This window comes from Streptomyces sp. NPDC051567 (genome assembly GCF_044454165.1).
Classification (GTDB): domain Bacteria; phylum Actinomycetota; class Actinomycetes; order Streptomycetales; family Streptomycetaceae; genus Streptomyces.
In genome coordinates, this window is the sequence record NZ_JBITDK010000003.1 from 66,990 (window position 1) to 181,155 (window position 114,166).

The 114,166-nt window shown below is 72.3% G+C and carries 98 protein-coding genes, 1 tRNA gene and 1 pseudogene (2 of these 100 only partly in view); 36 read left to right on the top strand and 64 right to left on the bottom strand.

Going from position 1 to position 114,166, the window contains the following annotated elements:
* Positions 1–1,336, bottom strand: partial view of a 4-alpha-glucanotransferase gene (gene malQ / locus ACIA5F_RS04440; RefSeq protein ID WP_399349015.1) — the 5' portion only. Its footprint begins 707 nt before the window's first position; only the first 1,336 of its 2,043 coding nucleotides appear in the window; its start codon is at positions 1,334–1,336; its stop codon lies beyond the left edge, outside the window.
* A 366-nt stretch (positions 1,337–1,702) separates the two neighbouring features.
* The gene (locus ACIA5F_RS04445; RefSeq protein ID WP_399349017.1) at positions 1,703–2,239 is read right to left on the bottom strand and encodes an HNH endonuclease; all 537 of its coding nucleotides are present in this window, start codon (positions 2,237–2,239) and stop codon (positions 1,703–1,705) included.
* A gap of 262 nt (positions 2,240–2,501) precedes the next feature.
* On the opposite strand from ACIA5F_RS04445, the gene ACIA5F_RS04450 reads away from it, so the two are divergent.
* The 14 genes from ACIA5F_RS04450 to ACIA5F_RS04515 all read left to right on the top strand — a co-directional run bounded on the left by ACIA5F_RS04450 (position 2,502) and on the right by ACIA5F_RS04515 (position 21,544).
* Entirely contained in the window at positions 2,502–3,599 is a 1,098-nt protein-coding gene (locus ACIA5F_RS04450) for a mechanosensitive ion channel family protein (protein WP_399349019.1), read from the top strand.
* Between the two features lie 176 nt (positions 3,600–3,775).
* Positions 3,776–5,011, top strand: coding sequence for an ROK family transcriptional regulator (locus tag ACIA5F_RS04455; protein WP_399349021.1), 1,236 nt, complete (start codon positions 3,776–3,778; stop codon positions 5,009–5,011).
* Between the two features lie 199 nt (positions 5,012–5,210).
* Entirely contained in the window at positions 5,211–6,545 is a 1,335-nt protein-coding gene (locus tag ACIA5F_RS04460) for an ABC transporter substrate-binding protein (RefSeq protein ID WP_399349024.1), read from the top strand.
* Positions 6,546–6,550: 5 nt separating this feature from the next.
* Entirely contained in the window at positions 6,551–7,501 is a 951-nt protein-coding gene (locus ACIA5F_RS04465) for a carbohydrate ABC transporter permease (RefSeq protein ID WP_399349026.1), read from the top strand.
* A 1-nt stretch (position 7,502) separates the two neighbouring features.
* Complete coding sequence (locus ACIA5F_RS04470; protein ID WP_399349028.1) at positions 7,503–8,336, top strand: carbohydrate ABC transporter permease; 834 nt, start codon at positions 7,503–7,505, stop codon at positions 8,334–8,336.
* A gap of 5 nt (positions 8,337–8,341) precedes the next feature.
* On the top strand, positions 8,342–9,607 hold the full coding sequence (locus ACIA5F_RS04475; protein WP_399349030.1) for a 6-phospho-beta-glucosidase: 1,266 nt from the start codon (positions 8,342–8,344) through the stop codon (positions 9,605–9,607).
* Positions 9,598–10,614 (top strand): N-acetylglucosamine kinase, encoded by a 1,017-nt coding sequence (locus ACIA5F_RS04480; protein ID WP_399349032.1) that lies wholly within the window; start codon positions 9,598–9,600, stop codon positions 10,612–10,614. Before ACIA5F_RS04475 ends, ACIA5F_RS04480 begins: the two co-directional genes overlap by 10 nt.
* A 204-nt stretch (positions 10,615–10,818) precedes the next feature.
* Positions 10,819–12,204 (top strand): hypothetical protein, encoded by a 1,386-nt coding sequence (locus ACIA5F_RS04485; RefSeq protein WP_399349034.1) that lies wholly within the window; start codon positions 10,819–10,821, stop codon positions 12,202–12,204.
* Positions 12,205–12,209: 5 nt separating this feature from the next.
* Positions 12,210–13,283, top strand: a complete 1,074-nt coding sequence (locus tag ACIA5F_RS04490; RefSeq protein WP_399349036.1) for a glutamate ABC transporter substrate-binding protein — start codon at positions 12,210–12,212, stop codon at positions 13,281–13,283.
* A gap of 110 nt (positions 13,284–13,393) precedes the next feature.
* Positions 13,394–14,653 carry a hypothetical protein gene (locus tag ACIA5F_RS04495; RefSeq protein ID WP_399349569.1) on the top strand — a complete coding sequence of 420 codons (1,260 nt, stop codon included), beginning with the start codon at positions 13,394–13,396 and terminating at the stop codon, positions 14,651–14,653.
* Complete coding sequence (locus ACIA5F_RS04500; protein ID WP_399349038.1) at positions 14,650–17,478, top strand: tetratricopeptide repeat protein; 2,829 nt, start codon at positions 14,650–14,652, stop codon at positions 17,476–17,478. The genes ACIA5F_RS04495 and ACIA5F_RS04500 overlap by 4 nt, the downstream gene beginning before the upstream one ends.
* Positions 17,479–17,481: 3 nt before the next feature.
* Positions 17,482–19,062, top strand: coding sequence for a protein phosphatase 2C domain-containing protein (locus ACIA5F_RS04505; RefSeq protein ID WP_399349040.1), 1,581 nt, complete (start codon positions 17,482–17,484; stop codon positions 19,060–19,062).
* Positions 19,063–19,095: 33 nt separating this feature from the next.
* Positions 19,096–20,433 carry a VWA domain-containing protein gene (locus ACIA5F_RS04510; RefSeq protein ID WP_399349043.1) on the top strand — a complete coding sequence of 446 codons (1,338 nt, stop codon included), beginning with the start codon at positions 19,096–19,098 and terminating at the stop codon, positions 20,431–20,433.
* 46 nt (positions 20,434–20,479) lie between these two features.
* Positions 20,480–21,544 carry an FHA domain-containing protein gene (locus ACIA5F_RS04515; protein ID WP_399349044.1) on the top strand — a complete coding sequence of 355 codons (1,065 nt, stop codon included), beginning with the start codon at positions 20,480–20,482 and terminating at the stop codon, positions 21,542–21,544.
* Positions 21,545–21,595: 51 nt separating this feature from the next.
* Here the strand turns inward: ACIA5F_RS04515 and ACIA5F_RS04520 are convergent, their stop codons facing one another.
* On the bottom strand, positions 21,596–22,585 hold the full coding sequence (locus ACIA5F_RS04520; RefSeq protein ID WP_399349045.1) for a methyltransferase domain-containing protein: 990 nt from the start codon (positions 22,583–22,585) through the stop codon (positions 21,596–21,598).
* 113 nt (positions 22,586–22,698) lie between these two features.
* Here ACIA5F_RS04520 and ACIA5F_RS04525 point away from each other — a divergent pair, with 113 nt between their 5' ends.
* Positions 22,699–23,100 (top strand): globin, encoded by a 402-nt coding sequence (locus ACIA5F_RS04525; protein ID WP_399349046.1) that lies wholly within the window; start codon positions 22,699–22,701, stop codon positions 23,098–23,100.
* 60 nt (positions 23,101–23,160) lie between these two features.
* On the opposite strand, the gene ACIA5F_RS04530 is transcribed toward ACIA5F_RS04525, so the two are convergent.
* The 7 genes from ACIA5F_RS04530 to ACIA5F_RS04560 all read right to left on the bottom strand — a co-directional run bounded on the left by ACIA5F_RS04530 (position 23,161) and on the right by ACIA5F_RS04560 (position 32,487).
* A complete protein-coding gene (locus tag ACIA5F_RS04530; RefSeq protein WP_399349047.1) occupies positions 23,161–23,886 on the bottom strand; it encodes a hypothetical protein in 726 nt (241 codons plus the stop codon).
* Positions 23,883–24,350, bottom strand: coding sequence for an acyl-CoA thioesterase (locus ACIA5F_RS04535; protein ID WP_399349049.1), 468 nt, complete (start codon positions 24,348–24,350; stop codon positions 23,883–23,885). Before ACIA5F_RS04535 ends, ACIA5F_RS04530 begins: the two co-directional genes overlap by 4 nt.
* 10 nt (positions 24,351–24,360) lie before the next feature.
* Positions 24,361–26,025, bottom strand: coding sequence for an energy-dependent translational throttle protein EttA (ettA, locus tag ACIA5F_RS04540; RefSeq protein WP_399349051.1), 1,665 nt, complete (start codon positions 26,023–26,025; stop codon positions 24,361–24,363).
* A gap of 234 nt (positions 26,026–26,259) precedes the next feature.
* Complete coding sequence (locus tag ACIA5F_RS04545; RefSeq protein WP_399349053.1) at positions 26,260–27,459, bottom strand: thioester domain-containing protein; 1,200 nt, start codon at positions 27,457–27,459, stop codon at positions 26,260–26,262.
* 317 nt (positions 27,460–27,776) lie between these two features.
* Positions 27,777–28,184, bottom strand: coding sequence for a single-stranded DNA-binding protein (locus ACIA5F_RS04550; RefSeq protein ID WP_399349055.1), 408 nt, complete (start codon positions 28,182–28,184; stop codon positions 27,777–27,779).
* Between the two features lie 207 nt (positions 28,185–28,391).
* The gene (locus ACIA5F_RS04555; RefSeq protein ID WP_399349571.1) at positions 28,392–30,302 is read right to left on the bottom strand and encodes a GTPase; all 1,911 of its coding nucleotides are present in this window, start codon (positions 30,300–30,302) and stop codon (positions 28,392–28,394) included.
* Positions 30,303–30,630: 328 nt separating this feature from the next.
* A complete protein-coding gene (locus tag ACIA5F_RS04560) occupies positions 30,631–32,487 on the bottom strand; it encodes a dynamin family protein (RefSeq protein ID WP_399349057.1) in 1,857 nt (618 codons plus the stop codon).
* 323 nt (positions 32,488–32,810) lie between these two features.
* On the opposite strand from ACIA5F_RS04560, the gene ACIA5F_RS04565 reads away from it, so the two are divergent.
* Positions 32,811–32,883: transfer RNA gene (locus ACIA5F_RS04565), tRNA-Arg, on the top strand.
* A gap of 167 nt (positions 32,884–33,050) precedes the next feature.
* On the opposite strand, the gene ACIA5F_RS04570 is transcribed toward ACIA5F_RS04565, so the two are convergent.
* The 16 genes from ACIA5F_RS04570 to ACIA5F_RS04645 all read right to left on the bottom strand — a co-directional run bounded on the left by ACIA5F_RS04570 (position 33,051) and on the right by ACIA5F_RS04645 (position 45,509).
* Positions 33,051–34,451, bottom strand: coding sequence for a tyrosine-type recombinase/integrase (locus tag ACIA5F_RS04570; RefSeq protein WP_399349059.1), 1,401 nt, complete (start codon positions 34,449–34,451; stop codon positions 33,051–33,053).
* Complete coding sequence (locus ACIA5F_RS04575) at positions 34,451–34,648, bottom strand: helix-turn-helix transcriptional regulator (RefSeq protein WP_399349061.1); 198 nt, start codon at positions 34,646–34,648, stop codon at positions 34,451–34,453. Before ACIA5F_RS04575 ends, ACIA5F_RS04570 begins: the two co-directional genes overlap by 1 nt.
* Positions 34,649–35,123: 475 nt before the next feature.
* Positions 35,124–36,602 (bottom strand): ATP-binding protein, encoded by a 1,479-nt coding sequence (locus ACIA5F_RS04580; protein WP_399349063.1) that lies wholly within the window; start codon positions 36,600–36,602, stop codon positions 35,124–35,126.
* Positions 36,603–36,605: 3 nt separating this feature from the next.
* A complete protein-coding gene (locus ACIA5F_RS04585; RefSeq protein WP_399349065.1) occupies positions 36,606–37,484 on the bottom strand; it encodes a bifunctional DNA primase/polymerase in 879 nt (292 codons plus the stop codon).
* Between the two features lie 93 nt (positions 37,485–37,577).
* The gene (locus ACIA5F_RS04590; RefSeq protein WP_399349067.1) at positions 37,578–38,279 is read right to left on the bottom strand and encodes a hypothetical protein; all 702 of its coding nucleotides are present in this window, start codon (positions 38,277–38,279) and stop codon (positions 37,578–37,580) included.
* 18 nt (positions 38,280–38,297) lie between these two features.
* Complete coding sequence (locus ACIA5F_RS04595) at positions 38,298–38,444, bottom strand: hypothetical protein (RefSeq protein ID WP_399349069.1); 147 nt, start codon at positions 38,442–38,444, stop codon at positions 38,298–38,300.
* Positions 38,445–38,579: 135 nt separating this feature from the next.
* Entirely contained in the window at positions 38,580–39,059 is a 480-nt protein-coding gene (locus ACIA5F_RS04600) for a hypothetical protein (protein ID WP_399349071.1), read from the bottom strand.
* Positions 39,060–39,235: 176 nt separating this feature from the next.
* A complete protein-coding gene (gene traB / locus ACIA5F_RS04605; RefSeq protein WP_399349073.1) occupies positions 39,236–41,275 on the bottom strand; it encodes a plasmid transfer protein TraB in 2,040 nt (679 codons plus the stop codon).
* A gap of 12 nt (positions 41,276–41,287) precedes the next feature.
* The gene (gene traA, locus ACIA5F_RS04610; protein ID WP_399349075.1) at positions 41,288–41,965 is read right to left on the bottom strand and encodes a plasmid transfer protein TraA; all 678 of its coding nucleotides are present in this window, start codon (positions 41,963–41,965) and stop codon (positions 41,288–41,290) included.
* A complete protein-coding gene (locus tag ACIA5F_RS04615) occupies positions 41,965–42,510 on the bottom strand; it encodes a hypothetical protein (RefSeq protein WP_399349077.1) in 546 nt (181 codons plus the stop codon). The genes traA and ACIA5F_RS04615 overlap by 1 nt, the downstream gene beginning before the upstream one ends.
* Before the next feature lie 35 nt (positions 42,511–42,545).
* A complete protein-coding gene (locus ACIA5F_RS04620; RefSeq protein WP_399349079.1) occupies positions 42,546–43,148 on the bottom strand; it encodes a hypothetical protein in 603 nt (200 codons plus the stop codon).
* Positions 43,145–44,161 (bottom strand): DUF2637 domain-containing protein, encoded by a 1,017-nt coding sequence (locus ACIA5F_RS04625; protein ID WP_399349081.1) that lies wholly within the window; start codon positions 44,159–44,161, stop codon positions 43,145–43,147. Before ACIA5F_RS04625 ends, ACIA5F_RS04620 begins: the two co-directional genes overlap by 4 nt.
* Positions 44,158–44,496, bottom strand: a complete 339-nt coding sequence (locus ACIA5F_RS04630; protein ID WP_399349083.1) for a hypothetical protein — start codon at positions 44,494–44,496, stop codon at positions 44,158–44,160. Before ACIA5F_RS04630 ends, ACIA5F_RS04625 begins: the two co-directional genes overlap by 4 nt.
* On the bottom strand, positions 44,493–44,765 hold the full coding sequence (locus ACIA5F_RS04635; RefSeq protein ID WP_399349086.1) for a DUF6284 family protein: 273 nt from the start codon (positions 44,763–44,765) through the stop codon (positions 44,493–44,495). Before ACIA5F_RS04635 ends, ACIA5F_RS04630 begins: the two co-directional genes overlap by 4 nt.
* Before the next feature lie 96 nt (positions 44,766–44,861).
* Positions 44,862–45,308: a protein kilB gene (locus tag ACIA5F_RS04640; protein ID WP_399349088.1), complete on the bottom strand. Its 447-nt coding sequence runs from the start codon at positions 45,306–45,308 to the stop codon at positions 44,862–44,864.
* Between the two features lie 30 nt (positions 45,309–45,338).
* A complete protein-coding gene (locus tag ACIA5F_RS04645) occupies positions 45,339–45,509 on the bottom strand; it encodes a hypothetical protein (protein WP_399349090.1) in 171 nt (56 codons plus the stop codon).
* 637 nt (positions 45,510–46,146) lie between these two features.
* Here ACIA5F_RS04645 and ACIA5F_RS04650 point away from each other — a divergent pair.
* Complete coding sequence (locus ACIA5F_RS04650) at positions 46,147–47,277, top strand: XRE family transcriptional regulator (RefSeq protein WP_399349092.1); 1,131 nt, start codon at positions 46,147–46,149, stop codon at positions 47,275–47,277.
* On the opposite strand, the gene ACIA5F_RS04655 is transcribed toward ACIA5F_RS04650, so the two are convergent.
* Both ACIA5F_RS04655 and ACIA5F_RS04660 read right to left on the bottom strand, forming a co-directional pair.
* Positions 47,261–48,037 carry an NUDIX domain-containing protein gene (locus ACIA5F_RS04655; RefSeq protein ID WP_399349573.1) on the bottom strand — a complete coding sequence of 259 codons (777 nt, stop codon included), beginning with the start codon at positions 48,035–48,037 and terminating at the stop codon, positions 47,261–47,263. The genes ACIA5F_RS04650 and ACIA5F_RS04655 overlap by 17 nt on opposite strands.
* A 505-nt stretch (positions 48,038–48,542) precedes the next feature.
* Positions 48,543–49,850: an SWIM zinc finger domain-containing protein gene (locus ACIA5F_RS04660; RefSeq protein ID WP_399349094.1), complete on the bottom strand. Its 1,308-nt coding sequence runs from the start codon at positions 49,848–49,850 to the stop codon at positions 48,543–48,545.
* 239 nt (positions 49,851–50,089) lie between these two features.
* On the opposite strand from ACIA5F_RS04660, the gene ACIA5F_RS04665 reads away from it, so the two are divergent.
* From ACIA5F_RS04665 to ACIA5F_RS04695, 7 genes are all read left to right on the top strand, one after another.
* Entirely contained in the window at positions 50,090–52,165 is a 2,076-nt protein-coding gene (locus tag ACIA5F_RS04665; protein WP_399349096.1) for a TerD family protein, read from the top strand.
* A 234-nt stretch (positions 52,166–52,399) separates the two neighbouring features.
* Positions 52,400–52,915 (top strand): hypothetical protein, encoded by a 516-nt coding sequence (locus tag ACIA5F_RS04670; RefSeq protein ID WP_399349098.1) that lies wholly within the window; start codon positions 52,400–52,402, stop codon positions 52,913–52,915.
* A gap of 344 nt (positions 52,916–53,259) precedes the next feature.
* The gene (locus ACIA5F_RS04675) at positions 53,260–53,955 is read left to right on the top strand and encodes a 4'-phosphopantetheinyl transferase family protein (protein WP_399349575.1); all 696 of its coding nucleotides are present in this window, start codon (positions 53,260–53,262) and stop codon (positions 53,953–53,955) included.
* A 343-nt stretch (positions 53,956–54,298) separates the two neighbouring features.
* Positions 54,299–55,516 carry a S8 family peptidase gene (locus ACIA5F_RS04680; RefSeq protein ID WP_399349100.1) on the top strand — a complete coding sequence of 406 codons (1,218 nt, stop codon included), beginning with the start codon at positions 54,299–54,301 and terminating at the stop codon, positions 55,514–55,516.
* Between the two features lie 293 nt (positions 55,517–55,809).
* The gene (locus tag ACIA5F_RS04685) at positions 55,810–57,114 is read left to right on the top strand and encodes a hypothetical protein (protein WP_399349102.1); all 1,305 of its coding nucleotides are present in this window, start codon (positions 55,810–55,812) and stop codon (positions 57,112–57,114) included.
* A 174-nt stretch (positions 57,115–57,288) separates the two neighbouring features.
* On the top strand, positions 57,289–58,410 hold the full coding sequence (locus ACIA5F_RS04690; RefSeq protein ID WP_399349104.1) for a DUF916 domain-containing protein: 1,122 nt from the start codon (positions 57,289–57,291) through the stop codon (positions 58,408–58,410).
* A gap of 178 nt (positions 58,411–58,588) precedes the next feature.
* Complete coding sequence (locus ACIA5F_RS04695; protein WP_399349106.1) at positions 58,589–59,230, top strand: transposase family protein; 642 nt, start codon at positions 58,589–58,591, stop codon at positions 59,228–59,230.
* Here ACIA5F_RS04695 and ACIA5F_RS04700 read toward each other — a convergent pair.
* The 9 genes from ACIA5F_RS04700 to iolC all read right to left on the bottom strand — a co-directional run bounded on the left by ACIA5F_RS04700 (position 59,218) and on the right by iolC (position 67,884).
* Positions 59,218–59,640 (bottom strand): hypothetical protein, encoded by a 423-nt coding sequence (locus ACIA5F_RS04700; protein ID WP_399349108.1) that lies wholly within the window; start codon positions 59,638–59,640, stop codon positions 59,218–59,220. The two genes, ACIA5F_RS04695 and ACIA5F_RS04700, sit on opposite strands and share 13 nt — an antisense overlap.
* 116 nt (positions 59,641–59,756) lie before the next feature.
* Complete coding sequence (locus tag ACIA5F_RS04705) at positions 59,757–60,200, bottom strand: hypothetical protein (protein ID WP_399349110.1); 444 nt, start codon at positions 60,198–60,200, stop codon at positions 59,757–59,759.
* 684 nt (positions 60,201–60,884) lie between these two features.
* Positions 60,885–61,715 (bottom strand): helix-turn-helix domain-containing protein, encoded by an 831-nt coding sequence (locus ACIA5F_RS04710; protein ID WP_399349112.1) that lies wholly within the window; start codon positions 61,713–61,715, stop codon positions 60,885–60,887.
* Positions 61,712–62,233 carry a DUF6879 family protein gene (locus ACIA5F_RS04715; RefSeq protein WP_399349114.1) on the bottom strand — a complete coding sequence of 174 codons (522 nt, stop codon included), beginning with the start codon at positions 62,231–62,233 and terminating at the stop codon, positions 61,712–61,714. Before ACIA5F_RS04715 ends, ACIA5F_RS04710 begins: the two co-directional genes overlap by 4 nt.
* A complete protein-coding gene (locus ACIA5F_RS04720; RefSeq protein WP_399349116.1) occupies positions 62,214–62,420 on the bottom strand; it encodes a hypothetical protein in 207 nt (68 codons plus the stop codon). Before ACIA5F_RS04720 ends, ACIA5F_RS04715 begins: the two co-directional genes overlap by 20 nt.
* Before the next feature lie 231 nt (positions 62,421–62,651).
* Positions 62,652–64,151: a CoA-acylating methylmalonate-semialdehyde dehydrogenase gene (locus tag ACIA5F_RS04725; protein WP_399349118.1), complete on the bottom strand. Its 1,500-nt coding sequence runs from the start codon at positions 64,149–64,151 to the stop codon at positions 62,652–62,654.
* Positions 64,152–64,176: 25 nt separating this feature from the next.
* The gene (gene iolD / locus ACIA5F_RS04730) at positions 64,177–66,048 is read right to left on the bottom strand and encodes a 3D-(3,5/4)-trihydroxycyclohexane-1,2-dione acylhydrolase (decyclizing) (protein ID WP_399349120.1); all 1,872 of its coding nucleotides are present in this window, start codon (positions 66,046–66,048) and stop codon (positions 64,177–64,179) included.
* A complete protein-coding gene (gene iolB / locus ACIA5F_RS04735; RefSeq protein ID WP_399349577.1) occupies positions 66,045–66,953 on the bottom strand; it encodes a 5-deoxy-glucuronate isomerase in 909 nt (302 codons plus the stop codon). Before iolB ends, iolD begins: the two co-directional genes overlap by 4 nt.
* Before the next feature lie 7 nt (positions 66,954–66,960).
* A complete protein-coding gene (gene iolC, locus ACIA5F_RS04740) occupies positions 66,961–67,884 on the bottom strand; it encodes a 5-dehydro-2-deoxygluconokinase (RefSeq protein ID WP_399349579.1) in 924 nt (307 codons plus the stop codon).
* A 195-nt stretch (positions 67,885–68,079) separates the two neighbouring features.
* Here iolC and ACIA5F_RS04745 point away from each other — a divergent pair, with 195 nt between their 5' ends.
* From ACIA5F_RS04745 to ACIA5F_RS04755, 3 genes are all read left to right on the top strand, one after another.
* The gene (locus ACIA5F_RS04745) at positions 68,080–68,994 is read left to right on the top strand and encodes a sugar phosphate isomerase/epimerase family protein (protein ID WP_399349122.1); all 915 of its coding nucleotides are present in this window, start codon (positions 68,080–68,082) and stop codon (positions 68,992–68,994) included.
* Between the two features lie 101 nt (positions 68,995–69,095).
* Positions 69,096–70,109, top strand: coding sequence for a Gfo/Idh/MocA family protein (locus ACIA5F_RS04750; protein WP_399349124.1), 1,014 nt, complete (start codon positions 69,096–69,098; stop codon positions 70,107–70,109).
* Between the two features lie 272 nt (positions 70,110–70,381).
* Entirely contained in the window at positions 70,382–70,582 is a 201-nt protein-coding gene (locus ACIA5F_RS04755) for a MerR family DNA-binding transcriptional regulator (protein ID WP_399349125.1), read from the top strand.
* Positions 70,583–70,693: 111 nt separating this feature from the next.
* Here ACIA5F_RS04755 and ACIA5F_RS04760 read toward each other — a convergent pair whose 3' ends face one another.
* The gene (locus tag ACIA5F_RS04760; RefSeq protein WP_399349581.1) at positions 70,694–71,908 is read right to left on the bottom strand and encodes a cation:proton antiporter; all 1,215 of its coding nucleotides are present in this window, start codon (positions 71,906–71,908) and stop codon (positions 70,694–70,696) included.
* Between the two features lie 217 nt (positions 71,909–72,125).
* Between ACIA5F_RS04760 and ACIA5F_RS04765 the strand changes: the two genes are divergently transcribed.
* Together ACIA5F_RS04765 and ACIA5F_RS04770 are read left to right on the top strand one after the other, a co-directional pair.
* Positions 72,126–72,431, top strand: coding sequence for a heavy-metal-associated domain-containing protein (locus ACIA5F_RS04765; protein ID WP_399349127.1), 306 nt, complete (start codon positions 72,126–72,128; stop codon positions 72,429–72,431).
* Between the two features lie 95 nt (positions 72,432–72,526).
* A complete protein-coding gene (locus ACIA5F_RS04770; RefSeq protein WP_399349129.1) occupies positions 72,527–74,899 on the top strand; it encodes a heavy metal translocating P-type ATPase in 2,373 nt (790 codons plus the stop codon).
* 592 nt (positions 74,900–75,491) lie between these two features.
* On the opposite strand, the gene ACIA5F_RS04775 is transcribed toward ACIA5F_RS04770, so the two are convergent.
* Positions 75,492–76,781, bottom strand: coding sequence for a citrate synthase (locus tag ACIA5F_RS04775; protein ID WP_399349131.1), 1,290 nt, complete (start codon positions 76,779–76,781; stop codon positions 75,492–75,494).
* Between the two features lie 167 nt (positions 76,782–76,948).
* Positions 76,949–79,195, bottom strand: a complete 2,247-nt coding sequence (locus ACIA5F_RS04780; RefSeq protein ID WP_399349133.1) for an ATP-dependent RecD-like DNA helicase — start codon at positions 79,193–79,195, stop codon at positions 76,949–76,951.
* A 201-nt stretch (positions 79,196–79,396) separates the two neighbouring features.
* Here ACIA5F_RS04780 and ACIA5F_RS04785 point away from each other — a divergent pair, with 201 nt between their 5' ends.
* The 3 genes from ACIA5F_RS04785 (at position 79,397) to ACIA5F_RS04795 (ending at position 80,629) form a co-directional block, all read left to right on the top strand.
* Positions 79,397–79,696 (top strand): hypothetical protein, encoded by a 300-nt coding sequence (locus tag ACIA5F_RS04785; RefSeq protein WP_399349135.1) that lies wholly within the window; start codon positions 79,397–79,399, stop codon positions 79,694–79,696.
* Positions 79,693–79,938: a hypothetical protein gene (locus ACIA5F_RS04790; RefSeq protein WP_399349137.1), complete on the top strand. Its 246-nt coding sequence runs from the start codon at positions 79,693–79,695 to the stop codon at positions 79,936–79,938. Before ACIA5F_RS04785 ends, ACIA5F_RS04790 begins: the two co-directional genes overlap by 4 nt.
* A 160-nt stretch (positions 79,939–80,098) precedes the next feature.
* Entirely contained in the window at positions 80,099–80,629 is a 531-nt protein-coding gene (locus tag ACIA5F_RS04795; protein WP_399349139.1) for a DUF937 domain-containing protein, read from the top strand.
* 34 nt (positions 80,630–80,663) lie between these two features.
* Here the strand turns inward: ACIA5F_RS04795 and ACIA5F_RS04800 are convergent, their stop codons facing one another.
* From ACIA5F_RS04800 to ACIA5F_RS04865, 14 genes are all read right to left on the bottom strand, one after another.
* On the bottom strand, positions 80,664–81,041 hold the full coding sequence (locus ACIA5F_RS04800; RefSeq protein WP_399349141.1) for a nuclear transport factor 2 family protein: 378 nt from the start codon (positions 81,039–81,041) through the stop codon (positions 80,664–80,666).
* Positions 81,042–81,113: 72 nt separating this feature from the next.
* Positions 81,114–82,370, bottom strand: coding sequence for a PLP-dependent aminotransferase family protein (locus ACIA5F_RS04805; RefSeq protein ID WP_399349143.1), 1,257 nt, complete (start codon positions 82,368–82,370; stop codon positions 81,114–81,116).
* Positions 82,367–83,704: an MFS transporter gene (locus ACIA5F_RS04810; protein ID WP_399349145.1), complete on the bottom strand. Its 1,338-nt coding sequence runs from the start codon at positions 83,702–83,704 to the stop codon at positions 82,367–82,369. The genes ACIA5F_RS04805 and ACIA5F_RS04810 overlap by 4 nt, the downstream gene beginning before the upstream one ends.
* Complete coding sequence (locus ACIA5F_RS04815; RefSeq protein WP_399349147.1) at positions 83,701–86,316, bottom strand: ATP-grasp domain-containing protein; 2,616 nt, start codon at positions 86,314–86,316, stop codon at positions 83,701–83,703. The genes ACIA5F_RS04810 and ACIA5F_RS04815 overlap by 4 nt, the downstream gene beginning before the upstream one ends.
* Before the next feature lie 107 nt (positions 86,317–86,423).
* On the bottom strand, positions 86,424–87,713 hold the full coding sequence (locus ACIA5F_RS04820) for an acetyl-CoA carboxylase biotin carboxylase subunit family protein (protein WP_399349149.1): 1,290 nt from the start codon (positions 87,711–87,713) through the stop codon (positions 86,424–86,426).
* Positions 87,710–89,056, bottom strand: a complete 1,347-nt coding sequence (locus ACIA5F_RS04825) for an amidohydrolase (protein WP_399349151.1) — start codon at positions 89,054–89,056, stop codon at positions 87,710–87,712. Before ACIA5F_RS04825 ends, ACIA5F_RS04820 begins: the two co-directional genes overlap by 4 nt.
* On the bottom strand, positions 89,049–90,461 hold the full coding sequence (locus tag ACIA5F_RS04830; RefSeq protein WP_399349153.1) for an MFS transporter: 1,413 nt from the start codon (positions 90,459–90,461) through the stop codon (positions 89,049–89,051). Before ACIA5F_RS04830 ends, ACIA5F_RS04825 begins: the two co-directional genes overlap by 8 nt.
* On the bottom strand, positions 90,448–91,215 hold the full coding sequence (locus ACIA5F_RS04835) for a cyclase family protein (RefSeq protein WP_399349155.1): 768 nt from the start codon (positions 91,213–91,215) through the stop codon (positions 90,448–90,450). Before ACIA5F_RS04835 ends, ACIA5F_RS04830 begins: the two co-directional genes overlap by 14 nt.
* A 93-nt stretch (positions 91,216–91,308) precedes the next feature.
* On the bottom strand, positions 91,309–92,643 hold the full coding sequence (locus ACIA5F_RS04840) for a diaminobutyrate--2-oxoglutarate transaminase family protein (RefSeq protein WP_399349157.1): 1,335 nt from the start codon (positions 92,641–92,643) through the stop codon (positions 91,309–91,311).
* Entirely contained in the window at positions 92,640–95,018 is a 2,379-nt protein-coding gene (gene hypF / locus ACIA5F_RS04845; protein ID WP_399349159.1) for a carbamoyltransferase HypF, read from the bottom strand. Before hypF ends, ACIA5F_RS04840 begins: the two co-directional genes overlap by 4 nt.
* Positions 95,019–95,054: 36 nt before the next feature.
* On the bottom strand, positions 95,055–96,080 hold the full coding sequence (hypE, locus tag ACIA5F_RS04850) for a hydrogenase expression/formation protein HypE (RefSeq protein ID WP_399349161.1): 1,026 nt from the start codon (positions 96,078–96,080) through the stop codon (positions 95,055–95,057).
* A 37-nt stretch (positions 96,081–96,117) separates the two neighbouring features.
* Positions 96,118–96,702: a cysteine hydrolase family protein gene (locus ACIA5F_RS04855; RefSeq protein ID WP_399349163.1), complete on the bottom strand. Its 585-nt coding sequence runs from the start codon at positions 96,700–96,702 to the stop codon at positions 96,118–96,120.
* A gap of 400 nt (positions 96,703–97,102) precedes the next feature.
* Positions 97,103–97,684 (bottom strand): GNAT family N-acetyltransferase, encoded by a 582-nt coding sequence (locus tag ACIA5F_RS04860; RefSeq protein WP_399349165.1) that lies wholly within the window; start codon positions 97,682–97,684, stop codon positions 97,103–97,105.
* 151 nt (positions 97,685–97,835) lie between these two features.
* Positions 97,836–98,639 (bottom strand): hypothetical protein, encoded by an 804-nt coding sequence (locus ACIA5F_RS04865; protein ID WP_399349167.1) that lies wholly within the window; start codon positions 98,637–98,639, stop codon positions 97,836–97,838.
* Positions 98,640–99,036: 397 nt separating this feature from the next.
* Between ACIA5F_RS04865 and ACIA5F_RS04870 the strand changes: the two genes are divergently transcribed.
* Positions 99,037–99,915: a LuxR C-terminal-related transcriptional regulator gene (locus ACIA5F_RS04870; protein WP_399349169.1), complete on the top strand. Its 879-nt coding sequence runs from the start codon at positions 99,037–99,039 to the stop codon at positions 99,913–99,915.
* On the opposite strand, the gene ACIA5F_RS04875 is transcribed toward ACIA5F_RS04870, so the two are convergent.
* Positions 99,902–100,924, bottom strand: coding sequence for an EamA family transporter (locus ACIA5F_RS04875; RefSeq protein ID WP_399349171.1), 1,023 nt, complete (start codon positions 100,922–100,924; stop codon positions 99,902–99,904). The two genes, ACIA5F_RS04870 and ACIA5F_RS04875, sit on opposite strands and share 14 nt — an antisense overlap.
* Positions 100,925–101,028: 104 nt before the next feature.
* Between ACIA5F_RS04875 and ACIA5F_RS04880 the strand changes: the two genes are divergently transcribed.
* Together ACIA5F_RS04880 and ACIA5F_RS04885 are read left to right on the top strand one after the other, a co-directional pair.
* Entirely contained in the window at positions 101,029–101,979 is a 951-nt protein-coding gene (locus tag ACIA5F_RS04880) for a LysR family transcriptional regulator (protein WP_399349173.1), read from the top strand.
* A gap of 141 nt (positions 101,980–102,120) precedes the next feature.
* Entirely contained in the window at positions 102,121–103,941 is a 1,821-nt protein-coding gene (locus ACIA5F_RS04885; RefSeq protein ID WP_399349175.1) for a glycoside hydrolase family 3 protein, read from the top strand.
* Positions 103,942–104,082: 141 nt separating this feature from the next.
* On the opposite strand, the gene ACIA5F_RS04890 is transcribed toward ACIA5F_RS04885, so the two are convergent.
* Together ACIA5F_RS04890 and ACIA5F_RS04895 are read right to left on the bottom strand one after the other, a co-directional pair.
* Positions 104,083–105,516: an aminopeptidase gene (locus ACIA5F_RS04890; protein ID WP_399349177.1), complete on the bottom strand. Its 1,434-nt coding sequence runs from the start codon at positions 105,514–105,516 to the stop codon at positions 104,083–104,085.
* Between the two features lie 163 nt (positions 105,517–105,679).
* Entirely contained in the window at positions 105,680–106,081 is a 402-nt protein-coding gene (locus ACIA5F_RS04895) for a hypothetical protein (RefSeq protein ID WP_399349179.1), read from the bottom strand.
* 127 nt (positions 106,082–106,208) lie between these two features.
* Between ACIA5F_RS04895 and ACIA5F_RS04900 the strand changes: the two are divergent.
* A pseudogene (locus ACIA5F_RS04900) lies at positions 106,209–106,422 on the top strand (site-specific integrase); the annotation flags it as partial.
* A 259-nt stretch (positions 106,423–106,681) separates the two neighbouring features.
* Here ACIA5F_RS04900 and ACIA5F_RS04905 read toward each other — a convergent pair.
* From ACIA5F_RS04905 to ACIA5F_RS04935, 7 genes are all read right to left on the bottom strand, one after another.
* Positions 106,682–107,053 (bottom strand): barstar family protein, encoded by a 372-nt coding sequence (locus tag ACIA5F_RS04905; protein ID WP_399349181.1) that lies wholly within the window; start codon positions 107,051–107,053, stop codon positions 106,682–106,684.
* 41 nt (positions 107,054–107,094) lie between these two features.
* Complete coding sequence (locus tag ACIA5F_RS04910; RefSeq protein ID WP_399349183.1) at positions 107,095–107,463, bottom strand: ribonuclease domain-containing protein; 369 nt, start codon at positions 107,461–107,463, stop codon at positions 107,095–107,097.
* Positions 107,464–107,585: 122 nt separating this feature from the next.
* Positions 107,586–107,951 carry a hypothetical protein gene (locus tag ACIA5F_RS04915; protein ID WP_399349185.1) on the bottom strand — a complete coding sequence of 122 codons (366 nt, stop codon included), beginning with the start codon at positions 107,949–107,951 and terminating at the stop codon, positions 107,586–107,588.
* 125 nt (positions 107,952–108,076) lie between these two features.
* Positions 108,077–109,324: a helix-turn-helix domain-containing protein gene (locus ACIA5F_RS04920; RefSeq protein ID WP_399349187.1), complete on the bottom strand. Its 1,248-nt coding sequence runs from the start codon at positions 109,322–109,324 to the stop codon at positions 108,077–108,079.
* Positions 109,325–109,924: 600 nt separating this feature from the next.
* Positions 109,925–110,257, bottom strand: coding sequence for a hypothetical protein (locus ACIA5F_RS04925; protein WP_399349611.1), 333 nt, complete (start codon positions 110,255–110,257; stop codon positions 109,925–109,927).
* A 58-nt stretch (positions 110,258–110,315) separates the two neighbouring features.
* The gene (locus ACIA5F_RS04930) at positions 110,316–110,657 is read right to left on the bottom strand and encodes a hypothetical protein (protein ID WP_399349189.1); all 342 of its coding nucleotides are present in this window, start codon (positions 110,655–110,657) and stop codon (positions 110,316–110,318) included.
* Positions 110,654–114,166: the 3' portion of a polymorphic toxin-type HINT domain-containing protein gene (locus tag ACIA5F_RS04935; RefSeq protein WP_399349191.1), read on the bottom strand. Its footprint extends 327 nt past the window's final position; only the last 3,513 of its 3,840 coding nucleotides appear in the window; its start codon lies off the right edge, out of view; it ends in the stop codon at positions 110,654–110,656. Before ACIA5F_RS04935 ends, ACIA5F_RS04930 begins: the two co-directional genes overlap by 4 nt.

Sequence of the window (114,166 nt, forward strand, 5' to 3'; positions counted from 1 at the left end):
GCGGAATCCACCAGAGCCGGAAGAGGCCCATGACGTGGTCGATGCGCAGGGCTCCGGCGTACCGGAACACCCCGCGCAGCAGGGCCCGGAAGGGGGCGAAGCCGGTGGCGGCCAGCGCGTCGGGCCGCCAGGGCGGCAGCCCCCAGTCCTGGCCGCGCGCGTTGAAGGCGTCGGGCGGGGCGCCGACGGTGGTCCCGGTGGCGTGGTCACCGGGCGCGGCCCAGACGTCCGCGCCCTCCGGGTGGACCCCGACGGCCAGGTCGTGGACCAGGCCGATGCTCATGCCGGCCTCCCGGGCGGCCCGCTGGGCGGCGGCGAGCTGGGCGGCGGTCAGCCAGAGCAGCCAGCAGTGGAAGTCGACGGCCCCGGGCTCGGCCGCGGCGTCGTCGGGGCGGCGGGCCGGGTCGTGGCCGTACCGCTCGGCCAGGGCGCACCAGGCGGCGTGCCGCTCCAGGGCGGGCCCGCCCTCGGCCCGGAAGCGGGCGAGGTCGGCGGCGCGGTCGGGGTCGCGCGGGACGGCGTACAGCAGTTCCAGGGCGGCGCGCTTGAGCGCCCAGACGGCGTCGCGGTCGATCAGGGCGCCCTTCTCCAGGACCTCGCGGCGCAGTCTCCCGCCCTGAGCGGCGAGCCCGGCGAGCCGCTGCCGGTCGGGGCAGTGCGCGTACTCGGGGACGTCCTCGATCCGCAGGTGCACCGGGTCGGGGAAGCGGCGGGAGGAGGGGCGGTACGGGGACGGGTCGGTCGGTGTCCCGGGGACGGCCGCGTGCAACGGGTTGACCTGGATGAACCCGGCGCCGTGGGTACGGGCGGCCCAGCGGGCGAGTTCCGCGAGGTCGCCGAGGTCGCCCATGCCCCAGGAGCGTTCGGAGAGCAGCGAGTAGAGCTGGACGAGCAGTCCGTGGGTGCGTCCGGGCGGGGCGGGGGCCTGCTCCGGGGCGACCACGAGGGTGGCCGAGCCGGTGCGGCCGTCGGGGGCGGTGGCGGTGACCCGGTGCACGCCGAGGGGCGGCGCTCCGGCGGGGCCGGGCTCCGCCGGTCCGGCTCCGGCCTCCTCCCACTCCCAGCGCGTGCGCGTCCCCGGGGGCAGCGCGGCCAGTTCGGGGGGCGGCGGCGAACCGGCCCACCAGACCAGGACGGGCGGCAGCAGCCGCTGTGCCGCCGCGCGCCCGGCCTCCGCGAGCCGCTCCCGGACGGCTTCCGGGGTGGTGGCGTCGACGCCCAGCCGGCCGAGGACGGCGGTGACGGTGTCCGGCGGGACCTGGACGGTGACGTCCTCGGCGGGCCGGTAGCCGGTGGCGACGCCGTGCAGGGCCGCGAGCCGGGCGAGGTCGTCCATCTGAGTCCCTGTCTGGTCGCCCGGGGGCGGCCGGGGCGGCGGGTGGGGCCGCCCGCTCGTCGGCGGGGCGGGCGGGGGTGTTCGCGGAAAGGGGGCACTCCTTTGTGCACGACGGACGGCCGAAACCGTGGAACACCGCCGGAGGAACACCGCAGCCCTACCCGGTCGGAGGCACCGCACTCCTGCGCCCGCCCGGACCCGCCCGGACCCCGCCCCCGCACACCGGGGCGCCCGAGTGCCGGGCCGGGCACCCCGGGCCGTGTTTCACGTGAAACGCAGCCCGGCGCGCCGGACGCGGTGCCCGTTTCACGTGAAACACCTTCGCCGGGCCCGTGGCGGGCGCGGGGGCCCCGGCCGTCCACGACGCTACGACGCGGCGACCCCGATGCGTTCGAGGGCGTCCTCGGCCCCGTACGGCTGGAGGTAGGGCATCCACCGGGGGTCGCGGTGGCCGGTGCCGATGATGCGCCAGGCCAGGCCCGAGGGAGGGGCCGGCTGGTGGCGCAGGCGCCAGCCGAGCTCCAGCAGGTGCCGGTCGGCCTTGACGTGGTTGCAGCGGCGGCAGGCGGCCACCACGTTGTCCCACGCGTGCCGGCCGCCCCGGCTGCGCGGGACGACGTGGTCGACGCTGGTGGCGACGGCCCCGCAGTACATGCAGCGGCCACCGTCCCGGGCGAACAGGGCGCGCCGGGTGAGCGGAACGGGCCCCCGGTAGGGGACCCGCACGAAGCGCTTGAGCCGGACCACGCTGGGCGCGGGGACGGCTCTGGTCGCACTGTGCAGAAAGGCGCCGGATTCTTCCAGGGAGACCGCTTTGTTCTCCAGGACGAGGACGAGCGCGCGGCGGAGCGGTACGACGCCGAGGGGCTCGTACGACGCGTTGAGGACCAGGACGTGCGGCACGGACTGCCTCCTTGTACGCCGGCGGCACGTGGCTCGTGCCGGGACGATCTGCTCTCCAGTCTCTCCTTACGGCTGGTCGAAGCGCCACCACGCACCTGTCACCGGTACGGGGTGTTTTCGACCACACGCCTCTTCTCCCCGGGTGAACCTGGTCTCTCCCTCGAACAGAGCGGGGAAGGAGGGGGAATGCCCCGTTAGTGTGGATGGTCTCCGCCCGCACCCCCGTCCCGTGGGCGGACCGTCACCCCTGGAGGTTCCCGTCGTGCCCTGGCCTGCCGCCCTGCTTCCGCTCGCAGCCGACACCGCAGCCGAGACCCCGGATGCGACCACGACGCTCAGGGACACCCATGAGAGCGTGACCAACGCCGCCAGTTTCATCGAGGAGAACTGGGCCGGATGGCTGTACCTCGGCCTGCGGATCGTCCTCATCATCGTGATCGCCGCCGCGCTCCGTTCGGTGGTCCGCAAGTCGCTGACCAAGCTGATAACGCGGATGAACCGGAGCGCCGAGGCCGTCGAGGGCACGGCGCTGGGCGGGCTGCTGGTCAACGCGGAGCGGCGGCGCCAGCGCTCGGAGGCGATCGGCTCGGTGCTGCGCTCGGTGGCCTCGTTCGTGATCCTCGGCACGGCCGGACTGATGGTGCTCGGCGCCCTCGACATCAACCTGGGGCCGCTGCTGGCCAGTGCCGGTGTGGCGGGTGTGGCCATCGGTTTCGGCGCGCGCAACCTGGTCACCGACTTCCTCTCCGGCGTGTTCATGATCCTTGAGGACCAGTACGGCGTCGGCGACAAGATCGACGCGGGGGTGGCCTCGGGCGAGGTCATAGAGGTCGGCCTGCGGGTGACCAAGCTGCGCGGGGACAACGGCGAGATCTGGTACGTGCGCAACGGCGAGATCAAGCGGATCGGGAACCTCAGCCAGGGCTGGGCCACGGCGGACGTGGACGTCCAGGTCAGGCCCTCGGAGAGCCTGCCGCGCATCCGCGAGGTGGTGCAGGGGGTCGCGGACACGCTGGCGAAGGAGTCCCCGTGGGACGAGCGCCTGTGGGGTCCGGTGGAGGTGCTGGGCCTGGACGAGGTGCTGCTGGCCTCGATGACGGTGAAGGTGTCGGCGAAGACCATGCCGGGCCAGCAGTTCAGCGTGGAGCGCGAGCTGCGCTGGCGGATCAAGGAGGCGTTCGACGCGGCGGGCATCCGGATCATCGGCGGTCTGCCGGAAGCGGACGAGGACGCGGAGGCCGCCGACCCGTCGGCCTCGGTGGCCGCGCCCTCGGCGCTGGCGAACCCGGCCTCCCCGCAGTCCCTGGCCACCGCCCCGATACCGCCGTCGGCCCCCGGTGGTCCCCGGATCACCAAGTAGCCGGAGCGGCCCCGTGAGGGCCGTCGCGCACTCCCCGACGTCCACGCCGCCCCCGCGGGTTCTTTCCGCGGGGGCGGCGCCATTGACACGGGTCGACCAGCGATAGGAAACTTCCCTAACAGTTGGTGAAGAACAGCTGCCACGATCGCTGTTCCTACGAGGGGGAGACGCGTTCCATGCCCGGCCCCATACCCGGCACCCCGGCCCCCGGGACGCCCAGCCTGCTGCGCGTCATGAACGACCGCGCCGCCCTGGACCTGCTGCTGGCGCACGGCCCGCTCTCCCGTACCCGGATCGGCCGGCTCACCGGACTCTCCAAGCCCACCGCCTCACAGCTGCTGGCCCGGCTGGAGGCGGCCGGGCTGGTCGTGGCCACCGGCACCGCCACCGGCCGGCCGGGCCCCAACGCCCAGCTCTACTCGGTCGACGCGCGGGCCGCGCACGTCGCCGGGATCGACGTCACCCCGAGCCGGGTCCTCGCCGCCGTCGCCGACCTGACCGGCGAGGTGACCGCCGTCCACGAGCTCCCGTACGACCCCGCCACCGGCGCCGTCGACCAGGTGACCCGGGCGCTGGGCCGGGCCGTCGCGGACGCCGGGCTCACGCTCCGCGAGATCCACCGGCTGGTCATCGGCACCCCCGGCTGCTTCGACCCGCGCACCGGGGCGCTGCGCTACGCCGACCACCTGCCCGGCTGGCACTCCCCCACCCTCCTCGACGAGCTGGCGGCGGCCCTGCCGATGCCGGTGGAGTACGAGAACGACGTCAACCTCGCCGCCATCGCGGAGCAGCGGCTCGGCGTGGCCCGCGGGCACGGGGACTTCGTCCTGCTGTGGAACGAGGAGGGGCTCGGCGCCGCGCTGGTGCTCGGCGGCCGGCTGCACCGCGGCTGGACCGGCGGCGCGGGCGAGGTCGGTTTCCTGCCCGTCCCGGGCCACCCCCTGGTCCGGCAGGTGGCCCGCGCCAACACCGGCGGCTACCAGGAGCTGGCCGGTGTGCAGGTGCTGCCCGCGCTCGCGGCCGGGCTGGGCATCGAGATCCCGCCGGGGCCCGGCTCCGGGATCGGGCACAGCTCCCTGGTCGCGCAGGCCGTGGCGGTGCTGAGCCGGGCCGCCGCCGAGCCCGAGGGGGCCGGGCTGCGGCTGCTGGAGTCGTACGCCACCGCCCTCGCCACCGGTCTCGCCTCGCTGGTCTCCGTACTGGACCCGGAGATCGTGGTCCTCTCCGGCGCGGTGGTCACCGCGGGCGGGGAGCCGCTGCGCGCCCTCGTGGAGGCCGAGCTGGCCGATCTGGCCCCCGCCCGGCCCCGGCTGGTCATCGGGCAGGTGCGGGAGCGCCCGGTCCTGCGGGGCGCGCTGGAGAGCGCCCTCGCCGCCACCCGTGACGAGGTCTTCGACACCTCCCGGCGCTGACCCACCGCGCCGGGCCGCCGTGGCACCGCGCAACCGCACCACCTCGCGGAACCGCACGCCGCCGCACCGCAGAACCGCACCGAACCGCACCACCGGCATCACCCGCACCACCCGCACGGCCCGCACCTCCGCACCACCCGCACGTCCGTTCTCCTGCACCGCCCGTCCCGAAGGTTCCCCCGCAGAGAGTGACCCCGACATGCCCAGAAACCGTCGCCTGACCACCGCCTTCACCGCCCTCGCCGCGATATCCGTACTGGCCACCGCGTGTACGGGCCAGAGCGGCACCGAGGCCGCCGACGACCCCTCCCAGAAGGTCACCCTCACCTTCTGGCACGGCTGGGCCGCGCCGAGCGAGGTCAAGGCCATCGAGGAGAACATCGCGCGGTTCGAGAAGGCGCACCCGAACATCAAGGTCCAGGTCACGGGCAACATGACCGACGACAAGATCAACCAGGCGCTGCGGGCGGGCGGTGACAAGGCGCCCGACGTGGTCTCCTCCTTCACCACCGACAGCGTCGGCAAGTTCTGCAACTCCGGCGCCTTCACCGACCTGAACCCCTTCCTCAAGAAGTCCGGGATCGACAAGGAGAAGGTCTTCCCCAAGTCCCTCTTGCAGTACACCCAGTTCAACGGCAACCAGTGCACCCTGCCGCTGCTGAACGACGCCTACGGCCTCGTCTACAACAAGACCGCCTTCGCCCTGGCCGGCATCACGGAAGCGCCCAAGACCTGGAGCCAGTTCGTCGAGGTCGCGCAGAAACTGACCGTCCCCAAGGGGGACTCGTACCAGCAGGTCGGCCTCATGCCCACCTTCCACGGCTACGAGACCACCCCGACCCGGCTGGCCGCGCAGTGGAGCCCGACGTACTTCGGCGCCGACGGCAAGTCCAACCTGGCCAAGGACCCGGCCTTCGCGAGCATGCTGAACGCGCAGAAGGACCTGGTGGCCAAGCTCGGCGGCTACGAGAAGCTGGAGAAGTTCCGCAGCACCTTCGGTGACGAGTGGAGCGCCCAGCACCCCTTCCACACCGGCCAGGTCGCCATGCAGATCGACGGCGAGTGGCGCCCGGAGATGGCGAAGGCCGCGGGCATCCCCTTCGAGATCGGCACCGCCCCGCTGCCCGTCCCCGACGACCAGATCGCCGACCACGGCAAGGGCTACCTCTCCGGCACGATCATGGGCATCGCCGCGAGCAGCAAGAAGCAGAACGCCGCCTGGGAGCTGGTGAAGTACATGACCACCGACACCGCCGCCGTGGTCGCCTTCTCCAACGCCATCCACAACATCCCCTCCACGCTGGCCGCCCTGGAGTCCCCGGACCTCAAGGTGACCCCGGAGTTCAAGACCTTCATCGACATCGCCCGCCACCCGAAGTCGAGCACCACCCCGCCCCAGGCCGACGGCGGCACCTACCAGCTGACCTTCCAGTCCTTCGCCTACACGGTCGAAAAGGGTGAGGCCACCGACCTCACGGCCGGGCTGGCCAAGGTCGACCAGCAGATCGACACGGACATCGCGAAGTCGAAGTAGCCACGATGACCAGCACGAACACAGACGCCCTGCGCAGCAGACACCGGCGGTCCGCCCTGCGGACCGCGGCCTTCATGTCCCCGTGGCTGATCGGCTTCTCCGTCTTCTTCGCCTACCCGCTCCTGTCCACCGTCTACTTCTCCTTCACGAAGTACGACGGCTTCCGCCCGCCCGTCTTCAACGGCCTGGACAACTGGACGTACGTCTTCACGGACTACCCGCTGTTCTGGCCGGCGATGGGCAACACGCTGTGGCTGGTCGTGGTGATGGTCAGCTGCCGGGTCGTCTTCGGCCTCGGCGTCGGCCTGCTCATCACGAAGATCAAGACGGGGGCCGGGGTCTTCCGGACCCTCTTCTACCTGCCCTACCTCGCCCCGCCGGTCGCCGCGACCCTGGCCTTCGTCTTCCTGCTCAACCCCGGCACCGGCCCCGCCAACGTCCTGCTCGACGCGGTGGGCCTGCCGACGCCCGGCTGGTTCACCGACGCCGACTGGTCCAAGCCCGCGCTCACCGCCCTGGCGGTGTGGGGGGTGGGCGACCTGATGGTGATCTTCATGGCCGCGCTGCTCGACGTACCGAAGGAGCAGTACGAGGCCGCCGAGCTGGACGGGGCCGGGGCCTGGGCCCGGTTCCGGCACATCACCCTGCCGAACATCTCCCCGATCATCCTGTTCGCGGTGGTCACCGGGATCATCCAGGCCATGCAGTACTACACCCAGCCGCTGGTGGCGGGGAAGGTGGCGGCCGGGAAGATCGGCGGCTCGGGCCAGCAGTTCGAGCCGGGCTACCCCGACCGGTCCACCCTGACGCTCCCCCAGGTCGTCTACAACGCCGGGTTCCAGCGCTTCGACTACGGCACCGCCTCGGTGGTCGCGCTGGTCCTGTTCGCCCTCTCCATGGCCCTCACCGTGCTCCTGATGCGCCGCCGTGGCGGACTGATCGGAACGGGTGACTGACATGCGCGACCGCAAAGCCGTACTGCACTGGATCGGGGTCCACTCCCTGGGAGTGGCCGCCGCCCTGTTCTTCGTCCTCCCCTTCGTCTTCCTCTTCCTGACCTCCCTGATGAGCGACCGGCAGGCGCTGACCCGCGACCTGTGGCCGCACACCTTCGTCTGGGAGAACTACGCCACCGTGTGGAACACCCCGGGCTTCTTGACCTGGTGGCGCAACACCCTGCTGTACGCGGGCCTCGGCACCCTGCTGACCGTGGTCTCCTCGATCCCCGTCGCGTACGCGCTCGCCAAGTTCCGCTTCCGCGGGCGGCGCCTCTCGATGCTGTTCGTGATCGCCATGATGATGCTGCCGCCGCAGGTGGTCGTCATCCCGATGTACCTGTTCTGGGCCAAACAGCTCGACCTGTCCGGCACCCTGTGGCCGCTGATCATCCCGATGGCGTTCGGCGACGCCTTCTCGATCTTCCTGCTCCGGCAGTTCCTGCTGACCATCCCCGACGAGTACCTGGACGCGGCCCGCGTCGACGGCTGCGGCGAGGTGCGCACCCTGCTGCGCGTCGTCCTGCCGATGGCGAAGCCCGGGATCGCGGCCGTCGCCCTGTTCCAGTTCTTCGCCGCCTGGAACGACTACTTCGGCCCGCAGATCTACGCCTCCGACAATCCCGCGGCCTGGACCCTCAGCTACGGGCTGGAATCCTTCAAGGGCGCGCACCAGACCAACTGGAACCTGACCATGGCCGCGACCGTGCTGGTCATGGCACCCGTGATCGTCCTCTTCTTCTTCGCCCAGAAGGCGTTCGTCGAGGGCGTCACCCTGACCGGAGTGAAAGGCTGACGACGATGAAACTCGCAGTGGTGGGCGGCGGTTCCACCTACACCCCCGAACTGATCGACGGGTTCGCACGCCTGCGCGACACCCTGCCCGTCAGCGAACTGGTGCTGATCGACCCGGCCACCGAACGGCTGGAGCTGATCGGCGGCCTGGCCCGGCGGATCTTCGCCCGGCAGGGCCACCCGGGCCGGATCACCACCACCTCCGACCTCGACTCCGGGGTCGCCGGAGCCGACGCGGTCCTGCTCCAGCTGCGCGTCGGCGGGCAGGCCGCCCGGCTCCAGGACGAGACCTGGCCGCTGGAGTGCGGCTGCGTCGGGCAGGAGACCACGGGCGCGGGCGGACTCGCCAAGGCGCTGCGCACCGTCCCGGTGGTCCTCGACATCGCCGAGCGGGTCCGGCGGGCCAGCCCCGACGCCTGGATCATCGACTTCACCAACCCGGTCGGCATCGTCACCCGGGCCCTGCTCCAGGCCGGCCACAAGGCGGTCGGGCTGTGCAACGTCGCCATCGGCTTCCAGCGCAAGTTCGCGGCGCTGCTGGACGTGGCCCCGGCCCAGATCCACCTCGACCACGTCGGGCTCAACCACCTGACCTGGGAACTCGGCGTACGCCTGGGCGGGCCGGACGGCGAGGACGTGCTGCCGCGCCTGCTCGCCGAGCACGGCGGATCGGTCGCCGCTGACATCCAGCTGCCGCCCGTCCTGCTGGAGCGCCTGGGCGTCGTCCCCTCCTACTACCTGCGCTACTTCTACGCGCACGACGAGGTGGTCCGGGAACTCGCCACCAAGCCCTCCCGGGCCGCCGAGGTCGCCGCGATGGAGAAGGAACTGCTCGCCCTGTACGGGGACCCCGCGCTGGACGAGAAGCCGCAACTGCTGGCGAAGCGGGGCGGGGCCTTCTACTCGGAGGCGGCCGTGGACCTGGCGGCGGCGCTGCTGGGCGGCGGCGACCCGACCGTGCAGGTGGTCAACACGTACAACAACGGGACCCTGCCGTTCCTCCCCGACGACGCGGTCGTCGAGGTCCAGGCCCTGGTCGGCGCCGACGGTCCGGTACCGCTGGCGGCGCCCCGGCTGGACCCGCTGTACGCCGGACTGACCGCGCACGTCACCGCGTACGAGGACCTCGCCCTGGACGCCGCGCTGCGCGGTGGCCGGGACCGGGTCTCCAAGGCGCTGCTGGCACATCCGCTGGTCGGCCGGTTCGAGCTCGCCGAGGGGCTGACGGACCGGCTCCTGGCGCACAACAAGGAGCATCTGCCATGGGCGTGAGCCGCCCCGTCGCCCCGCCGACGGCGGTCCTCGCCGTCGACGCGGGCAACAGCAAGACGGACGTGGCGCTGATCGCCGCGGACGGCACGGTCCTGGGCACCGGGCGCTCCGGAGGCTTCCAGCCGCCGCGGACCGGCGTCGAGGCGGCCGTGGACGTGCTCGGGCAGGCCGTCGCGGAGGCCGTGGAGGCCGCCGGGCTCTCCGGGGCCCGCCCGGGGCTGCCGTACGCCCGCCGGGTCTCGGCCTGTCTGGCCAACGCCGACCTGCCGGTGGAGGAGCGCCAGCTCGCGGCGGCGATCGGCGCGCGCGGCTGGGGCACGGCCACCGAGGTCCGCAACGACACCTTCGCGATCCTGCGGGCGGGGCTGGCCGGTTCGGCCGAGCCCCGGGGGGTCGCGGTGGTGTGCGGGGCGGGCATCAACTGCGTGGGCATGCTCCCGGACGGGCGCACGGCCCGGTTCCCGGCGGTCGGGCAGATGTCCGGCGACTGGGGCGGCGGCGGCAGCCTGGCCGGGGAGGCCCTGTGGTGGGCGGCCCGGGACGAGGACGGGCGCGGCGGGCCGACGGCGCTGACGGCGGCGCTGCCGGGGCACTTCGGGCTCGGTTCCATGTACGAGCTGATCGAGGCCCTGCACCTGGGCGCCCTGGCGATGCGGCGGACCCACGAACTGGTGCCGGTGCTGTTCGCGGTGGCGGCGGCCGGCGACCCGGTGGCCTCGGCGATCGTGGAGCGGCAGGCGGACGAGGTGGTGGCGCTGGCGTCGGTGGCGCTGGGCCGGCTCGGCCTGCTGGAGGAGGAGGCACCGGTCGTCCTCGGCGGCAGTGTGCTCGCGGCCCGGCACCCGCAGCTCGACGGACGCATCCGGGAGCGGATGGCCGAACGGGCGCCGTACGCGCGGGTGTCGGTGGTCGCGGCGCCGCCGGTGCTGGGCGCCGCGCTGCTGGGACTGGACGCGCTCGGGTCCCCGCCCGAGGCCCAGGAGAAACTCCGTGCCCATTTCGGGTGAACCTGCCCCGGAACGCAGCCGGTCCGCAACCATGTCGGCTCCCCGCGCGTATTGACGGTGAAGGAGCGACGGGCGCCCGCGGTGACGAACCGTCCGGGAACCGGGCCCGGGGTGCTGTGGTCCGCCGTCGCTACGGCCATACTGCTGCGCGGGAGACCTCCCGGCGGCAGCCGGGGGGACGTCAGGACCGAGGGGGAGGTCACGGTGGCCATCACATCGCGTGCGCCCGCGCCGGGGGGCGGCGGCGCGGCGCCCGCACCGCCGCCCGGCGGGCCGCCCGGCCGGGGCACCGCCTGGGCCGAGGGCGTGGAGCAGGCGCGCCGGGCCGCGACCACCGAGCCGGGCCGGCTGCGGATCATCGGCGCCGTCCTGGCCGCCGTGGTCGTGCTCTTCGGCTCGGCGGCCGTGTGGGAGATCTCCGGCCGGGTCACCGCCGCCGACGACGTGGTGGGCCGCAGCCAGCCGCTGAGCGCGGACGCGGCGAGCATCTACCGCTACCTCGCGGATGCCGACACCGCCTCCTCCAGCGGGTTCCTCGCGGGCGCCCAGGAGCCGCGCGAGGTCCGCAGCCGGTACGAGAAGGACATCGCCGGGGCCGCGCGGCTGCTGGTGAGCGCCGCCGCCAACACCGGCGCCGAGGAGGAGTCCCGTACGGAGATCTCGCTGCTGAGCGAGGAACTGCCGCGCTACACGGGCCTGATCGAGCAGGCGCGGGCCACCGACCGGCAGGGGCTGCCGCTGGGCGGCGCCTACCTCCGGTACGCGAACGAGCGGATGAGCACGCACCTGCTGCCCGCCGCGCAGCGGCTGTACGAGGCGGAGACCGGCCGCCTGTACACCGACTACGACGACGCCCGGTCCTGGCCGCTGGCCTCGCTCGTCACCGGGGTGCTCGCGCTCGGCGTACTGGCCTGGGCGCAGCGGCGCGACTACCGGCGCACCCACCGCGTGCTGAACCAGGGGCTGCTGGCCGCGACGGCCACCGCGATGGTGGCGCTGCTCTGGCTGGGCACGGGACACACCGTCGCGCGGGCGGGGCTGAGCGAGGCGCGCTCGGACGGGCAGCAGTCGCTCCAGGTGCTGAACGACGCGCGGATCGCCTCCCTCCGGGCGCGGGCCGCCGAGAACCTGACGCTGATCGCGCGGGGCGCGGTCCTGGCCGAGGACAAGCGGTCCGACAAGTACGACGTGGACTTCAACGCCGACATGAAGAAGCTGGACGCGGGGCTGGCGACGGCGCTGCGGCTGGCCGACGACGAAGCGGGCCGGGCTCCCGTGGCGCGCGCCACCGACGCGGTGAAGCAGTGGAAGCAGCGGCACGCGGCGGCACGGGAGTCGGATGTGAAGGGTGACTACGAGCTGGCGCTGCCCCAGGTCATCGGGGGCAAGGACAGCAGCGGGGCCGCGTTCGACATCGTCGACTCCTCCCTGGAGCAGGCGGTCGCCCACGAACAGCGGGAGTTCACCCGGGAGGCCCGGGGCGCGCGCGGCGCGCTGAGCGGTCTGATGACGGGCGCGGCGGCCCTGGCGGTCGTCGGCGCGGCGGCGGCGCTGCTCGGTGTCGGGCGCAGGCTTTCGGAGTACAGGTGAGAGCGATGCGGATACGGGTGAGGCGGGCCCCGGCGGCCCACGAGGCGCACGGACCGGGCGAGGCCGGTGGCCCGGCCCCCGGCGAGGTCCCGGCCCGGGCGCGGCGGGTCGCGGGCCGGCTGCGCGGCTGGGGCGGGGTGAGCGCGATGGCCGCCGCCTGCGCGGTGACGGCCGCCGTGCTGCTGCCGCTCGCCCAGGCGGCGCCGGAGGCCGGCCGCGCGACGGCGGTGCGCGGGCCCGCCTCGCTGGTGGCCCCGGCGGCCCCCGCCGACACCTGCCGGGACCCGGAGGCGAGCCTGCGCCCGTCCGGGGTGGACGGGCCGTCCGTGGAGCGCATCCGCAGGGCGGGCAAGCTCATCGCGGGCGTGGACCAGAACAGTTTCCGCTGGGGCTACCGCAACCCGGTGGACGGCCGTCTGGACGGCTTCGACATCGACCTGGTCAAGGCCATCGCGAAGGATCTGCTGGGCGACGAGAACGCGGTCATCTACCGGGCCATCCCGACCAATCAGCGCATTCCCGCGCTCCAGGAGGGCCGGGTCGACATCGTCGTGCGGACCATGACGGTCAACTGCGAGCGGCTGGAGGACGTCGCGTTCTCCACGGCGTACTTCGAGGCCGGGCAGCAGGTGCTGGCCCCCAAGGGCTCGTCTATCACCGGGTACGACGCCTCGCTGAAGGGCCGCAGGATCTGCACCGCGGCCGGCTCCACCGCGCAGACGGCGCTCGCCTCCGAGGCGTACGGTGCGGTGCGGGTCAGCGTCCCCAACCAGCTCGACTGCCTGGTCCGGCTCCAGCTCGGCGAGGTGGACGGCATCATCACGGACAACGCGCTCGCGGCCGGCCAGGCCGCGCAGGACCCGTCGGTGCGGCTCGTGGGCTCCCCGTTCACCAAGGAGTTCTACGGCGTCGCCATGCACCAGGACGCCGACGACCTGGTGCGCCGGGTCAACAAGGTGCTGGAGAACTACCGTGCGGGCGGCGAGAACAGCCCCTGGATGAAGGCGTACGTGGAACACCTGAAGTCCGTGCTGCCGGGCGTGAGCGGCCCGCCCGCGCCCAAGTACCGGGACGGGTGAGGCCCGTGACGGACACGGACGCGGACGCGGCGGCACGGGACGCGGCGGCACGGGACGCGGCGGCACGGGAGGCGGAGGGGACGGCGGCGGAGGGGACGGACGCGGCGGTGATGGACCGGGACGGCGTCGACCGGGCGCTGGCCCGGCTCGCCGCCGAGCACGAGGCCGTCGAGACCTCGCTGCTCGCCCTCCAGGACCACGCGGGACGCCGACTGCTGGAGGGGGCCGCGCTGACCGGGCTCACCCGGGAGCGGTGGGCCGCGGCCGACGAGGCCGTCACCCGGCTGTGGATCTGCTTCGACGCCTACAGCGGGGCGCTGACCGCCGCCCGGGAGATCCGCGCGCGGCGCCGCTGGCCCGGCCGCGAGGAGCTGGCCGAGCTGACCGAGCGGCTGCGCGGCACCGGCGTGGTGATCGCCGGGGCGGGGGCCCGGGGCGCCGCGCTGACGGAGCGGTTCACCCTCGCCGCGCTGGTGGAGCGGATGAACGGGCTGTACGCGGGCGCGCTGGAGGTGGTGGTGGCCGCCGACGCGGTCTGGTCGGCACTGCCCGCCCGGATCGACCTGCTCGGCGCCGAGCTGCACCGCACCCGCTCGCTGGCCCGCTCGGTGGGGGTCCGGCCGGGCGAGCACCCCTCGGGCGACGACCTGGAGGACATCACCGCCGAGCTGGCGCGGCTGCGGGAGCAGGTGATCACGGACCCGCTGGCGTTCTGGCTGCCGGTGGCGGGCAGTGCGGCGCCCGGCGGGGGCCGTCCGGACACCGGGCGCTACGACCGGGCCGCGCTCGCGCTGGAGGACGTGCGCCGGGAGGTCGAGGCGGTGCTGGCCGTGCGGCAGGACGCCGAGCGGCGGCTGATGGGCCTGCGGGACGTGCTCTCGCGGGCCGACCGGACCCTGGCGGAGGCGCGGGCGGCACGCGGCGAGGTACTGGCGAAGATCGCCGGCTCGGAGGTCCCGGCGGTGAGCGGCCCGCCGACGGCGTTGCGGGAGCAGCTGGCGGCGGCGTCCGAGCACCGGCGGCACTCCCGCTGGCACCGGCTCCCGCCCCTGCTGGAGTCCCTGGAGGAACGGGCCGAGGAGGAACTGCTGCGGGCCCGCGAGTCGTTGACGGCGGTGACGGCCCCGCTGGCGGTACGGGCCGAGCTGCGCGGGCGGCTGGACGCGTACCGGGCCAAGGTGGCCCGGTACGGGATGGCGCAGGACCCGTTGCTGACCGAGCGGTACGACACGGCCCGGCGGATGCTGTGGAGCGCGCCCTGCGACCTGCGCGCCGCCGGGCAGGCGGTCCTGAGGTACCAGCAGGCGGCGGCCGAGTCGCTGGTGCCACGGCAGTACCGGCCCGAGGGGCCGGGGGAGGAGGGCGCATGAGCCTGACCGGAACCGCGTGCGGGCGCCCCGGCTGCCCGGGGACGTACGAGGACATGGGCGGCGGTGAACTGTACTGCGACACCTGCGGGCTGGCGCCCGTCGGCGCCGTCGCGGAGGTGGCGGCGGGGGCGGCGGGGGCGGCGGAGCTGGTGTCGCCGCCGACGGGGATGACGAGCGCGGCGCGGGGCTCCCGGGGTTCGCGCGGATCGGCGGGTTCGCGGGGGTCGGCGCGCTCCTCGGCCTCCTCCCGGTCCTCGCGGTCCTCGTCCTCGCGGCGCTCGGTGTCGGGGCGGCTCTCGCGCGCGCTGTCGGGTGCCGCGTCCGCCCGGTCGGTGTCGGTGCGCAGTTCGGGCTCGGCGGCGGCGCCCACGGGGCGCGGCCGGCTGGGCGCCGGGCTGGTCAACGTGCCGGAGGTGCCGCGTCCGGACCCGGCGGCGGCGGTGCTGGAGAACCCGGAGGTGCCGGAGCGCAAGCGGTTCTGCTCGCGTTCGGACTGCGGGGCTCCGGTGGGCCGGGCCCGGGGCGAGCGGCCGGGGCGGACGGAGGGGTTCTGCACCAAGTGCGGGCACCCGTACTCCTTCGTGCCCAAGCTGCGCGCGGGTGAGGTGGTGCACGGCCAGTACGAGGTGGCGGGCTGCCTCGCGCACGGCGGGCTCGGCTGGGTGTACCTGGCGGTGGACCGGGCGGTCTCGGACCGGTGGGTGGTGCTCAAGGGCCTGCTGGACACCGGTGACCAGGACGCGATGGAGGCCGCGATCTCGGAGCGGCGCTTCCTCGCGGAGATCGAGCACTCCAACATCGTGCGGATCTACAACTTCGTGGAGCACCTGGACCAGCGGACCGGTTCGCTGGACGGGTACATAGTGATGGAGTACGTCGGCGGCAAGTCGCTGAAGGAGATCGCGAACGAGCGGCGCAGGCCGGACGGGCGGCGCGATCCGCTGCCGGTGGAGCAGGCGTGCGCGTACGGCATCGAGGCGCTGGAGGCACTCGGCCATCTGCACAGCAGGAACCTCCTCTACTGCGATTTCAAGGTCGACAACGCGATCCAGCAGCAGGACCAGCTGAAGCTGATCGACATGGGCGCGGTGCGGCGGATGGACGACGAGCAGTCGGCCATCTACGGCACGGTGGGCTACCAGGCACCGGAGATCGCGGAGGTGGGTCCCTCGGTCGCCTCCGACCTGTACACGGTGGCGCGGACGCTCGCCGTCCTGACCTTCGACTTCCAGGGCTACACCAATGTGTTCGTGGACTCGCTGCCGAACCCGGAGCACATCGAGGTGTTCGGGCGGTACGAGTCGTTCTACCGGCTGCTGGTCCGGGCGACCGACCCGGACCCGGGGCGGCGGTTCTCGTCCGCGCAGGAGATGGCGGACCAGCTGACGGGCGTGCTGCGGGAGGTGGTCGCCCTCCAGACGGGCCGGCCGCGGCCCCAGCTCTCGACCCTCTTCGGGCCGGAACTGCGGGTTCCGGACACGTTGTTGTTCGCCGACGCGGCGGGGTCGGAGGTGTCCCGGCTGGGGGCGCGGACGGCTCCCGCCGGTCTCTTCGGGCGACGGCGCGGGGCGGTCGGCCCCGCCGGTACCGGGACGGCTCCGGCCGGGTCCGGGCACGGGACGGCCGGGACGAGCGGTGCGGCCGTCGCCCCGGGCGCTTCCGGTACTTCCGGTACTTCCGGCGCTTCCGGCGGGGCCGGTGCGAGCGGTGGGGCCGGTGAGGCTCTCCCCGTGACGGGTGGTGGCGCCGCGCCCGCCCTCGGGACCACCGCCACCCGTCTGACGGGTGCTCCGGTACCGCGCCCCCGGCAGGCCACGGCCCCGGCCTCCGCCCACACCCCCGCCTCCGGAATGCCGTCGCGCGCCGGGGCCCCGGCGGAGCACGGGCCCCGGCGGGGCGGACCGGGCGTACCGGACGCGCGGGACACCGCGCTGGCCCTGCCCGTGCCGCTGGTGGAACCGGGCGACCCCAACTCCGGTTTCCTCGCCGGTCTGCTGGGCTCCGCCCCGGCCGAGCTGCTGGCCGCGCTGGACTCGGCGCCCGCCGTCTCCGCGGAGCTGCGGCTGCGCGAGCTGCGGGCCCGGCTGGAGCTGGACGAACCGGCCCCGGCCGGTGAGGTCCTGGCGGAGCTGGAGGACCGGTACCCGGACGACTGGCGGGTGGTGTGGGCCCGGGGCGTCGCCTCGCTGGCCACCGGGGAGAACGAGATCGCCGCCCTGTCCTTCGACGCCGTCTACGACGCCTTCCCGGGCGAGCCCGCGCCGAAGCTGGCCCTCGGGCTCTGCGCCGAGGTCCTGGGGCAGCTGGACAACGCCGCCGAGTACTACCGCCTCGTCTGGATCACGGACCCCGGCTTCGTCAGCGCCGCCTTCGGACTGGCCCGGGTCCAGCTGGCCGCCGGTAACCGGGGGGCGGCCGTACGCACCCTGGAATCCGTACCGGAGGCGTCGATCCACTACACGGCCGCCCGGGTGGCGGCCGTACGGGCACGTCTGCGCGACCGGTCCCCGCAGGAGCCGCTGCTGGCCGATCTGGCCGCCGCCTCCGACCAGGTGGAGGCGTTGCGCCGGTTCGGTCTGGACCCGCGCCGGCAGGAGCGGCTGACGACGGAGGTTCTGGGCGCGGCCCTGGACTGGGTACTGTCGGGCAGCCGGGGCGCCGACCCCGGCCGGACCTCGCTGCTCGGCAGCCGACTGGACGAGCGGGGGCTGCGCTTCGGACTGGAGCGCGCGTACCGCGTTCTCGCGCGGCTGGCACAGCGGGGCGAGGAGAGGATCGAACTGGTGGAGCGGGCAAACCGTTTCCGTCCCCGGACGTGGGTGTGATTGATGTCGATGCATCGGCCGTCGGGCTGCCCCAGCTGCGCGGAGCCCCTGGAGGAGGGTGACCGCTTCTGCGGTGTCTGCGGCTACGCCGTGTCCGCCCCGCCGCCCCCGGCCGGGGAGCGGCAGGCGTTCCCGGTGGCCCCGCTGCCCGCCGCCGCCCCGGCGGGCACCTTCCCCGCCTCCGCGTCCGGGCCGACGGCCCCGACCGGGGCCCATCCCGGCGGGGCCTACGGCTTCGCGGAGCCCGCCCCCGGGTGGGGTGCGGTGGCCGGAGCCGCGCAGGGTCCGGCCGGTGACCCGGCCGGCTGGGTGACCGCCCCGGCGCAGCCGCCGGCCGGGGGTGTTCCGTGGAGCCCCGGGGAGGGACCCGTCGCCACCCGCTACGACCTGCCCGGCGCCCCGTACGGCGACCCGGACCCGGACCCCGGCCCGGCGCGCGAAGCCCCGTACGGCACACCGGCCCCGGACCACGTGGACCCGTACGCCGCCGCCGCGCGGGGCGGGGGCGAGGACCCGTACGGGGCTCCGGCCGCCGGTGAGGGCGGTGGCGGGAAGACCTGTGTCGCCTGCCGGGCCGGCCGGGTCGACACCGACGGGTACTGCGAGCACTGCGGGCACGCGCAGCCCCGGGAGCGGGACCACCTGGAGGAGGAGCTCGGGAGCGTCGCCGCCGTCAGCGACCGGGGGCTGCGCCACCACCGCAACGAGGACGCGTTCGCCGTGGCGGCCACCGCGCTGCCCGGCGGCCTCGCCGCCACGGTGGCCGTGGTCTGCGACGGCGTCTCCTCCGCCAGCCGCCCCGACGAGGCCTCGGCCGCCGCCGCGGGCGCCGCCAACGAGTCGCTGCTCGACGCCCTCCCCCGGGGCGCCCACCCCCAGGAGGCCATGCACGAGGCGATCCTGGCCGCCGCCGCCGCCGTGAACGCCCTGGCCCCGCAGTCGCCCGGCGCGCAGAACGCCCCCGCCTGCACCCTGGTCGGCGCCGTCGTCAGCGGTGGGCTGCTGACCATCGGCTGGGTCGGCGACAGCCGCGCCTACTGGATTCCCGACGACCGCGCCGCCCTGCCCCGGCGCCTCACCGAGGACGACTCCTGGGCCGCCCAGATGGTCGCGGCCGGCCTGATGGGCGAGGCCGAGGCGTACGCCGACGTCCGCGCCCACGCCATCACCGGCTGGCTCGGGGCCGACGCGTACGACCTCGACCCGCACACCGCCACCTTCGAACCGGACCACCCGGGCGTGATCGTGGTCTGCACCGACGGCCTGTGGAACTACGCCGAATCCGCGCGGGAGATGGCCGCGGTCCTGCCCGCCGACGCCGCCGCCCGCCCCCTGCACAGCGCTCAGGTCCTGGTGGGCCACGCCCTCGACGGCGGCGGCCACGACAACATCACCGTGGCCGTCGTGCCGTTCGCCGGGCCCCCGCTCCCGCCCGTGTCCCCGCCGCCGGCGGGCCGGACGGAACCAGGCCCCCGGCAGGGAACAGCGCAGGAAGCAGAGCCGGGAACAGTGCCGGGAACATCGCGGGAAACAGCGCGGGAACCGGGCCCCGGACCGCAAGCGCACGTGCGTCCCCGGGTCTGACCCGCCCGCCCGAGTCTCCTAGGAGTCCAACCGATGGCGAACTTCGCCAAGCCGAGCGCCCCGCGCTTCACCGTGGAGGTCCACCAGAACGCGTTCCTCCCCGAGGGCGGGCGGGACGTCCACGCCATCGTCACGGTCACCTCCACCGGCGGGGCCACCGCCACCCGGTCCGTGGGCCGCGACGCCGCCGTGGTGATCATGGTCGACTGCTCGGGGTCCATGGAGTACCCGCCCGACAAGATGCGCGGCGCCCGCGAGGCCACGGCCGCCGCCGTCGACACCCTGCGCGACGGCACCTCCTTCGCCGTGATCGCCGGGACGCACGTGGCCAGGGAGGTCTACCCGGGCCAGGGCCGCCTGGCCGTCGCCGGCCCGGAGACCCGCGCGCAGGCCAAGGAGGCCCTGCGCGGTCTGCGCTCCGGCGGCGGCACCGCCATCGGCACCTGGCTGCGCCTCGCCGACGGCCTGCTGCGCCGGTCCCCCGCCGCCATCCGGCACGGCGTCCTGCTCACCGACGGCCGCAACGAGCACGAGGACCCGGCGGTGCTCCGCGCCACCCTCGACGCCTGCGCGGGCCGCTTCACCTGCGACGCCCGCGGGGTGGGCACCGACTGGGAGGTCAAGGAGGTCACCGGGGTCGCGAGCGCGCTGCTCGGCTCCGCCGACATCGTGGCCGACCCCGCCCACCTCACCGAGGACTTCACGCGCATGATGGAGAACGTCATGGGCAAGGAGGTCGCGGACGTCTCGCTGCGCCTGTGGACCCCGGTCGGCGTGGAGATCCAGTACGTCAAGCAGGTCGCGCCCACCGTCCAGGACCTGACCGGCCGCCGCACCGCGGCCGGGCCCCGGGCGGGCGACTACCCGACCGGGTCGTGGGGCGACGAGTCCCGCGAGTACCACGTGTGCGTCCGGGTCCCGGGCGGGGCCGTGGGCCAGGAGATGCTCGCCGCCCGCGCCACGCTCGTCCTGCCGGACCCCGTGGGCGCGGGGGGCCCCGCGGGCGGGCCGCCGGACCCGCTCTCCCAGGGGCTGGTCCGCGCCGTGTGGACCGACGATCCGGCCGCCTCCACCTCGATCAGCCCCCAGGTCGCCCACTACACCGGGCAGGCGGAACTCGCGCAGGCTATCCAGCAGGGCCTGGAAGCCCGCAAACTGGGGGACGTCGACGGCGCGACCGCCAGGCTCGGCCGGGCGGTCCAGCTGGCGAGCGCCTCCGGCAACGCGGACACTGCCAGACTGCTCGCGAAGGTCGTGGATGTCGTGGACGCGGCGGCGGGTACTGTGCGGCTGAAAGCGAAGGTCGCCGATGCCGACGAGATGACTCTCGAAACGCGTTCGACCCAGACCGTCCGAGTGAAGAAGACCTGAGAGAAGACCTGCCGCGATGACGCAGGGAGAAGGGGGAAGCGCCGCCATGCCGACCTGCCCGAACGGGCACCAGTCCGCCTCCGACGACTGGTGCGAGGTCTGCGGCCACCGCATGGCTGCCCCCGCCGAGCCCTCCTACGGCTACGGATTCCCCCCGCCCTCCGGTGACCTGAGCGCGCAGACCGCCCAGGCCGAGCTGTGCCCGCAGTGCCGGACCCCGCGCGAGGCCATGGCCCCGTTCTGCGAGGAGTGCCGGTACAACTTCCTGACCCGGACGGCGACGTCGTACACCCCGCTCGCGCCGGACCCGGCCCCGGGCGGTGCGACGGGAACCACGGCCGGCCCGGCCGGAGCCGGGCCGGCCGCGCCGTCGTCCGCGCAGCCCGCCGGGGCCTTCTCCCCGGACCACTTCGACTACCAGGTCTCGCGGCCGTCACGGGTCAACCGGCCCGCCGAGCCGCTCCAGCGCGAGGACGACTGGCTGCTGCCGCCGCCCGCGCACGAGCCGTCCACGCACCAGCAGCAGCCCCCGCACCAGCAGCCTCCACACCAGTCCCCGCATCAGCCGTCGCAGGAGTACCAGCAGGCGCAGGAGCCGCATTACCAGCAGCAGCCCCCGCCGCAGGAGTACCAGCAGGAGTACCAGCAGTCCGCCTACCCGCCCCAGCAGCCCCAGCAGCACCAGCCCTTCCCCTCCCAGAGCGGCGGCTCCTGGACCGCCACCATCGGGCCGGACCGCTCCTACTTCCTGGCGATGATGGAGCGCAGCGGCCCCGAGGCCGCCGGGCTCAGCCTGCCCGCGTACTCCCCGGAGCAGCACCTTCCGCTCTCCGGCGGCCAGATCACCATCGGCCGCCGCCGCGCCTCCACGGGCGAGTCCCCGGACATCGACCTCTCGGTGCCCCCGGAGGACCCCGGCGTCTCCCACCAGCACGCGGTCCTCGTCCAGCAGCCCGACGGCAGCTGGGCGGTGGTGGACCAGAACTCCACCAACGGCACCACCCTCAACGGCGGCGAGGAGTCGATCCAGCCCTACGTACCGGTCCCGCTCGCCGACGGCGACCGCGTCCACGTCGGCGCCTGGACCACCATCACCGTCCGCCGCGGCTGAACCACCCGCCCGTACGCCCACCCGCCCGTCCACCCGTACGGCGCGCCGGTCTCAGGGGCCCGGCGCGCCCAGGGGCCACACGTACGGCCCCCGGGGGTCGTCGAGCCACGACCACTGGCCGCCGGTAGTGACCGTGACCCCGAACCGCTCACGGGCCGGACGGCCCTCGCGGCGCCACAGGTCCAGGGCCTCGCGGGGGTGCAGGGCGCCCGCCGTCAGCGTCAGCAGGAACTGGAGGCGCTCGTTCTCCACCAGGTCGTACGGGAGCCCGTACGGCGCGCCGGGTCCGGGGAGCGCCGCCGTGGCCCCGCGCAGGGGCACGAAGTACGCCGGGGTGTGCAGGAAGCGGCCCTCGGCGAAGCCGGGGTCGTGGACCGTGAGCGCGATCAGCCCGGTCGACAGCGGGGCCAGGACCCGCGCCCCCGGACGGCACTGGCCGAGCCAGGCGGGCGGGATCAGCGGCAGTGTGCAGGTCACCATGATCCGGTCGAAGGGAGCCCGGGAGGGGCAGCCGCGCGCCCCGTCGCCGGTGACCACCGCCGGACGGTGGCCGAGCAGTTCCAGATGGGCCCGCGCGGACCCGGTGATCTCCTCGTCCAGGTCCACGGTGGTGACCAGGTCCGCGCCGAGCCGGTGGCAGAGCAGGGCCGCGTTGTAGCCGGTGCCCGCGCCGATCTCCAGCACGTTGTCGCCGTCACGCACCTCCAGGGCCTCCAGCATCCTCGCCATCAGCGAGGGCTGGCTGCTGGAGGAGACCAGCTCGCCGTCGCGCAGCCGGGTCGCCAGCGGGGCGTCCTCGTAGACCCCGCGCAGCCAGCGGGCCCGGCGGGCGGGGTCGGGGTCCTCGGCCCACAGCCGTTCGTGGGCGGCGCCGCGGCCGGTCCAGAAGTACGGGACGAACAGGTGCCGGGGCACGGCCGCGAACGCCGCCCGCCAGGCCGGGTCGTCCAGCGCCCCGGCGGCGGTCAGCTCCCGCACCTGGGCGGCGTGCGCTGCCTCGCGCAAATCCCGCTCCCCGGTGTGCCCGGTGTGTGCGGCCATGCCTCCACTGTGCTGGGACCGGCCCCGGCGTGCGACCGCGCTCGGGGCCCGGCCCGGTCCTTCCCGGTCCTAGGACCGGAGTCCTCCGTCCGGGCGTCTGAGACGATGGTCGGGTGAACGAGATTCCGAGGGGCACCGTCCAGGAGCAGACCTTCTACGAGCAGGTCGGCGGCGAGGAGACCTTCCGCCGTCTGGTCCGGCGGTTCTACGAGGGGGTCGCCGAGGACCCGCTGCTGCGCCCGATGTACCCCGAGGAGGACCTGGGCCCCGCCGAGGAACGGTTCGCGCTCTTCCTGATGCAGTACTGGGGCGGCCCGACCACGTACGGAGAGAACCGCGGCCACCCGCGCCTGCGGATGCGGCACGCCCCGTTCCAGGTGGACGTGGCGGCGCACGACGCCTGGCTGAAGCACATGCGGGTCGCGGTGGACGAGCTGGGGCTGGCGCCGGAGCACGAGGCGCAGCTGTGGCGGTACCTGACGTACGCCGCCGCGTCGATGATCAACGCCCAGTGAACGGACCACGGCCCCACCGGACCCGGTGACGGCCCGGGCCGCCCGGGTCGGCCGGCCGACCTAGACCGGCCGGACCTGGAGGGCGCCGAGGCCACCGCGGACGCCGGGGTTGCGGGTGGCGACGGAGCCGTACGGGGTGCTCAGCCGCAGCCAGCCCCCGGAGGCGAAGAGCGCCACCGGGCAGGAGGCTCCGGGCGGCGCGGACCGGGCCGGCGGCAGGAAGCCCAGGGACTGCGCGGCGTGCACGGCACGCAGCGGGAGTTCGGTGCACGGCAGGGTGCGGGACCAGATCTCGCGGCCGATGCGGTCGCGCTCGGAGCGGGTCCGGTGCTGCGCGGGCAGGGCCTCGTCGCGGGCCCGGAACTCGGCGACGGCGGCCGTCACGGCCGCCCGCACCTCTTCGGCGCCGGGCAGGCCGGGCACCTGGCGCCAGCCGCCGCGGGGCGGGAGCACCCCGGTCCAGGGCGGCCCGGTGACCGCGCCGGGCACGACGGCGCGGGCGGCGCCCTCGTCGACGGCCTCCAGCAGCTCACCGGCGGACACGGTCACGTCCAGCGGCGAACCGACGGGCGTGGCGAGCCGTACCGTGCGGACGGCGAGGACCTCGAAGGAGGGCGGCCGTCCGAAGACGGCGAGCGCGCCGCCGCCCTCCCCCGCGGCCTTCGGCGCGGTCGGTGCCCCCTGGAGGCGGACCGCGGCGGCGCGGTCGTAGTGCACCAGCCGGCCCAGGAAGGCGGCGAGGTCCGCCGCCTCCCCGGGGTCGGCGAAGCACAGCCGGTCGTTCATGCCGCGAGGTGCCTTTCCCGGCCGTCGCCGCCCGGGGCGGGCGTGTCGAGGTACTCCTCCAGGAAGAGCCTCTCCTCGGCCGTGATCCGGCGGGGCCGCCCCTCGGCGAGGTTGTACGGCACCACCACGGTCTCGGCGCGCACGTAGACCGTCTCGGGCCGGTCCCCGGTGGCCTCGTCCTTGACCTCGTAGCGGATGGTCAGGGACGCCGCGCCTATCCGGGTCACCCAGGACTCGATGAGGACCGGCTCGTGGCGGTGGACCAGGGGCAGCTTGTAGTCGATCTCGTGGCGGGCCACGACGGAACCGCCCGTGAAGGACTCACTGCCCTCCCCCGGCGCGAGACGGAACATGAAGTCGATGCGCGCCTCCTCCAGGTAGCGGAGGAAGACGACATTGTTGACGTGCCCGAAGGCGTCCATGTCCGCCCAGCGAAGGGGGCACCGGTAGTGATGTCTGGCCATGGTGGCGGCCTCAGCCTCGGGTGAGCTTCTTGTAGGTGGCACGGTGCGGACGGGTCGCGTCCGCACCGAGGCGCTCGACCTTGTTCTTCTCGTACGACTCGAAGTTGCCCTCGAACCAGTACCACTTGGATTCGCCCTCGTACGCCAGGATGTGCGTGGCGACCCGGTCGAGGAACCAGCGGTCGTGGGAGATGACCACGGCCGCGCCGGGGAATTCGAGCAGGGCGTTCTCCAGGGAGGAGAGCGTCTCGACGTCGAGGTCGTTGGTGGGCTCGTCGAGGAGCAGCAGGTTGCCGCCCTCCTTGAGCGTCAGCGCCAGGTTGAGGCGGTTGCGCTCACCGCCGGAGAGGACACCGGCCGGCTTCTGCTGGTCCGGGCCCTTGAAGCCGAAGGCGCTGACGTACGCGCGGGACGGCATCTCGACATGGCCGACGTTGATGTAGTCCAGCTCGTCCGACACGACCGCCCAGAGGGTCTTCTTGGGGTCGATGTTGGCGCGGGACTGGTCGACGTACGAGATCTTGACGGTCTCGCCGACCTTGATCGAGCCGGAGTCCGGGGTCTCCAGACCCTGGATCATCTTGAAGAGCGTGGTCTTGCCGGCGCCGTTCGGGCCGATGATGCCCACGATGCCGTTGCGCGGCAGGGTGAAGGACAGGCCGTCGATGAGGACCTTGTCACCGAACGCCTTGGAGAGGTTGTCGACCTCGACCACGATCGAGCCCAGACGCGGGCCCGGCGGGATCTGGATCTCCTCGAAGTCCAGCTTGCGCATCTTGTCCGCCTCGGCCGCCATCTCCTCGTAGCGGGCCAGACGGGCCTTGGACTTGGTCTGACGCCCCTTGGCGTTGGACCGCACCCACTCCAGCTCTTCCTTGAGGCGCTTCTGGCGCTTCTCGTCCTTGCGGCCCTCGACCTTGAGGCGGGTGGCCTTCTTCTCCAGGTACGTGGAGTAGTTGCCCTCGTAGGGCAGGGCGCGACCGCGGTCGAGTTCGAGAATCCACTCGGCGACGTTGTTCAGGAAGTAACGGTCGTGGGTGACGGCCACCACGGCGCCCGCGTACTTCGAGAGGTGCTGCTCCAGCCAGTTCACCGACTCGGCGTCGAGGTGGTTGGTGGGCTCGTCGAGGAGGAGCAGGTCCGGGGCCTCGATCAGCAGCTTGCAGAGCGCGACGCGGCGCTTCTCGCCACCGGAGAGGTTGGTGACCGGCCAGTCGCCGGGGGGGCAGCCCAGGGCGTCCATGGCCTGCTCCAGCTGGGCGTCGAGGTCCCAGGCGTTGGAGTGGTCCAGGTCTTCCTGGAGCTTGCCCATCTCGTCGAGGAGCGCGTCGGAGTAGTCCGTCGCCATCAGCTCGGCGACCTCGTTGAAGCGGTGGAGCTTCTTCATGATGTCGGCGGCGCCGTCCTGAACGTTCTCCAGGACGGTCTTCGACTCGTCGAGCTTGGGCTCCTGCATGAGGATGCCGACGGTGAAGCCGGGCGAGAGGTACGCCTCGCCGTTGGACGGCTGCTCCAGGCCCGCCATGATCTTCAGAACGGTGGACTTACCGGCGCCGTTCGGGCCGACCACACCGATCTTCGCACCGGGCAGGAAGTTCAGGGTGACGTCATCAAGAATCACCTTGTCGCCGTGCGCCTTGCGCGTCTTGCGCATGGTGTAGATGAACTCAGCCAAGAGAAACCGTCCGGCAGATCGATGAGTGGGCAGATACACCCCATCTTGCCGTACGTCCATCCCCCGGGGGAAACGCGTCCGGTCGCGGGGCTGTGACCTGGGTGCCTGCCCCGGTCCGGGTTCCGGACCCGGCCGCGACCGCGCTGGACTCCGGTACGGACTCCCGCGCCGGGGCTCCTGACCTGCGGCCCCGGCACCGGCACGGGACGGCGGGGGCCGGGGGCCCGGCGGGGGTCAGGCCCCTTCCTCCCCGTCCAGGGGGCGCTTGCGGAGCAGGAGGACCACCAGGCCGCCCAGGACCACCAGGCCCACGGCCAGGGAGGCGACGACCGGGGTGGCCGCCGAGCTGCCGCTCGTGGCGAGGCGCCCCTCCTCCGGGGAGTACCCGGAGGCCGGGGTGGACCGCGCGCCCAGCATCGCCGCCGCGCCCGTGCCCGGGGCCGGGGCGGCCGTCCTCGCCGTGGTGCCCGGGGTGGCGCCCGGCGTGGCGTCCGGGGTCGGCCCGGTTCCCGTGCCGGGCCGGGTGGCCGGGGCCTGCGGCCAGAGCGCCGTGGCCGTGGCCGCCGTGACGGACACGCTGGAGCCGGCCACGATCTGCGCCTGGGCCGGTACCCCGCTGGTGAAGACCCGCCCGACCGGCACCTTGGTCGCACCCTGGACGGTGACCGAGGCCGTCCCGTCCGGGGTGCCCGCGGGTACCTCGAAGTAGATCCGGCTCCCGTTGGCGGCGGTGGTGAGCGGGCGCCCCTCGGCGTCCACCACCCGCACGCCCATCGCCAGGGCCGCCGCGTCCGGGGTGACCGAGACGCTCTGCGCACCGGTCCGCACGGTCACCGGGCCGAGCCGGGTGCCCACCGGTCCCGACACCGCCCCGGGGTCCAGTGCCAGCGAGGCCGGCGGCTCGGGCAGCAGCCCCGCCTCCCGCTGCAGGTAGTCGGCGAGTTTCTCCGCCGCCGGGTCCGCCGCCTCCACCTGCGCGCCGTCCGCCAGCCGCCAGATCGCCACCTGGGTCCCGGCGGCGGCGCTCTCCGCGGTGAGCGACTCGGCTCCGGCCGCCTTCGCGAGCCCGGCCAGATCGTTCAGCTGGGGGTAGGAGTGCTCCAGGACCCAGCGAATGCGGCCCGCCTCCCCGTTCCCGGCGAGCGGGCTGCCGCTCCAGCCGCTCTCGCCGTACCGGGTCTGGGGCTGCGCGTTGCCCGTGACGCCGACTCCGTAGGTCTGGAGCGTCCCGCCGCCGTCGACCCGCATCTCGTACAGCCCGGCCGGGATGTGCCGGACCGGTCCGTCCCCGACGCGCAGGACCGCCTGGCCGTAGGTCTTGAGTCCGTCCAGCACGGCGCTCGCTCCCTCCGGGCCGCGTGGTGGCGGCGCGTCGGAGTCGGCGGCGGCCGTCGCGCCCGGCGTGCCCGCGAGGGCCGCGGCCAGCAACGCCACCGCCAGGGGCCGCCCCGCCGAAGCCCGTACCCCGGCCCTCGCGCGGGCTCGTACCGCGCCGAGGGCCGTGAGAGGAGCCTGCGCAACAGCGTGAGGAGCCTCCGGAGCAGCGGAAGCGGCGGGAGCGACAGGAGCAGCGGTGGAGGAGCGGACGGCGGATGGGGAGGGGACAGAGGAGAGGGAGGGGACGGCGGAGATGGAAGAAGGAGTGGAGTCAGGAGCGGAGGATGCGGGAACGGCAATCGACACAGTCTTCCCCTTCGGGCCAAAGACCCAGGTGCCCGTGAGTACCGTGGAATCCTAACCGGCTCGAACACTCAGACCACCGCCGCGTTCTGAGTGGGCATCAGTGGCGTGTCCGTCCTGACGATCCGCCGGAACGCGGCCGTCCCCCGGTTCAGGTCGTGCCCGACGGCGGTCGCGTCGATCTCCGCCGCGACCCGGCGGTTGCCCTCCCCGTCGGGCGGGTCCGTACGCACGCGCAGCCGCCCGTGCACCACCAGGGGTTCGCCGACGGACACCGAACCGGCCAGGTTGACCGCGAGCGTCCGCCGCGCCCACACGGTGTAGAAGCTGGTGGTGCCGTCGGTCCAGGCGTCCTTGCGCCGGTCGAAGTAGCGCGGTGTCACCGCGAAGCGGAACCTTGCCGCCGGGCCGTTGGGCGTCTCCTTGTAGTCGACCTTCGTCGCCACATGACCCACCAGCGTCACCTGGGTGTCGTTCATCCTGGTCACCCTCCCCCTTCGTCTCCACGCGTCACGTCCACGTCCCGTGGCCGCGTGCTGTGGCCACGCGTTGCGTTCACGTGTTGCGTTCACGTGTTGCGTTCACGCGTCGTGTCCACGCGTCGTGTCCACGTGCCCGTGCGGACCGTCCGCACGAGACACGACCCATGCTGGGGCTGCCCGCCGGTTCCCGCTCGGGCCTGTGGACTACTGGTGGGTTGTGGACAACTTGTTCACCCCTGCGGCGACCGTCGCGTACTGCTCCCGCACCTCCCGGTAGCGCAGCAGTTCCGCCGCCACCGGTTCCAGGACCCGGGCCCGCCCGCAGCCGGCCGCCGCCTGTCGCAGTCTCTGTTCCGCGTCCTGTCCGTACCGCCGGGCCGGGCCGCGGGCCGCGAGGGAGCACGCCCACTCCACCAGTGGCCCGCCGATGATCCCCGCCACCATCAGCAGTACCGGAGGCAGCAGCCGGGGCTCCAGGACCCCCGCGATCTGGCCGACCAGCCACAGCCCGCCGTAGACCTGGACCAGTGTCATGGCCGCCTGCGCCAGGACCGCCGCGGGCCACCACGCGGGCCGCGGTGGCCTGGGGCTCGGCACCGCGACGGCCGCGCCGAGCGTCACCGCGATCTCGTCCAGCGCCTCCGGGAGCCGCTCGGCGCCGCGCACCGCGGCCTCCCGCACCGCCTGCGACCAGGGTTCGGGCAGGCCGGTGGCCGCCTCGTCGGCGACCGCCCGTACGGCCTGCTCCACCCGCTGGCGGGCGGTCACCTCCTCCTCGGGCGGTGCCTCCACGGCGACGGGGCCCCGGCCTCCGATGACCGCCAGGGCGGCCAGACCCGCCAGGGTGCGCGGGGCGCGGCGGCCCTCGTACCACCGCCACAGCCGCAGCCAGGGCGTCCCGCACGCCTTGCCCGCGTTGCGCCGCCAGGCCCGCTCGGCGGCGAGCCCGGCCGCGTACGCCCCGACCGCTTCCGCGAGCCGGTCCTCGAACTCGGCGCGCGCCGCCTCCCCGATCTCCGGGCCCTGGTGGCCGTCGGCGACGTACAGCGGGCGCAGGCGCCCGGCCGCGCGGTCGAGGTCGGCGGAGATCCGGCGGGTGGCGGCGCCCCGCTCCTGGGTGAACTGTCCGAGCAGCTCGCGGAGTTCCCCGACGCCCTCCCCGGTCAGCGCGGAGAGGCCGAGGACGGTGGCCCCGGGCTCGCCGTGCTCACCGAGGGCGATGCCGTCCTCGTCCAGGAGCCTGCGCAGGTCGTCCAGGACCAGGTCCGCGGATTCCCCGGGAAGCCGGTCCACCTGGTTCAGCACGACGAACGTCACCTCCGCGTGCCCGGCCAGGGGCCGCAGGTACCGCTCGTGCAGCACCGCGTCCGCGTACTTCTCCGGGTCCACGACCCACACCACCGCGTCGACCAGCGCCAGGACCCGGTCCACGTGGTCCCGGTGCGTGACGAGCGCAGAGTCCAGGTCGGGCAGGTCGACGAGGACCATGCCGCGCAGCGCCTCCGTCCCCGGACCCTCGCGGGGGCGTCGCCGCAGCCGCCCCGGGATCTCCAGCCGGTCCAGCAGCCCGGCCGCCCCGTCCGACCAGCTGCACGCGATCGGCGCGGCGGTCGTGGGGCGTCGCAGTCCCGTCTCGGAGATCTGTACTCCTGCGAGTGAATTGAAGAGCGTGGACTTGCCGCTTCCGGTGGCTCCGGCGACCGCGACGACCGTGTGCCGCGCGGACAGCCCGCGCCGCGCCGCAGCCTCGTCCAGCACCCGGCCGGCCTCGGCGAGGGTCTTGCCGTCGAGCCGGGTCCGGGAGAGCCCGACCAGCTGGCGCAGGGCTTCGAGGCGCGTCCGCAGCGCCTGGCCCTCGGGACTGAGCAGGGGCGCGGACGTCCGTCCTCCGTCACTGCCCGCGCCGGACACCGTTCCGGTACGGAAACCCGTGCCGGTACGGGACCCCGGGCCACGGCTGCTGCCGGAGGCTGGTGCGGAACCGGCCCGCCCGGGCTCCCTGCCTGCCCCGGGCTTCCCGGCTGTCCTGGACTTCCCGGCTGCCCCTGCTGTCCCTGCTGCCCTGGCCGACTCGTCCGTCTCGTCCGTCTCGTCCGTCTCGTGGTCCCCGTACACCTCGTAGTCCTCGTACTCCCCGTACGACCTGTACGTCCCGTACGCCCTTCCCCCTGTCCAGCTCCCCTGGCTCCCCTGGTTCTCCAGGTCTTCCTGGTTCCTCTGCGACTCGTATGTTTCGTACGTTCCGCGCGTTCCGTACGTTTCGCCCTCGTGGTCCTTGTGGGCCCCGTGACCCGCCCGGCTCCTCGGCCGGCCCGTGGCGCCTCCCCTCCCCGCCCGTTCCGGCGCCGCCTCGGGCCGCTCGGAGGCCTCCGTACGGCGCGAACGCGCGATCAGTCCGTCGTCCCAGCGGTCACCGGCGCGGTCGCTCAGGGCAGACACCGCGTCACCTCTCCTTCTGCAGTACGGACAGTGCGGCGATCAGCTCGGCCTGTGGTTCCGGGGTCACTCCGAGCGCTTCCAGCGGGGCGAGCCTGCGGTCGCGTTCGGCGCGCAGCACCTGGTCGAGGTGGTCGCCCACCAGCTCCCCGCCCCGGTCGCGCAGCCGTACGGCGGCCTGTACGCCGATCCGTTCAGCCAGCTTCTCCCCCGCCGGGCGGGCCCGCTTGCCTCCGAGGAGGGTGGCGACCAGCAGGGCCGTGACCCCGTCGGGGTCGGGCGCGGGCTGTCGGTCGAGCCGCGCCACCTCCTCCTCGGCGAGTTCCTCCAGCACGCGCCGCCAGCGCCGTACGGCCATGCCGATACGTTCCGCCGCCTCCCGGTCGGGCGCGGGCAGCGGCACCGCTCCGGCGGCCGGTTCGCTCCGCCACGCCTCGGCGATCCGCTCGTCGGCGGCGGCCACGGCGCACTGGACCAGGGCGGCGAGGGACTCCGCGAGGGAGTCCAGCAGTTCGTCCGCGCTGGTGTCGAGCGGGTAGCCGCGCCACCGGGTCAGGGCGTCCCCGGCCAGGACCGCGCCCCGGTCGAGCCGGCTGCGGACCCGTTTGCCCTCCTTGCGGTACGCGTCCTCCACGGCCGAGGTGAGCCGTACGGCGGCGGCGTGCTGGGCGGCGACGGCGGAGGCCAGCTCCGGCATCCGGCGCCCGAGGGAGTCCAGCGCGCCGGCCGCGGTGCGACCGACGGCGTAGTGCCGGGCGGCGGCGTCCTGCGCGTGGTGGGAGAGCCAGGCGAAGAGCGGTGTGACGACGCTGGCGGGCAGCAGCCCGCCCCCGCCCGCCGACTCGGGCAGCTCGGGCACCGTGAACCGCGGCACGTCACCCAGCCCGGCGCGGGTGAGCAGCGCCCCGTACTGCCGTGAGACCTCGGCGAGCACCTGGTGCGGGACCCGGTCGAGGACGATGATCAGGGTGGACTTGTACTCCTTGGCGGTGCGCAGCAGGTGCCAGGGCACGGCGTCGGCGTACCGCGAGGCGGTGGTGACCATGACCCAGACGTCGGCGGCGCAGATGAGCTGGGCGGCGAGTGTCCGGTTCTCGACCACGAGGGAGTCGATGTCGGGGGCGTCGAGGAGGGCGAGGCCGCGCGGGAGGCTGGAGACGGTCTCGATCCTCATCTCACGGGTCGCGTGGCTGAGGCCGTCGCCGTGTCTGTCGCCTTGCCTGTAGGTGCGGCCGCCGTCGGGTCCGCTGCCCCGTCCGTCGCCGTTCCCGTCGCCGTTCCCGTCGCCGTTTCCGTTGGTGCTTCCGTTGGTGCTTCCGTTGGTGCTTCCGTCGATGTTTTCGTAGCCGTCACCGATCCGGTGGCCGTGGGTGTGGCCGTTCGGGTGATCGTGGGCGCGGGTGTGGGTGTCGGCGCGGGTGTGGGTGTCGGCGCGGGTGTGGGTGTCGGCGCGGGTGTCGGAGCGGCCGTGTCCGTCCTCCCCGTACGGCTCCCAGACCCGCATCAGGTCGGGCAGCACCCGCATCCCGGCGAACCAGTGATGGTCGTCGGGGTGACAGACGAGCACCGGGGTCCGCGTGGTCGGGCGCAGCACCCCGGCTTCGCTGACCCGCCGTCCGACGAGGGAGTTGACGAGGGTGGACTTACCGGCCCCGGTGGACCCGCCGACAACGGCGAGCAGGGGCGCCTCGGGCGCCTTCAGCCGGGGTACGAGGTAGTCGTCGAGCTGCGCGAGCAGCTCGGCTCTGGTCTGGCGGGCGCGCGGGGCACCGGGCAGGGGCAGCGGCAGACGCACGGACGCGACCCGGTCGCGCAGGGCGGACAGGGCATCGAGCAGCTGAGGCCGAACATCCAAGGTCACCACATGCGAAGAATGCCCAATTTAGAGCTATTTTTGAAGCTTATACGCCCTCTGCGCGCCGACCGCGACTCCAGCGAGACATCCTGGACAGAGCGGACGAGTGGGACGCAGGCATAACGAGTGCACAACACCACGGGCACGGCGGCGCAAAAGCGATGCGAGAATCGCACCTGCCTGCGATTATCGGGACCGCTTCACCGAACCTCCACATCGTGGCACGCGGGTGAAGCAACCGGGACAAGGCAACCGGAGCCCTATCCTTGACCTGGCACGGACGACCGTCACACCCCCACCCCGGGGCTCCAGGCCATCACGGCCACCTTCCGGCCCCCGTAGCTCAGTGGATAGAGCAGGTGCCTTCTAAGCACTTGGCCGCAGGTTCGAGTCCTGCCGGGGGCACAAGATCGGGACCCTCCTTCGGGAAGGTCCTTTTCGCTGGTCAGGACGAGTCCTGTGGAGTGATTCAAGGGCCGGATGCGCCCTACTCTGAGGACTGGGCGCATCCGGCGGTGTCCGGCTGGTTCCGGGTTTCTGCGGGTGGCTGCGGAGAATGCGCGGAGAAGTTCTCAGCGCCTCGGCGCGGCCGGGTCCGGCAGCTCCCCCGCGTCTTCGATCCGCTGTTTCAGATCGTCCAGCTGCCCGTCAATACAGCGGGCATACGTGGCCAGCAGGACGGGGACGCTGTTACCCGCCCACTCGGCCACGGTCGCGGGCGGGACACCGGCGTTGAGCCAGTTGGTCAGGCAGGTGTGGCGGAGGTCGTAGACGCGGCGACCGAGCGGGGTCCCGAATTCGTACGGGTTGAGCATCTCCTTCCGGGCCCGCCGCCACGCTCGCCGGATCACGGACCCAGCGAGGTACCCGCCCTTCTCCCCCTGCATCAGGAGGTCACCGGGCTTCAGCCCCTCCTTCTCGATGTGGGTTCGGAGAATCCGTGTCAGGGCGGGACGGCATGGGACGGTGCGGGTGTCGTCGGCGGCCCGTCCCTTGAGCCCGCGTTCTTCACGGACCTCACCCGTGTCCGTCCACTGCTTGCCGACCTCGGGGTGGGCAGCGTGAAGCAACAGCTCGCCCCACTGGTCGTCGGCGCCCGCGTCAGGCAGGCGTACGTCCCCGACATCGATGGCCACGACCTCTTCCGGGCGGGCGCCGGCGTAGTACATCGCGGCGAAGAAAGCGTGCAGCCGTCGACCGCCACGCGGGCGTGCGTAGATCCAGCCGAGCAGCGTGGCGGCCTGGCCGCTGTTGAGCAGCGACCGCTTGTCGACGGCGGAGGAGGTCTTGGCCGCCGTGGTGCTGGCGCCCTTGCCCTTCGGAAGCGGGTTCTCCTTGAGCACCTTCTTCTTGATGGCGTACTCGAAGAGGACGTTCAGGACGCGCTTCGTCCGACGGGCCGAGCTGGCGGCCACAGCCTTACCGTCCAGCTTCGTCGCGGCCGCTCGGAGCGCCGTCTCCGCGATGCTCTCGTCCTCCCAGGCCGCCATGGTGAGCGAGTTCCGTTGCACCCACCGTAGGATCACAGCGACCTCCGGCGGTGCCTGTTCCCGTCGGCGGGTATTGAAGGCGTACTCCCGAAGCGCCCGACGTACCTCCACGCCCTTGAACGTCGTCGGCTGGGAGCGGAGCAGGGCGATCGTGACGGGCGTGAGCGCCTTCGCCACGTTCCGCCGGTTGTTCGCCGAGGTCCGCTCCCAGAGCTGGTCGACGAACTGGACCGCGAAGTCGTACCACTTCACGCTGGCCGCCCGGGACAGGAACGAGACCGGCAGCCCGGAGGAGAGGCTGAACGCCTCCCCCTTGCTGGCGGCGGACACAAGTCCCGCCCGGAAGGAGTCGGCGAGGGGAGCAGTGCCGAACGGCTTCCGCCACTCCTTGCCTTCCAGCTCCCAGCGGACCGTGTACGTGGTCTTCTTCCTCCCCTCGTACACAGAGGTCTTCCAGAACCGCACGTCGTACGTCGTGTCCATCAAGCAGCGTCCTCGCACTCGTTCAGCCAGACCTCCAGGTCGATCCGGCGGACACGGAGACCACCGTTCGGGAGCTTGATGCAGCGGGGAGCACGCTGCTTCTGGCGCCAGTCGTAGAAGGTGGAGCGGGTGATCCCGAGCTCTTCGCACAGCTCGGGGACGGTGAGCATCGTGCGGGCCTTGGGGGTGCTGGCCATCGAAGTCCCTCCCAGAGGGCAGGTAGCCGGGGCGGTGTTGCTCGGCGGCGCCACTCTCAAGGGGCTCGTCCGAGGTTGGGATTTCTGCGTCATCGCGTCATCTGCGTCATCTGTGGTTCTGACCTGCGGTTTTGGGGTGACGCAGGGGCCTACGGGCTGTGTCACAGGTGACGCTGGTCTCTGTCATTGGTGACGCGGGTGACGCGAGGTGACGCAGCTTCCGGCCGTCTGCGTCATCGGTGAAGCCGCAGGTCATAGAGCGGTTGCGGTGTCCTGGTGACGCGGGTGACGCAGGAGCTCTTCCCTTCGGACAAGAGGGTGGGGTGTCTGTCGTAGTGCGACAGGTCCAGCGCGAGATAAAGGGGCCGCTGCGCGGCCCGACCTTTGCAGCGGCGGCAAGCCGCCGGAGAAGCAAGAGGAGCACCCGGCGCGGGTGCTCCTCTTGCCTGTTCCGGTAGCCCGGGATACCCGCGGGTCAGAACGCGGTCTCCTGCTGCTCCGGCACGGTGGTCGTGGCAGGTCGGGTCATCGCGATGTAGCGGGCGGCTTTGGTACGGCCCCAGTCGATGAGGACGCCGCGTGCGGCGAGGGTCGGCTGGAGCCGTTTGAGACGGTCGGAGAGAACCTTCCCCGTGCCGGGCCAGCCCTTGGGGAGGGGGCGGAAGTCGTCTCCGGTGTAGAGGTGGGTGAAGGTGTGGAGCCATTCGGCGGAGGTCATCCGGACCTCGATGCCGGGTTCGAGGGTGGCGGCGTGCTTGAGGACGGTCTGAGCGAGGAGGTCACCTTCGATAACGTCGTCGTTGAGTTCGTCCAGGCATGCCCGGTAGGCGTTCAGGGCTCCGAGCCCGGTCGCTGCGTCGAGTTGCGCGCACAGGTGGGCGAAGTCGGCCATCCTCAGGTCGGTGGGGATGTCCGCTTCGGCGGCACGCACCTTGACGGTCAGGTCCAGGATCGAGCCGAGGATGACCGGGAGGATGTCCTCGAACTCCCGCCACAGCTCGGCCTCGGTGCGCCGGATGCTGGGGCGTTCCAGGCGGAGCGGGAGGAGCCGTTCGGCGAGGTCGGGGCGGATGACGCCCACGTCGATGCCGGTCAGCAGGAGGGGGCGGCGGTAGCGGGCACGGACGACGTCGCCGTCGGTGTAGAGGGCGCGCTTGATGGTCTCGGCCCCGGTGACGATGCAGCACATGAGGTCGGACAGGTCCGGGGCCAGGTGGGACAGGTTGTCCAGGGCGGTAACCCATCCGGCGGCGACGGCCGCGATCAGGTTCTCCTCGTCCTTCGGAGCGCGGCGCAGGTCGCCGCTCATGCCCTCGATGATCCGCACGAGCATCCTGCCCCCGGTGGACTTGCCCGCGCCCTGGGGGCCGGTGAGGAACGGGGCGGGGACGGGGACGGACGGTCCGAGGCAGCCGATCAGCCAGGCGATGGCCAGGCACTCGGTCTCGGCGTTGGCGAAGTTGCACAACCTGAGGAGGAGGTCGATGCCCTTGCCGTCGGTGTCCTTCGCGGGGAGCGGGAGCTCTCCGGTGAGCTGGGTCCGCCGCCAGCACACCTCTTCCGGCTGAGGGGTGATGATGTCCCAGCCGGTGGGGTGGATACGTACGGACTGTCCGTCGGTGCGGCCGAGGTCGAGCCACGTGGCGCCGTCGAAACCGGGGGCGACGCGGATGTGAACGCCCTGGACGTCCTTGCTCAGCGCGAGCGCTTCGATGAGGTCGAGGGATTCCTTGAGCGCGGTCCCGTTGAACACGCCATGCCCGTTCTCGTAGAGGCCGACCATGAGCTCCTGCCGGTGACTGCCCGAGGTGCCCTGCGAGCGGATCGGGCGCGCGACTGGGTGACGGTTCTTCTGCGCGTACACGGTCCCATCGGCGGTGCGGAAGTACCGGAAGTTCTGCTGCGCGTAGCCGGTGATGACCTCCCGGCCCGACGTCTTGTCGTCGTCGGACATGGCTCACACCCCCAGCGCGGTACGGGCGTTGGCCCACGCGACGGTGCAGTGCCGGGCCGACTCGCCCCGGGCGTGCGCGGCGGTGAACAGCCGCTCGATGTGGGCCTCGGTGAGGCAGCCGCACCGGCCGTGGGTGGACAGGACCGCCAGGAACACCCGGTAGACGCTGTTGTGGATCGCGCTGCGGGCGTCGGCGATGGACTGCTCGGCCATCGAGATGCCGCGTTCCAGGTAGGCGGGGGTCCGGTGGCGACATTCCCCGCTAGTTGCTGTGGGCACGGTGATCGTGTACGGGGCAGGGCGGGAGACGGACTCACTCTTCGTGGCCAACGCCCGAACGTCGTCCGGCAGGCCGGTCATGGTGCCGGTGCCGGGGCCGTACCAGCGGACGTAGGCCATGCGGGACTTGATATCCACGCCTGGCCGGACCCCGTTGGCGGATGGCATGGCGCCCTGGTAGATCCAGTGCTCTCCCCGGGTGGTCGCGACCATCGTGGTGGCGGGGAGGGTGTGGCGGGCCCAGGTGACGGCGTCCGGGTTGTCCAGGTCCACGACGGTGAGGTTCGCGCCGCCGGGGTGGTAGGCAACCGCGGCGGCCTGGCACCAGGATGCAGCCCAGGCCGGGGAGGTGAGGATGACCGGGTCGGCGGTGGCGGCGGCCCAGCCGTGGCACGGGGCGGGGCAGGAGCAGGCACCGGCGGCTTTCATGTGGGGCCGTCCACCGCAGGTGTTGCTCGTGCATGTCCGGCAGTTCCCGAAGGGGAGCTTGCCCTCTCGCAGGGGCAGTACGGGCACGCCTGCTTCGGCCAGATCCAGCGCGATCTGCCGGTAATCGGGCCCAGGGCGGGTGTGGTCTCGCCAAATGGGCGTGGGTTGAGTCATGCTGGTTCCTCCACTGTTGAGTTGGGTGGATGAGGGCGGCCCCCGTACCGGCAAAGTCCGGGGCCGCCCTCGTCGTATCCGGGCTGGTGCGGGTTATGCGGGTGCGATGACGACGGCGGTGGCGTCGTCGCGGTAGCCGTCGGGGTCGGGCTGGGCGACGGCGACGAGGCTCTCCGCGAGTGTCTCCGGAGCGCCCGCGTACTTCGTGACGAGGTGCCGCATGTGGCTGTGGGCGATCTGGTCGTGGATGCCGTCGGAGGTCAGCAGGACCAGGTGGCCGGCGGGGATCGATACGTGGTGGACGGTGGCGGGGCTGGCGTCCACGAGAGCGATGTTGATGCGGTTGGCGAACTGCTCCGCGATCTCGTCGGGGATGCCGTGGGTGGCCAGGTAGGTGGCGACGTTGTCGTCGGTGGTGTACCGGGTCAGGGTGGTGCCGTCCCAGCCGTAGGCGCGGGCGTCTCCGGCCCAGCAGATCCAGGTGGGTGCGCCGGGGCGGGCGCGGGCGGTGACGGCGACGGCGTCCACGCGGGGCGTGACCGGGACGGCGCCGGGGTCGCGGACCAGGAGGGACGCGGTGAGGAGCCCGCTGAGCGCGCCGTCGGTGGCGCTGGTCCGCGCGGCGGCGACGGCCAGGACCGGGACGAGGTCGTGGAGGGGGTCGCTGTGGCCGATGCCGTCGATGACCGCGGCGCCGATGGCCCCGTCGGCTGCGGTCCAGGTGTGCGCGGCGTCGGCGTTGGTGCCGTGGGTGCCGGTCCGGGTGGCGACGGCGGTGACGAAGCTGGTGGTCATGGGGTCTCCCTGGTCGGGTCAGTGGGTGCCGGTGACGTGGGCGATGTAGCCGGGGCAGGGGTTGTCCGGGCAGCCGCCGCACTCGGTGCAGATGTCGCCGTCGCAGTCCTCGCACAGGCTGTGGCCGGGGCAGTCGTAGTCGGCGCACTCGTCGCAGTAGGTCAAGGGGCTTTTCTCCTTGGTGAGGGGTGGTGGCCGGGGTTGATCCGGAATGGGGCCTAGTGGCTGGTCAGGGCGAGGGAGGCGGGTCAGGGAGTTCTCCCTGAACCCCTCCCTGACCGTGCGGAGGTCGGGCCCCTTTCAGCGGTGGGTGATGGTGCCGGTGGCGCGGCTGAAGAGGCCGGTGGTGGTGATGTGCTGGGTGATGTGGGTGGTCGGCCGGGCGGTGCCGCGCCGGGGGCGGGTGAGGGTGATGAGGGCTCCGGCGGCGATGAGGGCGACGGTGGCCCAGAGGGCGTCGGCGAGGGCGATGAGTCCGGGGGCGGCGTAGGCGAGTCCGAACCCGGCGCCGCCGATGCCCGCGCCGATCGTGGGGGCGAGGAGGGCGGTGGTCTTCGCCCATCCCGGGATTCCGGCCGGGCCCGGAACGACGACAGGAACGGGGGCGGGGGCGCCGATGGGGGTGAGGGTGCGGGTGCCGTCGGGGAGGGTGACGAGCTGGATGCCGGGCGTTATTTCGGCGAGCGGCATCAGCGGTCCGGGGACGGCCGGCGGGTAGAGGAGCGCGTCCCCGTACCGGACCGGGACGGGGGCGTTCGGGTAGGTGGGGTGGTGGGTCATGAGGGCCTCCGGGGAAGAGGGCGGGCCCGCGCCGTGGTGGTGGCGCGGGCCCGTGGTGGAGGTGTCAGGGCGGGGTGTCAGGCGGTGTCAGGCATTGATGTCACGGGTTTCTGACAGCGGGTCTGCCTAAGGATTTGGGTGTCAGGGCCCGTGACGGTGTCAGGGGGTGTCAGGTGTCACGCGGCGGCGAGGCTGGGGACGATCCGCCACCGGCCGGTGGCGGAGGTGGGCTCCAGCCGTCCTTCCATGGCGGCCTCTTTCAGCCGGGCGGAGACCCACGGACGGGACAGGTTGTGACGGTCGCACCAGTCCATGAAGTCCTTGGGGCCGACGACCATCCGGCGTTCGGACTCGAAGTCGTCCAGGGCGCGGGCGAAGAGTTCGCGGGCCTGGTCGGGGGTGGGCTTGTGGCCGGTGTCCTGCCACAGGGGGGTGTCGTCGCCGGGGTGGTCGTCGGGGAGGTCGGCGTCGGGGTCGATCCCGGTGTCTTCGGGGTCCACGAGCAGGCCGTCGAGTTCCATGTCGTCGTCCTCCTGGACGGCCGGGGCCGGGGCGGGGGTGGTGCCTGGGGCGGGTCGGCCGGTGTAGGCGTGTCCGGCGACCCGGGACGCGGCGCCCGCAGTGACCGGGTCCGCGACGGCTCCGTTGTGCTGGGCCCAGGCGGCGAGGGCTTCGATGGTGGGGGTGGCGGTTTGGGGGATGGCGAAGGTGCGGCCCGGGGAGGGGTAGCGGTCCTCGGGAACGCCCGGGGAGACCAGGTAGCAGTAGCCGGGGCGGCGGTTGCTCCAGGCGCCGGGGTGGGCTCCGGCGTCGATGACGGTGTCCGGGAGGGAGAACCCTTCGTCGCGGGGGTCGCAGCCCAGGGCGATCACGGAGGGCAGGGACGCGCGGGTCGAGGTGGACATCTGGTCGTAGGAGGGACGCTGGAGGGAGACCACCAGCGACACCCCGGCCGAGCGGGCTTCCTGCGCGATGCCGGTGAACGTGTCGTCGCCGAGCGCCCGCAGGGTGTTCGCGGCTTCTTCCATCCAGGTCACCAGGAACGGCATGCCGGGGCATCCGCAGGCGCCGGTCGGGCGGCAGGAGTGGGCGGGATCGTTCTGCCGGACGGCGGCTTCGGGAATCCACTGGCGGTAGCCGTGGGCTCCGAGCCAGCGGGTGCGGGCGGGGATGACGGCCTTGATGGCCTCCACCATGACCTCGGTGTCGGAACCGCCCTCGGCCGCCCAGTCCATGCCCGGGAGCAGGGCCCGGAAGTCCTGGAACATCTTCGGGTCGCTGACCCACAGGAGGACGTCGCGGCGGGAGAGGATCTCCAGCATCACGTTGAGGGCGGTCTCGCCCTTCCCGGAGCCGGACATGCCCGCGATCAGCAGATGCGTGCTGTTTCGCTTGGTGCCGGGGTCGCCGGGCAGCCACACCTGGAGCGGGGCCCCGTCGTCGTAGCGGCCGAGGACCAGCGGCTCCGCGATCGAGGCACCCACCTGGGTGGGCTCGTCCCACTCCATGACGTGGGTGAGCATGTCCTCGGGGACCACGACCAGCTCACCACGGCGCGCGGAGTCCGGGGAGGGCATGTAGCGCAGGGCGGAGATCGGCAGGTCGAGCGCGGACGCGAGCCGGGGAAGGGACTTGGACACGTCCTCGTTGGTCTGCTCCCCGGGCTCCAGCGCCATCTTCGCGGTGACCCGGTTCGGTTCGACCGTCGTCGCCCCGATCTGCGCCCGCGCCAGACCGATCTTCTCCAGCAGCCCCTTGTCAGTGCCGCCGCCGCCGCCGGCGGCGCCGCCGCCGTCGACGTTGCGGCGCAGGATCATCCGCAGGTTCCAGGACAGGGCCAGCATCGGGGCGCCCATCAGGTAGAGGTCACCCAGCGGTGCGGTGGCCGGGCCCGCCAGGCAGGCGCCGGTCAGCCACGCCGATCCGGCGGCCACCGTGATCGCCGAGTGCAGCCGACGCTGCACCCCGGTGGTCCGGCCAGCCCACCAGGTGACCCCCGTCAACGCGACGGCGGTCAGGGTCAGACCGACCCCGGCCGCCGCGCTGTCGGCCCACCGGGTGCTGCCGAGCGCACCGGCCAGCCCGACCCCGCCCGCACACAGCCACGGCGGGAGATGGGGCTTGGCCCGGTGCAGGATGTAGGCGCGGATGCCCGCACCGTCGGAAGAGCCCTGGAGCTGGGCCTCGTACTGCTGCTCCACACTGTGCTCGGTCATCACTCACCCCTCTCAGTACTGGGCCCAGTCCATGCGCGGTGCCTGCTGGCGCGGGCGGGCGCGGTGACGGACGCGGTTGATCTCTTCCTCGTACTGCTGCTGGAAGTCGGCGTAGGTCGCGGCGGCGTTCTTCGCCGCGTCCCGCAGCGCGTCGGCGGACTTGCGGAGCTTGCGGGACACCTTCGCCGCCCTGATCCGGGAACCACCGATCCGGCCCTCCGGATCAGGGACCACGGCCAGGACGCTCTTGAGGATCTCGGCCCCCATCGCCACCTCGATGGACAGCGCGACCGCTGCGGCCCGCAGCGAGTTGCAGTAGTTGCGGACCTGCGCCGGAGAGGTGAACTCCGGAGGAGGCAGCAGGGACTGGGCAGGAGCACCGCCCTGCTCCCTGCTCCCGGCCCCGCCGCCGGTCGTGCTCCGGTTGTTGTTCCCGGCGTTCACGTTCACCGTGAACCCGGGCGCGGCGAACGTCTTGCTGTTCACCTTGCTGTTGACCTTCGTCTGGGAGCCGTTGGCACCGGTACCCGGAGCGGTACGGGCACGCTGGCTGCCCGGGTTCTGCGGCCAGCCCTCCCGCTGCTGCCAGCCGCCCGCCGTCCACCCGCCCTGCGGGCCCGTACCGGTCGGGGCGCGGCGGGGGCGGGGGGCTTCGGAGACGGGGTTGTTGTGCGGCATCCAGTCGGACATCAGAGGGTCCCCTCAGCAGCAGTAGTGGTGGTGGCGGACTCGGTTGTGGTGGGGGTGGGGCGGGCGATCAGCCACATGACCTGAGCGGCCAGGGTGGTCAGTGCCCACAGGCCCATCAGCGGGGGGCGGGCCGGGCCGGACCAGACGGCCAGGCACAGCCAGGTGAGGACGGCCAGCGCGAGGACACCGGTGGCCGTCCGCCATCCGGAGGAGGCGCCGGTCCTGGCCTTGGCGGTCTTCGCCTTCAGTGCCAGCAGGGCCAGTACGACGAGTCCGGCCGGGGCCGCGACGAACGCGGCCCACGGGACGGTCAGGTGGGCGAGCCCGGTGACGGCCAGCAGGGTGACGGCGAGGCCGGTGGGGGCCCAGGTGCGGCGGTGGCGCCACAGCCAGCGGCCGGTAGCGGCGGTGGCGCGGGCGGTGAGGGTGGGCTCCTCGGAGACGACCACGATCACCTGCGGTGCCTGCCTGCCACGCTGACGGGGAATACGCACGGTGCCGGGCACGGCCGTCTTGGCGGCCGTCGTACGGATACGGCGAGACACAACGAACTCCTTCGTCCGGCTACGGTCAGCGGGTTTCACACCCGGCCGCACTGACGGGTGGCAAGCCAGGTGGTGACGACGGCCGCACCGACACCGATGGCGCGGTGGAGGGCCTGGTCCAGCTCCATCAGCGCGGTCCCGGGGCCGGACAGCTCGGCGGAGAGAGCACCGTCCTTGTCCATCCGGACAGCGGTGCAGTGATCGATGTATCCACGCTTGCCCGCCTTGCCAGCGAGCCAGAGCAGCGGCTTACGACGGTCGATCACAGCGTGCGTAACAGCGTTGATCGCGGCACCGGCCAACAGGGCACGGCCCGGGACGCGGTACCCCAGGGCGCGGGTGGCCGCGATCGTGCCGACCAGCTGCCCGGCGGTGTAGGAAGCGACGTGACGGACCACGCTCCGGTGTCCCAGTTCGCTCGCGGTCATGGTCGGCCAGCCGGTACGGTCGCCGGTTTCCTGTCCGACCGGCGTTCCGTCCTGATACACCACGTGGTCGCCGTACAGACCCTTGCAGGAGGCGTCTTTGGAGTTCTGGACCCACTGGTCCAGCGCTGGATGCAGCTCGCCGAAGATGGCGACCAGCGTGCCCAGCAGGGCGAGTCGCTCCACCGGGATGGTCTGCGGGGAGAGCTTCACGAGTGGGCTCCTTCCAGGGCCGGGCGGGTGGGGGCGGGGGTGTTGGTGTCGCGGAGTTCCTGGTAGCGGTTGGAGGCCCAGCCGACGGACCAGCCGGTCAGTTCGGCGGCGACCCGGACAGCAAGCCCGGCCGTGAACGCGGCTTCGACGGTCTTGCGGGCCTGGGCCTCGCCGAGCTTCTCCGCCGGCGGACCGGCGGCCAGCAGTTCGGCGCGTTCACGGTCGAGGCGTTCTTGTTCACGCTCGCGTTGGTGGCGTTCAGCGGCTTCCCGCTGCCGGGCTTCCAGTGCCCGCTGCTGTGCGGTTTCCCGCTCGGCGCGTTCACGGTCGGCCTGCTGCTGTTCACGCTCGTGCTTGTGGCGTTCAGCGTCCGCGCGCTCGGCCGCCGCGGTCGCCTGCGTCCGCTCGTATTCCTCCCGCCGGACCCGGTCCTGCCGGTCGGCTGCTTCACGGGCGAGGCGGGCTTCGTGTTCACGCTGTTCACGGGCGAGCTTCGCTTCGTGGTCGCGCTGTTCACGGACCCGCTGCTGGCGGGTGTCCTCCCGGTCCTGCACGGCCTTCTCCCGGGCCTGCCGCTTCTCCTGCTCCTTGGCTTCCAGGCCCAGGACGGCGGCGGTCAGGGCCCGCCGGTAGGCGAGCCCTGCTTCGGCGGTGACGATGAGGAGGAGGGGGGCGACGGAGTGCACGGCGACCCCGACCAGGTCCCCGGCCAGCGCGGATGCGCCGATGTTCAGGGCCAGGGTCATGGCCCCGGTCATCCACCGCAGGGCGACCGGCCAGAGGCCGCCGTGCCCGCCCAGGCGGGCCAGGACGGAGTCCAGGCGGACCACGATGACCACCGCCGCGTCCACGACGAGAGGCAGGATCGGCGCGGTCCAGCCCCAGCCGGGCGGGGTGTGGTCGGCCATCAGCGGGGTGACGGTGAGGACGGAGTAGAGCATCGCCCCGCCCACGATCAGCCACGTCCCGGCCGACAGCGCACGCTCCGATGAACGGATCTGAACCGCGTTCACGCGACGCCCCCCGCTCGTGAACGCTCCCTGTCCGGGGCGGGGACCGTGGCGAAGCCGACGAGGTGCAGTTCGGCTCCGGCACAGTCGGTCTCTGCTGTCAGGACGCGGGTCCGGCCGTTGCGGTGAACGTGGTGGCCGACCGCGTCGGGGGCGATCGAGAGGGCGTCACGCCATGCCTCGAACCCGGCGAGGTCCTCGTGGAAGGAGAGCGTCAGCCGGTCCGGGTAGATCGTGGACATGTCCACGGACGGGGCAGGCAGGTGCGGGTACTGCGCGGCGAACAGCCGCAGAACCCGCAGCGGGGCGCCGAAGGCTTCGAAGAACTGCACGCTCATGCGGCACCACCCGGCATGTTCACTGCGGCGGCCTGGTTGCTCAGCGCCCGGCGGACGGCCAGCACCCGCCGGCGGGCCCGGCGGACACGCCGCTCGTCCAGCTCGGACGGCACCCGGTCGAGCGTCGTGATCTCCGCGTCCAGCAGGAGGAGGTCCGCCAGGATCAGCGGCAACTCGGCCTCGATCGCGTCCAGCTCCGTGAGCGTCGGCTCACGGTCGATCTCGTCGGCGCCGGTAACGGCGCCCCGGACAGTTCCGATGGACTTCATTGGGTCTTGCTCCTTCGAGAGAGGAACGGGACCAGCAGCCCCCGGCGCTCGAACGCCGGGGGCTGCACGTCATGGGGGGGGTGAAGCAGAAGAGGGTCAGACCTGGGCGGCGGCGAGCCGGACCAGGTCGTCGGCCGCGTCGATCGCGGTGGACCGCAGCGCGGTCAGGGCCTGGCGGTCGGTGGCGCCGCGCAGGGCGTAGCAGGCGGTGGCGGCGGTCCTGGCGGGTTCGGTCAGGTCCGGGGCCAGGAGCGCGAGTGTCGCGAGGGGAGCGGTCAGGGCGGAGCGGGTGGTGTGGCTCTCGGCGCGGGCCGCCTCATAGGCGCCGGTCGCACCGGTCAGCCGCAGGTCCTCGCGCAGCCACATCGCCCTGCGGTGGTCCGCCAGAGCCGACGCCAGCGCGGCCACAGCGGCCAGCCGCGCCGCCCGGGCCTCATCCGACCGGGCCTCGGCCCGGTCCGTGCGGATCGTGCGCTGCTGGAGCAGCACCCCAGTCACCGACCCCAGCAGGGTTCCAGCGACCGCTATCAGACTGGCCCACATACGGAACTCCTCGGTCAGGCAGTCGGAAGGTCAGGCCGGGCGCGGGTAGTGGCTGACGCTCGGCTGGGTGTGGAACGGCAGGTCCTCGCAGTCCTCGGCCCAGCTCTGGTGGGTCCAGCAGGTCGAGCGGTCGTTGCCATGCATTCCGGCGTCCTCCAGCTCGTTGTCACGCTGGATGGCCGCGGCGAGCTTCTTGTTCATCTCGAACCCCTTCCGGGGCCGGTCTCTCCGGCTCCCCTCGGCCCCGCCCGTCCAGCGCTGACGCGCTGTACGGACGAAGGAGGCAACCGGCCGCAGCCACGGGCTGCGGTGTCGAGCCGCCACCGGCTATCCCGGCGTGATCGGCGGCTCAGGGGGATGACGCGGTCGGCGCCGCCGCTCGTGCCGGTCCAGCACGGGAAGCGCCCAGGGTCTTCGTCGGTACACGGCAACCTCCGCAGAGCCAGAGGGTCAGTGGTGTCGTGCGTCTCCTTCGGGAGCAAAGCTCCCGTTTTAGGCGTATGGAGAAAGACCTTTCGGTCTCAAGCCCTCCGGTGAATGACAAGGCGCCGGGTCGCCTCCCCCCGTCCAACGCGGGGCTCCTGGTCGTGCGTGCACACCGGAGCTGAGCCCTTGCGGGCTATCTGGTGCGCACCAGAATCATGGCATCTGGTGCGCACCAGATGCAAGCCCTTCGTTCGTTCGGGCCTGCTCGCGCTCTCTGGTGCCACTTCAGGAAACGGCTCAACCAGAGGGCTTTGGTAGCCAACAGGGGTTAACCTCAAGGGTGTTAACCCGCTCCCACCTGCGGTGATCCAGTGAGGGGCTGCGGGTGGTACGGCCATCGGAGGCGATGCACATGGGTCAGGGATTGCGCGCCGCACGGAACGCGCGAGGGTGGTCGCAGGAGCGGCTGATCTTCGAGATCGAGGGCTACGCGCGTCGGCGCCTGCTGGATGTCGCGTCCACGGCGAGCCTGCGGACGTACGTATCCGAGTGGGAGAACGGCCGCCGGGCCATCTCGGAGCGATACGCCGCGATCCTGCGCCCGCTGGTCGGAGCCACCGACGCGGAACTACGCGGGGGGCCGGAACGGCCGACGGTTCAGCAGCCGGATGGCTACGAGGATCTGCTGAGCCGGATCGACTCCGCGCGGAACATCAGCGAATCCATGGTGCAGACCTTTCTGGACCAGACGGAACTCCTGCGCACCATGGACCGGCAGATGGGCGCGGCGGGCCTCGTGGACCAGATGACCGGCCACCTGGCGGCGATGGAGGAGGCACTCACGTTCGCCGTCCTGCCCAGCGCCCGGCGCCCCATCGCCACCGCGCTGGCGGGCGCGGCCACCTTGGCAGCCTGGCAGGCTCTGGACGCCGGGTCGGTTGACCGCGCCTGGCGCCACTACGAACTGGCGAAGCGGGCCGCGCAGGAAGCGGACGCGCCCCTATACCTCGCACACGCGATGGGCGAACAGGCATACGTCCTGAGTGATGCAGGTCGCCCCAAGATGGCTGTGGAGCTGATCCGGGATGCCCAACGGACCCATTCGGAGCGCCAGTCACCACGGCTCCGGACGTGGCTGAGTGCCGCTGAGGCGGAACTGTGCGCCGCTGCGGGGATGAGCGACGACGCACAGCGCGCTCTCGGCAGGGCCATGGAGTCGCTGCCGGACGGAGAAGAGACCCGGGACCCCGACATGCCGAGCGTCTTCTTGAACGCGGACCACCTGGGTCGGTGGCGGGGGAACGTGCTCGCCCTACTGGGGGATGCCGCTGCCATGGGCGATCTCTACACGTCGCTCCAGAGCACGGACCCGACGTTCGTCCGGGCCAAGGCCGGTCTTCACTGCGACCTGACTCAGGCTCACCTCTCTCGCGGAGAGGTCGAGGAAGCACGCTCCCACCTTCAGCAGGCCCGTCTGCTGGCGAGCCGCACAGGGTCTGTGCGGCATCGCCGACGTGTGGAGCTGCTTACTGGGCGGCTGTAGTCCGCGACGCGAGGACGTGCAGGAGCGCGACCAGGGTCCCTGACCCCATCAGCTTCCCCTCGGCCATGAGCCCGGGGACGTCTGCGAGAGGCACCCAGGCGACATGCCCAGCCTCCTCCGCGTCAGTCGGGTCCCCGACCTTCTCCGCCCCCCGCGCCACGAAGATCTCGTGAGGCGAATCGACCATGCCGATCATGGGCTGGTACGTCACGACGTGCTCGACGGACGTCGGGCGCCACCCGGTCTCTTCCTCGGTCTCGCGGGCCGCCGTGGCCGCCGCGTCCTCGCCTTCGTCCACGATCCCGCCAGGGAGTTCCCACCCCCATTGCTCCGGGACGAAGCGGTAGCGCCACAGCATGAGCACCCGCTCCTCGGCATCGAGCACGGCAGTGATCGCCACGTGCTGGAGGCGCACCACGTGGTGCTCGAAGCGCGCGACGCCGGGCGGCTCGACGTCGACCAGATCGACGTCGACCCACCTGTTCTCGTAGACCGTCCGGCTGCCGTGAACCGTCCAGGGCTCCAGCTCCGCCGGCGTGGCCACGGCGCCCCCACCCGCGACCCGGTAGCGGCTGCGGTCGTGCGCCGTGATGAGCCGCTCGTTCGCCAGGCGCGCGAGTACCTGCCGGAGGGCGGTCCGGCCGATCTCCAGCTCGGCGCTCATGGTCCGCTCGGAGGGGAGCTTCTCACCGGGCCCGTACTTGCCCGACTCGATCCACGACCGGATCGTCTCGTAGACCCTTGTCGACTTCGGTCCCATCCTCAGAGCACTCTCCCCGTTCGCCGGCTGGTGGTGACCAGCGTAGTAGGGGACCAGCGGCTGGGATTCAGGCATGCCCATGTCTCTCCTGATCTGGCGTGGGTATCGATGGTCAGACCACTTGGCCCACGCCCCCTGCGGGTATCGAATGGTGATCTTGGGGTCTACTCGTCCGATAGAGCCGACTGAGTCTCGATCTGAGACGCTCTGAGTCGCAACGAGCATCTAGATGCAGCAGGCTCCGCAGGCCCCCGGAATACTGCCCTCCGGTGAATACGCGAGAAGAAAGCGACAGCCGCCCTCCGGGGAGGGGCTCCGCAGCAGGTCAGGGGACCATGGTTCCCGATGCGGCCAAGTTCCTTCTAAGCACTTGGCCGCAGGTTCGAGTCCTGCCGGGGGCACGTTCGCCGAAGCCCTCCCTCGTGGAGGGCTTTCGCGCAGGTCAGCCGCACCCTAAGGGCTGTCCCGTAGCGTCGGCGTAAGCCCGACGGCCCCCCAAAACTGGTCACAGACCCCGCTGGTCGAGGGCGCGCAGCAGGTTCCGCCGGCGTCTGTACGTGGTGCGCAGCGCCGCGAGGTAGGCGGCGAACGTGTCCAGGGTGCCCAGTGTCCCGTGACAGTCCCGGGCCTTGGCCAGGAGTTCGGCGATCTCACGGTAGGCACTGTCCCCGGTGTACTGGCTGCGGCTCTCGATGACGGCGAGGTAGACCCGGAGCGCTTCCTTTGGCCGGGAGGCCGCCGAGGCATCCGCAAGCCCGAGCAAGTGCTCGGGGGCGGCGGCGGGGGCGGGGAGACCGTTCTTCTCCGCTTCGGTCCAGGCCGCGTCGAGGTCTCCGGCCGCGATCAGTCCGCCGATCAGCGTACGGATCGTTGTGTCCGGTGCGGTGTCTGCCGCACGACCGGTCCCAGGACCGGCTCCGGTCCCGGTGCGGGTACCCGTACGGGTCCGGGGCACAGCAGCACGCTTACGGTTCACCCTCCCCCTGAGGTACTTCTCCGCCCATCCGGAGGGATGACGCTGAAAGGCTTCCTCGGCCAGGAAACGCAGCGTCTCCAGACCCCGATCACCCAGGACTCCGGCGTAGGCCAGCGGGTCGATCTCGATCCACTGCCGGTCTTCCGCGAGGCAGTGTCCGGCGATCCACCCGGCCGTTTCGTCGGGGTCGGGGGAACCCGCGCGGCAGGCGTCCAGGTGGGCGTCGACCAGGAGACCGGCGGCCTCGGCGATGGCACCGTCGGAGTCGTCGGCCGACTCGTAGACCTCCGCGACGCGGCTGATCGCCTCGCGTGCCGATGCGAACGCGGCGTCGGGCCGTCCGGACTCCGACAGGTCACCGATGGCCCGGGCCGCCCGTACGAGCCTGGCCGCATAGCCTGCGGCGTCCTCGTAGCCGATGTAGCCGTACCGGAGGAAACCCGACGGATCGGCCAGTTCCCTGACAGCGGCCACGGCCGCCGCCGTGTCACCCGAGGCCGTCCGGGCGCGAAGCGTCAGCGCCTCCTTGAAGTCCTCGTCCTGTGCCATCCGCGCCCGTACGAGGGTCAGCAGCCCGTCGCGGTCGAGGCCGCCGAGCCAGGTGTTCAGGGCGGCTTCACGGTCTACGGCTTCCTTCCGCAGGGCGCCCTCCCGCCCGGGGTCGTTCAGCAGGGTGAGGGCGACCGCGACGCAGTGCTTGCAGAAGAAGCCGTCCGCGCCGTAGGGACAGTCGCACGTAGCCCGGAGCGACCCGGTGGTACGCAGGACGACCCGGTAGCGTTCCGTGCCCGTCACGGTGGCGGTGACGTGGTCTCCGTCGGCCCGGAGCCTTCCCACGGAGTCGAGGTAGCCCAGGCCACGTTCGTAGGACCGGGGACCGGCGATCTCACGAATATCCGCTGCGGTAAAGCGTGTTGTACCCAACATTCCTCTCCAGGTTCCTCTTCTGGCCCTTCTGGCCCTTCTGGCTTCTTTCTGGTCCTTCTGGTTCCTCTTCTGGATTCTCCTTCAGGTTTCCCTTCAGCCGGTTGCAGATACGGGTTGAACGGGAGGTGGCCCTGGATCATCCTTGCCGGATGACTTCCCCCTCCGCCGCCGATGTGTCCGACCTGCGCGACGACGCCCTCGACTGGGCACTGGTGGATGTGGAGACCTCGGGGTTGACACCCCGCCTGCACCGGGTGCTGTCGATCGCCGTGGTGACCATCGGCCCGGACGGACAGCGGACCGGCGAGTTCTCGACCCTGCTGAACCCCGGCGACGACCCCGGACCGGTCCATGTCCACGGCCTGACCGCCGAGCGGCTGCGCGGGGCACCTGCGTTCGAAGAGATCGCCGGACGCGTGGCGGCGCTGCTCCAGGGCCGGGTCATGGTCGCCCACAACGCCCAGTTCGACTACGACTTCCTGGCGCACGAGTTCGCGCGGGCCGGGCTGCGGCTGCCCGTGTCACGACGGCTGTGCACCCTGGCGCTGAACCGCCGCGTGGACCCGCCGACTTCGGACCTGCGGCTCGGGACGCTCGCCGCCCACTACGGCGTGCCGCAGGCGAAGGCGCACAACGCGCTGGACGACACCCGGGTCCTGGCCGGGGTCCTCCGCGCCGGCCTGCGGGAGGCGGCCCGGCTCGGCCTGGCGCTGCCGCTGGTGGCGTGCCCGCCACGGCAGAACGCGCGGTTCGCCCCCGCGCCGCCCAGGACCCGGTGCGCGTTCCGCAACCCCGGACGGCCGGCGCCGGGCGGTCCGCTCACCCAGGGGATGAAGATCGCCATCACCGGCGCCACGGCGACCGGGCGGACCGAACTGATCGCGCGGTGCGTCGCCTCCGGGCTGAACATGACGAGTACGGTCAGCCGCCACACGAGTGCTCTGGTGACCAACGAGCCGTCCTCGGGCTCGGCCAAGGCCCGGCGGGCCGCCGCCGAGGGGGTTCTGTTACTTGACGAGGCCACCTTCCTCGCGCTGCTGGAGGACGTACGTCCGGGAACACCGCACGAGAAGCCGGTGACGGCGGGGGCGGACGCGGGCGGAGGCGGAGGCGGAGGCGGAGGCGGAGGCGGAGGCGGAGGCGGAGGCGGAGATGTGGTCAGGGACGGGGACGGGGACGGGGACCCGAGGGTGGAGGCGGAAGCCGCGCGGGCTGCGGCGCCGCGACCGGAGACCACCGTCGGAACCCCCGGAGCTACGGCTGGAACCCCCGGACCTGGCCCTGGTTCTGGTGCTGGCACGGGTTCCGGTTTCGGTTCGCCCGCCGGGCCTGGCTCCGGTTTCGTACCTGGTTCCGGACCTGACTCCGATTCTGGTTCCGGTTCCGGTTCCGGTTCCGGCGTAGTTTCCGACTCGGGTTTCGACGAGGACAAGCCGCTGGCCGGACGACGGGTCCTGGTCCTGGGCGGAGCCCACAAGGACGCGGCGGCGGCCCGCACCCGGGTCGTCGTGCTCGGCGGCGCCGCGGCCGTGAACCTCTCGGCCAGCGTCACCGACGTCGTTCTCCTCCCCGGCGGCGTGGACGACCGCCGCATCGCGCGGATCATCGCCCTCCGGTTGCCGACCCACGACTCCGACTGGCTCATGGCCCCCACCCCGACGGCCACGCCCGCCGGGAGCGGACGGAAACGGTCCGCGCAGGTCCTGCCCCGGGGCGGCGTACTCGATCTGCCCGGGACCGGCGCGGTGGCGCGGTGGGACGTGACCGCGTCCTGGGCGCAGCAGACGACCTGCGAGATCGATGTCGTCGCCTTCACCGTCGACGAGGACGAACAGGTCTCCTGCGACGACGACTTCGTCTTCTACGGCGCCCCGGAGAGCCCGGGAGGCTCCGTGCGGCTCCTCAGCGACGGGCCGACCGAGCAGACCGTCACCATCGACCTCATCGCCATGCCGCCCGCCGTCCGCAAGGTGGTCGTCGCCGCCGCGATCGACGGTACGCCCGCCTTCGGCGAGGTCGGCGCGGTCCAGATCACCGCCGGTCCCGGTGGTGGCTCGGCGCCGCTGACCCAGGTCACCCTGGACGCCGCCACCACCGAGCGCACGCTCCTCCTCGCCGAGATCTACCGCCGTGGCCCGCGCTGGCGCTTCCGTGCGGTCGGCCAGGGGTACGACCACGGCCTGGACGCCCTCGCCCGCTCCTACGGGGTCGACATCGCCGAATGAACCACGGTCGGGAAGCGGCGCGACGACCCGAGGCGGCCCCCTCGGCGTGGCGCGGCTCGCCTCGGCGCGGCGCCGTACGGCCTGGTCTGTCGCGGCGCAGCCCGGCACAGCCCGGCACAGCCCGGCACAGCCCGGTACAGCTCTCAGGTATGAGGCGCATGAGACCTGAGGCAGAGAGAAGGTTCGTCCTGGGGAGGGACGCGAAAACGGGCTCCCGCGCGAAGACTTGTCTCCATGAACCGCCGTCCGTTCGTCACCGTCGCCGCCACCGTGGGAGTGCTCGTCACCGCTGCCTTCGCGCTGCCGAATCTCCCGCCCAACCCCCTGACCGACATGGTCGACAACCGGGTTTTCGAGGAGAAGGGAAAGCATTTCGCCACGGCCTCCGATGCGCCCACCCGTGGGGAACCGGCGTTCGCGTTGCCGTCCTGGATACCCAAGGACGCCACCGATGTACGAATAAAGGCCCGCACCGGCGGCGAAGCCCGGCTGATCCGCTTCACCCTCGGTGCGACCCCGCTGGACGACCCGAAGTGCCCGGCCGGAGCCTCGAAGCTGCTTGACGGCCCACCGCTGCATGCCAAGTGGTGGCCCGGCGACACCCGCCCCGAGGAGCGGACCGAGTGCCGGGACTCGCGCCAGTACCAGGTCTCGGTGCGCGGCAAGCGGGTCTACGCCTGGACCGACGGAACCCCTTCGCCCGGCTCCAGCACGAAGGACAGCACCCCGGTGGCCCAGATGCGCCGCTAGGCCGTGTCCTTCTGACCCTCCTGCCCCTCCTGGCCGGACCCGTTCCGCGAACCGGGTACGGGTCGGCGGAGGTCGGCGGAGAGGGAGCAGGCCGGGTCGGCGCGGTTCGGCCGGAAGCGGCCGGACGGAGCCACCTGAGCCGGCGCCAGGTCGGGCACCGGGGTTGCGCCGAGGTCAGGCGCCGAGGCCGGGATGGGTACCGGGTTCCGGGGGCCGGGGCCGTCTGAAAAGCCGGGGCCGGGTCGGGCCGCGGTGACGGGCTGGAGAGGGAGCAGGGCCGGGGTTGTCGGCCCGGGGGCTGGAGCGGCCAGGGCGGCGGGCGGCTCGTCTACTCTCATCGGGTGATGGAGTACGTGAACCAGCTCGACGGCGGAACCCCGCGGACCGGGGCGCTCCCGACGGGCGCGGACGTGGCGGTGTGGTCCCTGGACACCACGCTGGATGCGGTCGGCGGCCACCGGGTCGACAAGGCGCTGCCCTTGCTGGACACGGCCGAACGGGACCGGTCCGGGCGGTTGTTGCGGGACGCCGACCGGCAGCGCTACCTCGCCTCGCACCTGGGGCTGCGGGTGCTGCTCGGAGGTTATCTGGGGCTGGCCCCGGAGGAGGTTCCGCTGGTCCGGGAGGACTGCCCGTGCTGCGGGGGCCCGCACGGTCGTCCCGCCGTGGCCGGGGGCGCGATCCACTTCTCGCTCTCACACAGCCAGGACCTGGCCTACCTGGCCTTCGCCGGAGTGCCGGTCGGCGTCGACGTGGAGGGTGTTCCGAGCCCGTCAGCGGTGGCCGACGTGGCAACGGCCCTGCACCCGGTGGAGTCCGCCGAGCTGACCGCCCTGGCGGGGCCGGAGCGCCAGACCGCGCTGGCCCGCGTCTGGTCCCGCAAGGAGGCGTACCTCAAGGCCACCGGCACGGGCCTGGCCCGCGGGCTGGCCGAGCCCTACGTCGGCTCGGCCCTGACCCCGGCCGCGGTCCCGGGCTGGACCCTGGTGGACCTGCCGGCCCCGACCGGCTACGCGGCAGCCCTGGCCCTGCGCGCCTGACCGGCCCGAACACCCCGGCCACGGTCCCGGTCCCGGTCCCGCTTTGGCCCGGCCTGGCCTGGGCCGGAACCTGGCCTCGGCCTCGGCCAGAACCTGAGCCCCCGGGCCCCCGACCCCCTGGCCAGCCCTGCCCAGGGCTGGAGCTCGGGCCCTACTCCCCGGGCCGCCCCGCCCCTCCGGGGTTCGGCACGTCCTGGCCTGCCCGAGCCCCGGCCCGCCCCCGACCGGACCTCAGCCCTGGGCCTGAGCCTGGCGGTGGGGGCGCAGGTGAGGGCGGCGTGTCGTAGGGCCACTCGGCGCACCCTCCGCGCGGGCGTACCCCCGCGCGGCCAGCATCAGCCGCATGACCGCATTCACCGTGCTGCTCCCGGCCCTCGCCCTCCCGGTCGCCGCTCTCCTGGCGGCGGCCACCGTCCTGCCGCCGCACCCGACCGCCACCGCCACCACCACCACCATCGCCACCACCGGCGCCGAGACCTCCACCGCGCCCTATGTCGTGGTCCTCAAGGACACCACCCCCCGCGCCCCGACCCGCGCCCTGGTGGGCGAGGCGGCGGCGGCCGGTGACGAGATCGGGACCGTCTACGACGCCGTCCTCAACGGCTTCGCCGTCCGCACCACCCCCGCCCGCGCCGCCGCCCTGGCCTCCGACCCCCGGGTCGCGTCGGTGGAGCCGGACGCGCGGTTCCGTACCGCCGACGCGCAGCCGCACGCGCCCTGGCCGCTGGACCGCATCGATCAGCGTGACCTCCCGCTCGACGGCTCGTACACGTACGCCACGAAGGCCGAGGGCGTCACCGTCTACGTCGTGGACACCGGGATCACCACCGACCACGAGGAGTTCGGCGGCCGGGCACGGGCCGGGCACAACGCGGTGCCCACCGAGAGCGCCGCCGACTGCAACGGCCACGGCACGCATGTCGCGGCGACCGTGGGCGGGGCGACGTACGGGGTCGCGAAGGGGGTCTCGCTCGTCGCGGTGAAGGTGGCCGACTGCCACGGGGCCGGGAACCTCTCGGACCTGCTGAGCGGCCTCGACTGGCTGCTGAAGGACGCCACCGCGACCCCTGCGGTGCCGGCCGTCGCGAACCTGAGCATGGGCGGTGGACGCAGCTACGCCCTGAACACGGCGGTGACCCGGGTGATCGACTCCGGGATCACCTTCACCGTGGCCGCGGGCAACGACGAGGGGGACGCCTGCGCGGGCTCGCCCTCCGGCGTCCCCCAGGCCCTCACCGTCGGCGCGACCGACTCCGGGGACCGGCTGGCACCGTTCTCCAACCACGGCCGCTGCGTGGACCTCTCCGCGCCGGGCGTGTCCGTCACCTCGGCCTGGAAGGGCTCCACCACCGCCACCAACCGGGCCTCCGGCACCTCCATGGCGGCCCCGCACGTGGCGGGCGCGGCGGCGCTGATCCTGGCGACCGGCACGGCACGCACCCCGGCCGAGGTGTCCCGGGCGCTGGTGGGCGACGCCGCGGCGGACCGGCTCTCCGGTCTTCCGGCGGGCACCCCGAACCTGCTGCTCCAGGTCCCGGCCACCCGGTGGACAGCCCCGTAAGCGGCCCGCCGAGCAGCGCACTGAACAGCGCGGCGAACCGCCCGTCCGCCGGCCCGTCCGCCGGCCCGTCCGTCGATCCGTCCGTCGATCCGCCATCGGCCCGGCCCGCCCCGCCCGATGCGACATCGGTCTCCGCGTGCTCCGGGGACTTCAGGCGCTCCGGGGACTTCGGGCGGAAGCAAGCCATTGACTTCTCACCTCCGCGACGCGTCAATGTCGGCCACCGCACCGGCTCGGCCTCCCCGCACAGCGGGTGGGGGGAGGGTTCGTCATGACGAAGGAGTCGCGACCCAGTGACTACGAGAACGCTCGGACGAAGAGTGCTGGCCGGGGCGGGCGCCCTCTCCCTGGCCCTGACCGGTGGCCTCGCGGGCCTCATGGGCCTCGCGGGGACGGCGCAGGCCGCGACCAGGACCACGCCGGTCTTCGTGAAGTGCGTCGCCCCGGCGCCGCAGCCCGGCGCCGACGGCAGCCAGAACTACACGGTCACCCTCCCCGACGGTGCCAGGGCCGGGGACACCGTCCCCCTCACGATCGACCCGGGCGAGACGCCGGTGGTCCCGATGTTCACGATCGACACCGTCAACACGATGAGGGCCAAGCTGCTCGTCGGCGGGGTCGCGCAGACCGTGACCAGCCCGCCCCTGCCGAGCCACCAGGAGGCCAACAAGAAGGTCGACCCACCCGCGTTCAGCGGGACGATCACCATCCCGGACGGCACCGAGGGCACCACCGTCCAGGTCACGGTCGACCAGGTCGTCACGGACGCCGATCTGGGCGGCACCGTCTTCACCACGACCTGCACGCCCGCCCCGCGCCCCAGCGCCCCGGTCGGATCGGTCGCCGTGGCCGCCGCCCCGAAGGACCCGGCGACCACCGGGGTGACGCCCGGCAGCGGCGGGGCGGGCACCGCCGTCGTCGCCACGGGCGTCAACTTCCCGCCCGGCGCGGTGACCTGTTCCGCGCTGCTCGCGGGCGCGGCCACCGGTGACACCGGCAGCGGCACGGCCGACGCCTCGGGCGCCGCGAGCTGCGGCCTGACGGTCACCAGGAAGGCCGACCGGATCAGGATCGACGGCTCGGCCGGCGCGGGCAGGTCCTTCGTCTACGTCGAGGAGCGGGCCGGGGTGCGCAACCCGGTCGAGGTCGAGGTGCTGCCCGGGGCGCTGGCGCTCGGCCCGGAGGGCGGTCAGCCGGCCGTCAGCTTCGGCACGGTGACCATCGACGGCAAGGCCCGGTCGGTGTTCGGCGCGTTCCACGCGGCCACCGTCCAGGACTTCCGCGGCTCCTCCCTGGGCTGGGACGTGACGGCGACCCGCACCCCGTTCCTGAACGCGGCCACCGGGCATGCGCTGGCCAAGGCGCAGCTCGGCATCCAGCCGTCCTGCGCCGTGACCAACCCGGACAGCCCGAGCACCTGCGCGGCGGGCGCGCCCGGTGCGATCACGGACGCCCCGCTGAAGATCGCCTCGCAGGCGGTGGGCGGGGGCGAGCTGACCGGCGGCGAGTTCGCGGTCGGCGGCGCGGCCGTGCTCCAGCTCCCGCCGTTCATGTTCGCCGACACCTACCAGTCGGTGGTGACCTTCTCGGTCGCCTGACCGGCACCGCTCCGCCCCGGGTGGTGCGGGACCCCGGCCCCGCACCACCCGTACCTCCGGCCCCGCACCACCCGTATCCCTGGCCCCGCACCGTCCACGGCTCTGGCCCCACGTCACCCACCCCCACCTGGGGCCCGGTTCCGCCGCCCCTTCCGGCCGTCTGGAGAACCACCCGTGCGCGCCCGTATCCACGCCCACGCTCACGCCCACGCCCACACCCACGCCCGCATCCGTTTCCGTTTCCTCCCCCTCGTCCCTCTCCTCGCCCCTCTCCTCGCCCTCCTCGGGCTGCTGCCGGCCGCGGTGCCCGCCTCGGCGGCGGACAACGGCACCTGGGGGGTCTTCCCGACGCCTGCGGCCGGGGCGGCGACGACCGGCCGGGCCGCCTTCTTCCACCAGGGCGCGGCCGGGAGCACCGTCAGCGACAGCGTGACGGTCCTGAACTCCTCCGACCGGGAGCTGACGTTCCGGATCTTCGCCACGGATGCCGTGAACACCCCGGCCGGCGGGGCCTTCGCGCTCCTGCCGGTGGAGACGGCGCCCAAGGACATCGGCGCGTGGATCACGCTGGCGCCGGAGGCGGCGGCCCCGGTCGCCGTCCCGGCCAGGGGCCGCAAGGACATCGCGTTCACCGTGCGGGTGCCCGCGGACGCGGCGCCCGGTGACCACATCGGCGGGATCGTCGCCCTCTCCACCGCCGTGGAGGGGGTGCGGCAGGAGGGCAGGGTCCGGGTCGGGGTGAAGCGTTCGGTGGGAGCCCGGCTGTACTTCCGGGTCCCGGGTCCGGTGGTCCCGGGGCTGAGCGTGGAGAACGTACGGGTCACCCGCACCGCGCCGCTGCTGCCCTGGACCGGGGAGGCCCGCGCCACGGTCTCGTACACCCTGGTGAACCGGGGCAACGCGGTGGTCGAGCCCGAGGTGACGGTCTCGGCCCGGGGGCTGTTCGGGCGTACGGTGCTGGCCCGTCCGGCGCGCGGACCGAAGCCGGCGCTGCTGCCGGGCCAGCGGGTCGAGCTGACCGAACCATGGCGGGACGCGCCGCAGTTGGACCGGGTCGCCGTCAAGGTCCGGGCCGGGGTGGTGGACCGTCCCGGGCTCTCCTCGGAGTCCGGTACGGAGTTCCTCGCCGTGCCGTGGCCCGCCGCGGGCGGGGCCCTGGTACTGGTGGGAGCCGTGAGCACCGTGTGGCTCCTGCGCCGCCGCCCCACCTCACCCCCCACCCCGGAGCCCCCGGCGACCCCGGGCCCCCCGGAACCCCCGGAACCCCCCGCCCAGGAACCGGCCCGGACCCTTTGACCCGGCCCGGCCTGGCCCGGCCCGGCCCCGGGGTGCCGGAGCGGCCCGGGGCCCGGGGGGGCATTGAGCCTTTTCCGACCTGGCGGTAGTGGCCACGAGTTGGACGCTCCTGCGCAACGACGAAGCTCCTGGCAGACGGCGTCACGACCAAGATCCACCGTGCTGCCAGGAGCCTCGCGTGCTTGTCCACCCGTCGTCGATCGACCTGTCCAGTCGCACCCTGCGATATCTGGCCGGACATCTCACCTCCCGGCGGCAGGAGATCGGCACGCGGTGGCGACGACTGGCACCAGGGCGCCAAGCCCTGCTCGCCCTCGCCCACCTGCGGTGTGGTGACACCTACGCCCAGCTCGCCGCTGGGCTGCCGATCGACCGGATCGCCGCCGACACCCCGTACCACTCCGGGAAACACAAACGCCACGGCATGAACGTCCAGGTCCTCACCGACCCGTTCGGACGCCTGCTCCGGGCCTCGCCGGCTCTGCCCGGCTCGACTCACGACCTGACCGCCGCACGCCACCATGGGATCACCGAAGCCCTCGCCGCGGCGGACCTCACATGCTGGGCGGACAAGGCGTACCAGGGAGCCGGCGGGCCTGTCCGGGTGCCCTTTCGCGGCCGTCGCCTCAAGCGATGGAAGCGTCGTCACAACACCACCCACGCCAAGATCCGCTGCCTCGGCGAACGCGCCATGGCCACCCTCAAGAGGTGGCGCCTACGTCGCTCCCGAGTCGGAGGCCGCCCTGGAGTGAGCGCCGGGACCTTCGGCCATGCCGGCGACGGGACCAAAGTCCCACCGCGGTGCTGCTACGCCTTGTAGATCGGCTCATACGCAGCCACCTGGTCCGGGGTGGCCTCTTCAACGGTCATGGCGCCGGTCCAGAGGTGGTCACGGTGGCAGTACCCACCCAGGTTGGCGCGCTTGCCGCGCTGAAGCTTCCACGTGCCCACGGCAAGCTTCACGACCATGTCGCTGCCGCAGGTGAGCGAGCGGTTCGCCTGCGCCATGATCCAGCGGGCGTGCTCGTCGTCGCCCGTGTTCGGACGGCACATCGTCCGGGCCATCTGCCACAGGCGCCCCCACTCGACACCAGGAGTCAGGGGGCCGACCACGGCTACTTCCCCAATGCCCCGGCCATCAAGGGAGTGGGTTGCGTAGCCGAAGACCGTGCCGAACATGCGGAACACGGTGACCCTGCTCTGTCCCGAGAGAGTGTCATCAACTGGCATGCGCTATACCTCTGTTCATGAGTGAGCCCCGGACGCATTGGCCGCGTCCGGGGCTCGTCTCTCAGTTGGCGCGATCCCCCGCAGGAGTCAGAACCTGACCCCTTGGAACGGCTGCATCAACAGCAAGGGCCGTCGCCGCGGCAGGCGGGCGAGTTGCAGTCGGCGGCCTTGGCCCACATCCGCTGGTCGACGTCGAACCCGGCGGCCCTGATCTCGTCGGCCATGGAGAGCATCAGGTCCTTGGTCCGGGTCTTGGAGTTCGGAGCGTGGTGGAGGAAGTACCCGAACTGCTGATCGCACCACTCGGCGTACTCCTTGGAGTGGAGTGCGAACGTGTGCCATCCGGGGTCCACGATGGTGCTGGGGGCCATCACGTCGCCCTTGCCCGTGGTACCCATCACCCACAGGAACGCGAGAGCCTCGCCCATGATTCGGCGGGCCATGGACAGCTCGTGGCCGTACTCGTCCGCACAGAACGCGGACAGCGTTTCGAACAGCTCGGGACTCACGAGGTCCCGCCCGTGCCGTAAGGCGACGGGGCTTTCGATCATCGTCGTCATTGATGGTGCTCCTCTCGGATCAGGCGGCGGGCGGGGGCGGGAACTTCTCCCCGCCTTCCTTGTCACCGGGGTCGGTCATGGCTGTGCCTCCTCTCGACTCGTGGTCGTGGGGCGTGCCGCCCCCACAGGGGACGGCGGTCTAAGGCCCGGTTCGGCCGGGGCTCACCAGCGGATGCGCTGGGCATTCCCTCCGGCGCAGTCAGGGCATCGGCGGCGGCCGAGCTTGCACATGCGGCACGCCTCGTAGTCGAACCCGCAGCAGTAGTCACACCAGACCGTCCGGTGCCCAATGCAGGCGCCGCAGTGGGTCACCCCGGAATCAGGTGAGTGCTGGTGTCTGCCGGGTCGGGTCCAGGTGTCACGGCCCGAGGCTGTCGAGGCCGTCACGCCGCGCCTGCATTTCCATCAGGCGGCCACAGCCCGAGCGCTGGGGCACTTGTTGTGCCGGCAGACGGTGACGGGGGCGCCAGACGTGCGGTCCTCGACGCGTCGGCGTACGGGCTCCAAAGGCTTGACCTTGCGGGAGCACGCGGAGCATGTCCGTCCAGGGGCATAGGTCAGGTACTCCCACACTTCCCGGTCGAACTCCGGAACCTCTGCCTTATCTGCCCTCGCCATGCCGTACCCCTTCGCTGCCGTCCCCGTGCATCGGCAGCTCATGGTGTCGGGGCCAAGGGCTGAGTTCTAGGCGGTTTCCTGTTCTCTCAAGAAGTCGTCGCGGATACCTGCGACAAGGCCCCACATGTCTTCACCCGAAAAGGCTACGCGATCGAACATCTGGAATTTATCCGAGTACAGCTCGATGTCCCGCATCTCACTGGTAGTGATTTCCGAGTGAGGGATTTCCACGATGGCGAGCCGGCTGTCGAAAAGGACGAACGAGGATGTGGGAAGTCCGGGCATGGGGGCCGAGAAGGGAATGATGCCGATTTGAATGTTCGGCATCCTGGACATGGTAATTAGCTTGTCCAGTTGCGCGGCCATCATTGGGGCCGGGATCAGCTTCCACCGGAGGACCGATTCGGTGATGAGGAACTGGAATGTACGTGACCGGTCGTACAGAACTTCCTGACGGCGCAGGCGCGCCCCGATCATCTTCTCAAGGGCATCATCGGTAAGTTCCGATCCCTGCTGGACTCCCCGAACGTATTCGGGAGTCTGGAGCAGTCCAGGAACGCAGGAGGGCTGAAACACCTTGAGAAGCGCTGTCTGGGCCTCTATCGCCTGGATTTCTTCCTGGTGCTTGTGCAGGCCTGTGCGCCGATAGATCCGCCATGCCGTGGCCTCTGTGGCCACGCGTCGGGCTACCTCGGTTAGCTCCGCCTTCGCCTCAGCTGAGACCTCCAGCGCTTCCAGGACACGTTCCACGTCGAGGGCGCTCGGGGGCAGGACCCCGTTCTCAATCTTGCTCAGCTTGCTTGGGGACATGGCTGCGCTGCGGGCAACCACTTTCGCCTGCTTTCCGCTGGCTACTCGCAATTCCCGCAGCGCTCTGCCCAGGTCTGTTCCGTTCACACTTCCCCGTACTGCTCCCACCAGTCAGCAAAAGACACAGCCCGACTCAGGGCCACGTCTCGCCGTTCCAACCATTCAGCAGGACTGGTGTGAGATTCCGCGCCGAGGAATTTGCCGCCCTCGGCATATTTCATGGAGACGACGGATGATTCATCGAACATCCAGAAGTCCGGAACACCTTCGAGCGGGTTCGGCTGGTTCGTGGTGTCCAGGATGAAGAACTCTTCGCCAGCCTTGGCGTTCTTCTGGTATCCCCACCCGAGTTCGAACCGAAGATAGTCGGTCATGGGCCGCGAAATGATGTGGACGCGGTACACGCGCTTTCCCGCGTCAATGTTCCCGCGTACTTCGTCGGACCATTCCTGGTTGTAGTTGTCCGGCTGAGGCTCACCGGCCAGGAATGCCCGGATCATCTCCGCGTCCGATGATCCGCTGTAGTCGTCCAGGGTTTCCAGCCGGAAGGCTTCTCGGCGGAAGGTGGAGAACAGTTTCTCGAACTCAGCGGGCGAGATATTCACGCGCGTACCTCTCGATGATCTCTGCGGGGATGCGGACCACGGTCTCACCGGCCGGAACGTCCAGACCGGCCGTCTCAGCGTCCGTCGTGTCGTAGCCCTGCACCAGGAGGTCCCCCGTGTCGTCGACGCGGTACAGCGTCGCGCACGTCCCCTTCTCGCACTCCCCGACCAGCCGTGTCACTGCCATGCCGTCCCCCTGCTGTGAGGTCTTCGGTTGTGTCCCGTTCGATGCTCCCGACCCTGTGGCAGGGGGGTCAAGGGATCACAGTTGACAGAACAGGAAACCGGGATGGTAGGCCGGATCTCAGCGTAGGAATTCCTACGCTGCCCCGGTGCCGGAGGGGCCGGGACAGCAGGAACCCCCGGCCGGTGAGGGTTGGCCGGGGGTCTGCGTACGGGGGCTGTCAGGCGTCAGGCACTATCGAGACGTCGGGAAGCCGAGGTCCACGGACGACGGGGTGTCCGCGGGGTCGGGCCAGCGGGTGGTGACGACCTTGCCGCGGGTGTAGAAGTGGACGCCGTCGTTGCCGTAGACGTGGTGGTCGCCGAAGAGGGAGTCCTTCCAGCCGCCGAAGGAGTGGTAGCCCACCGGCACCGGGATCGGGACGTTCACGCCGACCATGCCCGCCTGGACCTCCAGCTGGAAGCGGCGGGCCGCGCCGCCGTCCCGGGTGAAGATCGCGGTGCCGTTGCCGAACGGCGAGGCGTTGATGAGGGCCACGCCCTCCTCGTAGGTGTCGGCGCGCAGGACGCACAGGACCGGGCCGAAGATCTCGTCGCGGTAGGCGTCGGAGTCGGTCCGGACGTGGTCGAGCAGGGAGAGGCCGATCCAGTGGCCGTTCTCCCGGCCCTCGACGGTGTACCCGGTGCCGTCCAGGACCACCTGCGCGCCCTGGGCGGCGGCGCCCGAGACGTAGGAGGCGACCTTGTCGCGGTGGGCGGCCGTGATCAGCGGGCCCATCTCGGAGGACGGGTCGTCGCCGGGCCCGATCTTGATCTTCTCGGCGCGCTCGCGGATCTTCTCGACGAGGGTGTCGCCGATGGAGCCGACGGCGACGACGGCCGAGATCGCCATGCAGCGCTCGCCGGCCGAGCCGTAGGCCGCCGAGACGGCGGCGTCGGCGGCGGAGTCCAGGTCGGCGTCGGGCAGGACCAGCATGTGGTTCTTGGCGCCGCCCAGCGCCTGGACGCGCTTGCCGTGGGCGGAGGCGGTGGTGTGGATGTGGCGGGCGATCGGGGTGGAGCCGACGAAGGAGACCGCCGCGATCCCGGGGTGGGCCAGGAGGGCGTCCACGGCCACCTTGTCGCCGTGGACGACGTTGAGCACGCCCGCCGGCAGACCGGCCTCGCCCGCCAGCTCGGCCAGCCTGTTCGCGGCCGAGGGGTCCTTCTCGCTCGGCTTGAGGATGAAGGTGTTGCCGCAGGCCACCGCCAGCGGGAACATCCACATCGGCACCATGGCCGGGAAGTTGAACGGGGTGATGCCCGCGACCACGCCGAGCGGCTGGCGGATCGAGGCGACGTCGACCCGGTTGGAGACCGAGGTCGACAGCTCGCCCTTGAGCTGGGTGGTGATCCCGCAGGCCAGTTCGACGATCTCCAGGCCGCGCGCCACCTCGCCCAGCGCGTCCGAGTGGACCTTGCCGTGCTCGGCGACGATCAGCGCGGCGAGTTCGTCGCGGTGGGCGTCGAGCAGGGCCCGGTAGGCGAACAGCACCGAGGTGCGGGCGGCCAGCGAGGACCGGCCCCAGCTCAGGAACGCCTCCTGGGCGACGCGGACCGCCGCGTCGACCTCGGCGGCCGAGGCCAGCGCCACCCGCGTGGTGACCTCCCCGGTGGCCGGGTCGGTGACCGGGCCGTAGTTGCCCGACGTGCCCGGGGCGGTCCGGCCACCGATCCAGTGGTTGACGGTCCTCATAACCCAGCTCCTCTACAGATGGCGACTACAGGTGGCGACGTCGCAGCGCGGTCTGCCGGTCGTACTCTTCCCGGGCCAGGGCCGCCGACGCACGGGTCGCGGTCTCGGCCACGGGCACATCCCACCACGCCGGTGCGGGGGGTGGGCCCGACACAGTGTCGGGCGTTCGGGTCTGTGTGTAGACACATGTGGGACGGTCCGCCGCACGGGCCTCGGCGAGGGCTTCGCGCAGGTCACGCACGGTACGGGCACGGATGACGGCCATCCCGAGGGAGGCCGCGTTGGCCGCGAGGTCCAGCGGGAGCGGGGCCCCGGTGTACGAGGCGTCGGGCGCCCGGAAGCGGTAGCCGGTGCCGAAGCCCTCGCCGCCGACCGCCGCAGACAGGCCGCCGATGGAGGCGTAGCCGTGGTTGTCGAGGATCACCAGCTTGACCGGGACGCCCTCCTGGACGGCCGTGACGATCTCGGTCGGGTTCATCAGGTACGTCCCGTCCCCGACCAGGGCCCACACCGGGCGCCCGGGGGCGGCGAGCGCGACCCCGATCGCGGCCGGGATCTCGTACCCCATGCAGGAGTAGCCGTACTCCAGGTGGTACTGGTCGGCGGAGCGGGCCCGCCACAGCTTGTGGAGGTCGCCGGGGAGGGAGCCGGCGGCGTTGACGAGGATGTCGCCGCCGTCGACGAGGCCGTCGAGGAGCCCGAGGACCTGGGCCTGGGTGGGGGGCGCGTCCTCGTCGGTGACGGCGTAGGCGAGGTCGACGCGCGCCTCCCACTCCCGCGCGGCCTCCTGGTACGCCGTCTCGTACGCGGGGTCCACCCGGTGGCCCCGGACGGCCTCCAGCAGCTCGCCGAGGGCCTCGCGGGCGTCGGCGACCAGGGGCCCGGCGGCGAGCTTGTGGGCGTCGTACGGGTCGAGGTTGAGGCCGAGGAAGCGGACGGCCGGGTTCTGGAACAGGGTCGCGGAGGCGGTGGTGAAGTCCGTCAGCCGGGTCCCGGCGGCGATGACGAGGTCCGCCCCGCGCGCCAGCGCCGCCGCGGTGGTGGTCCCGGTGTGGCCGATCCCGCCCACCTCGGCCCGGTGGCCGTACGGCAGCGCCCCCTTGCCCGCCTGGGTGCAGGCCACCGGGACCCCGGTGGCCCCGGCGAACTCCGCCAGGGCCGCCTGGGCGGCGCTGTGCCGGATGCCGCCGCCGGCGATGAGCAGGGGGCGGGCGGAGCCCCGTACGGCCTCGGCGGCGGCGGCGAGTTCGGCGCGGGCGGGGCGGGGGCGGCGCACGGACCAGACCCGTTCGGCGAAGAACTCCTCGGGCCAGTCGTACGCCTCGGCCTGCACGTCCTGGGGCAGGGCGAGGGTGACGGCGCCGGTCTGCACCGGGTCGGTGAGGACGCGGGCGGCCTGGAGGGCGGCCGGGATCAGGGCCTCGGGGCGGGTGATCCGGTCGAAGTAGCGGGAGACGGGCCGCAGGGTGTCGTTGACGGAGATGTCGCCCGCGTAGGGGAGTTCGAGCTGCTGGAGCACCGGGTCCGCCGGGCGGGTCGCGAAGGTGTCGCCGGGCAGCAGGAGCACCGGAATCCGGTTGACGGTGGCGAGGGCGGCCCCGGTGACGAGGTTGGTGGCGCCGGGGCCGATCGAGGTGGTGACGGCGTGCGCGGAGAGCCGCCCGCTCTGGCGCGCGTACCCGACGGCGGCGTGCACCATGGCCTGTTCGTTGCGGCCCTGGAGGAACGGCATGGCGGCCGGGCCGCTCTCCAGCAGCGCCTGCCCGATCCCGGCGACGTTGCCGTGCCCGAAGATGCCCCAGGTGGCGGCGATCAGCCGGTGGCGGCGGCCGTCGCGCTCGGTGTACTGGGAGGCGAGGAAGCGGACGAGGGCCTGTGCGACGGTGAGCCGGGTCATGACCCCGCCTCCGCCCGGGGGAACGGCAGCCGGGGGTCGGTCTCCTGGGCGGCCCAGGTCTCCCTGATCCAGCCGTGGTCGGGATGGTCGCGGATCAGCCACTCCCGGGTCCGGCCCGGTCCGGCCATCACGTTCAGGTAGTACATGTCGTGCCCGGGGGCGGCGATGGACGGCCCGTGCCAGCCGTCCGGGACGAGCACCGTGTCCCCGGTGCGCACCTCGGCGAGGAGGTCGGTCGCCCCGGCCGGGGAGGGGGACACCCTCTGGTAGCCGAGGCCGGGGCGGTCCCCGTGCGGGGCGATCTCGAAGTAGTAGATCTCCTCCAGCTCGGACTCGTGGCCGGGGTCGTGCTCGTCGTGCTTGTGGGGCGGGTACGAGGACCAGTTGCCGCCGGGGGTGAGCACCTCGACGGCGATGAGGCGGTCGCACTCGAAGACCCCGGCGGCGGCGAAGTTGTGGACCTGCCGGGAGCAGGTGCCCCGGCCGCGCAGTTCGACGGGGACGTCGGGGGCGGGGCCGTAGCGTGCGGGCAGCCGCCGTTCGCAGCGCGCCCCGGCGAGGGCGAACCGGCCGCCGGCGGCGGAGGTGATCTCCGCGTGCGCGTCGCGGGGGAGGTAGGCGAAGTCGGTGACCGAGGCGAAGACCCCGGCCCGGCCCCGGAGTTCGAACCGCTGCGGCCCGCCGGCGCCGTCCCCACCACCGCCCCCGGCGCCGTCCCCACCACCGCCCCCGGCGCCGTCCGCACCGCCGTCCGCCCGGCCGGCACCGTCCGCGGGTCCCGCCTCCCGGCAGTGGACCACGCAGGAACCGGCCAGCGGGAGCACGATCCACTCCGCCTCCCCGCACGCGAAGTCGTGACTCCGGCCCGGCGCGAGCTCCAGCACCCGCAGCCGCGTCCAGTCCATGCCCTGCTCAGAGACGACCGGCACGGGCGAGCACCTCCTCCACCTCGTCGGGGAACGGCATCGCCGCCGAGCATGCCAGCCGGGAGGCCACGATGGCACCCGCCGCGTTCGCGTACCGCACCGTCCGCTCCACCTCCCAGCCGGCCAGCAGGCCGTGGCAGAGGGCGCCGCCGAAGGCGTCCCCCGCGCCGAGGCCGTTGACCACCTCGACCGCGACGGGCGGGACCTCGGCCACCGTCCCGTCCCGGTGGACGGCGAGGACCCCTTCCGGTCCCCGTTTGACCACCGCCAGTTCCACCCCGGCGGCGAGCAGGGCGCGCGCCGCCTCGTAGGGCCGGGACTCGCCCGTCGCGACCTCGCACTCCTGCGCGTTGCCCACGGCCACCGTGGCCAGGGGGAGCGCCCGCGCGTACCAGGGCCCCGGCTCGGACGACCACAGCGTCGGCCGCCAGTCCAGGTCGAAGACGGTGGTCCCGGACCGGTCCCGGGCCCGGAGCGCGGCCAGGGTCGCGGCGCGGCTCGGCTCCTGGCTCAGGCCCGTCCCCGTCATCCAGAAGACGTGCGCGGCCCGGACCGCCGCCAGGTCCACCTCCGCCGGCTCGATCTCCAGGTCGGGTGCCTTGGGCAGCCGGTAGAAGTAGAGCGGGAAGTGGTCGGGCGGGAAGATCTCGCAGAAGGTGACGGGGGTGAGGCGGTCCGCGACCTCCCCCGCCCACCGGTCGTCGACGCCGAACTTGCGCAGCTCGGAGCGGAGGTAGTCCCCGAAGGGGTCGGCCCCGGTCCGGGTGATCACCGCGGTGCGGCGCCCGAGCCGGGCCGCCGCGACCGCGACGTTGGACGGGGAGCCGCCCAGGAACTTGCCGAAGGTGTCCGCCTCCGCCAGGGGGACGCCCGTCTTCAGGGGGTAGAGATCCACCCCGATCCGCCCCATCGTGATCAGGTCGAACACGAACCCGTCCGCGGTACTCACCTGGCACTCCTTCCCTCGCCGACCGGTCCGTCCCGGCCGCACCGGTCCGTTCCGGTCGTTCCGGTCCGTTCCGGTCGTTCCTGGCGTTCTGGTCGTTCCGGTCTTCCTGGTTCTCCATGCGTGTGCCCTTGAGCCTCGCACCCTAAGGTGGCCGTCATGACGTCCTCCCCGCCCGCGTTGACCCGTATCCGCATCGGTTCGGCTCCGGACTCCTGGGGTGTCTGGTTCCCCGACGACCCCCTACAGACTCCTTGGGAGCGGTTCCTCGACGAGGTCGCCGAGGCCGGGTACGAGTGGATCGAGCTCGGGCCGTACGGGTACCTGCCCACCGATCCCGCCCGGCTCGCCGACGAGACGGCCCGGCGCGGGCTGCGCGTCTGCGCCGGGACGGTGTTCACCGGACTCCACCACGGGCCCGCCGTGTGGGAGTCGACCTGGGAGCACGTGTCGCGGATCGCGGCGCTGACCCGGGCCGTGGGAGCGGAGCATCTCGTCGTGATCCCGTCGTTCTGGCGGGACGACAGGACGGGCGAGGTGCTGGAGGACCGCACCCTGACCCCCGGTCAGTGGCGGGCGCTGGCCTCGCAGACCGAGCGGCTGGGCCGGGAGGTGGGGGACCGGTACGGGCTGCGGATCGTCTTCCACCCGCACGCCGACACCCATGTCGACACCCCCGAGAACGTGGCCCGCTTCCTGGACGCCACCGATCCCGCGCTGGTCTCCCTCTGCCTGGACACCGGGCACTACGCGTACTGCGGCGGGGACAGCGTGCGGGCCCTGGAGACCTTCGGCGAGCGGATCGGCTACCTCCACCTCAAGCAGGTGGACCCGCGCGTTCTCGCCGAAGTCGTCGCCGGGCAGGTGCCGTTCGGGCCCGCCGTGGGGCGCGGGGTGATGTGCGAGCCGCCCTCGGGGGTGCCCGCGCTGGAGCCCGTGCTGGCCGCGGCCCAGCGGCTCGGGGTGGACCTCTTCGCCGTCGTGGAACAGGACATGTACCCCTGCCCGCCCGAGAAGCCGCTGCCGATCGCCCGCCGCACCCGCGCCCATCTGCGCTCCTGCGGCGCCCGCTGACCCCGCTGACCCCGCTGACCCCGCTGACCCCGCCCCAGGGCATCCGTGCCTCAGTGCATCCGTGCATCCGTGCATCCGTGCCTCAGAGAAGGAGGATCTCCATGACCAGCACGCTCGGCATCGCCGTCATCGGGACGGGAAAGATGGGCTCCGACCATGTCCGCCGGATCGGGCGGACCGTGGGCGGGGCCCGGGTGGTGGCCGTGGCCGACCCGGACGGGGACCGGGTCAAGGAGGTCGCGGGCGCGCTGGACGGCGTGAGCGCGCACACCGACCCGGCGGCGGCGATGGCCGCGCCCGGGGTGGGGGCCGTCCTGGTCGCCTCCCCCGGCCCCGCCCATGAGGAGACGATTCTCCAGGCGCTGGAACGGGAACTTCCGGTGCTGTGCGAGAAGCCGATGACCCCGGACACCGCGGGGGCGTTGCGGGTGATGGAGGCCGAACAGCGGCTGGGGCGGCGCCTGGTGCAGGTGGGGTTCATGCGGCGGTACGACGCGGAGTACGAGCGGCTCAAGGAGCTGCTGGACGCGGGCTCCCTGGGCCGGCCGCTGTTCCTGCACTGCCGCCACCGCAACGTCGCCTCGCCGCCCTTCTTCACGAGCGACATGCTGATCACCGACTCGGTGGTGCACGAGGTGGACGCGGCCCGCTGGCTGCTGGGCCAGGAGATCACCGCGGTGTCGGTGCTCTCTCCCGCCGCCACCTCGGCGGCCCCCGAGGGGCTGCGGGACCCCCGGCTGGTGCTGCTGGAGACCTCCGGCGGGGCGATCGTGGACGTGGAGATCTTCGTCAACTGCGGGGTCGGCTACGAGGTCCGGTGCGAGGCGGTCGGCGAGGCGGGCAGCGCCCGCATCGGCGACGGTCACGCGATGGTGGTCCGGTCGGCGGGCCGCTGGGGCGGCGAGATCGTCCAGGACTTCACGGTGCGGTTCGCGGACGCCTACGACCGCCAGTTGCGGCGCTGGGTGGCCGCGGCGGCGCGGGGCCGGACCGCGGGCCCCGGCGCGTGGGACGGCTACGCGGCGGCGGCCGTCTCGGAGGCCGGGCTGAGGGCCGGGCGGGACGGCGTACGGGTGGCCGTGGAGCTGGTGGACCGCCCGGCCCTGTACCGCTGAGCGGCTTCCGGGGCCCCGTCCGGTCCCGTACCGTCCTCACCCGAAACGTTCCTGCACGGTCAAATCATGTGCCGCATCGGTCACAGGCGTCGCCGTTGTGTCACACATATCCGCATTACGCGGGTTTTCCGTCACAGGCGTTCCACAGCCCCTGCCCAGCCTTCACCCTGCGTCGTTCTCCGGGCACAACTTGAGTGATCGTCAGCTCCACGCTTCGGCTCCCACGACGGCCTCCCGGCCGGCCCCGCGGCGTGGACAAGGAGGTGTCGTCGATGAACGACCGTCAGATGTGGTCGTACAAGGAAATCGCCGCCCACATCCGGGTCCAGCCGGACACCGTGCGCTCCTACCGCAAGCACGGGCTCCTTCCACCACCGGACAAGACCGAGGGCGGCAAGCCCTACTGGCACGCCGACACGATCCGCACCTGGGTGATGCGCCGCCCGGGCAACCGGGGCCGCAAGGAGGGCTGATCCCGGCCGTGGACGGGGCCCACGGCCGGGGCCCCGTCCGCCCCGGCGGTCCCGGCGGTCCCGGCCGGGACGGCGCCCGCCCCGCTCCCCGCCACGCCCCCGCCGCGTCGCTCACCACGGCTCGCCCTCCTGCGGCCGGGCGCCGGAGCGGCTCGCGGCGAGGGCCCGCAGCTTCAGCCCCACCAGCGGGAAGACCAGCACGGAGACCATCCCGGCCCCCACCAGGGCCGCCGCCTCCCCCGGCTCCACCACCTTGTCCTGCACCCCCAGCGTGGTGATCGCGACCACCAGCGGCAGCGCCGTGGAGCCGAAGAGCACCAGCGCCGAGCGGTCCCGGCGGCCCAGGTCGCGCGGGGCCAGCAGCCAGATCGGCAGCCCGCGCACCACCAGGAAGAGCGCCAGGAACACCGGCAGCAGCACCAGCGCCCGGCCGCCCCCGAGCAGGGCCTTCAGGTCGAACTCGATCCCGGTGACCACGAAGAACACCGGCACCAGGAAGCCGAACCCGACCGCCTCCACCTTCGACAGCACCACCTCGCTGTGCTGCGGCGCGGACCCGTGCAGCATCAGCCGGGTGATCACTCCGGCCGCGAAGGCGCCGAGCAGCACGTCGAGGCCGAGCGCCTCGGCCAGGCCCAGCATCGCCACGAGCAGCAGCATCACCAGCCGCAGCGCGAACTGTCCGCTGGTGTCCAGGGACCGGGCGATGACCCGCGAGAACCAGGGCGGCTTGGGCCGCGTCGCCCAGAGCACCGCCAGGGCCGTCAGGACGCCGAAGGCCACCAGCAGCGCCGCCGAGAGCACCGGGGCCCGGCCGCTCAGCAGCAGCGCCATGGCGATGATCGGCCCGAACTCGCCGACCGCGCCCATCGCCATCATCACGGTGCCGAACCGGCTCTGGAGGTCCCCGGCGTCCCTCAGCACCGGCAGGATCGTGCCGAGGGCGGTGCTGGTGAGCGCGGTGCCGATGTAGACGCCCTTGTCGAAGCCGCCGCCCTGGGCGAGCAGGGTGCCGATGCCCAGGCCGAGCGCGAGGGCGATCACCCAGGCCCAGAGCGAGCGCTTGAGGGTGTCGCCCCGGATCTGGTCGAACTGGATCTCGTAGCCTGCCAGGAAGATCAGCATGGCCAGCCCGAGGTCGCTCAGGACGTCGACCACCTGGTCGGGGTGGGCCCAGCCGAGCACGTCCGGGCCGATCACGATCCCGAGCAGGATCTCGAAGATCACCAGAGGGACGGGAAGCTTGCGCGAGACGGCATAGGCGAGCAGGGGCGCGAGCACCGCGACAGCCATGATCAGGATCAGTGTCGTCCCTGAGTGCGTCATATCTGTCATTTACATACGGTTCATAGGAATCGTCCACCGCAAAGTTCGGTGCGGGAAAGGACCTACGGCACTCGCGTCAATACCCCCTAGGGGTATAATCTCCAGGTAGGGGGAGAACGGCGGACCGATCCGCCCGCCTCCCGGTCCTTCCGGGCGCACGCTCCCGGGGACACCGACACCGGTGCCGCCACCGGCACCCCCCGACAAGGAGAACGACATGGCCGCCGAGACGGAAACCCCGCAGTCGACCGGTTCCTGCTGCTCCAGCACCGGCTCCTGCCACGACGACGCGGCCGGGACCCAGGCCGGCGCCGTCACCACCGTCTACCAGGTCACCGGCATGACCTGCGGGCACTGCGAGGGCGCGGTGACCGCCGAGCTGTCCGCCCTGCCGGGGGTCGAATCGGTCAAGGCCGTCGCCTCGACCGGCGAGGTCACCGTGGTCTCCGCCGCCCCGCTCGCCGAGCAGGACGTGCGCGCCGCCGTGGACGAGGCCGGATACGCGCTGGCGGACCCCGCCTAGCAGGGGCCCCCGCACCGCTCGGCAGCACCCCGCCGGGCCGTACCGGCCGGCTCATACCGCTCCCGTACGGCCCGGCCCTCCCCCTGGAGCCGGACATGAGCAGCAGCAACAGCACCGTCCACGGCGGCCCGGAGGCGACCGCCCCGACGGGCCCGACGACCCCGGCGGCGGCCTCCGAGGTCGAGCTGGCCATCGGTGGGATGACCTGCGCCTCCTGCGCGGCCCGCATCGAGAAGAAGCTGAACCGGATGGACGGCGTCAGCGCGACGGTGAACTACGCCACCGAGAAGGCGAAGGTCTCGTACGCGGGTGACGTGCGGGTCGCCGACCTGATCGCGACCGTCGTCAAGACCGGGTACACCGCCGAGGAGCCCCCGCCGCCACGGCCGGCCCCCGGCGCCCCGGGAAACGGGTCCGAAGCCGGGTCCGGGTCCGGGTCCGGGGATGGGGCCGGGGCCGGGGCCGTCGTACGTGATCCCGAGCTGGCCGCGCTGCGCCAGCGGCTGCTGGTCTCCGCCGTCCTGGCCTTCCCCGTCGTCCTGCTCGCGATGGTCCCGGCCCTCCAGTTCGACAACTGGCAGTGGCTCTCGCTCACCCTCGCCGCGCCCGTCGTCGTCTGGGGCGGCCTGCCCTTCCACAAGGCCGCCTGGACCAACGCCCGGCACGGCGCCGCCACCATGGACACCCTGGTCTCGGTCGGCACCCTGGCCGCCTTCGCCTGGTCCCTGTGGGCCCTGTTCTTCGGCCACGCGGGCATGCCCGGCATGCGCCACGGCTTCGACTTCGGCCCCGGAGCGGTAGCGACTCATGTCACCGCGCGCACGGACGGCTCCTCCTCGATCTACCTGGAGGTGGCGGCCGGGGTCGTCACGTTCATCCTGCTCGGCCGCTATCTGGAGGCCCGCTCGAAGCGGAAGGCGGGCGCGGCCCTCAAGGCCCTGCTGGAGCTGGGCGCCAAGGACGTCTTCGTCCTGCGCGGCGGCAGCGAGGTCCGCGTCCCGGTCGGGGCGCTCGTGGTCGGCGACCGGTTCGTCGTCCGCCCCGGCGAGAAGATCGCCACCGACGGCACCGTCGTCGAGGGTTCCTCCGCCGTGGACGCCTCCATGCTCACCGGCGAGTCCGTCCCCGTCGAGGTCGCCCCCGGCGACTTTGTCACCGGCGCCACCGTCAACGCCTCCGGCCGCCTGGTCGTCGAGGCCACCCGGATCGGCGCCGACACCCAGCTGGCCCGGATGGCCAAGATGGTGGAGGAGGCCCAGAACGGCAAGGCACAGGTGCAGCGCCTCGCCGACCGGATCTCCGGCATCTTCGTCCCGGTCGTCCTGGTGATCGCGATCGGCACCTGGATCACCTGGATGCTGGTCACCGGCAACCCGACCGCCGCCTTCTCCGCCGCCGTGGCCGTCCTGATCATCGCCTGCCCCTGCGCCCTGGGCCTGGCCACGCCGACCGCGCTCATGGTCGGCACCGGCCGGGGCGCGCAGCTCGGCATCCTGATCAAGGGGCCCGAGGTGCTGGAGTCCACCCGTCGCGTGGACACCGTCGTCCTGGACAAGACCGGGACCGTCACCACCGGCAGGATGACCCTGGCCGGGGTGCACCCCGGCCAGGGTGTCACCGAGCGGGAGCTGCTGCGCCTGGCCGGCGCCGTGGAGCACGCCTCGGAGCACCCGATCGCGCGGGCCGTGGCCGCCGGGGCCGCCGAGCGCGCGGGCTCCCTGCCGGTCCCCGGGGACTTCGAGAACCTGGCGGGCCTGGGCGTGCGGGGCACGGTCGACGGGCACCGCGTGCTGGTGGGCCGGGAGCGGCTGCTGGCCGACGCCTCGATCACCCTGCCCGCCGCGCTGGCGGAGGCGAAGGCCGCCGCCGAGGCGGCGGGCTCCACCGCCGTCCTGGTGGCCTGGGACGGCGAGGCCCGCGGGGTGCTGACCGTGGCCGACGCGGTCAAGGAGACCAGCGCCGAGGCCGTCACCCGGCTGCGGGCCCTCGGTCTCACCCCGGTCCTGCTGACCGGCGACAACCGGGCCGTGGCCGAGACGGTGGCCCGCGAGGTGGGCATCGACGAGGTCATCGCGGAGGTCATGCCGCAGGACAAGGTCGACGTCGTCAAGAGGCTCCAGGCCGAGGGCCGTACGGTCGCCATGGTGGGCGACGGCGTCAACGACGCCGCCGCGCTCGCCCAGGCCGACCTGGGCCTGGCCATGGGCACCGGCACCGACGCCGCCATCGAAGCGGGCGACCTGACCCTGGTCCGGGGCGACCTGCTGGTCGCGGCGGACGCGATCCGGCTCTCGCGCCGGACCCTGGGCACCATCAAGGGCAACCTGTTCTGGGCGTTCGGCTACAACGTGGCGGCCCTGCCGCTGGCCGCGGCCGGGCTGCTCAACCCGATGATCGCGGGGGCCGCGATGGCCTTCTCCTCGGTCTTCGTGGTGACCAACAGCCTGCGGCTGCGGACCTTCCGCTGACCCCGTGACGGAGGGGGCCCGCCGGGCCCCCTTCCTCCCGGTGCACACGATTCCTTCACGGGAGACGCAGATCACAGGGAGGTCGGCGTAACCAACCGGGGTCGTCACAGGTCTAATGGAGCGATGCCACTCGACGTCCTGGGGGACGTCCTGCGGAGGTCTTGGGGGACGTCCGTCGGCATCGGCCGGCCGGGACGCGTGCCCGCAGGGAAGCCTTGAGCGGCCCGCCCGACCCGTACGGGTCCCGGCACACACCGACGCCCCGGCTCGGGTCCCGTGGGGGGAATCCGTACCGGGGAAAAGGGGAACGCCCCGACCGTCGACCCGTGGGGGGATCGACGGCGGGGCGTTCTTCGTACCCCGGCCCGGCCGCCTTCCACCGGCCCCGCGGGCCCTCCTCAGGCCCTCCGCCGCCCTTCCCTGGACGTTGTCCGTACGCCACGCCGTACGGGCGCCCGTACGGCGTGGAGCGCCCGCGCGCGGGGTGTCCGTACGGGGTACGCGGGGAGCTGTACGCGGCTTCGCGCGCGCGGGGGACGCGAAAGCGCCCGTACGCGGTGCGTACGGGCGCTCGTGCGGGCGGGGGCTCGGGTCAGCGGGCCTCGACCGGGACGAAGTCGCGCAGGACCTCGCCGGTGTAGATCTGGCGCGGGCGGCCGATGCGGGAACCCGGCTCCTTGATCATCTCGTGCCACTGGGCGATCCAGCCGGGGAGCCGGCCGATCGCGAAGAGCACGGTGAACATCTCGGTCGGGAACCCCATGGCCCGGTAGATCAGACCGGTGTAGAAGTCCACGTTCGGGTAGAGGTTGCGCGAGACGAAGTACTCGTCGGCCAGCGCGTGCTCCTCCAGCTTGAGCGCGATGTCGAGGAGCTCGTCGCTCTTGCCGAGCGCCGAGAGGACATCGTGCGCCGCCGCCTTGATGATCTTCGCCCGGGGGTCGAAGCTCTTGTAGACGCGGTGCCCGAAGCCCATCAGGCGGACGCCGTCCTCCTTGTTCTTCACCTTGCGGATGAAGGCGTCGACGTCACCGCCGTCGTTCTTGATGCCTTCGAGCATCTCCAGCACCGACTGGTTGGCGCCGCCGTGCAGCGGACCCCACAGGGCCGAGATGCCGGCGGAGATCGAGGCGAACATGTTCGCCTGCGAGGAACCGACCAGACGCACGGTGGAGGTCGAACAGTTCTGCTCGTGGTCCGCGTGCAGGATCAGCAGCTTGTCGAGCGCCGAGACCACGACCGGGTCCAGGTCGTACTCCTGGGCCGGCACGGAGAACGTCATGCGCAGGAAGTTCTCGACGTAGCCGAGGTCGTTGCGCGGGTAGACCACCGGGTGGCCGACCGACTTCTTGTACGCGTAGGCCGCGATGGTCGGCAGCTTGGCCAGCAGCCGGATCGTCGAGAGGTGGCGCTGTGTGTCGTCGAACGGGTTGTGGCTGTCCTGGTAGAACGTCGACAGCGCGCTGACCACGGAGGACAGCATCGCCATCGGGTGCGCGTCGCGCGGGAAGCCGTCGTAGAAGCGCTTCACGTCCTCGTGCAGCAACGTGTGCTGGGTGATCTCGTTGCGGAACGACGCGAGCTGGTCGACGGTCGGCAGCTCACCGTTGATCAGCAGGTAGGCGACCTCGATGAAGGTCGAACGCTCGGCCAGCTGCTCGATCGGGTAACCCCGGTAGCGCAGGATGCCCTGCTCGCCGTCGAGGTAGGTAATGGCGGACTTATAGGCGGCCGTGTTCCCGTAGCCACTGTCCAGAGTGACCAGCCCGGTCTGGGCCCGCAGCTTCGAGATGTCGAAGCCCTGGTCACCGACGGTGCTCTCGACCACCGGATAGGTGTATTCACCGTCCGCGTACCGCAGTACTACAGAGTTGTCGCTCACGTCATCCCTCACCGACGTAGTGCCTCTTCTTCGAGGTGCCCTGACTTCCTCTACCTTCCCCCATTTGGCGCAGGAGAGTGCACTCGGGGTCGGCCTTTGGCGTCTTTGGCGGCACTGAGTGCCGCCAACCTGCACATCCTGCCCCCTCGGGCCCGGTTGCGGAAACCCTAGGTGATGTTTCCCACCGGTATCCGGCCGGACAGCCTCGCCGCCACGGCCGTGTACCTCCTGCCAGCGGAAACCGTACGCACCGCCTGCCCGAGGGCCTTGCGGGACCCCACGAGGACGACCAGCTTCTTGGCCCGGGTCACCGCCGTGTAGAGGAGGTTGCGCTGGAGCATCATCCAGGCACTCGTAGTGACCGGGATCACCACCGCCGGGTACTCGCTGCCCTGCGAACGGTGGATGGTGACGGCGTACGCGTGGGCCAGTTCGTCGAGTTCGCCGAACTCGTAGCCGATCTCCTCGTCCTCCTCCGTGCGGACCGTCAGGCGCTGTTCGTCCACGTCGAGTCCGGTGACCACGCCGACCGTGCCGTTGAAGACGCCATTGGCGCCCTTCTCGTAGTTGTTACGGATCTGCGTCACTTTGTCCCCCACCCGGAAGACCCGGCCGCCGAACCGCTTCTCGGGCAGTCCGGGCCGCGCCGGGGTGATCGCCTGCTGGAGCAGGCCGTTGAGGTTCCCGGCTCCGGCCGGGCCGCGGTGCATGGGGGCGAGCACCTGGATGTCCCGGCGCGGGTCGAGCCCGAACCTGGCCGGAATCCGGTGGGCCGCGACATCCACGGCGAGCCGGCCGGCCTCCTCGGTGTCCTCCTCGGGGAAGAGGAAGAAGTCCGGCAGCCCGTCGGTGAGCGGCGGCAGACCGGTGTTGATCCGGTGGGCGTTGGTGACCACGCCCGACTGCTGGGCCTGCCGGAAGATCCTGGTCAGCCGCACCGCGGGCACCGGCCCGCCCTCGGCCAGCAGGTCCCGCAGCACCTCCCCGGCGCCGACGGACGGCAGTTGGTCCACATCCCCGACCAGCAGCAGGTGCGCCCCCGGGGCCACGGCCTTGACCAGCTTGTTCGCGAGCAGCAGGTCCAGCATCGACGCCTCGTCCACCACCACCAGGTCCGCGTCCAGCGGGCGTTCGCGGTCGTACGCCGCGTCCCCGCCGGGCTTGAGCTCCAGCAGCCGGTGCACGGTGGACGCCTCGGCCCCGGTCAGCTCGGAGAGCCGCTTCGCCGCCCGGCCGGTGGGGGCGGCGAGGACCACCTTGGCCTTCTTGGCACGGGCCAGCTCCACGATCGACCGTACGGTGAAGGACTTCCCGCAGCCCGGCCCGCCCGTGAGGACGGCGACCCGGCGGGTGAGCGCCAGCCGGACCGCGTCCCGCTGCTCCGGGGCGAGGGCGGCCCCCGTCCGCCCCGCCAGCCAGCCCAGGGCCTTCTCCCAGTCCACGTCCTGGAAGCCCGGCATCCGGTCGTCCTCGGCGTTCAGGAGCCGGCGGACCTGCCCCACCAGGGAGAGTTCGGCCCGGTGGAAGGGGACCAGGTACACGGCGGTGAGGGGGTCCGGCCCGCCCTGCGGGTCCGGCACCCGCTCCCGGACGACCCCTTCCGGATCGGCGGCCAGCTCGGCCAGACAGTCGATGACCAGCCCGGTGTCCACCTGGAGCAGCTTGACCCCGTCGGCGATGAGCCGGTCCTCGGGCAGGAAGCAGTGGCCCTGATCGGTGGACTGGGACAGGGCGTACTGGAGACCGGCCTTGACCCGCTCGGGACTGTCGTGCGGGATGCCGACGGCCTGCGCGATCCGGTCGGCGGTCAGGAAACCGATGCCCCAGACGTCGGCGGCGAGCCGGTACGGCTGGTTCTTCACCACCGAGATCGAGGCATCGCCGTACTTCTTGTAGATGCGGACCGCGATGGAGGTGGAGACGCCGACGCCCTGGAGGAAGACCATGACCTCCTTGATCGCCTTCTGCTCCTCCCAGGCCGCGCCGATCAGCTTGGTCCGCTTGGGGCCCAGGCCCGGCACCTCGATCAGCCGTTTCGGCTCGTCCTCGATCACATCGAGCGTGTCGGTGCCGAAGTGCTCCACGATCCGCTCGGCGATCTTCGGGCCGATGCCCTTGATCAGGCCGGAGCCCAGGTAGCGCCGGATGCCCTGGATGGTGGCGGGCAGCAGGGTCGAGTAGTTCTCCACCGTGAACTGGCGGCCGTACTGGGGGTGGGAGCCCCAGCGCCCCTCCATCCGCAGCGACTCGCCGGGCTGCGCGCCGAGCAGCGAGCCGACGACGGTCAGCAGGTCCGCGGCGCCGTGGCCGGTGTCGACCCGGGCGACCGTGTACCCGCTCTCCTCGTTGGCGTAGGTGATGCGTTCCAGCACACCCTCGACCACCGCCAGTTGCACCGGCGCGTTGGTTGTCATGGCACGACGCTACCTCCCACCACCGACAGCCCGCCGGGCCTGTGGACGACCGGAGGTACGGGGAGGGGCGCACGTCTGCGAGTGCGAGCCGTCTCCCGGCTTTCACACGCCGGGCCGGGGGGAGCACACCCCCGCGGGCGTCCTTCTAGGATGCCGAGGGACACGTGCCCGCACGTACCCGCACGTACCGGAAGGAACCGGATGACCGAGTCGGCGCATCACCTGACCATGTATATGACGGGCGGGCCGGTACAGGTACCCGCCACGATCCGCGGTGTTCGCGAGGCGCTTCCCGAAGGGTTGCGTGACCGGTTCGCCGCGGAGATCGACGACGCGCCGGCCGGCGAGCTCCAGTACACCCTGGCCCGGTGGGCAATGAACATCCCCACCGAGCACGACGCCGACGAAGAGGCCCTGCTCGAACGCGTCCGGTCCGGCGACTTCTCCGATGTCACCTTCGCCGAGGACCTCGGTGACGACGAGTACCGGAGCCTCGGATGAGCTACCGCCTCGCGTACAGCGACGTGGCACAGGCCGGCCGGAACGCGCTCTCGGCCGCAGACCGCAAGACGTTCGACGCCAAGGTCGCCGCCATCGCCCGCGACCCGTACGGCTGCGGTTCCAGTGCGGTCCTGGGCAGCCGGGACCGGCGGGACGCCCCGATCGGCAGCATCGCGATCGTCCGCTACGAGGTGAGCCCCAGCGTGGTCACGGTCACCGTCGTCCGCGTCTCCGGCTTCTGAATCAGTACTTCGTCAGGCCGGTTCGATGGGACGGAGCTTCTTCGCGTCGAGGTGTCCGCGCCACCGACAGCCCGCCGGGCCTGTGGACGACCGGTGGGCCGGGGCGCGCCGGGGCCCGGTCGAGGTGCCGGTGGACCGGTCGCGCCGTAGCGTTTCAGGCATGAGCGAATCATCGTTCCAGGACGAGGTGATCCAGGAACTCGGCGACGAGAAGCTGACCGAGATCGCCGGGCTGCTCGGCACCGACACCGCGGGCGCGCGTTCCACCGTCACCGAGACGGTCGGGGCCATGGCCGGTGGCCTCCGGGAGCGGGCCGCCGCCGGGGGCGAGGACGGGGCGGAGGTCCGCCGGGCCGTCGCGGAGGCGGCCGAACCGCCGCTGCGCGGGGTGTCCTCGTTCGGCGGCCTCGGCGGGATGCTCGGCGGCGGGCTGATGGCCGGGGTGCTCGCCAAGGCGAGCGGGCCCGTGGCGCGGGCCGTCGCGAAGAGGACCGGCCTCCCCGCGCCCGCCGTCGGCCGGGTCGTCGAGATGCTGATCCCGGTGGTGCTGGCCGTCTTCGCCAAGCGCGCCGCCACGGGCAAGGGCGCCGCCCCGGCCCCCGGCGCGGCCCCGGCCCCCGGCGCGGCCCCGGCGCCGGGCGGCGGCCTCGGCGACCTGCTGGGCCAGATCCTGGGCGGCGGGAAGAAGTAGCCCCCGACGGGCGTGCCCGGGGCGGCCGGGCCGTTCAGATCGCCGCGCGGTAGAAGAAGGTCTTGCGGTGCCCGATCCTGCCGTCGTGGACGAGGTAGGTGTCGGCGAAGCCCTCGTCCAGGGGCGTGCCGGCGCGGTCGGCTCCCCGGAACCGCCCCCAGCAGGCGACCGCGCCCGGCCCGCTGGTGACGTGGCCGACCTCGTGGGCGCCGGAGGTGATGACGCGCTCGTGCTCGTAGAAGTGGCGGATGCGGTCCAGGCCCTCCAGCGCGGGGTAGCCCGGACGCTCGTACACGGCGTCCGGGGCGAAGACCTCTCCGAGGAGGTCCCACCTGCGGGAGTCGATCACCTGGAACAGTCGGGCGACCAGTGCGGCGGCCTCGGTCACCGGGACGAGCGGCGAAGTGGTCACGGCCGTGCTCCTTCATGTTCATGGGTAGGGGACTTGACGGGTACGGGTACGGGGCCGCGGGGGCCGGGTGGGTCAGGGGCCGTCGGTGAGGGCCTTCTCCCAGGCCGTGGCCAGCCGGGCCACGCCCTCGCGCCGCTGCTCCTCGTCCAGGGAGGCGAAGGAGAGCCGCAGCACCCGCGAGCCGTCCTCCTCGATGCAGAAGGGCGTGCCCGGCACGATGGCCACCCCCTCCGCCAGCGCGTGCGCGTACAGCGCGTCGGAGCCCACCCGGGGGTCGGTCAGGCGGCACCAGAAGAACAGCCCGCCGCGCGGCCTCTCGAAGTCCAGCCACGGCAGCCGTTCCCGCAGCAGCGCCTCCATGGACCGGGCCCGCTCCCCGTACAGCGCGCGCAGCCCCGCCAGGTGGGCGGGGAGGAACTCCGGGTCCCCCAGCAGGTCGGCGAGGAGGTACTGGCCGAAGGTGTTGGTCTGGAGGTCGGCGCACTGCTTGGCGGCGACCAGTTCGCCGATCAGCGCGGCCGGGGCGACCAGACCGGCCACCCGCAGCCCCGGGCAGACCGTCTTGGACAGGCTCATCAGCCGGACCACCCGGCCGCTGTGCACATCGGTGGAGGGCAGCCGGCCGCCCTCGAACGCCAGGTCGCCGTACGGGTCGTCCTCGACCACCAGGAAGCCGTACCGCTCGGCGAGCGCGGCCAGGTGGCGGCGGCGCTCCACGGGGAGCACGGCCGCGGTGGGGTTGTGGAAGTGGGGGACGACGTAGACGAGCTTGGGCCGGGCCCCGGCGGCCAGGCGCTGTTCCAGGACGTCGGTGCGCATGCCGTCCCGGTCACCGGGCACCGGCAGCAGCCGGGCGCCCGCGCGCCGGAACACCTGGACGGCGCCGAGGTAGCTCGGGTCGTCCAGGGCCACCTCGTCGCCCTCGTCGATCAGTGTCCGGGCGACCAGGTCCAGGCCCTGCTGGCTGCCCGCGGTGACCATCACCCGGCCGGGTGAGGCCGGGGCCCCGGTCTCCGTGGCCCGCGCCGCGACCACCTCGCGCATCGCGGCGGTGCCGGGGGTCGGGGCGTACTGGAGGGCGGAGACGGCGGAGCCGGCGAACAGCCGCCCGGTGGCCTCGGCGAGCCGGGCCACCGGGAAGCTGTCGGGCGCCGGGATGCCGCCCGCCATCGACAGCACGCCGGGGGCCGTGGCGGCGGCCAGAATCCGGCTGACCGCGTCGGAGCGGTCCCAGCCGGTCCGGCGGGCGAGCAGGTCCTCGACGCGGACGCCGCCACCACCGGGGGTGGCGGTGGTGGCGGGGGCGTGCGCGTCCGGCGCGGGGGTCACTTCGCCTCCTGGGGGGACGGGGTGCCGATCTGGGCCGGGAACTCCCTCAGCCGCCACACCGGCGACTTCAGGACCACCAGGACCGCGGAGAGGAAGGCCACGGCCGTGACGGCGAGCGTCTCCCGGAGCCCGATGAGGTCGCCGAGCCAGCCGCCCAGCAGGGCGCCGAGCGGCAGGGTGCCCCAGGAGACGAAGCGGTACCCGGCGTTCATCCGGCCCAGCAGCTGGTCCGGGGTCATCGACTGGCGCAGGCTGATGATGTGGATGTTGGCGATCGTGCCACCCGCGCCGATCAGCGCGAACGTCGCCACGAACAGGACGAGCGACAGCATGCCGTCGTTCGCCGGGGCCGCCGGGATGACCGCGGGGGCCAGGCAGCACAGCAGCAGCGCCGTCAGGATGGCCGGGCCGAGCCCGATCGACCGCTTGAGCCACTGCGCGGCGAACGAGCCGGCCAGCGAACCGACCGCGCCGGTGCCCAGCAGCAGGCCGATGGTGCCCGGCGAGAAGCCCAGCGTCCGGGCCGCGTACAGCACGAAGACGGTCTGCAACGACATCCAGCACAGGTTGTACAGCCCGGACTGCAGGGCGCAGGCCCGCAGGTGGGGGCTGTCCCAGATGATCCGGATGCCCTGGACGACGCTCTCCTTGATCCCGGCCCGCTCCCGCTGGGGCGCCGGCGCGGGTTCGGGGCGCCGGACCGCGAGCAGCGTGACCACCGACACCAGGTACGAGACGGCGTTGATCAGCAGGGCGTAGGGGGCGGTGACCCAGCCGATCAGCAGGCCGGCCAGGCCGGGGCCGCCGATCTGGGCCAGCGAACTGGTGCCCTGGAGCTTGCTGTTGCCCTCCACCAGGTGCTGCTTGCCGACCAGGGTCGGCAGGTAGGACTGGTAGGAGACGTCGAAGACCACGGTGAGGACGCCGATGAGCAGGGCGGCGACGTACACGTACTCGATGCGCAGCAGGTCGAGCACGGCCAGCAGGGGCACGGCGCCGACCAGCAGCGCGCGCCCCACGTTGGCCATGATCATCAGGGGCCTGCGCCGCACCCGGTCGACCCAGACCCCGACCAGGAGCGTGACCACCAGGAACGGGGCGTAGGAAGCCGCGTTGACGAAACCCACCTGGGAGGAGCTGGCGTCGAGGGCCAGCACCGCGGTGAGCGGCAGGGCCAGGGTCGTGACCTGGGCGCCGACCTGGGAGATCGCCTCCCCGGACCAGAACTTGAGGAACTCGGCGTCACGCCAGAGCGTGGCGGCCCCGCCCCCGGCCACGGGGCCGGGGGGCGCCTCGTCGACGGCGCCCCCCGCCCCGTTCCCGGTCTCGGTCACGTGGCGTCCACGGCCTCGTCGGCGGGCTCCGCGACGTGGAAGGCACAGCCGATCTGGGCGCCGCGCAGCATGCTGACGATGCCGACGGCCGGGTCGGTGACCCCGCGGGCGAGGGTGCCCGCGTAGCGTCCGTCGACCATCAGCGTCCCGTAGGCGACGGCCATGTCCTCACAGGTCTCGCCGTCCTCGGAGAGGAACCGCTCGGTGGTCGGCAGCAGGCGGTGCTGGAGGACGTACGGGCCGCCGAGGGCCTCGTTCAGCTTCTGCACCCACTCCTTCTGGTCGGTGGTCCAGCCGGGGGTCACCCCGACCCCGCCGTACAGGAGCGTGGGCTTGAGGACCAGGTGGTCCTTGTTGGCGATGGCGTACGGCATCAGGTCGATCTTCTCGCCGCCGAAGGTGACCTTCTCGTCGCGGACGAAGCGGGTCCACGGCAGGATGCGGTCGATCAGCTCGCGCTCCTCGGGGGTGAACACCGCGCGGTTGCGCTCGTCGCTGAGCATGGCGAGGCTGCCCTTGTTGCCGTACAGCTCGCAGTCCAGCGGCGCGAACAGCTCGACGGTGCCCGCCTCGACGGCGTCGAGCAGCGGGTTGACCAGGTCGTAGGTGCGGGGCTCGTCCGGCATCTCGCCGGGCAGGAACATCCGGTAGACCACGTCGACCTCGCGGCCCTCGTGGTGGACCCGGCCGTCCTCGTAGGTGAAGTCGCCCAGGTGGCAGACGACGGGCTCGAAGCCGAGCTGTTCGAAGGCCGGGACGACGAACTCCATCCAGCACTTGGACTTCTCGAAGCCCTCGGGCCAGTCGGTGATGGCCAGCAGGGGCCGCTCGACGCCCGCCAGGGACGGGGCCTGGCGGCGCAGGACCTCGGTGATGCGGGCGAGGGGGTCGGGATAGACGAGGTCCTCGGCCGCGGCGAACGCCGCGAACTCCTCGTCCTGGACCAGCGCGCGGGCGAACTCGCCCATCTGCCAGCCGCCCAGCGAGGAGCCGGTGTTGAGCTCCATGACGCGGAAGCCGCCGGTCTCGCGGTAGAGGTCGGCGCGGGAGAGCGGGGCGAGCTCGTCCGCGGAGCCGCGCAGCACCAGGTCGGTCTGGGTGGGGGTCATGCCGACGGCGCGGGCGAAGGCGCGCAGGTCGCCGCCGAAGAGCCGGGCGGGCACCGACTTCAGCAGCTCGAACAGGCCGCCCAGGTCGTGTTCCAGGCCGGCGATGTCGTCGGCGCTGAGGAAGACGGGGCGGTTGAGGCCCTGGCCGCCGCCCGCGCCGTAGCGGAACCACTCCACGTCGCGGACTCCGGAGACCGTCATCCGCCGGGAGGTGCGCTCGTGGTCGAAGAAGCGGCGGGTGACGGCGTTCTCCACGCGGGCGCCCAGCCGGTGCGCGGCCACGCCGGACACCTCGGTGCGCGAGAGTCCCTCGGCGCGGTCCAGGGTGCGGCGGGTGTCGGCGGGGGTGTCGCCGACCGCGATGAGCGCGGCGGAGCGCGGGGTGAGGCCGCGGGGCGGGAGCAGCAGTTCCTCGCCGGGCTCGACCAGGGCGACGGCCTCGGCCAGTCCCTCGACCTGCCCGGGTCCGGGCAGCACGACCCGGTCGACGGCTCCGTCGTAGGCCGGGTACAGGAAGCGGATTTCGGCGTTCCGGTCGTGGGTGGGGGTGATGTCGGGGGTCTCCCCGAAGGCGATCCGGGCGGCGGCCAGGGCCAGGTCCACACCGGTGGCCAGGTGGTTCAGGTGCGGGATGAGGTCGCCGCCGAGGCGGCCGTTCAGCTCGATCAGCCGGGGGCCGTCGGCCGAGATCCGCAGCTCGGTGTGGGTGACGCCGTAGTCGACGCCGACCGCGCGGTGCGCGTCCCGGACCAGCTCGGTGACCGCGTCCGCCCAGGGCTCGTGGCGCCACTGGGTGACGAGGTGGCCGACCTCCTCGAAGTACGGGTGGGCGCCCAGGCGCTTGCGGGCCACGCAGACGGGGGTGGCCACGCCGTCCACGACGGTGCTGTCCACGCTGAGCTCGGGGCCCTCGATGAACTCCTCGATCAGTACGGTGTCCGTGGTCCCGGCGCCCCGCAGGCGGCTGCCGGAGGCGAGCCGGAAGGCCCGGCGCAGGCCGTCCACGTCGCGGGCCATCATCACGCCGAAGCTGCCGCCGAGGGTGCGGGGCTTGACGACGACGGGGAAGCCGATGGACTCGGCCGCGGCGACGGCCTCGTCCTCGGTGGCGGCACGCACGTGCCGGACGGCGGCCATGCCGGCGGCCTCCAGGGCCTGGCGGGTGGCGTACTTGTCGCGGCAGATCCGGGCGGCGGCCGGGTCCATGGCCCGCATGCCGAGGCGGTGGGCGACGGAGGAGACGGCCGCGAGGGACCATTCGTCCCAGGTGACGATCGCCGCGTGGGCGACCTCGCCCAGCAGGTCGGCGACCGGGGCGTGCAGCTTGGCCGCGTCGGTGGTGTCGGCGATCCGGTGGGTCTCCACGTAGCGGGCCTGCCAGGAGGGCGCCTCCGGCGCGACCAGCGTCACCTCGTAGTGCTGGGCGAGCGAGGCGAGCGCGTACTCCCGGTACTGGCGTATCCGGCTGCCGACGAGGATGAGTCGCTGGCGTTCAGAGGTCATGACGACCACGGTGGAATCCTTTCCGATGCGGGGCGCGGAGCCTGGCCCCGGTAAGACAGGTGAAGCGGAGGGGGCGCGCCGCGGGCTGGTCCGCGGCGCGTCGTGGTTCAGGGCCGCGGGCCGGCCGGGCCCCGCGGTACGGGCCGGTCCCCGGCCGGGACGCAGGTGAGCCGGAAGGCGTCCGCCGCCCCGGCTATGGCGGCCTCGACCTCCCGGGTGGAGGGGCCGCGGAAGCGGAAGCGGGTGCCCACGTGCTCGTAGCCGCTGATCGCGGGGGCGACGCTGCCGACCGGGGTGTGCAGGACGGCGTACGGCTGCCGCCCGGGGGCGGGTTCCCGGACCCAGCCGGCGGCCTCCACCAGGCAGGGGGCGGGCACCGGCAGCGGGAGCAGCAGGTAGCCGCCGACCTCGCCGGTCTTGAGGGCGGGCAGGACGGGGGTGCGGCCGAGCTGGATGTCCACGGCGGCGGCCATCAGGTCGACGCCGTGGACATCGCGCCAGGTGAAGGGGATCTCCCCGCCGCCCACCCGGGCCCCGCACTCCAGGAAGACCAGGGCGGGGCCGCCGCCGGGCGCCGGGGTGACGAACGCCTCCAGGTGGAAGACCCACGGCTGGTCGCCGCCGAGGGCCGCGCCGACGGCCGCGGCGAACGCGCCCGTCGCGTCGAGGAGGGCGGGGTCGTCCTCCTCGACCGAGCCGAGCCAGTTGCCCCGGGTGAAGTCGGCGCAGGTGCCGCCCACGTAGCGGGAGACGGTCCAGTTGCCGAGCGAGCCGCCCTCCCACAGGCCGTCGATGTGCAGGATCTCCCCCTCCACGAACGCCTGGACGAGGTGCGGTTCGGCGGCGAGGGCGGCGCCCAGGCCGGTGAGGGTGTCCAGTTCGGCGGCGGAGCGCACCAGGACCACGCCACGGCTGGCGGTGCCCCGGTGCGGCTTGACGACCAGGGGCCAGCCGTGGGCGGCGGCGAACTCCCGTACGGCGTCCGGGTCGGGCGCGGGCGCGAAGGCGGGCACCGGGAGCCCGGCGGCCCGCGCGGTGCGGCACATCAGCAGCTTGTCGCGGAAGACGGCGAGCCCGGCGGAGGTCTGGCCCGGGATCGCGAACTCCTCGCGGATCAGCGCGGCGGTGTCCAGGTCGCCCTCGTTGAGGGCGACCAGCCGCCGCGGGGCGCCGAACCGGGCGACGAGGGCGGCGACGGCCCCGCGGACGGCGGGCAGGTCGTCGGTGAGGCCGACGGTGACGACCTCGGCGGCGGCCCGCGGCAGTGAGGCCCGGCCGAGTTCGGTGCTCACGTAGGTGACGCGGTGGGCCTCGTGGTCCAGGTAGTCGGCGTAGCGGGCGTGGGTGTCCCGCCAGCGGTGCAGGACGATCAGGTGGGGGCGGCCGTCACCGCTCATGCGGGGTCACCGCCTTCCGCCGCTCCGTCCACAACCCCGTCCGCCACGTCGCCCGCCGCCACGCCCGCCTCGTCCGTCTCGTCCGCGAGCCAGGCCAGCGCGGCCGTGGCCATGGTCCGGACCCCGACGGAGAGCGCGGGGCCCGCGACGGGGGCGAAGGTGGACGAATGGTTCTGCGGCAGGTCGTCCAGGCGTCCGGCCGCGAACGCCTCGCCGAACGCCTGCGGGTCGAGGCCGCCGTAGAACCAGTACACCGAGGGCACCTGGGCGGCGGTGGCGAGGATGCCGAAGTCCTCACTGGCGGTGGTGGGGCCCATGGTCATGACGGCGCCGTCCCCGAAGTGGCCGCGGTGCGCCCGGGCCACCTTCTCGGCGCTCTCCCGGTCGTTGACGGTCATCGGCAGGTGGTAGACGGAGGTGATCTCGGGGTCGGCGGTCGCGCCCGCCGCCGCCGACTCGGCGCGGGCCAGCCGCTCGATCGCGGCGATGACCTTCTCGCGGACCGGCGCGGAGCTGGTGCGGACGTTGATGCCCAGCTCGGCGGTGTCCGGTATGACCGCGGCGGTGGTTCCGGCGTGCAGCGTGCCGACGGTGACCACCACCGGCTCCTGCGCGGAGATCTCCCGGGAGACCACCGTCTGGAGCCGCAGCACCAGGGAGGCGGCCATCACCACGGGGTCGACCGCGGCCTCGGGCTTCGAGCCGTGGCCGCCGCGGCCGAAGAGCCGGACGGTGAGGGAGTCGGTGGCGCCCATCACCGTCCCCGGGAGGGTGGCGATGAGCCCGACCGGTCCCGGGCCGACGTGGGAGCCCAGGATCACTCCGGGGCGCGGGAACCGCTCGAAGAGACCGTCCTCGACCATCTCGCGGGCGCCGTACCCGCTCTCCTCGCCCGGCTGGAACACGGCGACGACGGTGCCCCGCCAGGACCGCGTGTTCCTGGCGAACAGCGCGCAGGCGCCGATCAGGGCGGCCACGTGCAGGTCGTGTCCGCAGGCATGCATCACCGGGACCTCGGTGCCCGAGTCGTCGGTGGCGGTCTCCGTGCTGGCGTACGGCAGTCCGGTGGCCTCCTTGACGGGCAGCGCGTCCATGTCGGCGCGCACCATCACCACCGGCCCGTCGCCGTTGCGCAGCACCCCGACCACTCCGGTGCGGCCGACCCCGGTGGTGATCTCCCAGCCGCCCTGCCCGGCGAGGCGGTCGGCGACGAGCGCGGCGGTCCGCTTCTCCTGGAAGGCGAGTTCGGGATGGGCGTGCAGGTCGCGGTAGTCCGCCTCCAGGGCGGGCAGCAGCGATTCGAGTCCTTCGAGCAGTGCGGTCATGGCGTCCTTCTCAGGCATGGGGTTCTCCGGGCAGGGGGTGTTCGCGTACGCCCCATGAGGCGGCCAGTGCCGCGGCGGCGGTGATCGCGGGCCACCACGGCACCCAGTCGTTGTGTCCCGCCGACCGCAGCAGTTCCGCGAGCATCGGGAAGGTGCCCCCGAACAGGCTGATCGCGACGGCCGTGGGCAGACCCACGGCGACCGCGCGCACCGCGGGCGGGAACAACTGTCCCGCAAAGACGTTACTCACCGCCAGGGGCAGTCCGAGCAGGAACAGCAGTACTGCGGGCACCAGTTGGACCGGAACGCGGCCCGAGGACATGGCCAGGACCAGCGGCACCGTGCCGAGGGCCAGGCCCGCGAATCCGACGCGCAGGACGGGCAGCGCACCGAACCGGTCCGCGACCCGGCCGCCGCCCAGCATCGCGAGGAGCAGCGCCACCATGCCCAGCAGCAGGGCGGCGGAACTCTCCTCCTTGGTGGCGGCGCCGGTGCCCTCGGCGTACGAGGGGAAGTCGACGGTCACGAAGTAGAAGGCGGTGGTGGCGCCGGAGGTGATGGCGAACACCACGGTCAGCCGCCTGAGATGGGCCCGCAGCACCGGCCAGGGGCTCGGGGCCTTCGCCCGTTTCGCGCCCGCCGGTCCCGTCCCTCCCGTCCCTCCCGGCTTCCCGGGCGCGCCGTCGGGGCCGGGCGCGGGGTCGGCTCCCGGGGCGGCGGCGGTGAAGACGGCGCTCTCCTGGGCGCCGCGCCGTATCCACAGGGCGGTGAGCCCGAGCAGCGCGCCGAAGAGGAAGCCGTAGCGCCAGGCGCCGTTCTCGATGCCGCTCTCGCCGAACACGCCGAGCAGGACGCTCAGGACGATGAAGGACAGGGCGCTGCCGAGGACCACTCCGCCGTAGGAGACGGCGCTGTAGAAGTAGCGGTGGCGGCCCGGGGCGGTCTCGGTGACGTAGGCGGCCACGCTCGGGTTCTCCGCCCCCACCGACAGGCCCTGCACCAGCCGGGCGGCGACCACCAGCAGGGGTGCGGCGAGCCCGATGGAGGCGTAGCCGGGCACGACGGCCAGGAGCAGCGAGCCGACGGCGATCAGGCTCACGGTGAGGGTGAGTCCGTAGCGCCGGCCGCGGGTGTCGGTGAGCCGGCCGATCAGTACGCTGCCCAGCGGCCGGACCAGGAAGCCCAGGGCGAAGCCGAGGTAGGCGGCGAGGAGCTTGGCGGTGGGTGAGGAGCCGGGGAAGAGCTGTTCGGCGAAGTACGGGGCGAGGATGCCGTAGATGGTCCAGTCGTAGGCTTCCACGACCGAGCCGACCGTGGCCGCGGCGAGTTCCCTGCGGGGCCGCCGGGCGGGGGCGGCCGGGGCGGGCGCCGTCCCGGCCGCCGTCCGGTCCGCCGGGGCGGTGTCGTGGTCAGTGCTGGTCATCGGTGACTCCGTAGACCCTGATCGAGGGCGTGTCCCGGCCGGGGAACGGCACGGCGTGCAGCCGGACCCCGGTCGCGGGGAGCGCCTCCAGCCCGGTGAGGCCGGTGACGGCGGGCAGGCCGGCGGCGGCGAGCGCCTCGGCGGCCGGTCCGGTGTGCTCCAGGCTGTCGGTCGCGACGAGGGCCGCGCCCTGCTCGGCGAGCAGGGCCACGGCGTCCTCGGTGAGGTACGGGCCCCCGGCGCGGCCGGTCTGGACGAGGACGGCGTGCCCGGTGAGCGTGAAGGGCGCCAGCGCGAGCCGGTCCGCGACCGGGTGCGCGGAGCCGAGGAGGCGGACGAGGACCACGGGCAGGTCCACGAGGGCGGCCAGCTCCGGCACCACCCCACCCGCATCTCCCGCACCGCCCGTACCGGCCGCATCTCCCGCATCTCCCGTACCGGCCGGGCCCGTCGGCCAGCCGGCCCGGGTGGCCGGGCCGGTCAGCTCCGCGGTACGGCGGCCCGCCGCGGCGGCGGCGGTGTTCCGGGACCCCTTGTGGGGCTCCTGGAGCAGCTCCTTGCGGGTGATCCTCGTACTGCCGACCATCAGCAGCCCGAGGTGACGGACCAGCAGCTCGCCCAGGGCCCCGTCCGTGATGTCGTCACCGGGGATGTCCAGGCGGAACCCCTGGGTCTGCAAGGCGCCGCCGTTGCTGAAGACGACCTCCGCGTCGAAGTCGACCCGCCACTGCCCGCCGCCGGTTCCCGTGCTCATGTTCCTCGTCCTCGTCTTCTGTCTTCGTCCCGTGTGCCGGGGTGCGCGGGTCAGCCGACCCGTGGACCCCGGCTCCACGTGCCGGCCGGATGGTCAGGCACAGTCGATCAGAGCCTTCTCCAGTGCCGCCGCCATCTCGTGGATCTCCTCCTCGCTGATGATCAGCGGCGGCAGCAGCCGCAGTACGGCCCCGTGCCGTCCGCCGCTCTCCAGCAGCAGGCCGTGGTCCAGGCAGGCGCGTTTGACGCGCTTGGCGCGCGCGCCGTCCGCGGGCCGGGCCCCGAGGACGTCCGCCGGTCCCTGCGGGTCCACGATCTCGATGCCCCACATCAGGCCCCGGCCGCGGACCTGCCCGATCTCGGGGTGGGCCGCGGCCAGCCGTCCCAGCAGCCGGGCGATCAGCTCGCCCTTGGCGGCGGCCTTCCCGATCAGCCCCTCGGACTCCGTGACCTCCATGCCCGCCAACCCCGCCACCAGGGCGATCTGGTTGCCGCGGAAGGTCCCGGCGTGGGCGCCGGGCGCCCACGCGTCGTACTTGCGGTGGTAGAGCAGCAGCGACAGCGGGAACCCGCCGCCGGCCGCCTTGGAGACCAGCACGGCATCGGGCTCGATCCCCGACTCCTCGAAGGCCCACATGGTGCCCGTGCGCCCGAACCCGGCCTGGATCTCGTCCAGGACCAGCGGGATGTCGAGCCGCGCGGTGATCTCGCGGAGCCCGCGCAGCCAGGCCGGCGGCGCGGCGATGACCCCGCCCTCGCCCTGGACCGCCTCCACGAAGATCGCGGCGGGCTTGGTGATGCCGCTCTCCGGGTCGGTCAGCAGCCGGTCCAGGTAGGTCAGGCCGACCTGGACGCCCTGCTCCCCGCCGAGCCCGAAGGGGCAGCGGTAGTCGTACGGGTAGGGCAGGTGGTGCACGTCCGGCATCAGGCCGGGCACCGGCTCCTTGGCGCCGAGGTTGCCGGTGAGCGCGAGCGCGCCCGCCGTCATCCCGTGGTAGGCGCCGTGGAAGGAGAGCACGGTCCGGCGTCCGGTGGCCGTCTTGAACAGCTTGACGGCGGCCTCGGTGGCGTCGGTGCCCGCCGGCCCGCAGAACTGGGTCTTGAACTGCTGCGGCATCTCCCCCGGCAGCCGCTCGTAGAGCGCCGCCAGGTACGCGTACTTCGCCGGGGTCGTCAGGTCCAGCGCCTGCTGGACCTGACCGGAGGCCAGGTACTCCCCCACCCGGCGGAGCACCTCGGGATGGTTGTGCCCCAGGGCGAGGGTGCCCGCCGCGGCGAGGCAGTCCAGGTACTCGCGGCCGTGGCCGTCGCGGATGCGCGCGCCGTGGCCTTCGGTGAGCAGCCGGCCGAACGCGTTGGCGTAGGTCCGGGCGCCCGATTCGCGTGCCTCGACGAACTCGTAGATCTCGTCCGGCGTGAGGGTGGTCACGGCGTCACTTCCTCGGGGGTGAGCAAGGATGAGCGGGCGTCGGCGACCATGACCTGGCCGAGGGCGATGCCTCCGTCATTGGTCGGGACGAGCCGGTGGACGTAGGTGTCGAAACCGTCGGCGGTCAGCCCGGTCAGACAGTTGAGCAGCAGGAACTCGTTGAGGAACACGCCGCCGGAGAGGGCGACCTGGTTGACGCCGGTCCGCTCGCGCAGCTCCCGGCAGCGCTCCCGGACCATGTCGGTGACGGCGGTGTGGAACCGGCGGCTGATCCGCTCCACGGGCAGGCCCGCGGCGAGGTCGGCGGCCATGGCCCGGACCACGGGCCGCGGGTCCACCTCGGTCAGCCCGTCCGCCTCGTACGCGCCGAAGCGGTACGCGGACTCCCGCGACGCGTCGCGGCCGAGGAGCCCTTCCAGCTCGATCGGCCCCTGGGCCTCGTACTCGGCCTTCGCGCACACCCCGGCCAGGGCGGCGACGCCGTCGAAGAGCCGGCCCATGCTGGAGGTCGGCGGCGAGTTGACGCCGCGCGCGGCCATCGTCGCGTAGACGTGCCGGCGCTGCTCGTCGAGGACGGCCAGGGCGGGGAAGCCCGCCAGCGCGGCGTCGGCGTCGCCGTCCCAGGCGTCCAGGGCGAGCGCGTACCCCGTGCGGACGGGTTCGCGCACGGCCTGGTCGCCGCCGATCAGCGGGAGCCGGCGCAGCCGCCCGACCCGCCGGTAGGAGGCGAAGTCGCCGAGCAGGAACTCGCCGCCCCAGACGGTGCCGTCCTCGCCGTAGCCGAAGCCGTCGAAGACGACGCCCAGGGTGGTGCCGCTCACGTGGTTCTCCGCCATGCAGGAGGCCATGTGGGCGTGGTGGTGCTGGACTTCGACGGTGGGGCCGCCGGCCGTGCCGGTGGCGTCCTCGCCGAGGGCGGCGCGGGTGGAGCGGAACTGCGGGTGCATGTCGTGCGCGGTGATCTTCGGCTCCAGCGCGTACAGCCGGGCCAGGTGGGCGGCGGTGCGGCGGTGCGCGGCGAAGGTCTCGTCGTTCTTCAGGTCGCCGATGTGCTGGCTGAGGAAGACCTGCGACCCGTTGGTCAGGGCGACGGTCGTCTTCAGCTCCGCGCCGTAGGCGACGACCGGGGCGACCTGGCGGCCGACGTCGACGGGGTAGGGGGCGTAGCCCCTGGCGCGGCGGAAGAACTGGAGCAGCGGCCGCTCCAGTTCTTCGTGGGTGGAGAGCCGCACCACGGAGTCGTCGACCCTGATCTCGATGTCGCGGTCGTGGTGGAGGATCACGTCGGCGATCTCGAAGAGCTGCTCCAGCGCCTCCTCGTTGCGGTACGCGATCGGGTAGCCGGAGATGTTCCCGCTGGTCATGACCAGGGCTTCGAGTCCGGGTTCGTCCAGCAGCAGGTGGTGGTGGGGTGCCGAGGGCAGCATGATCCCCAGGTTGGGGTTGCGCGGGGCGACGGACTCCGGCAGGGAGCCGGGCCGCTTGCGGGCCAGCAGGATGGGCCGGGCGGGGGTGCGCAGGACGTCGATCTCGTCCTCGGACAGGTCCGCCAGCCGCTGGGCGGTGGCCAGGTCGCGGACCATGACGGCGAACGGTTTGGAGTCGCGGCGCTTGCGGGCGCGCAGCAGCGCGACCGCCTTCTCCTGGGTGGCGTCCACGGCGAGGTGGAAGCCGCCGATGCTCTTGACGGCCGCGACCCCGCCGTCGGCCAGCACCTCGGCGCAGCGGCGCAGGGCCTCGTCACCTTCGAGGGTGGCGCCCCCGCGGTCGGTGAGCCGCAGCCGGGGGCCGCAGTCGGGACAGGCGTTGGGCTGGGCGTGGTAGCGCCGGTCCAGGGGGTTCTCGTACTCGTTCTTGCAGTCCGCGCACATGGTGAAGGCCGACATGGTGGTCATCGGGCGGTCGTACGGCAGGTCCTGGATGATGGAGAAACGGGGGCCGCAGTTGGTGCAGTTGATGAACGGGTAGCGGTGGCGGCGGTCCTGCGGGTCGCGCAGTTCCGCCTGGCAGTCGGCGCAGACGTGGGTGTCGGCGGGGATCAGCGCGGAGCGGGCGCCGGTGTGCTCGCTGTGCACGATGGTGAAGGGCCCCCCGGGCACGGTGCCGGGGGGAAGGTCCCGGGTGATCCGGACCTCGTCGACCTGGGCGAGTCCGGGGGCGCGGCCCCGGAGGGCCGCGGCGAACTCCGCCAGGACGGCGGCCGGTCCGGCCGCCTCCACCAGCACGCCCTCGGGGTCGTTGCGGACCCATCCGGACAGGCCGCACTCGTGGGCCAGCTTGTAGACGAACGGCCGGTAGCCGACGCCCTGGACCACTCCGGTGACCCGCACCCGCCACTGTTCGGTGGCGGGCGGCGGGGTGTTCACGGTAGTCATGGCCGTCTCCTCAGCTTCCTCAGCTCCTCAGCTTCCTCAGCACAGCCGGGGGAGTTCGGCGCCGAGCAGCTCTTCGAGCTGGGTCTCGCGGCCGTCGGCGTCGCGCAGGAGCACGCCGCCCTCGGTGCTCCCGGAGATCTCGCCGATGGTGACGGCGTGCTCCCCGTAGGGCAGGGCGCGCAGCGCGGCGAGGACGTCCGCCTCTGCCGCGGGGTCCACGAACAGGGCCAGGCAGCCCTCGTTGGCGCAGTGCAGCGGGTTGATGCCCAGCATGTCGGCGGCCATGGCCGTCTCGTGCTGGATGGGGAGGCTGGCCGTCTCGACGACGACGGTCCGGCCGAGCTTTCCGGCGTACTCGTGGAGCACGGCGGTCAGCCCGCCGCGGGTGACGTCGCGCATGGAGCGCACGGCCCGCTCGGGGACCCGGCCGAGGACGCCCTCGACGAGGTTGTTCAGCGGCGCGCAGTCGCTCAGCACCCGGTTCTCGAAGCCGAGGCCTTCGCGGATGGAGAGCAGGTGCACGGTGTGGTTGCCGATCGGCCCGCTGAGGAGGACCTTGTCGCCGACCTGGACGTCCGCCATGGAGAGCGGCTCGCGTTCGAAGACGCCGACGCCCGCGGTGTTGAGGTAGATCTGGTCGGCCTCGCCCTTGCGGACGACCTTGGTGTCGCCGCCGACGATCTGCACGCCGGCCTCGCGGGCGGTGTCGCGGACCGACTCCAGGACCTGGACCAGGCGGGCGATCGGCAGCCCGGTCTCCAGGATCATCCCGAGGGTGAGGTACTTGGGCCGGGAGCCGGCCACGGCCAGGTCGTTGACGGTGCCGCAGACGGCGATCTTGCCGATGTCCCCGTTGCCGAAGAACGGCGGGTCGATCACGAAGGAGTCGGTGGTCATCGCGATCCGGTCCGACTCGATCGTGAGGACCGCGCTGTCCTCCATGATGCCCACGTAGACGTCGCCGAGGGTCGCGGCGATCAGCTGGACCAGGTCCTGGCTCAGCTTCGCCCCGGTGCCGTGGTCCAGGACGATGTGTTCGGTGGGGACCGCACTCGTGGTCATGCCTTGTCCTTCGTCAGGGGGAGCGTCGTGGGCGTGGTCACGGCGTTTTGATGTTCTTGCGGGGCAGGCCGCCCTCGGCGTCCAGGACGCGGAGCACCTCGTCGGAGTCGGAGACGGTGGCGCAGTAGCCGGCCAGCCATTCCAGGGCGCGGTCCTTGTCGTCGGTGCGGGCGGAGACGACGCAGTCGGAGGGGACCCAGATGTTGTAGCCGCGGAAGAAGGCGTCGGCTGCGGTGGTCTGGACGCAGATCTGCGTCTGCATGCCGGTGATCAGCACGGTGTCGACGCCGAGTGCCTGGAGGCGCTCGTGCAGGTCGGTCTCGTAGAAGCCGCTGTCCTTGTTCTTCTCCATGACGACGTCCTCGGGGGCGAGGTACTCCTCGAGGATCTCCGCGCCGCGGGTGCCGCGCTGGACGGGGAGGTGGCCGTCGTAGCGCTCGGCGTTGGGGTCTTCGGGGTCGTTGACGAGCTGGAGGTGGAAGATGTGGTGCCCGCGCTGGCGCATCCCTTCGAGGAAGGCGGTGAAGTGCGGGGTCGCGGCCTCCACGGCGGCGACGCGCTCGGGGTTCTTCTCGACCAGTTCGTACTGGAGGTCGTTGGTCAGGACGGCGATCTTGGACATGGTGGTGCCCTTCGGTAGGTCCGTGGGATACGACGGGTCCCGGCCGGCGGCGTACGGGAACAGCCCTGCCGGGCGGCTCCGGCCGACGTGACGCGGCGCGGCGGGAGTGGGGTGGCGCGGTGCCTCGGCCGGCGGGTCGCGGACAGGGGTGACCCCTGGTCCGGCGCGTGCCGGAAGGTGTGCGGAGGGCGTACGGGGGCCCGGCGGGCCGCAGGACGGCGAGGTCCCGGGCGGGGCCGGACGGGGCGGACGTGCGGGGCTGGCCGGGCCCGTGGGCGCCCGGCGGGTGCGGGGCGGCCGTGTCCGGAAGGCGCCCGGGTTCAGGTCCGGGACCGCCCCGGTGCGGGGCGGGTGGTCCGGGTGCGCGGGAAGAGGTGCGGGGGTCGGGCGGGTACGGGGCTCAGCCCGCGACCGCGACGCGGTCGGAGCCGATCTCGTGCAGCCAGGTGCCGTGGGTCTCGAAGTGGCCGACGATGTCGGCGAGCCGGGCGTGCATGTAGAAGCCGGTGACGGGCCGGCCGTCGGCGCGGGCGTAGTCGGGCAGGCGGCCGTACTCGCGGAAGCCCAGGCGCAGCCAGAGCGCGGAGGGGCCGTCGTCGCGGACTTCGAGGGTGATGACCTCGCAGCCCATCTCGCCGACCTTGCGCAGGGCCTCGGCCCATCCTTCGAGGAGGAACTGGCCGCGGTGGTCGGGGGCGACGACGCAGCGCCGCATCTCGACGATGTGCCTGCGGGCGGGCAGCGGCGCCCGGGCCAGGGTCACCATGCCGACGATGCGGTCCTCGTCGTTGCGTACGGCGAGGAGTTCGACGGCGCCCTTGCGGAGGTCGGCGTCGAAGGCCCGCATCAGCGGCAGGCCCTTCTCCAGTCCGACCGGTTCGTAGAAGCCGAGGGTCATCTCCTTGACCGCGACGGCGTCCATCAGCTCGATCATTTCGCGCATGTCCTGTTCGGACAGCTCGCGGGGCCATGAATAGCGCATGGTCTTCCTTGGTTTCGGGCGTGGTCGGGCACGGCACGGCCCGGCACCGGGCATCGCGCGCCGGCCCGTGCGAGGCGGCGCGGCGGGTCGGGGGACGCGATGCCCGGAATCACCGGTGTGCGGGATGCCGGACCTCAGGTGCGGGGCCGGGTCAGACCGAGGCGGTGGCCTTCGTCTGGAGGTTGGTCTGGACGGCGGCGGCCGGGGCGGCCTGGGTCAGCGTCGAGAGGTCGGCTCCGGCGCCGAGCACCGTGGAGGCGTAGACCTCGACGAAGTAGGAGACGAAGAGCGAGTTGATCTTGATGAGGTGCTCGACGAAACGCTCCTCGTCGGCCTCGTCCTTGACGACCCGCATGATCAGGTTCCAGACCATGTCGACGTGGTCGTCGTCCTCGTCGAGGGCCAGGTGGGCGCGGGCGCCCTTGGTGTTGGCGGCGCCGACGTGCTGCTCCATGATGTTCAGCCAGTCGGGCTGGGTCTTGCCCGCGATGTACTCCAGGTAGAAGCCGCTGATCATCGCCGCCAGCGGGCCCTCGGTCGCCATCGTGTAGTAGAAGTAGCCGTTGAGCAGTTCGGTGGCGAAGGTGGGACGGATCGCGTAGATCTCCTCGTCCGTCATGCCCACCTTGTGCAGGTCGCCGGCGAACATGCGGTCGTGGCGGCCCTCCTCCGCCCCGTAGAGACCCCACTCCTTGCACAGCTGCGGGTCCCGGGTCGCCCAGTAGTTGGCGATGAGCGGGTCGACCGCGCGTTTCAGGCCGATGCGGATCATGGTCTCGACGTTGTGCCGCTTGTACAGGTCGAGGTCGAACTTCTCCTTGTCCAGCATGCCGTCGGCGCCCTGGCTACGCTCGTAGAAGTCCCGCTCGAACTTCAGCAGGAGGTCGTCCACGCGCTTGCGGAACTCAGGACGCTGCAGATTGGAGTACGTGTTGTACGACTTGCTACGAGGCATCTCATCCCCACCCGAGATCGTTGACTATCTGACCCGAACCGGTGACGGCCGCCAGGGAGGCCGGCTCACCCGCTCCCTGGGCGACAAAAGAGGACACCGCGACAGATGCCACTATGGCGAAAAATGCTCTCGCAACGCGTGACATGACTACCTGCCTTTCGGGGAGTGCTGAGGTCTCAACACTGACTCCCATCCTGCGGTGTGACAGATAAACAGGCCAGGCTTCTCTGAGATCATGTTGCTCCTGGCGGAAACATGACGGGGGATCAAAATGAGAGTTCCCGGACAAAACAATGATTTGCCCCTCCCTCAGCTGACCGACACCGCCGATCGTCTCTACCGGTTCGTCGCCCGGACACCGGGAACGACCGCCGACACGGCGGCACGGAACCTCGACATGCCCACGGACGACCTGGAGGAGGCCGTGTCCACCCTGCGACGCCTGGGGCTGCTGAGTTCCGGGCACCCCGCGTCGGGGGAGTTCGTCGCCTACCCGGTGGACCACGCGCGCGTCAAGGTGCTCAACCCCGCACAGCACAGCCTCAACCAGTTCCAGTCCTTCATCGACCACCTGCGCAGTGACCTGGACCAGCTCAGTCTCCAGTCGGCCCACCTCCACGAGGACACCGCGGTGGAGGTGGTGCCCGACCTGGCCGACGTGCGCCGGCTCATCACCGGACTCGCGGAGGCCTGCCGCGGCGAGGTGCTCACCTCGCAGCCCGGCGGGGCGCGCGACGAGGAGGTCCTCGGCGAGAGCCTGGAGCGCACCGTGCGGCTGCTGGAGCGCGGTGTCCGGATGCGGACGCTGTACCAGCACACCGCCCGGTTCAGCCCGGCCACCGCGGCCTATGTGGGGCGGGTCGCTCCGCTCGGGGCCGAGGTAGGCACACTTGCGGGGGGTTTTCCCCGATGCATCATTTTAGACGCTGAAATCGCCATTCTGGGGCTTCCGGACGGTTCCACCGGGGCAACGGTGGCTCGAAATCGACATCTTGTCTCATTCATTACGGAAGCCTTCGAGAGGGCCTGGAGCGCGGCGGCGAAATTCATTCCCGAGGACGACCGGGCGGGACGCACGACCATCACGTCGGATATCCAGCGAACCATCGTCACCCTGCTGGTTCAGGGCGAATCGGACACCCGGATAGCGCAGGTCGTCGGCATCTCCCTGCGCAATTGCCAGCGGCACATCTCCCACATCATGAAGAGCATCGGTGCCCGCAATCGCCTGCACGCCGGATACCTGCTGAGCAAGGAGCCCTTCAAGCAGGTCTGACCGGAAGCGCGTCCGGGGCGACGCCGACCGCCCCGGGCCCCGCAGACCCCGCGGGCCCCGCAGACCCTTCCGGCGCCCCGGCGGCGACGGGGGCCCCCGCAGCGGGGACCCCTCCGGTCGGCCCCTCCGGCGTACCGGCGGCGGCGGGCCGGGGCCGTGAGGGGACCAGCGAGGTCAGCGCCACACCGCCCACCAGCAGCGCCGCCGCCACCCAGCGCAACCCGCTCACCTGCTCCCCCAGCACCAGCGCGGCCGAGGTCATCCCGAAGACCGGCACCAGGAGGGAGAACGGCGCCACCGAGGAGGCGGGGTAGCGGTGCAGCAGGTACCCCCACGCGCCGAAGCCGAACACCGTCGTGATCCAGGCGAGGTAGGCGATGACCCCGGCCCCGCCCCAGTCCAGCCCGCGCAGCGCGGCCATCCCCTGGTCCGGCCCTTCCAGCAGCAGCGAGAGCGCCAGCAGGGGCAGCACCGGCACGACGCTCACCCACACCATGAAGTTCAGCGCGTCGGGCGGGGACGCCTTGCGGGTCAGCACGTTCGACACGCCCCAGCAGACCGCGGCGGCGACCACCATCGCGAAGCCCAGGACCGGCCCGGAGGCACCCTCGTCCACGGCCGCTACCCCGATGCCCGCGAGGGCCACGGCCATGCCCAGCACCCTCACCCGGCCCGGCCGTTCCTTCAGCACCACGGCCGCGAACACGGCGGTGAAGACCGCCTGCACCTGGAGCACGAGCGAGGAGAGCCCGGCCGGCATCCCGGCGTCCATCCCGCTGAACAGCAGCCCGAACTTCATGACGCCGAGCACCACGCCGACCGCCACCACCCACTTCCAGGCCACCTTGGGCCGGCCGACGAAGAAGACCGCGGGCACGGCGGCGGCGAGGAAGCGCAGGGCCGACAGCAGCAGGGGCGGGAAATCGCCGAGCCCGATCGAGATGACGACGAAGTTGACGCCCCACACGGCGGTGACGAGCACGGCGAGGGCGATGTGTACGGGACGCATGGTCCGAGCATCGGGCCACCGACCGTGTAGCACCAGCACCGATGTCTACCGGGTCGGATGTAGCAACGCTTCATCCACGGGTCATGGGTGCCTATGCTTGCCCCATGCTCGACCTCTCCCGGCTGCGCGCCCTGCACGCCGTCTCCGTCCACGGCTCGGTCGGCGCGGCGGCGGCCGCCCTCGGCTACACCCCCTCGGCCGTCTCCCAGCAGATCGGGAAGCTGGAGCGGGAGACCCGCACCACCTTGCTCGAACGCCACGGCCGCGGGGTCGCGCTGACCGAGGAGGCCAAGCTGCTGGCCGCCGCCGCCCAGGAGTTGCTGGCCATCGCGGAGCGGGCCGAGACCACCCTGGAGGAGTCCCGCGGGCAGCCCATCGGCCTGCTGCGGCTCGCCGCGTTCGCCTCCGCCGCCCGCGGCCTGCTGCCCGGGGTCCTCGCCGACCTGGCCCACCGCCACCCGGCGCTGGAGGCCCGGCTCACCGAGGTGGACCCGCACCTGTCGGTGGACCTCGTCGCCCGCGGGGTCACCGACCTCGCCGTCACCCATGACTGGGACATCGCCCCGCTGCCCGTCCCCGAGGGCATCGAACAGGCGGTCATCGGCGACGACCGGTGCGATCTGCTGGTCCCCGAGGGGCATCCCTTCACCCGCCGCGCGTCCGTGCGGCGGGCCGATCTCGGCGGGCAGCGCTGGGTGACCCAGCCGCCCGGCCGGGTCTGCCACGAGTGGCTGGTGCGGACCCTGCGCGGGGTCGGCCTCAAGCCGGACATCGTGCACGTCGCCGCGGAGAACCACACCCTGGTCGCCCTGGTCGCGGCCGGGCTCGGGGTGGCGGTGGTCCCGAGGCTGGGCGCCGGCCCGCTGCCGCCCGGGGCGGTCGCGGTGGCCCTGGAACCGGCCCCCACCCGGCGGCTGCACGCCCTGTGGCGGACCGGCGCGGCCCGCCGCCCCGCGATCACCGAGGCCGTGCGCACCCTCCAGCACCACTGGCCCCCCGCCGGATACCCGGCCGTCCCGGGGCAGACCGTCGCGGGGCAGGCCGTCGCGGGGTAGGCCGCCCCGCCGGAGCCGCGTCGGCGGGTCCCGGCGGGGTGCGGCGGGCGGCGGCGCTTTCGCGCCACACGGTGGCCCGTACGGGTGACCCGCCGGGTGTGCGCCCTGGTGGCGGTGGCGGCCCGGCAGTACCGTGCGCGGGTGCCGAACCACGCGTCCCGCCGCAGCCTGTTGACCGCCGCCGCTGCCCTGGCCGCAGTCGCCGCCTCCGGGACGGCCTCCACCGCCCTGGGCCCCGCCGCCCCCGACGATCCCCGCTCCCCCGGGTGGAGCCCGGACGGGGTGGCGGGCAGCCATCCCGACCGGGCCCGGCTGCGCCGCCTGGTGGCCCGGATGACCCTGGCCGAGCAGGTCGGGCAGCTCTTCGTCTCCCGCGTGTACGGGCACTCGGCGACCGAGCCCGAGGAGGCGGACGCCGCACAGAACCTGGCCCGGTTCGGGGTCCGCACCGCCGCCGAGGTCGTCACCCGCCACCACCTCGGCGGGGTCATCTACTTCGCCTGGGCCCACAACACCCGGACCCCGCACCAGATCGCCGCCCTCTCGCGAGGCCTCCAGCGGGCCGCCCTGGCCGGGGGCGCCCGGATTCCGCTGCTGCTCTCCACCGACCAGGAGCACGGCGCCGTCGCCCGGATCGGGAAGCCCGCGACGCTGCTGCCCGGGGCGATGGCACTGGGCGCGGGCGGCTCCACCGCCGACGCCCGCCGGGCCGCCCGGATCGCGGGCACCGAGCTGGCCGCCATGGGCATCCGGCAGGACTACGCCCCGGTGGCCGACGTGAACGTGAATCCGGCCAATCCGGTGATCGGCGTACGGTCCTTCGGCTCCGACCCGCGCGCGGTGTCGGCCCTGGTCGCGGCCCAGGTCCGGGGCTACCGCAGCGCGGGTGTGGCCGCCACCGCCAAGCACTTCCCCGGGCACGGGGACACGGAGACCGACAGTCACGTCGGGCTGCCGGTGATGCGGCACAGCCGGGCCGTGTGGGAGGAGCTGGACGAGCCGCCGTTCCGGGCCGCCGTGGAGGCGGGCGTGGACGCCGTCATGACGGCGCACATCGTCTTCCCCGCGCTCGATCCCTCGGGGGACCCGGCGACCCTCTCACGGCCGATCGTCACCGGCATCCTGCGCGAACGCCTGGGCTTCCAGGGGGTGGTGGTCACCGACGCCCTGGACATGGCCGGGGTCCGCCAGAAGTACGGGGACGACCGGGTCCCGGTGCTGGCGCTGCTGGCCGGCTGCGACCAGCTGCTGAACCCGCCGGACCTGGCCCTGGCGCAGCGCGCCGTGGTGGCCGCCGTCGAGTCGGGCGAGATCGCGCGCGAGCGGATCGAGGAGTCGGTGCTGCGCGTTCTGGAACTGAAGGCCCGCCGGGGCCTGTTCGAGGAGGCGTCGCCGCCGGACGGGGAGGTGGACCGGGTGGTCGGCGTCCCCGCGCACCTGGCCGCCGCCGACGAGATCGCGGCCGGGACGACGACCCTGCTGGCCGATCCGGGCGGGCTGCTGCCGCTGGACCCGGCGGAGCGGCCCCGGCTGCTGGTCACCGGGACGGACCCGCCCTCCCCCACGGGGACCACGGGTCCCCCCACGGTGGTACTGGCCCGGGAGCTGACCGCCCTGGGCTGCCGGGCCGAGGCCGTGGCGCCCGGCCGGGCGGTGGCCGCCGCGCCCGGTCACGCGGCGGTGCTGGTGTGCACGTACAACGTCCCGGAGGGGACAAGCCCGCAGCGCGCCCTGGTGACGGAGCTGCTGGCCACCGGGGTCCCGGTGGTCGTGGTGGCGGTCCGCAACCCGTACGACCCGGCCCGGCTGCCGGTGTGCGCGGCGGAGCTGGCCACCTACTGCTGGACGGACGTGGAGATGCGGGCGGCGGCCCGGGTGCTCACCGGGGCGGCCCGGCCGCGTGGCCGCCTCCCGGTCCCGGTGCCGGGCCGCTACCCGCTGGGCCACGGTCTGACGTACTGAGGCAGCCGCCACCGGCGGGTGAACGGGCCGGGGCCCGGCCCCCGGAGCGCCCCGGTGGGGGCGGAACTCCGGGGGCGGGGCCCCGATACGTACATACGTACATACGGAAACGTTAACCGGTTACCGGTTACCGGTTACCGGTTACCGGCGCAGCTGGGCGGCGCGCTCCACGTCACGCTGGTCCAGGTTGGCGTCCGGCTTCGCCAGCGGCGCCGCCTTCGACTCGTCGGCGAGCGTGGCGGCCGGGGCCACCCCGGCCCACTTGAGGATCTTCGCGGTGGCGAGGACCCTCTCGCCCTCCTGGAGAGCGGCGACGTTGGCCCCGTGGTTGGCGCCCGGCGCGGTCATCACGTAGCTGTCGCGGGCCCCGTAGCCGAGGCGGAACGGCTCGGCGCTCCACGGGTCGTTCTGCCCGTTGACGAAGAGCATCTGACGGGCGTTGTCGCGCACCCAGCTGTCGATGTCCGCCATGGCGCCCGGCTGGAAGGTCATCGGGATGTCGCGGGGCACGAAGTTGCGCGGCGGCTGGTAGCCGTAGCGGCTCAGCCCCTTCAGGTGCGGCTGCTTGATGTCCGGGGAGCCGAGCTGGGTACCCGCCTGGTAGTAGTACGGCGTGTACGTGCGCAGGCCCTGGTCGGTGTAGGCCGAGAAGCCGGAGATGCTGTCGACCGTGTCCCAGATCTGCTGGTCCGTGGCGGTCGCGGCGACCGGCACGGAGGCGCAGTCGGCGACGAGGCTGTACTGCCAGAAGGCCCAGGTGTAGTCGAGCACGACGGCCTCGTAGGCCCTGTCGAGGTCACCGACGGTGGTGAAGGTCCAGCCGCCCTGGGCGGCTGCTTCGGTGTACTTGACCTGCAACGCGTCACGGCGTACGAGGGCCTCGCGCTGGACCGCGTTCAGCTTGTCGCGGCACTCCTTGGTGCCGACCTTGGTGAAGAAGCGGTCGTAGGCCGCGTCCTTGTCGTTGTCGACGTCGTTGGGCGCGACGTACGCGACGATGCCGTCCATGTCACGGGGGTAGAAGCGCTCGTAGTACGTCGCCGTCATGCCGCCCTTGCTGCCGCCGGTGGCCAGCCAGTTCTTCTTGTAGAGCTTCTTCAGCTCGGCGAAGAGGCGGTGCTGGTCGCTGGCGGCCTGCCAGATGTCCAGGTTCGCCCAGTTGGCCGGTTCGGGGCGGGACGGGGTGAAGAAACGGTACTCCAGGGACACCTGGTTGCCGTCGATGATGGTCGTCGGCTCACTGCGGCGCGGGTTGGGGTTGACGTTGTAGCCGGAGGTGAAGAACACCGTCGGGCGGGAGACGTCCTTGTGCAGCAGGGTCAGCCGCTGCTTGAAGGTGCCCTTCCACGGCTGCCGGTGGTCGACCGGCTGCTCGTAGTTGAGCACGAAGAAGCGGTAGCCGGTGTACGGCTTCTCCTCGATCAGGGTCATCCCGGGTATCCCGAGGACCTGGTCCTTGATGTCTGTGGCGGCTGCCGGCTCTGCGGCGGTGGCCGCCTGTGCCGTGGAGCCGGCCGCACCCATGGTGCCGATCAGCACCACGAGTGACAGCAGCCATCCGAGCGTCTTGCGCATGCACCCTCCCATGAGGGCTGTCCCGTCCGTCATCCGTGGGAGCGGGCGCGCGGCGTCAGCCGCGGACGACGGGGCAACCCCTTGCGTTCACTTCGGTCGCCGTGAACCTAGCGGGGTCAACGCGCTGCTGACCAGACCCTGGTGGGACCCGGCGTCACCGGCCTCAGCAGAGAATCCAACCGGAATCAACTGATCCGGATGCCACGCTCCCCTTGACGTACACACAGCGGCTGATCGCGCCCACGGTGACCGGTCCGGCGTAGCGGGTGAACCACCCCGCGTCACGGACCGGGACCCCGCCCCGGGGCTGGACGCTGACCGACATGTGGCGCCGCTCGCCCCCCGCGCGCGCGAGGGTCACCGCGCAGACCTGGGCGCGGCTCTTGTAGACGCGCACCTCACCCGTCGAGAACGGCAGCGTCCGCACCAGCCGGCCCGAACAGCCGCCGGTCGCGGCATGGGCGGGCGGGGACGCGAACAGCCCGCCGACCCCGAGCCACAAGGCCGCCGTGAACACCCCGACCGACACGGCCGCCCGGCCGCGCCCCTTCCTGCGGTACCCCACACTGTCCCCCGATCAGTCGTCGCACTCCGCGCGCAGCGTGTGGCACGACACGCGCATGCCCGTACGACGCCGGGAGCCCCCGGAAGGTTGCACACCGCGAGGGGCTGGGGCGCCTCTGGGGTTCGGCCTCCGCCACTCGACTGCAACTCTGCTCCTGGAACAGGGCGTCGACCTCGTCGTCATCAAGGAACTCCTCGGCATGCCCACATCGGCGTCACCGCTGGCGTCTACGCCTACGTACGCCTCCGCCTTCAACGCCAGGCCATCGGCACCCTCGGCACCACCCTTGCGATGGCGTCGCCCCTGACGACCCGCCGCCCTACGTGACGCCCGTCCGCTGACGTTGCCGCCAAACGCCTCAGGGCCCCCGTCGAGAATCCGACGGGGGCCCTGGCGGCACCACAGAGTCTATCTCCCTACGCGAAGCCCCCATGTGCCAGGGAATCGACCGAAGGTGGCAGCCTCACGTTGAGCTTGTGGATCAGAACTGCCACTCCGGCAGGCAGAACCCTCCCTGCGGGACGGACGAACGTTCGCCTGATTCGCCAAGCAGACAGAGTCCACACCTCTGCGAGCCGCATAGATCGCCGACTGATGCGACTATTCGGATACCAGCAGGGCATTAAAAGGAACGATCATGGACGCTGGCCCCTGCGCCCACATTGATCCCACATCATGAAGGATTCTCTCAAGCACGGATCTATCAACCTCGCACCCGGAAAGAACTCGCGGCCACTCATGAATGACGAGGAGGTAGGAACTGGCTGCCGACATCCACGTCAGATCATCAAGACAGTCTTGCAGTGCAGGCCAATTCCTTCCGAAATATGGCGGAAACGACATTTGACGCGAGAACTCGTCAAAAAGGCCTTCATGATCCGCCATCGAGGACCCGCACAGTTCAAAGACCAGCGCACCTTTGGGGATTTCACGCAGAGCAGCAGAAGCTTCCTGCGCGATCACATGATGCACCCAAGGAGAGGTAAGGTTCCACCACGATTCCATTTCCCTAATCACCGAATCTTCGTGAAATTCTGATAGTGGTCATTCGTATACCATGCCGACCCATCTGTTCCTGTAACGAGTCTTTCACCTCCCCGATTCACCCCTGGCATGTGGGGGTTAACATCGTATTCTGTGTAGGTGACGGCGCCGCCTTGGCCGTCTGTCCTCGGCAACACCTGACCGCCGCCGCGACCATCGTTCGCAAAGGGGCGATTTCTTCCTTGCCATCGAGGCAGGCCATGAGTTGACGGGGCAACACCATGTTGATCGACGTGGTTCAGCGTGTCCGTAGCAGACGTAGGAACACCGCACGGCGATTGCCCCTGCGGTGAAGGACTGCTGTTGTGCACCAGGACCGGCGTCTTACCTGCCAGCACATAGTACGTGTGCTGGCAGCCCCTTCCCTAGCTGCTTTTATGCAGGTGGGGAGGGGTTTTGTGGTCCGCCGAAGTCCGTGGTTGTGCCCTGGAATCCGTGGCTGTTGCCGTCGCTACTGCCGTCAGGAGCCGGGGTCCTCAGGCGGGGCGGGGATGAGGTCGCCGCGTGATTCGGCGACCCGGAGCGCGTCCGCCAGGGCTTCGGTCAGCCGGCAGGCGAGCCACCGGTACTCGACGGCCGAGAGCATTTTGGCTCCGGGAACCACGACTCCTCGGGCGTACTTCAGGAGTTCCTCGCCCATGTCGAGTTGTACTTCTTCGATGCTGTCGGCGAGTGAGGAGAGGTAGCCCCTGCCGTCGGTGCTGAGGTAGCAGGGGTTTCCGTCTTGAGTGGTCCATGGCAGTAAGCGGGGACCGGTCACTCCTGCTGCCGCATCGTGGAGGTCTCTGCGGCGCATGCGGTCCGCGTCGGTCCTGGATGTGCTCATCGTGCACCCCCACCTGGGTAGCCGAATGGAATACGGCGACCGTAGGGGCCCACTGTCCGTCACTCCATCGATGAGACATGCCAGTTGGCGACGGAGGGTGCCGGAAGTATCGCGTTGCGTGGTAGCTAACCGACGACGCCCAGGTAGTCGGCCATCTCTCGCATCTCCGTCGTGAGGGTGCGCTTGCGCTTGCCCAGGATCTCCTGCATGGTCTCGGCGGCCATGTTCTGGTGCCGCATCCACTCCGGGGCCGCCGACCGGGCACGGGTCAGCTCATCCATCGCGGCCGACAGGTCCCCGGTCCGTGTGTGGGCGCGCGCCACGTCGAGGGTGAAGCGGTTCCCGTCGTTCGTGCTGGGCCTGCCCAAGCGTTTCCACGCCTTGGGCGACAACTCCTCTTGCTCAACTGCCTTGCGCACCACGGCGCGCGCGTCTCCTACGACCATGGAGTCTTCGAGGGCCTTCATCGCCGCCGTGACCGGGCCGAAGACGGACCAGTGCCGGGAGACGTTGCGGTGCGAGGTACCAACGGCGGCTGCCGCCACGCGAGCTGCCTTCCGGTATTCCTTCGCAGCATCCGGGCGGTTGTTGCGGGCGGCCGCGGCTGCGGCCTCCATCGCCAGACCGCCCCACACCGCGTAATGGTCCGGCTCAGCCCCGGTGATCTTCGGTTCCACCGCGTCCATGCTCTGGGCGGCGATCCGCTCCGCCTCGTCCAGCCGGCCCTGCCGCACCAGCAGCCAGCACATACCGCCGACGCCAGAACCTGCCGCGAGCATGTCCCCGGCCTGCCTGGCATCCGTGATCGCACCGGCCAGGGCGGTGTAGGCAATGTCGTACTGCCGGACCTGGGTGAGGTAAGTGCCGGCCAGACGCAGCGCCTCGGCGCGGGCCAGCAGGGCCTGCCGGTGCTCGTCTCCACTGTCGTAGTAGACAACGGCCCTCGCGGCATCACGCAGCAGGTCCGGCAGTTGGGACGCGACGCTCTTGTAGCTGTCGGAGAAGTACAGGACCCGCGCGTCTCCCACCGTCCGGCTGAAGGCACGCAGGTTGGGTTCCTCGCCCAACGCTTCGGCGTCCTGGTCCACGAGCCCGACAGCCGGGGTGAGTACGGCGCGAAGCTGGATCAGGTTGACCCTGTTCGGCTCCTCTGCACGGCCCACGGGTTCGGGGGCATCGGACGCCATCAGCGCGCCGGTGGTCACGCCCAGCGCGCGGGCCAGGGTATGAAGGGTTTCCATGCGGACCGTACCGCCCTGCTCGACCTTGCGCACCGTGCCCGGCGAGACGGCCGCGGCGTGGGCCAGTTCTTCCTGGCTCATCCCGGCCCGACGCCGGTACTTATGGACGTTGTCCGCCAGTTCCGTAGTCATGCTGACCACCTCCAGCGCCACGGTACGCCGGTCCGACGAGTCGACCGAGGGCTATCCGGGAGATACCCACCCGGCGCGGTGACCCATCACCGCGCTTGGTGTCGAGCAGGTGGCCAGCACCAGGCAGGGCCGAGGCGCCAGCGGAATCGGGGCCTGAGTGGGAGGGGTCCCTCGTCGGTCGGGCAGCTTCGCCGTACCAGGGTTCTCCGGGGGCCGCCAAGGCTCACCAGGTGACGCTTGCGCTCGGCCTTGGCGGCCCCCGGGGGTTCCTGGTACGCCTCCGGTGACCGGGCGGCGAGGGACCCCTGCCGCGACCCGACCACCCATCACCACGACGGACCCGCACCCTCATTCGGCCTCCTCCCCCTCGGAGAGAGGGCCGGGGCCTGGGGCAGAGCCCCAGAACAACCCCCGGCTGGTGGCTGTTGCGCGCCCGGACCAGCGGGGCCGCCGGCAAGCGGGGCGGAGACAGGAGCGGGCGGCGGCCCCGAGGGGCCGGAGCGCGCGCGGGCCGCGCCAGCGGGCCGCCTTGATCAAGTAAAGAAACTCTGAACAGCTCGGCGCGAGTTGCCTCGTGCGCTGCGTTCTGGTTGGCGGGGTTCAGCGTCCGCGCCTCCCTTCAGGCAGCCGGTTGTGCAGGCATTGGGCTGTGGCAGCGTTTTCTTCGGGCGTGTGATCAAGGAAATCCTCGGCCACGCCCACATCGGCGCCACCGCCACCGTTTACGCCTATGTCCTCCTCCGTCTCCAACGCCAAGCCCTCGACGGACGCCCCTGACGTCAGACGGTACGACGGCGGACGCCCCCGGTGTCCGCCGCCGTTGCCGTCAACTACTGCCGTCAGACGCGACTGAAGCCCCACCAGTCGCAGCTGATGGGGCTTCAGATTCAACATGGCAAACCGCTGGCGGCGATCCCTGTGCTCGGACGTCACGGACGCCGAACTCATCGCGCATGGGCCGAGAACACACACCCTCAGCCCGAGGCCGGTGCTAGCCGTCGATCAGCGACCGTGCGGCTTCATTGCCTGCTTCCGTATTGGCGATCCAGGCGCGACTCCCCAGCTTGGGTTCCCATGAAAGGCGCTCAAGGTCATCGAGTACCAACTGGACGACTCCGCCAGCCTCCCCCTTCCAAGGCGAGAATCCCTCTGCGGCAAGTTCACCGATCTGGATCAGGCCATTTTCGAGCAAGAAGTGCAGCAGCTCGGCGAAGAACTCCTTCCACGGGCCGCCCTTCGCTGCCTCCCGCGCTGCCCAGATGAGCTGATCGATTGGGACCCAATCGTCCAGCCCTTCGATCAATACGTCCGCGAAAATACGTTTGTCGATCATGGCAAGTGAACCTTCAATGGCTTTCCACCAGCACCAGGCTGGATATCTACTGTCGCTCCACCGGAAGCAGACGCCGTTCTCCACTGGATCACGGTGCCATCTTGGAGTCGATACACATCGGGAATCTTTGGACCCCGCGCTGGGAGTTGCTCAGCACCAGCAGTCCAGCGCTCGAAGGCGCCGCGCATCGTCTCCTCATCGGGCATCTCCCGAACGTGCCCCTGCTTCCCCTTCGGTAGATTGTCGAACTCGGACTGCCATACGCCACACAATCCGTTGCTGTTGTGAACCAGGACCGGCGTCGCACCCGCGAGCACATAGTACGTGTGGAGGTCGTTGACCGTGAGGTTATAGGCGGGCTGGAGGCCGGCCCAATGGCGGACGCTGGCGATCTGCGCCATGCTGCCATCGGAGGTTCGGAGGGTGTCCCGGGGGGTGAGGTCGGCCGCGTTCTTCCACTTCTTGTCGTTCTCGGACCAGAAGGGGTGGTGGTCGGTCGCAGTTATCGAACCGCTTTTGTCAGTTTCGTCAAGGGTGATATCGGTGAAGTCGCGGTCATCGGGGGTGTAGATGGTGGCGTCGACTCGGCGTGGGCCGGTGACTCCGGTTTCAGGATCGGTGGCGAGGACCTGGTCGCCGGTGTTGATCTGTTCGATCGGCCGGGTGGTGCTGTCTCCCATCAGGACTGGGGTGCCCGCCGGGAAGCTGTGCTTTTTCGGGATGGGACAGATAGAAGCCTTCCCGTATTTCGTGCCCTTGGCGATATCCTCTACAGCGTCAGCTCCCTTTTTGAGGAGTGCGAGTTTTCCGATGGGGAGGACACCTGCGGCGGCCATGGCGCAGCCACCGAAAGTGGGTTCCTTGATGCACCGCTCGATGTCTGCGGCGCCCGAGAGTTCCCAGGCGGCCGTGCCGAGGAGCTTTGCCAATTCGGCGTCGGGCCGGGCAAAGACGACCTGGTCGGGGTCAGTGCCCAGCAGGCACGGGGGCACGCTGTCCCGGTTGTAGGGGACGATGCACTTGGGCTTCTTTTTCTTCTCGGCCTCGGCCTGCTTGCGGTGAGCTTCCTCTGCCTGGCGCTTCGCTTCGGCGAGCTCCGCCTCGCGCTTCTGCTTGACGTCGGTCCAAGCCTGGGAGGCATAGGCCGCTGCTTCGTCCTTGCTCTTGCCCGCGACAACGGCCGAGGCATAGGCCTGGGCCGCTGACCTGTCGGCGGCCTGTGCGGACTGGCGAGCGTAGCTGGCGGAGAACTCGGCCTGCGCGGCGGACGCCTCGGCGTTGTCGGCGTCACGGCCAGCCGCAGCCGCGGCGTTGCGTGCTGTGGCGGCGGACTTCCTGGCCTTGGCTTCGCTCTGGGTGGCGGCTTCAGCGGACTTCTTGGCGCTGAGGGCGTAGCCGTCGGCTGCCTCGGCAGACTTCTTGGCCTCACCGGCGGCCAAGAATGCCTCGTTCGCGGCCTGGTTGGCGAGGGCTGCGGCTTCGGCGGCGCGCCATCGGTTGGCCTGTGCCCTGGCTGAGATGATCTCGCCTTCGGCGAGGAGCCGTTCGATCTGGATGCGATGGTGCTCGGCGAGGGCGTCCTTGCGCGCAGTCATGTACTGACCGACGGTGACGAACTCGTGGAGTTGTCCGGGTGTTCCGGTCAGGGCGGTCTTGGCGGCTGCCTTGGTCTCGTCCCCTCCGGTGGTGACAAGCTTGGAGGCGACGACCTCTTCGTCCGTCAGGCGGGCGGCGTACTGGCCAGAGGCCAGGAACGCTGCCATGGTCTTGCCACTGTTACTGGCGAGGGCTGCCTTGGACGCGTCCTTGACGCTGATCCCGCCAGTGTTGTTCACCTTGGAGACAGCGACAGCCAGGTCCGTCTCACCGACGATGTACTGGCCGGTGGCGTAGAAGTCGGAAATCTGCTGCGGAGTGCCCTTCAGCGCCTCGGCCGCACCCTGCCGGACCGAGTCATACGGACTGGAGACACTGAGCTGCAGGACCGCGTCACGGGTCTCTTCCAACCCGGCCTTGTTCCAGCCGGTCCGCAGGTAGTCCAGGACCGCCTCGTCCGTACCGGACAGAGCGTTGACAGCGGCGTGCTGCTGCCAGGGGCCACGGAGCTTGAGGGCTTCCAGCGCCAGCTTACGGCCCTTGGCCGCGATGTTCTTCGCATCCGCGCCCGGCTTGGCCGCCTCGGCAGCCAGTGTCGCCGCGGTGGTATCCAGGGCACGGGTCTGCAGCGCGATCGTCGCGGTCGCGGAAGCCAGTCGCTCGGACTGGGCCTTGTCGGACCGGGCGCGTTCCAGAGCGGCCTCGGACCGGGCTGTCAGCTCCTCCTTCTCCACATCGAGGGCGACCTGGTGGACCGTCTTCGCTGTGGTGACCGCCAAGGTCGCCGCGTCGGCGGCCTGCCTGGCACCTTCTGCGTACTTTTTGGCATCGGCTGCCGCGGTTGCGGACTGTCCGGCGTACTTCGCCGCCAGCTCGGCCGCGTCGGCAGCCTTCTCCGCATGATTGGCCGCGGAGTTCGCTGCGTCACGGGCCGCAAAGGCGGCCTGCGCGGAACGGCGGGCGAGCGCGCCCGCGTTGTTCGCGGCGCGGTTGGCGGCGTTGGCGTGCCGGCGAGCCTCGGCCGCGGCGTTACTGGCCTCAGCGGAGTGCACACCGGCCGCGTTCGCGTATCCGTTGGCCGCCTCGGCTGCGTCCGCGGCCTCGTTCGCGTTCGCGCTCGCGCTGCGCGAGGCGTCCGCTGCGGCGCCAGCGGCCAGCGAAGCCCGCCCGGCCTGCTCGGCGGCGAGCGCTGACGCCCGTGTCAGGAACGTCATGTTGCGGGCGATGAGTGCGGCCTGCTTCGCGGCCTCCGCGTTCCGCGCGTCACCCGCCGCGGCGATCGCCGCGTTGTAGGCGTCGTTCGCCGCGTTCGCCGCAGCTGCCGCGGCGTTCGCCGTCTGCGCGGCGGCCAGCGATGCCGTACGCGCCGCCCGGCTCGCGGCATTCGCCGAACTGATTGCCTGCTGCGCTGCGGCAGCCGCAGCACGGGCAGCATCAGCGGCCTGCTGGGCCTTCACCGCGGCGCGCTTGGCATCATTGCGGGCCAGCTCAGTCTCCCGGGCGGCCTTCTTCGCGGCATCCTTGGCAAGGTTCGACGCGGCGACCGCCCGCGCGGAGGCATCCTCCGACTTCTTCGTCGCCTCCTCCGCCTGCAGACCCGCCTGCTTGGCCTGCTCCGTCAGCTGCGCGACCGTCGAATGTTCCTGGTCACGGTTGCGGGCGATGAACTGCCCGACGTCCAGGAACTCGGCGATGTCGTCCGGCGTGCCCCGCAGGGCGACCTTCCCCGCGGCCTTCATGTTCGGGCCACCGAAGTTGATCAGCTTCGAGACCTCGACTTCGTTGTCGGTCTCCCGCTCCGCGTACTGGCCCTCTTCCAGGAACTTCGTCACCGCCGCGGGCCCGGCCAGGAGAGCCGCCTTGCCCGCGTCCTTGACCCCGTTTCCACCGAAGTTGATGACCCGTGAAGCCTC

Bases quoted from the DNA above. Each gene is read 5' to 3' on its own strand.
- ACIA5F_RS04455 (WP_399349021.1), top strand. From the start codon at position 3,776: ATGCCCGGCCCCATACCCGGCACCCCGGCCCCCGGGACGCCCAGCCTG.
- ACIA5F_RS04460 (WP_399349024.1), top strand. From the start codon at position 5,211: ATGCCCAGAAACCGTCGCCTGACCACCGCCTTCACCGCCCTCGCCGCG.
- ACIA5F_RS04465 (WP_399349026.1), top strand. From the start codon at position 6,551: ATGACCAGCACGAACACAGACGCCCTGCGCAGCAGACACCGGCGGTCC.
- ACIA5F_RS04470 (WP_399349028.1), top strand. From the start codon at position 7,503: ATGCGCGACCGCAAAGCCGTACTGCACTGGATCGGGGTCCACTCCCTG.
- ACIA5F_RS04475 (WP_399349030.1), top strand. From the start codon at position 8,342: ATGAAACTCGCAGTGGTGGGCGGCGGTTCCACCTACACCCCCGAACTG.
- ACIA5F_RS04480 (WP_399349032.1), top strand. From the start codon at position 9,598: ATGGGCGTGAGCCGCCCCGTCGCCCCGCCGACGGCGGTCCTCGCCGTC.
- ACIA5F_RS04490 (WP_399349036.1), top strand. From the start codon at position 12,210: ATGCGGATACGGGTGAGGCGGGCCCCGGCGGCCCACGAGGCGCACGGA.
- ACIA5F_RS04495 (WP_399349569.1), top strand. From the start codon at position 13,394: ATGGACCGGGACGGCGTCGACCGGGCGCTGGCCCGGCTCGCCGCCGAG.
- ACIA5F_RS04500 (WP_399349038.1), top strand. From the start codon at position 14,650: ATGAGCCTGACCGGAACCGCGTGCGGGCGCCCCGGCTGCCCGGGGACG.
- ACIA5F_RS04505 (WP_399349040.1), top strand. From the start codon at position 17,482: ATGTCGATGCATCGGCCGTCGGGCTGCCCCAGCTGCGCGGAGCCCCTG.
- ACIA5F_RS04510 (WP_399349043.1), top strand. From the start codon at position 19,096: ATGGCGAACTTCGCCAAGCCGAGCGCCCCGCGCTTCACCGTGGAGGTC.
- ACIA5F_RS04515 (WP_399349044.1), top strand. From the start codon at position 20,480: ATGCCGACCTGCCCGAACGGGCACCAGTCCGCCTCCGACGACTGGTGC.
- ACIA5F_RS04520 (WP_399349045.1), bottom strand. From the start codon at position 22,585: ATGGCCGCACACACCGGGCACACCGGGGAGCGGGATTTGCGCGAGGCA.
- ACIA5F_RS04530 (WP_399349047.1), bottom strand. From the start codon at position 23,886: ATGAACGACCGGCTGTGCTTCGCCGACCCCGGGGAGGCGGCGGACCTC.
- ACIA5F_RS04535 (WP_399349049.1), bottom strand. From the start codon at position 24,350: ATGGCCAGACATCACTACCGGTGCCCCCTTCGCTGGGCGGACATGGAC.
- ACIA5F_RS04550 (WP_399349055.1), bottom strand. From the start codon at position 28,184: ATGAACGACACCCAGGTGACGCTGGTGGGTCATGTGGCGACGAAGGTC.
- ACIA5F_RS04570 (WP_399349059.1), bottom strand. From the start codon at position 34,451: ATGGACACGACGTACGACGTGCGGTTCTGGAAGACCTCTGTGTACGAG.
- ACIA5F_RS04575 (WP_399349061.1), bottom strand. From the start codon at position 34,648: ATGGCCAGCACCCCCAAGGCCCGCACGATGCTCACCGTCCCCGAGCTG.
- ACIA5F_RS04580 (WP_399349063.1), bottom strand. From the start codon at position 36,602: ATGTCCGACGACGACAAGACGTCGGGCCGGGAGGTCATCACCGGCTAC.
- ACIA5F_RS04585 (WP_399349065.1), bottom strand. From the start codon at position 37,484: ATGACTCAACCCACGCCCATTTGGCGAGACCACACCCGCCCTGGGCCC.
- ACIA5F_RS04590 (WP_399349067.1), bottom strand. From the start codon at position 38,279: ATGACCACCAGCTTCGTCACCGCCGTCGCCACCCGGACCGGCACCCAC.
- ACIA5F_RS04600 (WP_399349071.1), bottom strand. From the start codon at position 39,059: ATGACCCACCACCCCACCTACCCGAACGCCCCCGTCCCGGTCCGGTAC.
- traB (WP_399349073.1), bottom strand. From the start codon at position 41,275: ATGACCGAGCACAGTGTGGAGCAGCAGTACGAGGCCCAGCTCCAGGGC.
- traA (WP_399349075.1), bottom strand. From the start codon at position 41,965: ATGTCCGACTGGATGCCGCACAACAACCCCGTCTCCGAAGCCCCCCGC.
- ACIA5F_RS04630 (WP_399349083.1), bottom strand. From the start codon at position 44,496: ATGAGCGTGCAGTTCTTCGAAGCCTTCGGCGCCCCGCTGCGGGTTCTG.
- ACIA5F_RS04635 (WP_399349086.1), bottom strand. From the start codon at position 44,765: ATGAAGTCCATCGGAACTGTCCGGGGCGCCGTTACCGGCGCCGACGAG.
- ACIA5F_RS04640 (WP_399349088.1), bottom strand. From the start codon at position 45,308: ATGTGGGCCAGTCTGATAGCGGTCGCTGGAACCCTGCTGGGGTCGGTG.
- ACIA5F_RS04645 (WP_399349090.1), bottom strand. From the start codon at position 45,509: ATGAACAAGAAGCTCGCCGCGGCCATCCAGCGTGACAACGAGCTGGAG.
- ACIA5F_RS04650 (WP_399349092.1), top strand. From the start codon at position 46,147: ATGGGTCAGGGATTGCGCGCCGCACGGAACGCGCGAGGGTGGTCGCAG.
- ACIA5F_RS04655 (WP_399349573.1), bottom strand. From the start codon at position 48,037: ATGGGACCGAAGTCGACAAGGGTCTACGAGACGATCCGGTCGTGGATC.
- ACIA5F_RS04665 (WP_399349096.1), top strand. From the start codon at position 50,090: ATGACTTCCCCCTCCGCCGCCGATGTGTCCGACCTGCGCGACGACGCC.
- ACIA5F_RS04670 (WP_399349098.1), top strand. From the start codon at position 52,400: ATGAACCGCCGTCCGTTCGTCACCGTCGCCGCCACCGTGGGAGTGCTC.
- ACIA5F_RS04675 (WP_399349575.1), top strand. From the start codon at position 53,260: ATGGAGTACGTGAACCAGCTCGACGGCGGAACCCCGCGGACCGGGGCG.
- ACIA5F_RS04680 (WP_399349100.1), top strand. From the start codon at position 54,299: ATGACCGCATTCACCGTGCTGCTCCCGGCCCTCGCCCTCCCGGTCGCC.
- ACIA5F_RS04700 (WP_399349108.1), bottom strand. From the start codon at position 59,640: ATGCCAGTTGATGACACTCTCTCGGGACAGAGCAGGGTCACCGTGTTC.
- ACIA5F_RS04705 (WP_399349110.1), bottom strand. From the start codon at position 60,200: ATGACGACGATGATCGAAAGCCCCGTCGCCTTACGGCACGGGCGGGAC.
- ACIA5F_RS04720 (WP_399349116.1), bottom strand. From the start codon at position 62,420: ATGGCAGTGACACGGCTGGTCGGGGAGTGCGAGAAGGGGACGTGCGCG.
- ACIA5F_RS04725 (WP_399349118.1), bottom strand. From the start codon at position 64,151: ATGAGGACCGTCAACCACTGGATCGGTGGCCGGACCGCCCCGGGCACG.
- iolD (WP_399349120.1), bottom strand. From the start codon at position 66,048: ATGACCCGGCTCACCGTCGCACAGGCCCTCGTCCGCTTCCTCGCCTCC.
- iolB (WP_399349577.1), bottom strand. From the start codon at position 66,953: ATGGACTGGACGCGGCTGCGGGTGCTGGAGCTCGCGCCGGGCCGGAGT.
- iolC (WP_399349579.1), bottom strand. From the start codon at position 67,884: ATGGGGCGGATCGGGGTGGATCTCTACCCCCTGAAGACGGGCGTCCCC.
- ACIA5F_RS04745 (WP_399349122.1), top strand. From the start codon at position 68,080: ATGACGTCCTCCCCGCCCGCGTTGACCCGTATCCGCATCGGTTCGGCT.
- ACIA5F_RS04750 (WP_399349124.1), top strand. From the start codon at position 69,096: ATGACCAGCACGCTCGGCATCGCCGTCATCGGGACGGGAAAGATGGGC.
- ACIA5F_RS04755 (WP_399349125.1), top strand. From the start codon at position 70,382: ATGAACGACCGTCAGATGTGGTCGTACAAGGAAATCGCCGCCCACATC.
- ACIA5F_RS04760 (WP_399349581.1), bottom strand. From the start codon at position 71,908: ATGACGCACTCAGGGACGACACTGATCCTGATCATGGCTGTCGCGGTG.
- ACIA5F_RS04765 (WP_399349127.1), top strand. From the start codon at position 72,126: ATGGCCGCCGAGACGGAAACCCCGCAGTCGACCGGTTCCTGCTGCTCC.
- ACIA5F_RS04770 (WP_399349129.1), top strand. From the start codon at position 72,527: ATGAGCAGCAGCAACAGCACCGTCCACGGCGGCCCGGAGGCGACCGCC.
- ACIA5F_RS04780 (WP_399349133.1), bottom strand. From the start codon at position 79,195: ATGACAACCAACGCGCCGGTGCAACTGGCGGTGGTCGAGGGTGTGCTG.
- ACIA5F_RS04785 (WP_399349135.1), top strand. From the start codon at position 79,397: ATGACCGAGTCGGCGCATCACCTGACCATGTATATGACGGGCGGGCCG.
- ACIA5F_RS04790 (WP_399349137.1), top strand. From the start codon at position 79,693: ATGAGCTACCGCCTCGCGTACAGCGACGTGGCACAGGCCGGCCGGAAC.
- ACIA5F_RS04795 (WP_399349139.1), top strand. From the start codon at position 80,099: ATGAGCGAATCATCGTTCCAGGACGAGGTGATCCAGGAACTCGGCGAC.
- ACIA5F_RS04815 (WP_399349147.1), bottom strand. From the start codon at position 86,316: ATGACCTCTGAACGCCAGCGACTCATCCTCGTCGGCAGCCGGATACGC.
- ACIA5F_RS04820 (WP_399349149.1), bottom strand. From the start codon at position 87,713: ATGAGCGGTGACGGCCGCCCCCACCTGATCGTCCTGCACCGCTGGCGG.
- ACIA5F_RS04825 (WP_399349151.1), bottom strand. From the start codon at position 89,056: ATGCCTGAGAAGGACGCCATGACCGCACTGCTCGAAGGACTCGAATCG.
- ACIA5F_RS04830 (WP_399349153.1), bottom strand. From the start codon at position 90,461: ATGACCAGCACTGACCACGACACCGCCCCGGCGGACCGGACGGCGGCC.
- ACIA5F_RS04835 (WP_399349155.1), bottom strand. From the start codon at position 91,215: ATGAGCACGGGAACCGGCGGCGGGCAGTGGCGGGTCGACTTCGACGCG.
- hypF (WP_399349159.1), bottom strand. From the start codon at position 95,018: ATGACTACCGTGAACACCCCGCCGCCCGCCACCGAACAGTGGCGGGTG.
- hypE (WP_399349161.1), bottom strand. From the start codon at position 96,080: ATGACCACGAGTGCGGTCCCCACCGAACACATCGTCCTGGACCACGGC.
- ACIA5F_RS04855 (WP_399349163.1), bottom strand. From the start codon at position 96,702: ATGTCCAAGATCGCCGTCCTGACCAACGACCTCCAGTACGAACTGGTC.
- ACIA5F_RS04860 (WP_399349165.1), bottom strand. From the start codon at position 97,684: ATGCGCTATTCATGGCCCCGCGAGCTGTCCGAACAGGACATGCGCGAA.
- ACIA5F_RS04865 (WP_399349167.1), bottom strand. From the start codon at position 98,639: ATGCCTCGTAGCAAGTCGTACAACACGTACTCCAATCTGCAGCGTCCT.
- ACIA5F_RS04870 (WP_399349169.1), top strand. From the start codon at position 99,037: ATGCCCACGGACGACCTGGAGGAGGCCGTGTCCACCCTGCGACGCCTG.
- ACIA5F_RS04875 (WP_399349171.1), bottom strand. From the start codon at position 100,924: ATGCGTCCCGTACACATCGCCCTCGCCGTGCTCGTCACCGCCGTGTGG.
- ACIA5F_RS04880 (WP_399349173.1), top strand. From the start codon at position 101,029: ATGCTCGACCTCTCCCGGCTGCGCGCCCTGCACGCCGTCTCCGTCCAC.
- ACIA5F_RS04890 (WP_399349177.1), bottom strand. From the start codon at position 105,516: ATGCGCAAGACGCTCGGATGGCTGCTGTCACTCGTGGTGCTGATCGGC.
- ACIA5F_RS04915 (WP_399349185.1), bottom strand. From the start codon at position 107,951: ATGAGCACATCCAGGACCGACGCGGACCGCATGCGCCGCAGAGACCTC.
- ACIA5F_RS04920 (WP_399349187.1), bottom strand. From the start codon at position 109,324: ATGACTACGGAACTGGCGGACAACGTCCATAAGTACCGGCGTCGGGCC.
- ACIA5F_RS04930 (WP_399349189.1), bottom strand. From the start codon at position 110,657: ATGATCGACAAACGTATTTTCGCGGACGTATTGATCGAAGGGCTGGAC.